Origin of the sequence: Thalassotalea ponticola, assembly GCF_041379045.1 — a bacterium.
Classification (GTDB): domain Bacteria; phylum Pseudomonadota; class Gammaproteobacteria; order Enterobacterales; family Alteromonadaceae; genus Thalassotalea_A; species Thalassotalea_A ponticola.
Window position 1 is genome coordinate 3,228,563 of the sequence record NZ_CP166871.1, and the last position, 115,343, is coordinate 3,343,905.

Annotated in this window: 89 protein-coding genes, 3 tRNA genes, 6 rRNA genes and 1 pseudogene (2 of these 99 running past the window's edge); 35 read left to right on the plus strand and 64 right to left on the minus strand. The window is 45.0% G+C overall.

The features are described 5' to 3' along the window. Together pckA and ACAY30_RS14245 are read left to right on the plus strand one after the other, a co-directional pair. Positions 1 to 717 carry the end of a phosphoenolpyruvate carboxykinase (ATP) gene (gene pckA, locus ACAY30_RS14240; protein ID WP_290251843.1) on the plus strand. 891 nt of this gene lie to the left of the window's left edge, so 717 of the gene's 1,608 nt are visible here — the last part of the coding sequence; its start codon lies off the left edge, out of view; the stop codon is at positions 715 to 717. Positions 718 to 1,031: 314 nt separating this feature from the next. Then, positions 1,032 to 1,370 carry a hypothetical protein gene (locus ACAY30_RS14245; RefSeq protein WP_290251842.1) on the plus strand — a complete coding sequence of 113 codons (339 nt, stop codon included), beginning with the start codon at positions 1,032 to 1,034 and terminating at the stop codon, positions 1,368 to 1,370. Here ACAY30_RS14245 and envZ read toward each other — a convergent pair. From envZ to greB, 3 genes are all read right to left on the minus strand, one after another. Next, on the minus strand, positions 1,367 to 2,707 hold the full coding sequence (gene envZ, locus ACAY30_RS14250; RefSeq protein ID WP_290251841.1) for a two-component system sensor histidine kinase EnvZ: 1,341 nt from the start codon (positions 2,705 to 2,707) through the stop codon (positions 1,367 to 1,369). The two genes, ACAY30_RS14245 and envZ, sit on opposite strands and share 4 nt — an antisense overlap. Positions 2,708 to 2,732: 25 nt before the next feature. After that, entirely contained in the window at positions 2,733 to 3,455 is a 723-nt protein-coding gene (gene ompR, locus ACAY30_RS14255) for a two-component system response regulator OmpR (protein WP_290251840.1), read from the minus strand. A gap of 100 nt (positions 3,456 to 3,555) precedes the next feature. Continuing rightward, complete coding sequence (greB, locus tag ACAY30_RS14260) at positions 3,556 to 4,035, minus strand: transcription elongation factor GreB (RefSeq protein WP_290251839.1); 480 nt, start codon at positions 4,033 to 4,035, stop codon at positions 3,556 to 3,558. A gap of 90 nt (positions 4,036 to 4,125) precedes the next feature. On the opposite strand from greB, the gene ACAY30_RS14265 reads away from it, so the two are divergent. The 3 genes from ACAY30_RS14265 (at position 4,126) to ACAY30_RS14275 (ending at position 8,942) form a co-directional block, all read left to right on the plus strand. Continuing rightward, on the plus strand, positions 4,126 to 6,447 hold the full coding sequence (locus ACAY30_RS14265; RefSeq protein WP_290251838.1) for a Tex family protein: 2,322 nt from the start codon (positions 4,126 to 4,128) through the stop codon (positions 6,445 to 6,447). 137 nt (positions 6,448 to 6,584) lie between these two features. After that, positions 6,585 to 7,721, plus strand: coding sequence for a glycerate kinase (locus tag ACAY30_RS14270; protein WP_290251837.1), 1,137 nt, complete (start codon positions 6,585 to 6,587; stop codon positions 7,719 to 7,721). A gap of 201 nt (positions 7,722 to 7,922) precedes the next feature. Then, a complete protein-coding gene (locus ACAY30_RS14275) occupies positions 7,923 to 8,942 on the plus strand; it encodes an alpha/beta fold hydrolase (protein WP_290251836.1) in 1,020 nt (339 codons plus the stop codon). Positions 8,943 to 8,955: 13 nt separating this feature from the next. Here the strand turns inward: ACAY30_RS14275 and ACAY30_RS14280 are convergent, their stop codons facing one another. Next, positions 8,956 to 9,879 (minus strand): cation diffusion facilitator family transporter, encoded by a 924-nt coding sequence (locus ACAY30_RS14280; RefSeq protein WP_290251835.1) that lies wholly within the window; start codon positions 9,877 to 9,879, stop codon positions 8,956 to 8,958. Between the two features lie 70 nt (positions 9,880 to 9,949). Between ACAY30_RS14280 and trmL the strand changes: the two genes are divergently transcribed. Continuing rightward, the gene (gene trmL, locus ACAY30_RS14285; protein ID WP_290251834.1) at positions 9,950 to 10,417 is read left to right on the plus strand and encodes a tRNA (uridine(34)/cytosine(34)/5-carboxymethylaminomethyluridine(34)-2'-O)-methyltransferase TrmL; all 468 of its coding nucleotides are present in this window, start codon (positions 9,950 to 9,952) and stop codon (positions 10,415 to 10,417) included. A 48-nt stretch (positions 10,418 to 10,465) separates the two neighbouring features. On the opposite strand, the gene ACAY30_RS14290 is transcribed toward trmL, so the two are convergent. The 3 genes from ACAY30_RS14290 to ACAY30_RS14300 form a co-directional block, all read right to left on the minus strand. Then, positions 10,466 to 12,181 (minus strand): DUF4153 domain-containing protein, encoded by a 1,716-nt coding sequence (locus ACAY30_RS14290; protein WP_290251833.1) that lies wholly within the window; start codon positions 12,179 to 12,181, stop codon positions 10,466 to 10,468. A 174-nt stretch (positions 12,182 to 12,355) separates the two neighbouring features. Continuing rightward, on the minus strand, positions 12,356 to 13,630 hold the full coding sequence (locus ACAY30_RS14295) for an amidohydrolase family protein (protein WP_290251832.1): 1,275 nt from the start codon (positions 13,628 to 13,630) through the stop codon (positions 12,356 to 12,358). Next, positions 13,627 to 15,045: an amidohydrolase gene (locus tag ACAY30_RS14300; RefSeq protein WP_290251831.1), complete on the minus strand. Its 1,419-nt coding sequence runs from the start codon at positions 15,043 to 15,045 to the stop codon at positions 13,627 to 13,629. The genes ACAY30_RS14295 and ACAY30_RS14300 overlap by 4 nt, the downstream gene beginning before the upstream one ends. A 187-nt stretch (positions 15,046 to 15,232) precedes the next feature. On the opposite strand from ACAY30_RS14300, the gene ubiD reads away from it, so the two are divergent. Together ubiD and fre are read left to right on the plus strand one after the other, a co-directional pair. Continuing rightward, positions 15,233 to 16,729: a 4-hydroxy-3-polyprenylbenzoate decarboxylase gene (gene ubiD, locus ACAY30_RS14305; RefSeq protein ID WP_290251830.1), complete on the plus strand. Its 1,497-nt coding sequence runs from the start codon at positions 15,233 to 15,235 to the stop codon at positions 16,727 to 16,729. 9 nt (positions 16,730 to 16,738) lie between these two features. Beyond that, positions 16,739 to 17,434: an NAD(P)H-flavin reductase gene (fre, locus tag ACAY30_RS14310; RefSeq protein ID WP_290251829.1), complete on the plus strand. Its 696-nt coding sequence runs from the start codon at positions 16,739 to 16,741 to the stop codon at positions 17,432 to 17,434. Positions 17,435 to 17,557: 123 nt separating this feature from the next. On the opposite strand, the gene ACAY30_RS14315 is transcribed toward fre, so the two are convergent. From ACAY30_RS14315 to ACAY30_RS14325, 3 genes are all read right to left on the minus strand, one after another. Further along, positions 17,558 to 18,865 carry a hypothetical protein gene (locus tag ACAY30_RS14315; protein WP_290251828.1) on the minus strand — a complete coding sequence of 436 codons (1,308 nt, stop codon included), beginning with the start codon at positions 18,863 to 18,865 and terminating at the stop codon, positions 17,558 to 17,560. Between the two features lie 4 nt (positions 18,866 to 18,869). After that, positions 18,870 to 19,268, minus strand: coding sequence for a c-type cytochrome (locus tag ACAY30_RS14320; RefSeq protein WP_290251827.1), 399 nt, complete (start codon positions 19,266 to 19,268; stop codon positions 18,870 to 18,872). A gap of 108 nt (positions 19,269 to 19,376) precedes the next feature. Further along, a complete protein-coding gene (locus tag ACAY30_RS14325) occupies positions 19,377 to 19,682 on the minus strand; it encodes a cytochrome c (protein ID WP_290251826.1) in 306 nt (101 codons plus the stop codon). Positions 19,683 to 19,836: 154 nt separating this feature from the next. Here ACAY30_RS14325 and ACAY30_RS14330 point away from each other — a divergent pair, with 154 nt between their 5' ends. Both ACAY30_RS14330 and ACAY30_RS14335 read left to right on the plus strand, forming a co-directional pair. Further along, complete coding sequence (locus ACAY30_RS14330; RefSeq protein ID WP_371190287.1) at positions 19,837 to 21,294, plus strand: YdiU family protein; 1,458 nt, start codon at positions 19,837 to 19,839, stop codon at positions 21,292 to 21,294. A gap of 21 nt (positions 21,295 to 21,315) precedes the next feature. Next, entirely contained in the window at positions 21,316 to 21,606 is a 291-nt protein-coding gene (locus ACAY30_RS14335) for a DUF3630 family protein (RefSeq protein WP_290251824.1), read from the plus strand. Here ACAY30_RS14335 and ACAY30_RS14340 read toward each other — a convergent pair. Beyond that, the gene (locus ACAY30_RS14340) at positions 21,589 to 22,614 is read right to left on the minus strand and encodes a zinc-binding dehydrogenase (protein ID WP_290251823.1); all 1,026 of its coding nucleotides are present in this window, start codon (positions 22,612 to 22,614) and stop codon (positions 21,589 to 21,591) included. The genes ACAY30_RS14335 and ACAY30_RS14340 overlap by 18 nt on opposite strands. Positions 22,615 to 23,145: 531 nt before the next feature. Here ACAY30_RS14340 and ACAY30_RS14345 point away from each other — a divergent pair. Both ACAY30_RS14345 and ACAY30_RS14350 read left to right on the plus strand, forming a co-directional pair. Next, a complete protein-coding gene (locus ACAY30_RS14345; protein WP_290251822.1) occupies positions 23,146 to 25,335 on the plus strand; it encodes an OsmC domain/YcaO domain-containing protein in 2,190 nt (729 codons plus the stop codon). Positions 25,336 to 25,575: 240 nt separating this feature from the next. Continuing rightward, on the plus strand, positions 25,576 to 26,757 hold the full coding sequence (locus tag ACAY30_RS14350) for an acyl-CoA dehydrogenase (RefSeq protein ID WP_290251821.1): 1,182 nt from the start codon (positions 25,576 to 25,578) through the stop codon (positions 26,755 to 26,757). A 130-nt stretch (positions 26,758 to 26,887) separates the two neighbouring features. On the opposite strand, the gene hpt is transcribed toward ACAY30_RS14350, so the two are convergent. Further along, entirely contained in the window at positions 26,888 to 27,418 is a 531-nt protein-coding gene (gene hpt, locus ACAY30_RS14355) for a hypoxanthine phosphoribosyltransferase (protein ID WP_290251820.1), read from the minus strand. Between the two features lie 167 nt (positions 27,419 to 27,585). Here hpt and ACAY30_RS14360 point away from each other — a divergent pair, with 167 nt between their 5' ends. The 4 genes from ACAY30_RS14360 to ACAY30_RS14375 all read left to right on the plus strand — a co-directional run bounded on the left by ACAY30_RS14360 (position 27,586) and on the right by ACAY30_RS14375 (position 30,539). Next, positions 27,586 to 28,395, plus strand: a complete 810-nt coding sequence (locus ACAY30_RS14360; RefSeq protein WP_290251819.1) for a peptidylprolyl isomerase — start codon at positions 27,586 to 27,588, stop codon at positions 28,393 to 28,395. 96 nt (positions 28,396 to 28,491) lie between these two features. Next, positions 28,492 to 28,776, plus strand: coding sequence for a hypothetical protein (locus ACAY30_RS14365; protein ID WP_353958586.1), 285 nt, complete (start codon positions 28,492 to 28,494; stop codon positions 28,774 to 28,776). A gap of 194 nt (positions 28,777 to 28,970) precedes the next feature. Beyond that, positions 28,971 to 29,171, plus strand: coding sequence for a hypothetical protein (locus tag ACAY30_RS14370; protein ID WP_290251817.1), 201 nt, complete (start codon positions 28,971 to 28,973; stop codon positions 29,169 to 29,171). 78 nt (positions 29,172 to 29,249) lie between these two features. Next, on the plus strand, positions 29,250 to 30,539 hold the full coding sequence (locus ACAY30_RS14375; protein WP_290251816.1) for a DUF945 family protein: 1,290 nt from the start codon (positions 29,250 to 29,252) through the stop codon (positions 30,537 to 30,539). A 173-nt stretch (positions 30,540 to 30,712) separates the two neighbouring features. Here ACAY30_RS14375 and ACAY30_RS14380 read toward each other — a convergent pair whose 3' ends face one another. The 3 genes from ACAY30_RS14380 to hppD are packed head-to-tail and all read right to left on the minus strand — an operon-like array spanning position 30,713 to position 33,365. Beyond that, complete coding sequence (locus ACAY30_RS14380; protein ID WP_290251815.1) at positions 30,713 to 31,723, minus strand: fumarylacetoacetate hydrolase family protein; 1,011 nt, start codon at positions 31,721 to 31,723, stop codon at positions 30,713 to 30,715. Then, positions 31,723 to 32,268 (minus strand): VOC family protein, encoded by a 546-nt coding sequence (locus ACAY30_RS14385; RefSeq protein WP_290251814.1) that lies wholly within the window; start codon positions 32,266 to 32,268, stop codon positions 31,723 to 31,725. The genes ACAY30_RS14380 and ACAY30_RS14385 overlap by 1 nt, the downstream gene beginning before the upstream one ends. An 8-nt stretch (positions 32,269 to 32,276) precedes the next feature. Next, positions 32,277 to 33,365, minus strand: a complete 1,089-nt coding sequence (gene hppD, locus ACAY30_RS14390; RefSeq protein WP_290251813.1) for a 4-hydroxyphenylpyruvate dioxygenase — start codon at positions 33,363 to 33,365, stop codon at positions 32,277 to 32,279. A gap of 137 nt (positions 33,366 to 33,502) precedes the next feature. On the opposite strand from hppD, the gene ACAY30_RS14395 reads away from it, so the two are divergent. After that, positions 33,503 to 33,979, plus strand: a complete 477-nt coding sequence (locus ACAY30_RS14395; RefSeq protein ID WP_290251812.1) for a MarR family winged helix-turn-helix transcriptional regulator — start codon at positions 33,503 to 33,505, stop codon at positions 33,977 to 33,979. Here ACAY30_RS14395 and ACAY30_RS14400 read toward each other — a convergent pair. The 5 genes from ACAY30_RS14400 to ACAY30_RS14420 form a co-directional block, all read right to left on the minus strand. Next, positions 33,976 to 37,260 carry a DUF748 domain-containing protein gene (locus ACAY30_RS14400; RefSeq protein WP_290251811.1) on the minus strand — a complete coding sequence of 1,095 codons (3,285 nt, stop codon included), beginning with the start codon at positions 37,258 to 37,260 and terminating at the stop codon, positions 33,976 to 33,978. The genes ACAY30_RS14395 and ACAY30_RS14400 overlap by 4 nt on opposite strands. An 84-nt stretch (positions 37,261 to 37,344) precedes the next feature. Next, complete coding sequence (locus ACAY30_RS14405; RefSeq protein WP_290251810.1) at positions 37,345 to 38,094, minus strand: molybdopterin-synthase adenylyltransferase MoeB; 750 nt, start codon at positions 38,092 to 38,094, stop codon at positions 37,345 to 37,347. Between the two features lie 66 nt (positions 38,095 to 38,160). Continuing rightward, complete coding sequence (locus ACAY30_RS14410; RefSeq protein WP_290251809.1) at positions 38,161 to 39,807, minus strand: mechanosensitive ion channel domain-containing protein; 1,647 nt, start codon at positions 39,805 to 39,807, stop codon at positions 38,161 to 38,163. Positions 39,808 to 40,247: 440 nt separating this feature from the next. Next, the gene (locus tag ACAY30_RS14415) at positions 40,248 to 40,475 is read right to left on the minus strand and encodes a hypothetical protein (protein WP_290251808.1); all 228 of its coding nucleotides are present in this window, start codon (positions 40,473 to 40,475) and stop codon (positions 40,248 to 40,250) included. A gap of 145 nt (positions 40,476 to 40,620) precedes the next feature. After that, positions 40,621 to 45,117: an EAL domain-containing protein gene (locus ACAY30_RS14420; RefSeq protein ID WP_290251807.1), complete on the minus strand. Its 4,497-nt coding sequence runs from the start codon at positions 45,115 to 45,117 to the stop codon at positions 40,621 to 40,623. A gap of 245 nt (positions 45,118 to 45,362) precedes the next feature. On the opposite strand from ACAY30_RS14420, the gene ACAY30_RS14425 reads away from it, so the two are divergent. Then, entirely contained in the window at positions 45,363 to 46,559 is a 1,197-nt protein-coding gene (locus tag ACAY30_RS14425; protein WP_371189939.1) for an NAD(P)/FAD-dependent oxidoreductase, read from the plus strand. Between the two features lie 458 nt (positions 46,560 to 47,017). On the opposite strand, the gene ACAY30_RS14430 is transcribed toward ACAY30_RS14425, so the two are convergent. The 8 genes from ACAY30_RS14430 to ACAY30_RS14465 all read right to left on the minus strand — a co-directional run bounded on the left by ACAY30_RS14430 (position 47,018) and on the right by ACAY30_RS14465 (position 53,684). After that, positions 47,018 to 47,380 (minus strand): hypothetical protein, encoded by a 363-nt coding sequence (locus ACAY30_RS14430; RefSeq protein ID WP_290251805.1) that lies wholly within the window; start codon positions 47,378 to 47,380, stop codon positions 47,018 to 47,020. A gap of 25 nt (positions 47,381 to 47,405) precedes the next feature. After that, entirely contained in the window at positions 47,406 to 47,807 is a 402-nt protein-coding gene (locus tag ACAY30_RS14435) for a hypothetical protein (RefSeq protein ID WP_290251804.1), read from the minus strand. Between the two features lie 126 nt (positions 47,808 to 47,933). After that, positions 47,934 to 49,754: a HEAT repeat domain-containing protein gene (locus ACAY30_RS14440; RefSeq protein WP_290251862.1), complete on the minus strand. Its 1,821-nt coding sequence runs from the start codon at positions 49,752 to 49,754 to the stop codon at positions 47,934 to 47,936. A gap of 159 nt (positions 49,755 to 49,913) precedes the next feature. Beyond that, the gene (locus ACAY30_RS14445; protein ID WP_290251803.1) at positions 49,914 to 50,402 is read right to left on the minus strand and encodes a hypothetical protein; all 489 of its coding nucleotides are present in this window, start codon (positions 50,400 to 50,402) and stop codon (positions 49,914 to 49,916) included. A gap of 557 nt (positions 50,403 to 50,959) precedes the next feature. Then, positions 50,960 to 51,295, minus strand: a complete 336-nt coding sequence (locus ACAY30_RS14450) for a hypothetical protein (protein WP_290251802.1) — start codon at positions 51,293 to 51,295, stop codon at positions 50,960 to 50,962. Positions 51,296 to 51,601: 306 nt separating this feature from the next. Then, positions 51,602 to 52,132, minus strand: a complete 531-nt coding sequence (gene ftnA, locus ACAY30_RS14455; protein ID WP_290251801.1) for a non-heme ferritin — start codon at positions 52,130 to 52,132, stop codon at positions 51,602 to 51,604. Positions 52,133 to 52,166: 34 nt separating this feature from the next. Beyond that, complete coding sequence (locus ACAY30_RS14460) at positions 52,167 to 52,640, minus strand: peroxiredoxin (RefSeq protein ID WP_290251800.1); 474 nt, start codon at positions 52,638 to 52,640, stop codon at positions 52,167 to 52,169. Between the two features lie 129 nt (positions 52,641 to 52,769). Then, complete coding sequence (locus tag ACAY30_RS14465; protein ID WP_290251799.1) at positions 52,770 to 53,684, minus strand: hydrogen peroxide-inducible genes activator; 915 nt, start codon at positions 53,682 to 53,684, stop codon at positions 52,770 to 52,772. 174 nt (positions 53,685 to 53,858) lie between these two features. On the opposite strand from ACAY30_RS14465, the gene ahpC reads away from it, so the two are divergent. Together ahpC and ahpF are read left to right on the plus strand one after the other, a co-directional pair. Next, positions 53,859 to 54,422 (plus strand): alkyl hydroperoxide reductase subunit C, encoded by a 564-nt coding sequence (ahpC, locus tag ACAY30_RS14470; RefSeq protein WP_290251798.1) that lies wholly within the window; start codon positions 53,859 to 53,861, stop codon positions 54,420 to 54,422. A gap of 131 nt (positions 54,423 to 54,553) precedes the next feature. After that, positions 54,554 to 56,119: an alkyl hydroperoxide reductase subunit F gene (ahpF, locus tag ACAY30_RS14475; RefSeq protein WP_290251797.1), complete on the plus strand. Its 1,566-nt coding sequence runs from the start codon at positions 54,554 to 54,556 to the stop codon at positions 56,117 to 56,119. 110 nt (positions 56,120 to 56,229) lie between these two features. Here ahpF and ACAY30_RS14480 read toward each other — a convergent pair whose 3' ends face one another. From ACAY30_RS14480 to prlC, 3 genes are all read right to left on the minus strand, one after another. Beyond that, positions 56,230 to 56,982, minus strand: coding sequence for a class I SAM-dependent methyltransferase (locus ACAY30_RS14480; RefSeq protein ID WP_290251861.1), 753 nt, complete (start codon positions 56,980 to 56,982; stop codon positions 56,230 to 56,232). A 98-nt stretch (positions 56,983 to 57,080) separates the two neighbouring features. After that, entirely contained in the window at positions 57,081 to 57,779 is a 699-nt protein-coding gene (locus tag ACAY30_RS14485; protein WP_290251796.1) for a DNA-3-methyladenine glycosylase I, read from the minus strand. Between the two features lie 235 nt (positions 57,780 to 58,014). Beyond that, positions 58,015 to 60,069 carry an oligopeptidase A gene (gene prlC / locus ACAY30_RS14490; RefSeq protein WP_290251795.1) on the minus strand — a complete coding sequence of 685 codons (2,055 nt, stop codon included), beginning with the start codon at positions 60,067 to 60,069 and terminating at the stop codon, positions 58,015 to 58,017. A 396-nt stretch (positions 60,070 to 60,465) separates the two neighbouring features. Here prlC and gorA point away from each other — a divergent pair, with 396 nt between their 5' ends. Next, a complete protein-coding gene (gene gorA / locus ACAY30_RS14495) occupies positions 60,466 to 61,815 on the plus strand; it encodes a glutathione-disulfide reductase (RefSeq protein WP_290251794.1) in 1,350 nt (449 codons plus the stop codon). A 628-nt stretch (positions 61,816 to 62,443) separates the two neighbouring features. Beyond that, positions 62,444 to 65,191: a DNA polymerase I gene (gene polA, locus ACAY30_RS14500; protein WP_290251793.1), complete on the plus strand. Its 2,748-nt coding sequence runs from the start codon at positions 62,444 to 62,446 to the stop codon at positions 65,189 to 65,191. A gap of 304 nt (positions 65,192 to 65,495) precedes the next feature. Here the strand turns inward: polA and yihA are convergent, their stop codons facing one another. Beyond that, positions 65,496 to 66,164, minus strand: a complete 669-nt coding sequence (gene yihA / locus ACAY30_RS14505; protein WP_290251792.1) for a ribosome biogenesis GTP-binding protein YihA/YsxC — start codon at positions 66,162 to 66,164, stop codon at positions 65,496 to 65,498. A gap of 259 nt (positions 66,165 to 66,423) precedes the next feature. Between yihA and ACAY30_RS14510 the strand changes: the two are divergent. Both ACAY30_RS14510 and ACAY30_RS14515 read left to right on the plus strand, forming a co-directional pair. Continuing rightward, positions 66,424 to 67,047, plus strand: a pseudogene (locus ACAY30_RS14510) (cytochrome c); the annotation flags it as partial. A gap of 30 nt (positions 67,048 to 67,077) precedes the next feature. After that, the gene (locus ACAY30_RS14515) at positions 67,078 to 67,650 is read left to right on the plus strand and encodes a cytochrome c (protein WP_371190288.1); all 573 of its coding nucleotides are present in this window, start codon (positions 67,078 to 67,080) and stop codon (positions 67,648 to 67,650) included. A gap of 140 nt (positions 67,651 to 67,790) precedes the next feature. On the opposite strand, the gene ACAY30_RS14520 is transcribed toward ACAY30_RS14515, so the two are convergent. Further along, the gene (locus ACAY30_RS14520) at positions 67,791 to 68,219 is read right to left on the minus strand and encodes a RimK/LysX family protein (RefSeq protein ID WP_290251790.1); all 429 of its coding nucleotides are present in this window, start codon (positions 68,217 to 68,219) and stop codon (positions 67,791 to 67,793) included. Positions 68,220 to 68,466: 247 nt separating this feature from the next. Then, positions 68,467 to 68,542: transfer RNA gene (locus ACAY30_RS14525), tRNA-His, on the minus strand. Between the two features lie 273 nt (positions 68,543 to 68,815). Between ACAY30_RS14525 and ACAY30_RS14530 the strand changes: the two genes are divergently transcribed. Both ACAY30_RS14530 and ACAY30_RS14535 read left to right on the plus strand, forming a co-directional pair. Further along, the gene (locus ACAY30_RS14530) at positions 68,816 to 70,603 is read left to right on the plus strand and encodes a diguanylate cyclase (protein WP_290251789.1); all 1,788 of its coding nucleotides are present in this window, start codon (positions 68,816 to 68,818) and stop codon (positions 70,601 to 70,603) included. Positions 70,604 to 70,648: 45 nt separating this feature from the next. Then, positions 70,649 to 71,191 (plus strand): DUF1285 domain-containing protein, encoded by a 543-nt coding sequence (locus tag ACAY30_RS14535; protein WP_290251788.1) that lies wholly within the window; start codon positions 70,649 to 70,651, stop codon positions 71,189 to 71,191. Here ACAY30_RS14535 and hemN read toward each other — a convergent pair. The 4 genes from hemN to yihI all read right to left on the minus strand — a co-directional run bounded on the left by hemN (position 71,188) and on the right by yihI (position 74,115). Next, positions 71,188 to 72,528 carry an oxygen-independent coproporphyrinogen III oxidase gene (gene hemN / locus ACAY30_RS14540; protein WP_290251860.1) on the minus strand — a complete coding sequence of 447 codons (1,341 nt, stop codon included), beginning with the start codon at positions 72,526 to 72,528 and terminating at the stop codon, positions 71,188 to 71,190. The genes ACAY30_RS14535 and hemN overlap by 4 nt on opposite strands. 169 nt (positions 72,529 to 72,697) lie before the next feature. Beyond that, positions 72,698 to 73,009 (minus strand): TraR/DksA family transcriptional regulator, encoded by a 312-nt coding sequence (locus tag ACAY30_RS14545; protein ID WP_290251787.1) that lies wholly within the window; start codon positions 73,007 to 73,009, stop codon positions 72,698 to 72,700. Positions 73,010 to 73,027: 18 nt separating this feature from the next. Beyond that, complete coding sequence (locus ACAY30_RS14550) at positions 73,028 to 73,531, minus strand: DUF2489 domain-containing protein (RefSeq protein ID WP_290251786.1); 504 nt, start codon at positions 73,529 to 73,531, stop codon at positions 73,028 to 73,030. Positions 73,532 to 73,536: 5 nt separating this feature from the next. Beyond that, positions 73,537 to 74,115: a Der GTPase-activating protein YihI gene (yihI, locus tag ACAY30_RS14555; RefSeq protein ID WP_290251785.1), complete on the minus strand. Its 579-nt coding sequence runs from the start codon at positions 74,113 to 74,115 to the stop codon at positions 73,537 to 73,539. A gap of 1,009 nt (positions 74,116 to 75,124) precedes the next feature. Here yihI and ACAY30_RS14560 point away from each other — a divergent pair. Next, a complete protein-coding gene (locus ACAY30_RS14560; protein ID WP_371189940.1) occupies positions 75,125 to 76,285 on the plus strand; it encodes an IS256 family transposase in 1,161 nt (386 codons plus the stop codon). Between the two features lie 162 nt (positions 76,286 to 76,447). Here the strand turns inward: ACAY30_RS14560 and rrf (ACAY30_RS14565) are convergent. The 10 genes from rrf (ACAY30_RS14565) to ACAY30_RS14610 form a co-directional block, all read right to left on the minus strand. Further along, positions 76,448 to 76,562, minus strand: a 5S ribosomal RNA gene (rrf, locus tag ACAY30_RS14565). 101 nt (positions 76,563 to 76,663) lie between these two features. After that, positions 76,664 to 79,548, minus strand: a 23S ribosomal RNA gene (locus tag ACAY30_RS14570). A 473-nt stretch (positions 79,549 to 80,021) separates the two neighbouring features. Further along, positions 80,022 to 81,561: ribosomal RNA gene (locus ACAY30_RS14575) — 16S ribosomal RNA — on the minus strand. Together the 16S, 23S and 5S rRNA genes form the textbook arrangement of a ribosomal RNA operon. 760 nt (positions 81,562 to 82,321) lie before the next feature. Continuing rightward, a complete protein-coding gene (locus ACAY30_RS14580) occupies positions 82,322 to 82,972 on the minus strand; it encodes a cytochrome c family protein (RefSeq protein ID WP_290252167.1) in 651 nt (216 codons plus the stop codon). Between the two features lie 5 nt (positions 82,973 to 82,977). Continuing rightward, positions 82,978 to 84,291, minus strand: a complete 1,314-nt coding sequence (locus ACAY30_RS14585) for a sulfite oxidase (protein ID WP_290252168.1) — start codon at positions 84,289 to 84,291, stop codon at positions 82,978 to 82,980. 441 nt (positions 84,292 to 84,732) lie between these two features. After that, a 5S ribosomal RNA gene (gene rrf, locus ACAY30_RS14590) occupies positions 84,733 to 84,847 on the minus strand. Positions 84,848 to 85,009: 162 nt separating this feature from the next. Then, positions 85,010 to 87,894, minus strand: a 23S ribosomal RNA gene (locus ACAY30_RS14595). 319 nt (positions 87,895 to 88,213) lie between these two features. Beyond that, a tRNA-Ile gene (locus tag ACAY30_RS14600) sits at positions 88,214 to 88,290 on the minus strand. Between the two features lie 32 nt (positions 88,291 to 88,322). Then, positions 88,323 to 88,398 (minus strand) — tRNA-Ala (locus ACAY30_RS14605). Between the two features lie 76 nt (positions 88,399 to 88,474). Continuing rightward, positions 88,475 to 90,014: ribosomal RNA gene (locus ACAY30_RS14610) — 16S ribosomal RNA — on the minus strand. A gap of 638 nt (positions 90,015 to 90,652) precedes the next feature. Here ACAY30_RS14610 and ACAY30_RS14615 point away from each other — a divergent pair. Continuing rightward, the gene (locus ACAY30_RS14615) at positions 90,653 to 91,198 is read left to right on the plus strand and encodes a gamma carbonic anhydrase family protein (protein WP_290251892.1); all 546 of its coding nucleotides are present in this window, start codon (positions 90,653 to 90,655) and stop codon (positions 91,196 to 91,198) included. A gap of 1 nt (position 91,199) precedes the next feature. On the opposite strand, the gene ACAY30_RS14620 is transcribed toward ACAY30_RS14615, so the two are convergent. From ACAY30_RS14620 to ACAY30_RS14640, 5 genes are all read right to left on the minus strand, one after another. Then, entirely contained in the window at positions 91,200 to 91,421 is a 222-nt protein-coding gene (locus tag ACAY30_RS14620) for a hypothetical protein (protein WP_290251893.1), read from the minus strand. Further along, entirely contained in the window at positions 91,418 to 92,236 is an 819-nt protein-coding gene (gene aroE, locus ACAY30_RS14625) for a shikimate dehydrogenase (RefSeq protein ID WP_290251894.1), read from the minus strand. The genes ACAY30_RS14620 and aroE overlap by 4 nt, the downstream gene beginning before the upstream one ends. Before the next feature lie 123 nt (positions 92,237 to 92,359). Continuing rightward, positions 92,360 to 93,073 carry an OmpW family protein gene (locus ACAY30_RS14630; protein ID WP_290251895.1) on the minus strand — a complete coding sequence of 238 codons (714 nt, stop codon included), beginning with the start codon at positions 93,071 to 93,073 and terminating at the stop codon, positions 92,360 to 92,362. 433 nt (positions 93,074 to 93,506) lie between these two features. Further along, entirely contained in the window at positions 93,507 to 94,421 is a 915-nt protein-coding gene (gene hemF, locus ACAY30_RS14635; RefSeq protein ID WP_290251896.1) for an oxygen-dependent coproporphyrinogen oxidase, read from the minus strand. Then, entirely contained in the window at positions 94,418 to 94,984 is a 567-nt protein-coding gene (locus ACAY30_RS14640; protein ID WP_290251897.1) for an L-threonylcarbamoyladenylate synthase, read from the minus strand. Before ACAY30_RS14640 ends, hemF begins: the two co-directional genes overlap by 4 nt. 200 nt (positions 94,985 to 95,184) lie before the next feature. Here ACAY30_RS14640 and purE point away from each other — a divergent pair, with 200 nt between their 5' ends. Both purE and ACAY30_RS14650 read left to right on the plus strand, forming a co-directional pair. Continuing rightward, positions 95,185 to 95,667: a 5-(carboxyamino)imidazole ribonucleotide mutase gene (gene purE, locus ACAY30_RS14645; protein WP_290251898.1), complete on the plus strand. Its 483-nt coding sequence runs from the start codon at positions 95,185 to 95,187 to the stop codon at positions 95,665 to 95,667. Between the two features lie 6 nt (positions 95,668 to 95,673). Further along, positions 95,674 to 96,831, plus strand: coding sequence for a 5-(carboxyamino)imidazole ribonucleotide synthase (locus tag ACAY30_RS14650; protein WP_290251899.1), 1,158 nt, complete (start codon positions 95,674 to 95,676; stop codon positions 96,829 to 96,831). Between the two features lie 69 nt (positions 96,832 to 96,900). On the opposite strand, the gene ACAY30_RS14655 is transcribed toward ACAY30_RS14650, so the two are convergent. From ACAY30_RS14655 to ACAY30_RS14670, 4 genes are all read right to left on the minus strand, one after another. After that, positions 96,901 to 97,461 carry a type I DNA topoisomerase gene (locus tag ACAY30_RS14655; RefSeq protein ID WP_290251900.1) on the minus strand — a complete coding sequence of 187 codons (561 nt, stop codon included), beginning with the start codon at positions 97,459 to 97,461 and terminating at the stop codon, positions 96,901 to 96,903. Between the two features lie 82 nt (positions 97,462 to 97,543). Continuing rightward, positions 97,544 to 98,017 carry a DUF494 family protein gene (locus tag ACAY30_RS14660; protein ID WP_290251901.1) on the minus strand — a complete coding sequence of 158 codons (474 nt, stop codon included), beginning with the start codon at positions 98,015 to 98,017 and terminating at the stop codon, positions 97,544 to 97,546. 26 nt (positions 98,018 to 98,043) lie between these two features. After that, complete coding sequence (gene dprA, locus ACAY30_RS14665) at positions 98,044 to 99,192, minus strand: DNA-processing protein DprA (RefSeq protein WP_290251902.1); 1,149 nt, start codon at positions 99,190 to 99,192, stop codon at positions 98,044 to 98,046. 103 nt (positions 99,193 to 99,295) lie between these two features. Further along, positions 99,296 to 100,393 carry a LysM peptidoglycan-binding domain-containing protein gene (locus tag ACAY30_RS14670; RefSeq protein ID WP_290251903.1) on the minus strand — a complete coding sequence of 366 codons (1,098 nt, stop codon included), beginning with the start codon at positions 100,391 to 100,393 and terminating at the stop codon, positions 99,296 to 99,298. A 153-nt stretch (positions 100,394 to 100,546) separates the two neighbouring features. On the opposite strand from ACAY30_RS14670, the gene def reads away from it, so the two are divergent. From def to trkA, 4 genes are read left to right on the plus strand one after another with little or no spacing between them, the layout of a single operon-like run. Next, entirely contained in the window at positions 100,547 to 101,059 is a 513-nt protein-coding gene (gene def / locus ACAY30_RS14675; RefSeq protein ID WP_290251904.1) for a peptide deformylase, read from the plus strand. 24 nt (positions 101,060 to 101,083) lie between these two features. Then, positions 101,084 to 102,058, plus strand: a complete 975-nt coding sequence (fmt, locus tag ACAY30_RS14680) for a methionyl-tRNA formyltransferase (protein ID WP_290251905.1) — start codon at positions 101,084 to 101,086, stop codon at positions 102,056 to 102,058. After that, the gene (rsmB, locus tag ACAY30_RS14685; RefSeq protein WP_290251906.1) at positions 102,051 to 103,352 is read left to right on the plus strand and encodes a 16S rRNA (cytosine(967)-C(5))-methyltransferase RsmB; all 1,302 of its coding nucleotides are present in this window, start codon (positions 102,051 to 102,053) and stop codon (positions 103,350 to 103,352) included. Before fmt ends, rsmB begins: the two co-directional genes overlap by 8 nt. Before the next feature lie 34 nt (positions 103,353 to 103,386). Next, the gene (trkA, locus tag ACAY30_RS14690; protein ID WP_290251907.1) at positions 103,387 to 104,769 is read left to right on the plus strand and encodes a Trk system potassium transporter TrkA; all 1,383 of its coding nucleotides are present in this window, start codon (positions 103,387 to 103,389) and stop codon (positions 104,767 to 104,769) included. A gap of 54 nt (positions 104,770 to 104,823) precedes the next feature. On the opposite strand, the gene ACAY30_RS14695 is transcribed toward trkA, so the two are convergent. The 4 genes from ACAY30_RS14695 to ACAY30_RS14710 all read right to left on the minus strand — a co-directional run bounded on the left by ACAY30_RS14695 (position 104,824) and on the right by ACAY30_RS14710 (position 110,419). Continuing rightward, positions 104,824 to 106,275 (minus strand): TrkH family potassium uptake protein, encoded by a 1,452-nt coding sequence (locus ACAY30_RS14695; protein WP_290251908.1) that lies wholly within the window; start codon positions 106,273 to 106,275, stop codon positions 104,824 to 104,826. Between the two features lie 221 nt (positions 106,276 to 106,496). Further along, a complete protein-coding gene (locus tag ACAY30_RS14700; protein ID WP_290251909.1) occupies positions 106,497 to 107,105 on the minus strand; it encodes a YigZ family protein in 609 nt (202 codons plus the stop codon). A 21-nt stretch (positions 107,106 to 107,126) separates the two neighbouring features. After that, positions 107,127 to 108,449 (minus strand): Xaa-Pro dipeptidase, encoded by a 1,323-nt coding sequence (pepQ, locus tag ACAY30_RS14705; protein ID WP_290251948.1) that lies wholly within the window; start codon positions 108,447 to 108,449, stop codon positions 107,127 to 107,129. A gap of 47 nt (positions 108,450 to 108,496) precedes the next feature. Continuing rightward, the gene (locus tag ACAY30_RS14710; protein ID WP_290251910.1) at positions 108,497 to 110,419 is read right to left on the minus strand and encodes a transglycosylase SLT domain-containing protein; all 1,923 of its coding nucleotides are present in this window, start codon (positions 110,417 to 110,419) and stop codon (positions 108,497 to 108,499) included. Positions 110,420 to 110,523: 104 nt separating this feature from the next. On the opposite strand from ACAY30_RS14710, the gene tusA reads away from it, so the two are divergent. Beyond that, the gene (gene tusA, locus ACAY30_RS14715) at positions 110,524 to 110,769 is read left to right on the plus strand and encodes a sulfurtransferase TusA (RefSeq protein ID WP_290251911.1); all 246 of its coding nucleotides are present in this window, start codon (positions 110,524 to 110,526) and stop codon (positions 110,767 to 110,769) included. 271 nt (positions 110,770 to 111,040) lie between these two features. Here the strand turns inward: tusA and glyS are convergent, their stop codons facing one another. The 3 genes from glyS to gyrB all read right to left on the minus strand — a co-directional run. After that, the gene (gene glyS / locus ACAY30_RS14720; protein ID WP_290251912.1) at positions 111,041 to 113,107 is read right to left on the minus strand and encodes a glycine--tRNA ligase subunit beta; all 2,067 of its coding nucleotides are present in this window, start codon (positions 113,105 to 113,107) and stop codon (positions 111,041 to 111,043) included. Then, entirely contained in the window at positions 113,108 to 114,025 is a 918-nt protein-coding gene (gene glyQ, locus ACAY30_RS14725) for a glycine--tRNA ligase subunit alpha (protein ID WP_290251913.1), read from the minus strand. It lies immediately after the preceding gene. Positions 114,026 to 114,306: 281 nt separating this feature from the next. Further along, positions 114,307 to 115,343, minus strand: the end of a protein-coding gene (gyrB, locus tag ACAY30_RS14730; protein ID WP_290251914.1) for a DNA topoisomerase (ATP-hydrolyzing) subunit B. It continues 1,402 nt past the right edge of the window; only the last 1,037 of its 2,439 coding nucleotides appear in the window; the start codon falls outside the window, past its right edge; its stop codon occupies positions 114,307 to 114,309.

Sequence of the window (115,343 nt, forward strand, 5' to 3'; positions counted from 1 at the left end):
GCCATTCGCCGCAATGCGCTGTTGGAGAATGTAGTGGTTCGCGAAGACGGTTCAATTGACTACGACAGCAATGAAAAAACCGAAAACACCCGCGTTTCCTACCCTATCGATCACATTGACAACATCGTTAAGCCGATTTCTCGAGGTGGTCACGCGAGTAAAGTGATTTTCTTAACCGCTGATGCGTTCGGTGTTTTACCGCCAGTAGCAAAGTTAACGCCAGAGCAAACTGAGTACTATTTCTTATCTGGTTTTACGGCTAAGCTAGCAGGTACAGAGCGCGGAATTACCGAACCGACTCCGACTTTCTCAAGCTGTTTTGGTGCCGCGTTTTTAAGTTTACATCCAACCCAATACGCCGATGTACTCGTTAAGCGTATGCAAGCAGCTGGCGCCCAGGCTTACTTGGTAAACACCGGTTGGAACGGTACTGGTAAGCGCATTTCGATTAAAGATACACGTGCGATTATTGACGCCATTTTAGACGGCTCAATAGAACAAGCAGAGTGTCAGACCTTGCCACTGTTTAACTTGGCTGTACCCACGGCGTTACACGGTGTCGACAGCGGTATTTTAGATCCGCGTGACACCTATCAACAGCCACAACAATGGCTAGATAAAGCAACCAATCTAGCCGGTAAATTTATTGATAACTTCACCAAATTTACCGATACAGACCACGGCAAATCACTCGTCGCCGCTGGTCCACAAAAGTAAATAACTACGACGCTAGCGAGTGGTATAGCAAGCCACTCGCTATCCCTTAACTCGGGCGTTCGCTCGCTTTAACAAAACCTATAAATAATTTTTTAACAACAAGTTAGCCGGAAGATGGTGCTCGATAAAGTCCGCTAATACGGTGTTGCTTTTTGCTGTTACCGGCTTGGTTAGCTTTAGCGAAAATATGATCTAGAATAAAGTAATCCCCCACATAACAATAAGGAATCTCTCGCAATCAACCGCAAATGGAGATAAGAATAATGATATAAGCAGCGTGCTGCTATGGATTTTGATTTGCTATCAAAATACCTATGACCATTCTCGATCAACAAGTACCATTAACGCACAACCTCAAGTTCGCGTTGCAAAACCATCGTTTTCTTTGGCTGCTTTTGCTGTTTACCGCCGGCCTCGATTACATTTCCACCATTGAGTTTATGACCCACGGTAGCATTGCCCACGAGGGTAACCTCATTGTCAGAACATTAGCGTATCAGCTCGGTATACTTCCCGGAGTAGCGGTGGGTAAATTACTGCAAATACTGGCAGCGATGGCGTTTTGTGCACTGACCAAAGAAATGGCGCGGCCGATTATGATGATCATAATCGCTCTCAACATTTGTGCGTTTTATATCAATACCAGTTATTAATGTGGCGTTGCTCGTTCTGGCGTGTTGATCGGCAGTTCTACTCGCGCCATTAAGCCGCCATCATCGCGATTTGACAGCAATACTCGACCACCGTGACCGTCAATGATGCGCTTGATAATTGCCAAGCCTAGGCCACTGCCTTTTGCGCCCCTTGCGGTATCACCTTGGGTAAACGGTTGAAACAGGCGCTCTATATCATCTTCGTTTATCCCTGGACCTCTATCGGCTACAGTGAAATAGACGTATGTTGCCGATGGATCACAACCTGAGGTGATTTCCACTTGATGATTACCGTGCTTAACGGCATTTTCCAGCAAATTAGTTAACACCCGTTTTATCGCTGGATAAACCATAGCAACGTCAGGTAACCCTTCGGCTAGGTCGAGCTTGAAAAGCTGTTGTTCAGCTCGTTCGAGTTTGACCACATCGTTAATCAGCTGATTGAGTTGATGCGGTTTCGATTTTTCCATCATATCGTGGCGTATGTAATCGATGAACTGATCAATTATCGAGTTCATGTCATCAATATCGCTAACGATGCCTTCTTTGAGGTAATCTTCGTCTTCGCTCATCATTTCGGTTGCTAAGCGAATACGGGTTAATGGCGTGCGCAAATCATGGGATATACCCGCCATCAATAAACTGCGATCAGACTCTAATTGTTTAATACCGTGTGACATGCGATTGAATGCCTTAGTTACCGCCACAACCTCACTGGTGCCACGCTCCTTGAGCGGTTTGGGGAACTTGCCTCGGCTGACATCGATTGCCGCATTTTGTAACGCTTTGAGGGGACGATTTAATTGGCGGACAAATAAATAGCCACCAATAACACTTAATCCACCGATCAGTACGAGGTAAAAAATTAGAGGGTAAAAGCTAGATTCTTCAATGCCTTTAAGCGGAATTTTCACCCACAATGGTGGCGCATTTGCGGGGCGAACACCTTGCGGTAATCGAATCCAAAAAAGGTACTCCTCACCTTCCGAGATATGAACTTGCGTTTGCCCTTGAACGAGCTCACTCATTTGCATCGACAAATACGGATAGTGTGTTGCACTTGCCAACCCCAATTCCATCGCGTCCGTCTGTCGGTACACACCAATACCTGTCTCGCGATGAAATGCCGTCGCCAAACGCGGGTTAAAAGGCACATCCCCGCCGTAGATCGAGGCAACGACTTTCACTTGTTTAGCGAGTAGCTGATTGGTTTGTTCCAGCGTTGGTTTAATGACATAAATAGCCACGCTTAAGTAAGAGACTACTTGGTTGATCAGCAATAAAAAGCCAATCAACAATACCGTTTGGCCAAATGCACTTTTCGGTAGTAAACGCATATCAACACAAACTCATCGGCGTAAACTAACTGCTGGTGCCATCGGGAACAAACACATAGCCAAGTCCCCAAACGGTTTGGATATAGCGAGGGTTGGCAGGATCTTGTTCAAGCATACGGCGCAATCGCGACACTTGTACGTCAATACTGCGCTCCAGTGCTGAGTAGTCTCGACCACGGGCTAAATTCATTAATTTATCGCGAGATAAGGGTTCGCGAGGATGTGTGATCAAGGCTTTTAACACCGCAAACTCGCCACTGGTCAAAGGCATTTCAAGGTCACCTTTACGCATTTCGCGCGTCGCCAAGTTGAGGCTAAACGCACCAAATTCAATCACCTCTTCTGCCTGTGACGGGGCTCCGGGTGCTTCCGTGCTTTTGCGGCGCAATACCGCTTTAATACGAGCTAATAACTCTCGAGGATTAAACGGTTTTGGCATGTAGTCATCGGCGCCTAGCTCTAAGCCAATAATACGATCAACTTCATCGCCCTTCGCCGTTAACATAATAATCGGGATCTCGTTTTCGGCTTGACGCAAACGACGACAAATTGACAAGCCATCTTCGCCAGGTAACATCAAGTCGAGCACCACCAGATGAAAGTTTTCGCGCTCGATCAATCTGTCCATTTGTTCTGAATTGGCCGCGCTGCGCACCACATAGCCTTGTTCCACCAAATAGCGTTCGAGCAGTGCGCGCAAACGCATATCATCATCTACGACTAATATTTTTGGTGTTTCCTGTCCCATAGAAGCCTCTAAAATACGGTTTATATATCTTTTTTAATTATCTACTGTATGTAATTTCCGGCGTGATTAACAGTTAAAATCAACGCTCATTTGTTACAAACTATGAACGCTGGTAATAAATATCAACAATCTCCAAAAAGCGTTCACCGTCAGGGGTGTTAACGACGACTTCGTCACCGGCCTGTTTTCCCAACAGTGCACGAGCAACGGGTGAGTCGATGCTGATTTCACCCTTGCTGACATCCCATTCATCAGGACCGACGATGCGATACTCAAATTCGCGGTCTTGTTCATCAATAATCTTGACCGACGCGCCAAAAAAGACTTTGCCCTGCTGTTGTTGCTCGGGATAAACAATGGTTAATTGATCTAGGCGCTTACTTAGAAAGCGAATTCGACGGTCTATTTCTCGCAACCGCTTTTTGCCGTAGATGTACTCGGCATTTTCACTGCGATCGCCTAGCGCGGCGGCCTCAGAAACGGCTTTGGTAACCTGTGGTCGCTCTTGCTTCCAAAGAAACTTAAGTTCGTCGTCAAGCCGTTGCCAGCCTGCTCTTGTTATGTAATTGGATCGACTCATTTTACTAAAAATATTGTAATTTCACTGGCATTATTGTCGCGCTACAGGTATATACTCTGCAACTTAAAATTTTTACTAGCGACCATTGATATGCTTAATATTTCGCAGACTATTGCCAACGAATTATCGGTTAAACCAGCCCAAATTGATGCGGCGATTAACTTACTTGATCAGGGCGCTACCGTTCCCTTTATAGCTCGTTATCGCAAAGAAGTCACCTCGGGACTTGACGATGGCCACTTGCGTCATCTAGAACAACGCCTCAGCTACTTGCGCGCGCTCGACGAACGCAGACAGCTAGTGTTAAAAAACATTGCTGAACAAGGCAAACTCAACGAATCGCTAAAACAGCAAATATTAGCAGTCGACAACAAAACCGAGCTCGAAGATTTGTATCTTCCGTTCCGCCCCAAACGCCGCACTAAAGGTCAAATGGCCATTGAAGCGGGACTGACGCCATTAGCCGAGTCGCTATTTAACGATTGGCAACTCGACCCACAACAACTCGGCCAACAATACGTTGCGCCAGAAAAGGGTATTAGCGATGTAAAGTCCGCACTTGAAGGGGCGAGCTATATTCTAATCGAGCGTTTCTGTGAAGATGCGGTACTCATTCAAAAATTGCGTCGCCACCTGCAAAAACACGCTCACATCGAAACTAAAGTCATAGCCGGTAAAGAGCGAGAAGCGGCGAAGTACAAAGACTACTTTGAGCACAGTGAAAAGCTCAGTCAAGTCCCCTCACACCGCGCACTAGCTATGTTGCGCGGGCGCAACGATGGCTTGCTAAAGTTGAGTTTAAATGCCGATGCCAATCGTGACGATCTGGATGAATCAAGCCCGGAAGCGATCATTCGCAAGCACTTACAGTTACAGGTAAATAATCAACCCGCGGCCTCTTGGATCAATGATTTAGTGCGCCTTACTTGGCGCACCAAGCTATCGCTGTCACTGGAAACCGAGTTGTTCGCGGCGATGCGCGAAAAAGCGCAGACACAAGCAATAGAGGTTTTTGCCCAAAATCTAAAGGACTTGTTAATGGCAGCCCCTGCAGGTGCTAAAGTGACGATGGGCATCGATCCGGGTATTCGCACCGGCTGTAAAATCGCCATTGTCGATGCGACGGGCAAGCTGCTCTACACCACCACAATCTACCCGCATGAGCCGCAGAAACACTGGGATAAATCGATTCGCACGATCGCAAACTTAGTCACTCAGTACAAAGTCGACTTGATTGCCATTGGTAACGGTACGGGTTCTCGTGAGACCGATAAGTTGTGCGCACAAGCGCTGACCAAGCTAGATACTAAGCCGACAAAATTGATTATTAGTGAAGCCGGTGCCAGTGTCTACTCAGCCTCAGAGCAAGCTGCAGAAGAATTTCCCAATCTAGATGTGTCGCTGCGCGGTGCCGTTTCAATCGCCCGCCGCCTACAAGATCCCTTGGCCGAATTAGTAAAAATCGAACCCAAAGCCATTGGCGTTGGCCAGTATCAACACGATGTAAGCCAAAGCCAGCTGAGTTATGCGCTAGATGCGGTCGTAGAAGACTGTGTGAATGCCGTTGGTGTCGATGTAAATAGCGCATCAGCGTCGCTGTTAAACCGGGTCGCAGGATTAAATAAAACCATGGCCAATAATATTGTCAAATATCGTGAGCAACACGGTCGGTTTGACAACCGCGCGGCATTAAAAGACGTTCCGCGTATCGGCCCCAAAGCCTTCGAACAGGCGGCAGGCTTTTTGCGCATCAATGACGGTGATAACCCACTAGATAGCTCTGCTGTGCATCCCGAGAGTTATCCGCTAGTGGCAAAGATGGCAGAAACTTGTGGCAGTGATGTAACCGATTTAATTGGACACAGTGAGCGAATTAAGCAACTTGATGCGGCTCAGTTCGCCAACCAGCAAGTTGGTTTACTGACCATCAAAGACATTCTTGCCGAGCTAGACAAGCCGGGTCGAGATCCGCGTCCTGAATTTAAAACTGCGGCGTTTAAGGCCGGTGTTGAAAACATTAACGATTTGCAGCCCAACATGGTATTAGAAGGTGTCGTATCGAATGTGGCGAACTTTGGTGCCTTTGTCGACATCGGCGTTCATCAAGATGGTTTGGTGCACATTTCATCGCTGACCGATAAATTTATCAGTGACCCACGCGACGTGGTTAAGGTTGGCGATGTAGTCAAGGTCAAAGTGCTAGATATTGATGTGGCGCGCAAACGCATTAGTTTAACCATGCGCCTTGATGAAACCTCAAACCAACGCGCATCGATGCCAAAAGGTGATAACGCCAAATCTGCGCCAACTCGCACTAAGGGCAAAGCGAAAAGTAACAAGCCGCAACCGATGGGCAACAATATGATGGGCAATGCCTTTGCCGAGGCGTTCGCCAAAGCCAAAAAAAATTGATAAAACCTAACCAACCAAGTATTTAACCACACTTGGTTGGTTCACCCTTCTTTCTCCGCTGATTTCATTTATTATCATTGACTTAAGCGACAAACGTCGTAGTCTAAAGTAACCGTAACCACGAGCTGGAGACCTTGGTGAAAATTGTCATTGCACCAGATTCATTCAAAGAAAGTCTATCGGCAATAGAGGTATGTGAAGCCATTAGCCAAGGTATGCGGAGCGTGCTTACCGAGGCTGAATTCACCCTATTGCCAATGGCCGATGGCGGTGAAGGAAGTACCGACATATTGCTTCGCGCTACCAACGGTCAGCGTCGCCACCGCAGAGTGCGCGATCCGCTCGGACGGTTGGTAACTGCGTATTACGGTTTAATCGATCAGGGTAAAACTGCGATTGTTGAAGTGGCGCAAGCCTCAGGGTTGCATTTATTAGCCGCCGATGAGCGACAGGCAAAGCACACCTGTAGCTTTGGCACAGGTGAACTTATCAAAGACGCAATCGAGCAAGGGGCAAGACATATTATTTTATGTCTAGGCGGCAGTGCGACTAATGATGCCGGTGCTGGCTTACTTCGCGCGCTCGGTCTGGATTTACTCGATAGACATGGTCAACCCGTTAAGCCTGGTGGTATTCATCTCGACCAGGTAGCCCAAATTGACGACCGAGCACTGCAGCGCACCCTTGCACAAGTGACCATTACCTTGGCCTGTGACGTTGATAATCCAATGTGTGGTCGACTGGGTGCCTCGCGTGTGTTTGGTCCACAAAAAGGTGCGACTAGTGCCGATATCGAGATGCTTGATCGCGCCTTACAACACTTTGCTACGAGCCTAGAAAATAAATATCAACGGCCTATTGTTGATATCCCTGGCTCGGGCGCTGCCGGTGGTATCGCCGGTGCGCTGATGGCGGTCAGTAAGGCGCAAATAAAACCGGGTATTGAGGTTATCATCGAGGCAACTGCTGTTGCCAACCAGCTCAGCGATGCCCAGTTAGTGATCACTGGCGAAGGTAGAATCGATGGACAAACCATTCACGGTAAAACGCCAGTGGGTATCGCCAAGTTAGCCAAGCAATACCAGCTGCCATGTATTGCGGTTTGCGGTTCAATTGGCGCCAATTACGAGCGCGTTTTTGCCCATGGCATCGATGCCGTGTTTAGCATTATGACAACACCACAAAGCCTCGACCAAGCGTTGCAAGATGCAGAGCAAAACCTGATCCAATGCAGTCGAAATATCGCCAAAACGCTTACCTTATTAGATCAATAAGCACTGCGAAGAGTCTGATAGTGTGTTATAAAGCGTTGTTATACAAAGTGAAATGGTAGACACCTGTTGGCTCCTTATACGCTAAAATAATCATAACCAACACATTGTGACAACACGGGCGTGTTTCATTGTACAATCAAGGTGTGCAATCAACATGTACAATCAACAATCGGTGCGAACAAACGTTAACAAGTAAAACCTATGACCAAAACGCAAGATGCATCCCCTTCCTACACGTTTAGCCAAGAGGCCGACCTACTCGAGCGGCAAGCTTCGATCGAACACCTGTGGCAACAAGGTACTATCGATGCGTTTAAATCCAAAGACGGTCTCGATATCTATTACGCACTGTTTATTATCGAGCCACAGCGCCCTTGCATCGTCGTGTCTCCTGGGCGCTCTGAAAGCTTGTTAAAATACAAGGAAGTGACCGTTGACCTAATTAACAATGGCTATAACGTCGCCTTAATTGATCACCGTGGTCAGGGGTTGTCAACTCGTCAGTTAAAAGATAAGTACAAAGGTTATGTGGCCAACTTTCAAGACTATGTTGACGATTTCGAGCAATTTGTCAGTACCATTGTTAAAGTGCAATGCCCACAGTCACCTTGCTATCTGTTAGCCCATTCCATGGGGGCTACTATTGCTATGTTGCATCTGCAGCAATATCCGCAAACGTTTGTCGCCGCCAGCCTGTCAGCACCGATGATCGAGATCAATACGCAACCAATACCCGCATGGCTAGCAAAAACATTGGTGAAACTGTGGCATGGTGTCAGTCGATTATTCACTGACCAGTCTCCTTACTTCATCAGCCACGGGCCGTTCAAACCCAAAGTGTTTGACGGCAACGACTTAATGCAGTCAAAAGTGCGTTTTGATATTTTTCAGAACTTGTACCGATCAACGCCAAACATTCAACTCGGCGGTGTCACTCTAGCATGGCTCAATGCAGCCATCGATGCACAAGTGGCGATACTCAGCGGTGTGGCGCAAATAGCGACCCCCACGCTGGTATTGCAGGCAGGCTCTGAACGCGTGGTCAGTAACGCTCAGCAAGGCCACTTTTGCCGCCTTTTACATCGACATAACCCTCGTTTATGTGCTGACCACAATCCGTGTGTTATTGCCAACGCGCGCCACGAATTATTATTTGAAATAGACCCTATTCGCCATCGTGCATTAAGCGCAACGCTCGACTGGTTTGCTCACCACCCTTAGAATATTGCCGTTATTAACGGTCGAAGCGATGGTGGTTTTGCTCGCTGCCGACAACCGACTGAGGGTCTTGATGAATCAGTACCTCGGCAAATGGGTACTCGGCGATGATCGCCTGTTCAACGCTATCGGCAATGGTGTGCGCTTGCTTTAACGTCAACTCGTCGTCCAATTCTAAATGAAATTGGATGTGCTGTACTTTACCCGCCTGGCGCGTGCGTAATTGGTGGTAGCCGATGACCTGCTCATTGGCTTCGATAATCCTGCCGATACGTGCTCGGTCGTCGCTATCTAACTCGCGATCGAGCAAGTCTTGTACGGCGTGATATGCGATTTTTATTGAGCCATAACCTAAATACACGCCCACCAGTACAGCAAAAGCACCATCGGCGTAATGATAAGAAAACTTGCTTAACAACAGAGCTAATATGACCCCTGCATTAAGCAATAAATCACTTTGATAGTGAAGCGAGTCGGCTGATATCGCTATCGAACCGGTTTTGTTTACCACATATTTTTGCACCGCGACTAAGGCCAAGGTGAGTATGATTGCCAATATTGACACAGATATCGCCAGAGTACTGTGGGTAATCGGATGTGGCGACATCATTCGCTCACTGCCGTGGAAAACCAACAAGGTTGCCGAACCCAGTACAAATGAGGCTTGCATTAACGCCGCTAGGTTTTCTGCCTTGCCATGACCAAAGCGATGCTCTTTATCTGCTGGCGCAAGCGCATAACTGAGTATGACAAAACTACTCAGTGAAGCGAGTACGTCCAGGATCGAATCGGTCGCCGACGCCAACATCGAAGCAGAACTCGACAACCACCATGCCCAAAGCTTACTACTGACCAGTAGCACGGCGACCGCGACGGCACACCGACTGGCAAATTTTACCCAGTAATCATAACCCTGGTTGTGCTGCTGATTGTCGTTCATTGTTATCTTCGAGTTACCACAACGCTTGTATCCATAGTATAATCTGATTTATTTTCAGTGCTATTTCACCATGCTAGACATTGTATTATTTGAACCAGAGATCCCGCCTAATACAGGTAATATCATTCGCCTTTGTGCCAATAGTGGCTTTCGTTTACATCTAATTGAACCGCTCGGGTTTGATATTGATGATAAGCGTTTACGCCGCGCTGGCTTAGATTATCACGAGTTTGCCAACCTAAAACGTCACGCCAGCTTTGACGATTTTGTTACCAGCGAGCAACCTAAGCGGATTATTGCCTCAACGACGCGTGGCACGCAGCCACATACCGCAATTGCGTTTAGCCAAGGTGATTACATCCTCTTCGGCTCAGAAACGCGTGGGCTACCCGACGATGTCCACGCCAAAATTCCACATCAGCACAAAGTGCGCATCCCCATGGTTAAAGACTCGCGTAGCATGAATTTATCCAATTCTGTCGCGGTGCTGGTTTACGAAGCGTGGCGACAACTTGGCTATGACGGCGCCGACCTGTAAATCCACAATATCGGTATCCAATGTTTCGCTTACATGCCTCATTGCAACTCACTTGGCTGGTAAGCGAAACCTAAACTCGCCAATACGCAGATCGTCGTAACGCGGTTTTATCACCTCAATTTGCTCATTTTCTAGCAAGTATTTTATCAGTTGCTCGCTACTTGAATTTTCAGTATTGACGTAAAACCGCTGCCACTGCTGATCAACAAATCGCCATTGATAGGCCGATGTGTGTTGCTGTTGTTGGCTGATGAGCAGGTACTCATCTTGGCCGTCGTGATCCAAATCGACGGCGAGCAAATACTGATAAAGGTCATTGATAGCGGTTGATTGATAACGCTGATAAACCGCATCAACTAAACCGCTTGGCAGCTCGGCACCGCTAGGCCAAACCGTCAGCGCCGCGTCAAACTCGGTTCGCTCTATCTGTTGATTCGCTGCTCGTCGGCCGTATTTAGGTCGCGGATATAAACGTTCAAGCTGAGCGACAAACGCCGGTGATGAGTCGGCGCGAGTTTGTTTAAGCCGTTCGATGTGAAGATACCCTGCACGGCCGAGATCTCGAGCAAAGTATTGTTGATCAAATTGTTGTTCGCTGATCTGAGCTGATTCTAATCGCTTGATTTGATTACTCGCCGATATGGCTTGAAAATTCAGCAACGGCGAGTTGGCCACTAGCATAGTGGCCAAAACCAGCCAGCCCATATTAATATTAACCTTTGCTAATGGCGCCAACCAGTTATCGCCTCGCCTGACGATCGCGACCATATAACCAATTGACAAGATAGCTAATAAGAACCAAATTAATATCCCCCAGCAACGGCTTACGGTTAAGCCATATTGCTCAATGCGCAACCACAAACCGTAACACACTATCGCACTGTAAACCGGTAACACAGCAATACTGACATAAATCAATCGATGCAAAAACACCCCATACGGGCGCTGCTGCTTATTATCTTGATAAACGGCATTGACGAAAAACAGCAACAGAGCTTGTAACCAAAGTATCAGGCTGCTGCCAGCGCCGGTTTGCCATAACTTGTCGAAACCAGTAACCATCAAGGTGGCTAAAAAGCCCAGCGATAACAAGCTCATCAAAGGCAATAAAAAAGTTAGCAGGGTTTGCAGTACCTTGGCGATAGTGTCAGCCGTATAGGTAATGTTGCGAAAGATAATCACGGCAAAGGCAAAACCGAGGTGAATTAACGGTATAACCACCCAATCTTTATCCAATAGCTGTTTGAATAGGTCGATGCCAACAACGGCAAACAAGGCGGCACCAAGCTCCAAAATAACAAATAATATACCGGTAAACAGCACACTCTCAGCAAAAACAATAAAGTTATGCCAAGAGTAGTTAAACAGTTTGGAATAGTGCTGCGGTTGAAGGTCAATACGCAATTGCAAATACATCAATGCCTTAAACGCGGCGATAGCGCCAGTGATACACAACACCACAATGACATAGTTATTGTTGATCATCTCCAAAGGCATCAGTTGCCGACCAACATAAGCACCAAGCGCACTGAGTAGCAGTGCAAACGGAAGCATATAGGCTAGGGTTCTGGTGATCGTATCGCGCCTGACACTGAGCAACACCATCGGCGCAAAGACTAACAGCAAGGTGAGCATAGACACCGACCACATCGGTGCTTGTGCTGGCCACAAGCCCTCGTCAACGCGCCGATAGATTACGGTCAGTAATACGCCGTGGAGCAACGCTAACACGAGCATAAAGCGCTTAGGTAATTGCGGATCCATTATCTTGCCTCTTTTCCATCCAAAAACCGACATGGGATTGATCGGTCACTGGTTAGCAGTGTATCGGTGAAAAATATCGCAAGTCAAACTTATCCAAAAAAAAGCACGCTATATCATATAGATAAAGCGTGCTTATGGTTACCTTATAGGGTGGTAACTATCAAACAACAGCGATTATGGGCGAGTGTACTGCTGTGGTTTTTTCTCATCAATCGTCAGGTAGCGATCGCGCAATTTGGTTTGACGCGACTCTAACTTCACTTCTTCGCCATTGATGATAACGTTGGTGGGGGCGACCATCACTTCTAGCGGATCACCAGACCAAACCACAACATCGGCCTGCATACCCGGTTGCAAACGACCTAAGGTATCATCAATGCCGTAGATTTTTGCAGGTACTGTCGTTAACGCAGCCAATCCAGCTTGATACGGTAAGCCGTTAGCAACGGCATTACCCGCCTGTTGCGGTGCAAGGCGAATATTGTGGGTATCCATGCCAATGGCAACTTTAACGCCAGCCTGATGCAAACGGGCTGCGTTTTCTAGCGTTGCACCGTTTTGTTCAAACGCATACGGCAAGTTTGATTCAGGATTAACAATAACCTCGATATCGGCAGCGGCAATTTGCTCAGCGACACGCCAACCTTCGGCAACACCAACTAAGGTGATATCCAAGTTTTTAAAGGCTTGTTTCAGACGCAATAGTTGGCGAATATCAGCCGCTCGGTGAACTTTGAATAACACCGGCATGTCACCATTGATCACTGGAATCAACGCTTTCGCATCCGCTTTTGACAACGTGCCATGCCATTCTGTTTGCGGGGTTAACTCAATCGACTTAGCGTACTCGGCTTCTGCCAGTGCATCGTTCAGGCTTTGCCACATTGAAGCGCGAGAGCCCGCCATTTTATCGGCACCCGAGTTAGACACATCAATGCTCATAAACGCACGGTGCTTTAACACTGGATCGGCATCGTTACCTAAGGTGATAAAGGCACCTTGGCCTAAAAACATGCTATCGGCAGCGCCGAGTGCGGTTGCGGCACTGGTAATCCCCTCAATGCGTGAAATATTGCGCAATGTGGTATCCGTTGTCACCGCCGAGCCTGCATCTAAGGCTGCGTGATACGGGCTGTTCTCAACATAAGCATCAACGGTGTTGGCCCAAGACGGTACCTCCACCAAACCCAGTGAGGTGTACGCGCCGATAAACCCTGGCGTAACGACTTTGCCAGAGGTGTCGATAATGCGATAGCTATCATCAAGGGTCAGCGCTTGCTTGCTCACTTGACTGATTTTGCCATCTTCAATAACGACCGTGCCATTTTCAATAGTGCCTGCTGTGCCCATGGTGTGAATGGTACCGCCAACTAGCGCTAGTTTTTCGGCATATGCTGAGCTAGATAACGCCGTAGCAAGAGCAATAGCGGTGATTGTTAAAGTTCTCATTTACGGTCTCCTTCGCCTATTTGACCAAGTTCATAGTCACTAATCGCCCATTGCTCTGGCTTGTTGCGATCATATGCTAAGCCACCGTCAATAAATACCATTTCTGCTTGTGCATAAGTTGAAAACGGCTCGGCAGTCCACAAAACCACGTCGGCATTTTTACCGACTTGTAGTGAACCGGTTTGCTCAAAAATACCCAGTGACTTAGCCGCATTCGAGGTTAGCCACGTCCATGCTTGTGCTTTTGATATGTCAATGCCAGCTCGTTGACCGTCAGATAGGGCTTTGGCCGCTTCTTGATTCAAGCGTTGAATACCGATGTCTGAATCTGAGTGAACGATGGCACAGGCATTAGCCGCTTCAACCATAGGAACATTTTCGCGAATGCCGTCGTAAGCTTCCATTTTAAAGCCCCACCAGTCAGCCCACATTGCCGAGCAGATATTATTTTCAGCCAGCTTGTCTGCTATTTTATAGGCTTCTACCGCGTGTTGGAATGACGCGATTTGATAATCAAATTCCTTCATCACATCAATCATCGTGCCCATATCGTCGGCGCGATAACAATGCATGTGAACTAAAATCTCACCGTCTAGCACACCCATTAGGGTTTCTTTATTCAAGTCGCGTTTAGGTGGTTTAGCATCTTTGCCTGCTTCATAATCCGCTTGGTATTTTTCCCAAGCGCGCTTGTAGTCTTGTGCATCTGACCACGCTTGACGGTATCCGGCAACATTGCCCATACGCGTCATCGGGCCGCCTTTTTGACCATAAACGCGTTTTGGATTTTCACCACACGCCATTTTTAAGCCGTACGGCGCATCCGGAAACTTCATATCTTGAATGACTCGCCCCGGCAGGTTTTTAATGGTCACGCTGCGACCACCCACTAAGTTAGCACTACCCGGTAAAATTTGTAAGGTAGTAACACCACCGGCTAGAGCTCGGCGAAAACCGGGATCTTGTGGCCAAATAGAGTGTTCTGCCCACACTGCCGCCGTTACCGGCTTGGTCATTTCATTACCATCGGCATGCGAACCAGCGTCGGGTGTCGCATAAACCCCCAAGTGACTATGAACGTCAATAATACCCGGCGTTAACCATTTATCGGTACCGTCAATAATGTTACTGACACTGCTGGCATCAATGTCGTCGCCGATAGCGACAATTTTGCCATTGTCCAGCAGTACCGATACGCCTTGTGCCATACCACCAACGCCATCATACATATTAACGTTGCTTATTAGCGTGGTTTCAGTGGGTAGTGGTTGATAAGTGCTTGGGAAAGGATCTTTGTTAATTTCAACAAAAGCAGCTTGCTTTTTATCAGTGGTCGCTTGCTCCCCACAGCCGGCAACAATGGCTGCAGATAACAACGACACTGAGGTCAACAAAGCTTTATTGACTTTTTTCATAGTGTTCCATCATCTTAGAGTTATTTGAAAGCTCATACTCTAGCAAGGACACTGGTTAAAGTCATTGTCGCTTGTCGTAAAAATTACGTTAATTATCGGCTCAACGCTGCACTCAACAGCACATTGCTGATTGGTATTATAGCGCTGGTTGGTTATAATGCCCGCAAACCCATGCTAGATAGATATTATGAAATATAAGGACTTGCGCGACTTTCTCGACAAATTGGAGCAAGTAGGTCAACTCAAGCGCATTACCCAACCGATATCAACCGAATTAGCGATGACCGAAATCAGCGACCGCACCTTGCGCGCTGGTGGCCCGGCTTTGCTGTTTGAAAACCCGGTCGGCTTTGATATTCCCGTATTAACAAACCTATTTGGCACACCTGAACGCGTGGCTATGGCCATGGGTCAAAACGATGTCAGTGAACTACGCGATGTAGGTAAGCTTATGGCGAGCTTAAAAGAGCCTGAGCCACCAACCGGTTTTAAAGATGCCATGGACAAGTTGCCACTCTTTAAACAGGTGTTGAATATGCCTACCAAACGCTTAAAGAAAGCCCCTTGCCAAGAGGTGGTTTATCAGGGTGATGACGTTGACTTAACCAAGTTGCCTATTCAAAAGTGCTGGCCTGGTGACGTAGCACCACTAATTACCTGGGGACTAACGGTAACTCGTGGCCCTGAAAAGGCGCGCCAAAATTTGGGTATCTATCGCCAACAACTGCTCGGTAAAAACAAAATTATTATGCGTTGGTTATCGCATCGCGGTGGCGCGTTAGATTTCCAAGAATTTAAAAAGCGTTACCCCGGTGAAAAATATCCGGTATCGGTAGCACTAGGTGCCGATCCCGCAACTATCTTAGGCGCGGTGACACCGGTGCCCGATACCTTGTCAGAATACGCCTTCGCCGGTTTGCTGCGCGGCAGTAAAACCGAAGTTGTCAAAAGTCTGAGTAACGACTTAGAGGTTCCAGCTTCGGCAGAAATAATCCTTGAGGGCTACTTAGACCCTGAAGAAACGGCACCAGAAGGCCCCTATGGTGATCACACTGGGTACTACAACGAAGTCGACGACTTTCCCTTGATGACAGTGACCCACGTCACCATGCGTGAAAACCCGATATATCACAGCACCTATACCGGCCGTCCACCAGATGAACCGGCTATTTTGGGGGTGGCATTAAACGAAGTCTTTGTGCCCATTATTCAAAAGCAATTTCCGGAAATTGTCGATTTCTATTTACCACCTGAGGGGTGTTCTTATCGACTCGCGGTAGTGACTATGAAAAAACAATATCCGGGTCATGCCAAACGGGTGATGATGGGTGTTTGGAGCTTCTTGCGGCAATTTATGTACACCAAATTTGTCATTGTCTGCGACGATGATGTGAATGCGCGTGACTGGCAAGATGTGATCTGGGCGATCACCACGCGTATGGACCCGGCACGCGATACGGTCATGGTGGAGAATACCCCCATTGATTATCTTGATTTCGCCTCGCCAGTATCGGGTCTGGGCTCAAAAATGGGCCTCGATGCGACCAATAAATGGCCTGGTGAAACCGACCGAGAATGGGGCGAACCGATCACCATGGATGCCGATATAAAACAGTATGTTGACGAAATTTGGGAAGAACTCGATATATTCACTACCTCGTCGGCAGTAAACAAATCAAAGTAGTAAAAAAATATGAATAGAATTCGTTGTCAGGTGGCATCAGTAAAGCCACTAACAGAGACCGTGTTTCAAGTGTTACTCAAACCTGAAACCGCGGTGAGCTATGTTGCAGGTCAGTACCTCAGTGTGGTCATGGGCGAAGACGACAAACGTCCCTTCTCGATTGCATCTAAGCCAAGCGATGAACTGATTGAGCTGCAAATTGGTGCATTTGCGGCTGACAGTTGGGCGATGCAAGTCATTGACCGAGTCAAACAAAATGACAGCATTGAGGTTGAACTGCCCGGCGGTGTAGCCCATCTGCAAGAGCACAGTGAACGGCCGATTATCTTGCTCGCCGGCGGTACCGGCTTCTCGTATATCAAATCGATTTTAGCCGAACTCGCTGAACGTCATTACACCAAGCCGGTTTTGGTTTATTGGGGATTGCGCGATGCCGGTGCCTGCTATCAGTTAGAGCAGACGCAAGCCTTAGTCGACCAATTGCCGCAGGGCCAGTTTAATGTTGTGGTAGAGAACGCGGATAGTGACTGGCAGGGCCGTGTTGGTCGCGTACACGAACCGCTACTTAGCGATGTTGTATCGCTAGAACCGTATGATATCTACATGGCGGGACGCTTTGATATGGTTGGCTATTTACGCGATGAATTTATCAAGCACGGCGCGCTGACAGAGCACATGTATGCCGATGCATTCGCGTTTATTTAATCACCGCTTATCATCCACAGCCGATATATAAAAAAACGCAAGCTCAACCTGCTAATGGTCAGCTTGCGTTTTTCGTTTCAGAACACTCAATAGTTACGCTTAGCGACAGTTCATTGCTAACGTCTAATCACCTGCGCGAGTTTGCATCATCGACGCACTTTTTGGGTTCGCCAATAATTGACTAAACACCTGCCAACGCTTGTCGTGGTCGCCGTCTGCCTGTGGCTCAACGTAAGCGCGAACAATGTCCTGCCCTAAGTTATAATTGATCACATACGCTCGGTAGCGCTCAATAAAGTCGATGCGTTGCGCTGATTTGTTTCGATCACTGAGGGCATACTTCATTAAAAACTCGATCGCTTGCTGCTTATTAATCTGCCCATCTAAGTAGCGTTTTGCCGCCACGTTACCCGCGTAGGAGAGCTTACTTAGCACACTTTGTACTTGATAATAGCGCTCAGCCTGCGACGCATCTAGCTCCGCTAATTTAAATAATACATCGCGCTCAAATTCTAAGCGTTGTGGTTGTGGAAATGCCACCTCGATGCCGTAGTTAGCACTGCCTTCAGCTAACAGCGATAACGGCGAATACAGTGGATATTTCGAATACTCGATCCAGCCCTTGCCGTTAACTAAGTGCTTCTCCATTAATGAATTAAACACGTGATGGCCAGGATACCCCTCGTGGCTTGCCAAATCGATAGCCCGATCGATTTGCATATCAAAATCGGTATTGACTTGGATCACACTGTGACTATTGCCCTGATACCAATTGTAACCACTCCACGGCTTAGAGGTGACGTACTCTAAGGTAAATGACTCATTGCTGGGCAATTCAATATATTGCTTGGTGCGATTTCTAGCTTCGCTGATAGCGGCATCAAATACCTGAGCAAGTTTATCACTCGGGATGACAAATTGACGTTGAAACGCGTCAAGTCGTGTATTTAAATCTCCTTGCCCAGGCAATAACTGATCAAGTTCGGCTAACGCGTCGTCAAAATCTGCCTCCGTTAATGCCCCAGACACTGCGTCGTATAACGCTAATGATTCTTGGTCAAAAGACAGTTGTTTACCGCCGAGCTGCTCCACAAACGCCAACAGCGAACGCACTTGCACCTGCAACATATCTTTGCGTAACTGTTGTTCTCGATCGGGGCTAACGCGCTCGATGGCACTCAACAAGCTCTGTGCATCCTCAGCCAACTCTGTCAGTGGTCGCTTACTAGCCTGCTGTTGCCACTCTTTCGGCCCGTAATATGCATCAATGTAGTAATCGTGATGCTTACCTACTTCTAACGCCAATTTTACATATCGCTCTGCCAACGGGTTCATCTGCTTACCTGTATCGTTTGTGTAGCCGCTAGAGCAGCCCCCAAATACACTGCCTGCGACTATCATCAAGCCTACAATCAAACGTTTAATAATCAATTAATTATTCCTTCTCGGCCGCTTTGAACTGAGCAAAATAATGCGCTAGTGCCCGCAATTCATCATCACTGAAGCGCAACATCATCGGCTGCTTTACTTTTTGCTCTTCTAACTGATCGCGATAATACTGCATTTTAATAAACAATTGCTGCTCACCCTGACCTGCTAAATCGGGATATATTGCTAAGCTTGCCCTACCCTCGATGCCATGACACGGGGCACAGTAACGTATGTGCTGCCTGAGCTTTTGCTGAGCCAACTGCTCTTCGGCAATTTCTGCTTCGGCCATAAGCATGCCTTGTTCAAATAATGGATCGTCGATGGCAATAGGTTGCCAAGCATAACTGCTGTGCGCAACCAACGCTAAGCTCAGTAATTTGATGCTGGTTATTTTTCTTATCATGGTCAGGTGATGGCGTTAAATAGGTAGTGTTCTATCAAACCGTATTCCGCTTTGTAACGGCAATAAAAAAAGCGCATATCAATGCGCTTTTTTACCTACATAGGCGGCTTACTTAGCGTCTAAGCTTGCGTAGTAAGCAGCTAAGTTAGCGATATCTTCGTCCGTTAATGGCATTGCCATTGGCGCCATTACTGGATCTTTGCGGTTACCAGCTTTAAAATCTTTCAATTGCTTTGCAATGTAAGCTTCTTTTTGGCCAGCAAGGTTTGGATACATAGGTACCGCTGAAATACCTTCAGCACCGTGACAAGCTGCACAAACAGCTGATTTGGCTTTACCAGCTTCAACATCAGCAGCCATTGCTGGTGCAGATAGTACAACAGATGCAGCTAAGGCTAGAGTTAATTTTTTCATAGTCATTACTCTTTGTTGTTTAAGTGAATTATTTAAACCTCATTTGATTATATGGAAAAAAACCTATCGTGTCTGTGGTTTTTTCGCAAAAACATATATCTTTGATAAATATCACGTAAAATACCAAGGTATTCAACGTATCAGGATCGCCATGATTACACTGAACAATAGTTATCTCACCTTAGGCAACCAATTTTTTCAACGGGTGATGCCGAGTAGAGTCGATAACCCGCAACTGTATTTATTCAATCGCGACTTGGCAACCAACTCGCGTATTTCAGAGGCACTGATCGACGACCGGCAAGCACTAGCCAATATCTTTGCCGGTAACGTAGAGGCGTGTGACATCTCCCCTGTGGCACTGGCGTATGCCGGTCACCAGTTTGGCCACTTTAATCCACAGCTTGGCGATGGTCGAGCGCATTTACTTGGCGAGTTAACCGACGTTGATAATCAGATACGAGAGTTACAATTAAAAGGTTCAGGACAAACCCCGTTTTCAAGACAAGGCGATGGCAAATGTGCCCTTGGACCGGCCATCAGGGAGTACCTGATGGGAGAGGCCATGCACGCCCTCGGGGTTCCGACCACCCGCAGCCTCAGCGTGGTATTGACGAATCAAACCGTATATCGCCAACAACCCGAGCCGGGTGCCGTGGTTAGTCGCTTGGCTAGCAGTCATCTTCGAGTTGGCAGTTTCCAGTATTTTGCGGCGAGAAACGACTACCAAAGTGTTAAACAATTGGCTGATTTTGCGATTAAACGTCATTATCCACAGATAGATATCGCCAGTGATAATTATTTACTGCAGTTTCTCCAAGCGGTAATCGATAAACACGTCAGTTTGCAAGTGCATTGGTTGCGAGTTGGGTTTATTCACGGTGTAATGAATACCGATAACACCACCATCAGCGGTGAAACAATCGACTACGGTCCATGTGCAATGATGGGGGTTTACGATCCAGACACCGTGTACAGCTCAATTGACCATCATGGTCGTTACGCGTTTGGACAACAAGCCAACATCAGTCAATGGAATATGGCTCGCCTTGCAGAGACGCTACTGCCATTGATTGACGCCGACAGCGATCAAGCGGTGGAAATGGTATTGCCTATTGTTAAGAGCTTTGGTGAAAAGTTTAATCAAGCCAATGAGCAAATGTTGGTGAATAAAATTGGCTTTGAGCGCGTTAATGCCGATACTTTGTCACTGATTCACCAATTACTCACTGTCTTGAAAGTAGAGCAACTCGATTATACCAATGCGTTTTTTCACTTAGCGCATACCCTACAAGGTAAACCTCTTCCCGCATCACTTGCTCCAGCACTAAGTGCTTGGTTGGAGAATTGGCACCAAGCCCTCAGTGATCACACCGCCGCCTATCAGTTGATGCGCCAAACTAACCCGGTGGTGATTCCGCGAAATCACCATGTCGAGGCAATACTCGCCGAGTCATATCAACGGGTTGCTGACAACGACATGTCCACTGAGCACATCGAGTCGTTTTTGCGCGTTGTGAGCAAGCCTTTTTATCAAGGCGAACAAACGCATAACTACCAAACCCCAGCAGCGGATAACGACGCGGGTTACCAAACCTTTTGCGGAACCTAAGCCGAGCCAAACGAGCCCACTATGAAGCTTACTCAAATTAATAACCACACAGTGGCCATAACCTTTACAGACGATTGGCAGATCGAACAAACTGAAGATCTAGCCAAGCACATTCTCAGTTACTTAGACGAACACCAAGTGTTGGAAAAGGTAATCGGCGCAGATCGCTTCGACTGTCGCTTTCGCTTTTTGCAGTGCGACTTCGTACTGCATTTTGAGCACTACAGTGAGTCTTGTTGGATTGAGGCACAAGATCGCTTTAATCAACGGGGTGTGCAAGACATAGTCGCCGCCCTAATCAAAGCGCAATAACACTTTGCCATCACTTTTGTGAACGGCATAGTGCTCCAATGCTGGAACGAACTGATCGACGTTGAACTGACCGTAGATATCGGTGGCAAAAATGCCATCGCGAAATAATTTTTGCACCTTCTTAGACAAGGCTAATACTCGTAGCGGGTTGGCCTTGGTTAATTCTGTTGCCAACCAAAACCCCTCAATTCGCTGATTTTTAAAAATCACATCAGCAACGGAAAAATAACCGCCATACGGGTCCACGGTCTCGGTTAACCGACCGTAGACAATAGCGGTTGAGCCACTGGGCATTTGTGCTAAAACTCGCGGTGTATCCGTATCGGCGACCGCATCAATAAACACACTTGCGCCAAGCGTTTTACAGGCGTGCTTTAATTGCTCACAGAAATCGTCAGCACTCGTCAATAACACACAATCGGCACGCAACTGCTTAAGTGCCTCGACATTCGCTCGCGAGCGCACCGTTGCAATGGTTTTTATACCCTGTGTTTTGGCGTAGCGAATTACTCCCTTGCCCACTTGGCTGGCAGCGGCGTTTAACACCATGGCTTTGGCGCCAAGTTGTTTAGCTCTGTCGACCAAACAAACCGAGGTACAGGGGTTAACGATCAGCGTTGCGGCTTGTGCGTCGGTTAAGTCGGCATGTACCGGCAGACAGTGATTGGCCTGTACAATGGCGTACTTGGCCCACAGACCATCTGCCCCAGGCGTGGCTGATAACGCCACGCGCTTGCCGGTGAGGTATTTTCCATACAAGCCGGCGTTGGCCTCAATCACTTGACCACAACCTTCAAAACCGGCGTATGCGCCATCAACGGGGGGTAAGCCGTATTGGCCCATCAAGTAAACCAAGTCGGATGGGTTCACTGGTGAGGCGATCATTTTTACTAACACTTGTCCCGACTTTAACGACGGCAAGTCTTTTTCTTGTAACTGCAAACGCTCAGCAAAAGGGCGTTGTAAGTCGTCAATCACTTTAAGGGCAAAGCCCTGATTTTTAATCACTTGATGCAACCTCATATAGAGTTAAAAACTGCTAGAATTAAAGTAAACCGAAGGCCTATCTACGAGTTGGTCTTAACGACACTCACCCTAACACAAATCGGCCATAGTCCAAACCAGTATAACCTGTTCCAATTTTGACTAGGGCGTGTTGATCTTTGAGGTACAAATTTTGTTCAACCTAAATGATTTCTGATCAAAATAGCTGTCATGCAGCATAGTCATCTATGTAAATGTCAGATATTACAGAGCAGGGAGAATTTAGGCTGAACCCTTTGGGCAGCGTTTGTTTGACATTTCTACTTTGTTACCGCCTATTTATTTAGATGGCTAAACTTTATAGTCGTTGCCTTGTAAAAATCTCAAACAACTCGCTGCAAAAATGAACAGCAAAGATCAACACGCCCTAGGATCCGTTGGTTTTTGCGGTAATTTTTTTTCACAAAAGCAAGATTAATTTCTGAAAAACAACGATAATTAGCGGATAAATTGACGTCTTTGCTAAATCTAAGCAAACCAAATTCGGTAACTACCATGGAAATTAAAGTAAACTTTCTCGACAACTTAAAGGTCGAAGCTAAATTCGATGATTACTCAGTGATCGCCGACCAACCGATCCGCTACAAAGGCGACGGTTCAGCACCAAGTCCATTTGATTATTTTCTCGCTTCTTCTGCCTTGTGTGCGGCTTACTTTATCCGTGTCTACTGCAACGCGCGTGACATACCGACTGACAACATACGCTTATCGCAAAACAACATTATTGACCCGGAAAATCGCTACAACCAAATATTTCAAATTCAAGTTGAACTACCCGAGGACATCTCAGAGAAGGATAGGCAAGGTATTTTGCGCTCGATTGATCGCTGCACGGTAAAAAAGGTGATACAAACCGGCCCCGAATTTAAGGTAGAGATCGTCGATAGCTTAAGCGATGATGCGCAAGCCATGCTCATGCAACACCGCGAAGATGACAGCAATACATTTATTGTTGGTAAAGATTTGCCGTTAGAACAAACCATTGACAACATGACCGCATTGCTGGCCGATTTAGGGATGAAAATTGAAGTCTCCTCGTGGCGCAATATCGTTCCCAATGTCTGGTCGCTGCACATTCGTGACGCGGCCTCATTCATGTGCTTTACCAATGGCAAAGGCGCGACCAAAGAAAGTGCGCTTTGCTCGGCATTAGGCGAGTTTATCGAACGTTTGAACTGCAATTTTTTTTACAACGATCAGTATTTGGGCGAGGATATTGCCAATAGTGAATTTGTCCACTACCCCAACGAAAAGTGGTTCAAACCCGATGCGAGTGATGCCCTACCTGAGGGCTTGCTCGATGATTATTGTTTATCGATTTACAACCCAGATGGCGAGTTGCAAGGCAGCCATTTAATCGATACCAACTCGGGAAATGTTGAGCGCGGTATCGTCGCTTTGCCGTATACCAGACACAGTGACGGCGAAACCGTTTACTTCCCGTCGAACTTGATCGAAAACCTGTTTTTAAGTAATGGCATGAGTGCGGGCAACAACTTATTTGAAGCCAAAGTACAGTGTTTATCGGAAATTTTTGAACGGGCGGTGAAACGTCAAATTATCGAAGATGAAATCGCGCTACCCGACGTACCGCACAGCGTATTAGAGAAATACCCGAGTATCCTTGCGGGCATTGATGCGCTTGAACAACAAGGCTTTCCCATTGTCGTCAAAGACGCCTCTCTTGGCGGTCAGTTTCCGGTGATGTGTGTCACCTTGATGAATCCGAAAACAGGCGGGGTATTTGCCTCGTTTGGCGCTCACCCCAATTTTGAAGTTGCACTTGAGCGCAGTTTAACCGAACTGCTACAAGGCCGCAGCTTCGAGGGTCTGAACGACATTCAAAAACCGACCTTTAATTCGATGGCGGTACAAGAACCTGAAAACTTTGTCGAACACTTCATTGACTCGACTGGTGTTATTTCATGGCGCTTTTTCAGTGCCGCTCATGACTATGAGTTTGTTGAATGGGATTTCTCCGGTAGCAACGAAGAAGAGTGCAATGCCTTGTTTGCGATTTTAGACGATTTAGGCAAAGAGGCTTATGTTGCTGAGTACACTGATATCGGTATCGCCTGTCGAATTTTAGTACCCGATTACTCAGAAGTGTATCCAGTGGAAGATTTGATTTGGGATAACACCAACAAAGCATTGCAATATCGCCACGACATTCTCAATATTCATCGCTTAGATGACGATCAACTGGCCGATTTGGTGGATCGCTTAGAGCAAAGTCAACTGGATAATTACATCGATATTATCACCCTAATTGGCGTCGAGTTTGACGACAATACGCCGTGGGGACAACTGACCATAATCGAACTCAAAATATTAATTTATATTGCCTTAGGGGTTCTCGAACAAGCATATGAACTGATTGGTGAATTGTTGCAATACAACGACAACTCACTGACTGAACGCCTGCGCTTTTACCAAGCGATGCACGTCACCTTAGAAGTCGCACTCGCGGATGACCTCGAATTTGAGGATTACCATCAAGCGTTTAACCGCATGTTCAGCGAAGACATTATGAACAGTGTGATTGGTTCAATTAACGGCGACATTAAGTTTTATGGATTAACGCCGACCAGCAGTAAATTAGAGGGTATCGAAAAACACTTAAAGTTAATTGAAAGCTATAAGAAACTGCATCGAGCACGCGCCAACATCGCCGCACAAAAGTAACCGCTACAGCAAGGTCAAGTAATGTTCCAGGCAGGGCTTGACCTCAATCTGCTAGCTAGTGGTAGCGATAATGGCATTATCGCCATATATTTGATATTAGTCATATAACAACCCCTGTGACCCTGCTAAGCTAACGTCCTAGACGGCACAATGTACTCAGTGCATCGACCCTGTTACAGTGAACAACTGGGAAGAGGTAGTTGACGCCAGCAAAGAATAATATCGCACGGGAGAGGTAAGGTGAGTAACAGACAATCTAATTGGCAAGATATTTTATTGTTAGAGCAACAGCTAACGGATGATGAGCGAATGATCAGCGCGATGGCGCGAGATTTTTGCCAAAATGAATTGCAGCCGGGTATCTTAATGGCCAACCGCAACGAACAGTTTGACCCCGATATAATGCGTCAGTTTGGAGAATTGGGCTTACTCGGTGCCACCATCAAAGGCTATGGCTGTTCGGGTATTTCATATGTTGGCTATGGCTTGATTGCGCGTGAAGTTGAACGCGTTGATTCGGGCTACCGCAGCGCGATGAGTGTGCAATCATCGTTGGTTATGCACCCTATTTATACCTGGGGTAGCGACGCACAAAAACAAAAATACTTGGCAAAACTAGCAAGTGGAGAGCTGATTGGTTGCTTTGGCCTAACCGAACCCGATGCCGGCTCCGACCCCGCCAGCATGAATACCCGAGCGCGCAAAGTCGAAGGCGGCTATCGCCTAACTGGCAATAAAATGTGGATCACCAATGCGCCTATTGCCGATGTGTTCATTGTCTGGGCAAAATCCGAGCAGCACGACAACCAAATTTGTGGCTTTATTCTCGAGAAAGGCATGCCAGGACTCAGCGCCCCTAAAATTGTCGGTAAGCAGTCGTTAAAGGCTTCGATTACCGGTGAAATTGTCATGGATAACGTGTTTGTTCCCGAGGAAAATATGTTTCCTGAAGTCCGCGGTTTAAAAGGCCCGTTTAGCTGTTTAAATATGGCGCGCTATGGTATTTCATGGGGAGTGATGGGCGCGGCAGAAGACTGTTGGCATCGAGCCCGTCAATACGGTTTAGAACGCCATCAGTTTGGTAAACCTCTGGCGCAAACCCAGCTGTATCAAAAGAAATTAGCCGATATGCAAACCGAAATAACCCTCGGTTTACAAGCTTCGCTACGAGTTGGTCAATTGATTGACAGCGGCCAGTTTCAGCCTGCCATGATCAGCCTGGTCAAGCGCAATAACTGTGGTAAAGCGTTGACAATAGCGCGTGAAGCGCGCGATATGCACGGCGGTAATGGCATTGCTGATGAATACCATGTCATTCGCCATATGATTAACTTGGAAACCGTGAATACCTACGAGGGAACCCACGATATTCACGCCCTTATTTTGGGACGGGAGCAAACCGGATTACAAGCGTTTTTTTAAGCTTCTGGCAACCGTGTAAATAGCGAGCAGGATAAGCGATTCCTCCCCTAAAAACGAAGAAATGTTGTCTTTTTCTGATCGCTATTGTTGGAGTATAACCTCGACACCAACTGCACCGTACTAAGCGCCTTTATTCGAGTGGCACCACTTTACCTATGTATGGGAGGTAGCGGTAGTTCTGAGCGTAATCGATTCCGACACCGACGACAAATTCATCGGGAATGTCGAAGCCCACCCATGTCACATCAACCTCGACTTCGCGTCGCGACGGTTTGTCGAGCAAGGTGCAAATGTTGATTGACAATGGGTCGCGCAATTGCAGCATTTGCACCACTTTTCGCAAGGTATTGCCGGTATCAATAATGTCTTCAACTAACAGCACATGCTTATCGGCAATATCGCCATCCAAATCTTTGAGAATATGAACATCGCGCGAACTGTGCATGCTATTGCCATAGCTTGAGGCGGTCATAAAATCGACTTCGTGGGCAACGGTTATTTTGCGCGATAAGTCGGCCATAAACACATACGATCCGCGCAATAGGCCAACCATAACTAATGGCTCGTCACTTGGGTAATGGGCACTAATTTGTTGGCCTAACATGGCAATGCGATCAGCTACTTGCTGTTCGCTTATCATCACCTCCACTCGATGTTTCATGATCACTCTCTTATTGCTACATTGACGTGTTGATAACTATAGCCGATGTCGGCTGGTTTGCGGAAAATCTGATACACGAGACAATTTACCCTTGCTTTGTATGCACAATTCGTTAAGCTTGCCCGGTAATTTTTTAAGCAGTATTTACAACAATGGTTAACACAATAATGAATAAATTACTTTCTCTTTGCAGTAAAGCAGCACTTTGCTGCGCCTTACTCACTTCAAATGCGCAAGCCACCACGATTTTAGTAAAAACCAATATGGGTGATTTCGAGGCGGAGCTATTTGACACTCACACACCTAAAACCGTCGCCAACTTTCTTTCCTACGTAGAAAACGGTGATTACACAGATGCCGTTTTTCATCGTAGCATCAAAGGCTTTATCGTACAAACCGGCGGTTTTACCTACGATTATGAAGAGCACAATGTAAGCAGAATTGAAACCACTGAGGCCGTCGAAAATGAGCCTGTGTTCTCAAACGTGCGCGGTACAATCGCCATGGCTAAATTAGGCGGTAATCCCGACAGCGCAACGAGCCAGTGGTTTATCAATACCGGTGACAATGCGAGTAACTTAGATGGACAAAACGGTGGCTTTACCGTTTTCGGTAAAGTGTCTGAGCAAGGCATGGAAATTATTGATGCCATCAACTACCTAAAAACCTATAACCTCAGCCCAGGTAATATGACCTTTGCCGAAACACCTCTGCAAGGTTTACCCGCAGAAGACGAAGTGCAAGTACTGACCGAAAAGCACCTAGTACTGGTTGAGTCGATCACCGTTATCAACCCTGAGCCAGAGACGGCGAGCGAACTACCACCACTAAACGATGCCGATGCGAACGACGACAACACCGATTCAGACGTAGCCGACAAAGAGCCTGAATCAAATGACAACTCGAGCTCAGGTGGTAGTCTGAGTTGGTTACTTGCATTATTTACTGCTACAGTTGCTTTACGTAAGCAGAAATAATCGCAATCGATGAAACTCAGGGTTTATGTTTTCCGAGCACCCATACGGGTGCTGCGGATCAAGCGAAAACGCGGCATTTATCAAGTACGTCGGCAGATGTTAACCTTGAAAATGGCGCTCGCCCAAGAAAAACAAGAAACCCGTGAGATGCTTACTGTTTACCTCAAATACACGCGTAAGCAAGCTACCAAAGACGAAATGAAAATAGCCAATAAGCAATTTTTCGATTTGCTCAAAGGTCTCGGTATTGGCGTAGTGGCTATTTTGCCTTTTGCGCCAATTACTATCCCGATCATGATAAAGCTCGGTGACTGGGTTGGTGTTGACATCTTACCTAGCTCGTTTTCTGATAAAAATCGGCAAAATCGCGAAATTCGATAATCACATGCGTCTGCTCACAGACGCGCGTCATTGATTCACTTCACAATCAACTAAACAACTCGACAGCACCAACCAATATCGCAGGGTGTTAGGGTGTGCTTATCTTTGTTTGTATTTTCTACAATCAGCTAAACAACTTGACAGCACCGACCAATATCGTAGGGTGTTATTATCCTCTCGGTCTCTGGATTAATATGAAACTGATTATGCGCAGCGAGTTTGATAACTTGCGACTCAATGACCAGCATGCCTTCGATGTTGATCGCAACGGTGATAAACAAGTCGTTAAGATTTATGCCGGCAACAAACTTATCGCCAAAAAAGTCACCCATAAAAAATCAATACGCTATTTTGCGGTTAAAGAGTATAAAGACTATTTAGTTGATCTTTCGTAGTTAAAACCCACTGCAATATCAGTGGTTAAATGTTATGCTGAAGATGTCTTAAATAACAATAATAACAAGGATATAGCTATGAAAATGCGCTACGTCAGCCTTGCCCTTGGGGCAGGCTTATTAGCGAGCCCGTATTTTGCTGGTAAGCAGATAGAGCGGGATTTCACCCATATTATTGCGCAAATATCAGCGCAAACCCCCTATGATGTGTCAATTGATCACTACCAACGCGGTTGGTTTTCAAGCACCGCTGATGTCAGCATTCAAGTTGAGCAGCTAGTTGACGATATGGTCGAGCCATTGGTATTAACCTTTAAGGCCACACATGATATTCAACACGGCCCTTTACTGAGCCAATCTTCATTAACGTTAGGCCTAGCCGACATTCGCCACCATATCACTTTAGAGCACAATATGCCCGATAGTGATCAGCTCAACCACGACTTCAGCAATGATAAAGTCGACTATTACACGCAGATTACCTTTTTAGGCGACTCCTATTCAACACTCAGTAGCAAAACCATCACCGTGAACTCCAGTGATGCGGTGATGAAAATTTTACCGACTGACTTGACCATTAAATTAACCCATCAAGGTGAACTTGCGCTAAATGGTATTTGGCAAGGTATGACGGTTTATCAACACGAGCAAGCGTTAGTAGAGATTGGTCAGATGCAGATGACCTCAAATCAACAAATCGTGCGCGGCAGTGTTTGGGCAAATACCGCTATTATGGTCGGTGACAGCAACATTCACTTGGATAGCTTACTGATTCAAGATAATGACGATGTGGGACCTATTGCAATGAACCACGTTGACATCACCACAACCAGTGCTGACCACAATGGTTTGATGGCGGGCAAAGCGGTGGTTAGCGCAAAAGATATTCGCGCATTGGGACTGACATTCGATGGTTTTAATTATCAATCGAGCATCAAAAATGTTGATTTAGATACTTACGCAGAACTGCAGGCCTTATTGGTAAAGGCATCAATGCAAGACAATCCACAACAGTTTGCTCAGCAAGTGCAAGTGATAATTCCCAAGCTACTGAAAAGTGCCCCCGAATTTAAAATGGACAATTTAGCGCTTACCACCGGACAAGGTGACATTAGCAGTTACATGGATATATCGTTCGATAGCGATAAGATTGATACCAGTAATCCGATGTCCATCTATACCGCAATTGATGCTAACGCCCATGGACAAGCACCTCTCGATTTCTTTGTCGAGTTGAACATGAGTGAGGTAATCGACGACTTACTGGCTGAGAAAATACTCATTCGCGAGCAACAAAATATTCGCTTTGACTTTAGCTTGGCCGACGGCCTACCCATACTCAATGGCCAAGCAGTACCGCTAGGCTAGCGCCCCCCTGACGTCATTAGCCAATAAAAAAGCCACAACCCGAACGGTTGTGGCTTATTAATTTAGCGCTTTATTTTTATTGTCTTATGATTATTCTTGTTTAGCGCCTCACCTGAATCCAGGTGCTCTCTTCCCCAATGTTAGCGTCGCTGTCAAAGCGCTGGGTTTATCCCCTACGCCTGCTTGACAACGGTTTGCTTGATTTGACCAAAAATTGATTGGCCATTGGCATCAAACATTTCAATTTCAATGGTGTCGCCAAAGCTCATAAACGGTGTACTCGGCTGACCATTATCAATGGTTTCAATCATTCGAATTTCAGCAATACAGCTGTATCCCACGCCACCTTCAGATACCGGCTTACCTGCGCCGCCGTCCAGTTTATTTGACACCGTACCCGAGCCAATAATGGTTCCGGCTGCAAGAGGACGCGTACGCGCCGCGTGAGCAATTAACTGACCAAAGTTGAAGGTCATATCAACACCGGCGTTGGGTTTACCAAATACGCCGCCATTGTATTTTGAACACAACGGTAAATGCAACACACCATTTTGCCATGCGTCACCCAATGCCTCAGGGGTAACACACACTGGGCTGAACGCACTTGATGGCTTTGATTGGAAGAAGCCAAAGCCTTTTGCGAGCTCGCCTGGAATTAAACCGCGCAGTGACACGTCGTTGACGATCATCACTAACTTGATATGAGATAGAGCTTGTTCGGCGCTGACTCCCATTGGTACGTCATCGGTAATCACCGCAATCTCAGCCTCAAAGTCAATGCCAAAACCATCGTCTTGTGGCATAACAATATCATCTGTTGGCGCTAAAAAGCTATCTGAGCCACCTTGGTACATCAGAGGGTCGGTCCAAAAGCTCTCTGGCATTTCCGCGTTACGCGCTTTGCGAACTAATTCAACGTGATTGACATAGGCACTGCCGTCAGCCCATTGAAAGGCACGAGGTAATGGTGAGTGACATTGGCTTTGTTCAAAGGCAACACCGTCAATTTGGCCCTGTTCCAACTGTTGGTGTAGTTGCTGTAATTGCGGAGCAACAGTCTGCCAATTGTCTAACGCACTTTGCATCGTTGGTGCAACCTGCTCTGCTGATACCATTTTGGTTAACGCGTTATTAACCACGTAAAGGGCGCCATCACGGCCCGCTTTTAAACTTGTTAATTTCATTATTTATTATCCTGAAAATCTTCACCGTTGTGTAACCAAGCGGCATGCTGAGGTGCCTTTTTGGTTTCTGCCCACTCATCAAGCATATCCACTGACACGCGCTTTAATTCTTCTAACATACCCGGTTTGGCAGTTTGCGCTGCAAGCTCAATGCGATGACCGTTGGGGTCAAAGAAATAGATAGATTTAAAGATGGTATGATCAACGGGCCCTAACACCGACAAACCAGCCGCTTCGAGCTTAGCTTTGTGGTTGAGCAGATCATCCATAGACTCAACTTCAAAGGCAATGTGTTGTACCCATTCAGGGGTATTTTGATCGCGATCCATCTTCGGCGAATTTGGCAGTTCGAAGAATGCCAATACATTGCCCATACCCGCGTCTAAAAAGACGTGCATGTACGGATCCGGCTCTTTGGTCGAAGGCACTTCATTTTCTGCTATCGCTAGCTGAAAATCCATGCCCAGTAAATCGCGATAAAACGCAACCGTTTGTTTGGCATCATTGCAGCGATAAGCCACGTGATGAATGCGCTTAATGGTCATGCTACCCCCTAAGCCTGCTTCGCTTCGTCTTTGATCACGCCGCGCTCCAATTGGTCGCGTTCAATAGATTCAAACAGTGCTTTAAAGTTACCTTCGCCAAAGCCTTCATCTTCTTTGCGTTGAATAAATTCAAAAAACACTGGACCAAGCAAGGTATCAGAGAAGATTTGCAATAACAATCTAGGTTGGCCACCTTCGGTGCTACCATCAAGTAAGATACCTCGAGTTTGCAACTCGTCTACTGGCTCTCCATGACCAGGTAAACGCTCTTCCAACATATCGTAATAGGTGCTCGGAGGCGCTGTCATAAACTTGATACCACGCGCTTTTAACTTATCCCAACACGCGATGATATCATCACAAGCAAAAGCAATGTGTTGGATACCTTCACCATTGTACTTCATTAGGAATTCTTCAATTTGGCCACCGCCACCTGCTGCTTCTTCGTTCAGTGGAATGCGAATCTTGCCGTCAGGTGCGGTCATCGCCTTAGACAATAAGCCCGTGTACTCACCCTTAATATCAAAGTAGCGAATTTCGCGGAAGTTAAATAAGTTTTCGTAGTATGAAGCCCAATAATCCATGCGGCCGCGGTACACGTTGTGAGTAAGGTGGTCCAGCGTGTGGAAGCCACACCCCTGTGGATGGCGATCGACCCCTTCAATCCAGTCAAAATCGATGTCGTAAATGGTATTGTTACCTTGATAGCGATCGATTAAGTACAACGTTGCACCACCGATGCCTTTAATCGCAGGTAAGCGCAATTCCATCGGCCCGGTCGCTACTTCAACCGGTTGTGCACCCTTAGCTAAACATTGCTTGTAAGCATAGGCTGCATCTTTAACGCGAAATGCCAAGCCACATGCCGATGGGCCGTGCTCTTGCGCATAGTAATCGGCATGACTTTTTTTCTCGTAATTGGCAATAAAGTTAATATCGCCTTGGCGCCATAATTGCACATCTTTTGATTTGTGATTCGCCACATGAGTGAATCCCATGCTGTCAAAAACCGGCTCAAGAATGCCTTTCTCTGGTGCCGAAAACTCTACAAATTCAAAGCCATCAAGCCCCATTGGGTTGTCAAATAAATCAGCCATCCTGTCTCTCCATCTCTTGTTGTTTGCTCAACTTGCGTTAGCTATAGCAATATCGTGCAAATCGTATTATTCTAATTATAGTTACATTTGAAACTAGTTTAGTCTTTTCACTAGCAATGCTCAATTAGCGTGACAATATGTTTACCTGCACAAATGGCACCATATCTTTACAACAATTTTTACCGTACCGGCTGACGACGTTGGCAAATCGCATATCGCAATCACTGGCCAAAAAATACCAAACGCAATTTGGTATTAGTGTGAGTGAATGGCGAATCATTGCTGTATTAGGTGAAAAACGAAAGGCCAGTGCGGTCGAAATAACCCAAACCATTGCCATGGACAAAGTGTCGGTATCAAGAGCGGTTAAGAAGTTACTCACTAAGCACATAGTTGATAAAGTGGTCAGCAAAACAGATAGCCGTTCGTATGATCTGCAACTCACTGAACAAGGACAGGATTTGTATCAGCAACTGGTGCCAATTGCTATAGAGCATCAACGCTTAGCGCTAAGGGAGTTCTCGGCTGACGAGCAACGCCTTCTCGCCAATTTACTCACCAAGCTCGATAACAGCCGAGCGACGGATTATTTGACCGAAAAGAATGAGTATTAATTGGCTTTAAAGGTCAACTTAGGCTTGCTCTTGGCTTTTATTTTGGTGCGACACGGGATCAGGCGAGTGCTCTTAATGTTGTGCTTATCAATCAGCTCATCAATAAACAACTCGGTGCGCTTTTGCCCCATTTTGCGCAGCTCATGTGCGACCGTTTTATCGTCTGTATTACCGATAACTACTGGGCAAATGGTTAGATGTAATTTTTTTCTCTGATTCAATAACTTGGCGAGCTTATCTACAAACGGTTGCTGTTCATCGGTTAGCTCTGTTTGCCCTATTTGGTAAGGCAAATCTTCAATTTTAATCTTAAACAAATCACCAGATGCCATCATCACGATATTGGCAACCCCGGCATACGGTACCAGCGTTTGTAATAAATACATCTGCGCCCCTTCTTTTATCGCTTTGGTGGTGATCAGCGAAATAAAGCCACCAAGACCAAAATTGGGGTCGTCAACGTTGCCCGTTAACGGCACCGTGACTTTCATATTGCCTTGTTCATCAGTTAATTGCGCCACCACCGTACTCAGAGGTAAACCTGATGCCGATGCATTACTCGATTTTTGCTCTTTGATGCGAAGGCCGTTAATACGAGTTTTCACTTCACCATCGATTAAACCTTTTGCTACGGCAAAGTGAAAATCGGCATACAACAGGCCTCGCTCGATTGATAACCCAGACGAATCAATTAAATAAGGAGTAAACTTTTTCAGATCGATGCCATCCAGCCGCCCTTTTGCTTGCGTGTCTAAGCGCTCGGCAAAAGGAAACAACGAGCCTTCTATTGAGATGAGTGAACGTTTACCCAATCGCCCTTGCCCCGCAAATTTGGTCCGCATCTTACGCGAACCATCGGTGGTTTTATCAATATCGGTGACCGTTAACTGCTCAATCACAACACGTTGCTCAAAAACTTCAGTTAGTGAGTAATCGTGAATGAAAAACTCTGGCTTACCACTGAGTTGGACTTGATTTACATGCATTGAAAAGTCTTCTGTTTGGCCACTTGTGGTTTTAGCTTCTGAGGTTGCGGCTTTACCTTGCTTTGGTTGTGCATTTTCACTGGCGAAAATATTGACTAAGTTTGCAATTTTGCTTTGTTCATCGCGATACAATTCAACGTGTTTAACATCAATATCAATATTATCGACCTGTAAATCACGGTCTTTCCAACTTAGCTTGGCTAACTTTAATTGGTTAAATTCCAGTAGCGGTTTAATTGCCGAACTCTCAATACCGCTCAAGGTATTCATTTTATTGACATGCGAGAACAAGCCATTGGTAAGTGTGATATTATCAAGGGTCACGACCATCGGTTTTTTGTTCTGTTGAGCTAAGGTCAGCGCGACAATTTGCGCACCTTCTAAGCTGAGAATTTTAGCGATTGGCTCGCCTTGTTTATCTGTTTGTAGCCAGTGCAAGCTCTGGGTTGCACCATCAAAACGAGAGCTGAATTGGCGAAATGCGTTGTTTTGATCAAAGCTCAGATTAAAGTCTGACAAGCCTGCTCGCACCGTTTCAATGTCAATTTTTGAGAACGAGTCTTCTTTGTTTAAAATGTTATCAATAGTGCCCTCGGTTAAACTGACCTCGCTTTTTTCACTGGTAACAACAATCCCCTGATCATCGTAAACGAGCTTCGCTTGCCCGTTGACGGTGAAAACGCCTTGCGACAACGGCAGCGCATTGGTTAAAAAATCATTGATGTCTTCAACGTCAACCCTTGCATCAACATTATCAGCACCCAGTTCAACAAACTTGCCTTTGCCTTTGGCGTGAGCGGCAAGAGCTGCCGTGTTTTGTCGGTATACTAGGTTCGCATCAAGTTGAGCCTGATAACTGTCTTTATTTAAGGCAATATTGGTCAATGTCAGCTGCTTGACCTGCAGTGGATCCTTGTCCTTGGCAAAGACGATATCGGCAACGCCCGCTAACGAGTCAATCGCCAGCTGCTGTGCTGGCGAATGCGCAATCGCGTTTGCCGTCAATTCAGCGTTGTTAATCATCAGCAATTGCGTTTTTTGTTTTTCTTGGCTGTTGGACCAAATAAATTTCTCAACCGTGGCCGACGCATCGCTGGTAATGTTCAGTTGACTATTACTGGCGAGGCTGACATTGGTTTGGCGGGTCTTTAACTGCAGTTGTTGCAGCTCAAAGTGGTCTGTTTTGTTAGCTCGAACATCGCGAAATCTAAGCTTAGGACTCACCAAGCTCCACTCGCTAGAGCCCGTAAAAAATGTAAGCGCACCATCACTGTGTTGCACACGCATATCTGTCGTGGTCAGCGCTAGTGCTTTGCTACTTGCGTTAACCGATTTTTGCTCTGCTACGCGAAGGCTTTTAACCTGAGCTTTATCGGCTTGCAGCTGTGCGAGCTGAGTTTGCACATTGAGCTGACCTTGAGTGATATCTATGTTGGTATTCTCAGTTTGTAATTTCGCCACCCCCAGGACTATCTTGGCCCCAGCTTGGTCACTGGCGATGTTGGTGAGTTGCCCGTTTTGCAGAACGAGTGACGCATCTTTACTCGTGATGTTGATTTGCTCAGGCTGATATCTGATCTTTGCTTGGCCGACTAGCGATAGTTGTCCTTGGGTTAATGGTAACGGCTCTGATAATATCGCGTTCACATCGGAGGCAATTACACGGCTGTCAACGCTGGTTATGTCAATGAGTAAATCAGCTAATGTGCCGTCGATATCTCCCCCTGCAACTAGGGCGTTGTCCAAGTAGCTGGTATTTATATTAAATTCGGCTTTATACCCCTGCTCACTCAACTCAACATCCGCCCCTTCTATGGCATGCACCATCAGTGGCGCATGGTCAGGGCTGAATACAAAACGACCGTTAACCCCTATTTCATCGATGGTATAACTTTGGCTCGATGTGGGTGTTGGCTCGTTATCTTTTGGCGCTGACGGTTGCCTCGTGAGTTGTTCAATTAGTGGCTTGAGCTGTTGATGATTCAAAACAAAACCATCAACATTGAGGTAGTTGAGGTGTATGGTGTTGCTAAACAATGACTGAATTTCTAAATTCGCTGCCAAGTGATCGGTTTCTAACAACACCTGATCTTGATAATGCACTACGAGCTCATCAACTTCGACCGACAACCCAGTCGGTGAAAAACGCAGGGTTTGGTAACTCAGCGTCGCATTGAGGTGCGATAAATAGCGGTTGGCCAAATATTTGATAATGCTGTCACTGGACAACCACAACGCCCCCCATAATCCGGCCAAAACCGCAACGGCAATCAGTAATTTAAGCCAGATATTCATTGCTACCCCTGTTGTTGTTGACGTCTATAAAGTATGGGTTAAAGACGGTCATAATTTCCAGAAATTAAGGTCAATTTTGTCAGTTTATAACGCCCCACATACAGGACAATCAGCTCGCTTTATTACCGAGAATTGTTGAAATTGCATATCGAGCCCATCGAATAACAATAACTTTCCGATGTTGTCATTGCGCCCAAGTAATAATCGCAGAACTTCAAGTGCTTGCAAGCTACCCATAACACCAAGTAATGGTCCAATAACCCCCATATTGGCGCAATTTAGCTGCTCATTAGTCAATTGCGGATACAAACACTGATAACAGGGTGACGACGGTTGGCTAAAATCAAAGCTAGACAATTGACCCGTTCCTTGGATTGCCGCCGCGCTAACTAATTTTACGCCGCTAGTGACACAAGCGCGATTGATGTACTGGCGTGCTTCAGCATTATCGGTACAATCAACAACAACGTCAGCAGAACGAAATAACGAGGCGGTATCAAGGTTGAGTATTGAGTCGCAAATGGGCTTTACATGACAATGCGGATTTAAACTTTCCAGCTGCTGCATCGCCACCTCGACCTTAGACTCACCGATGTCAAAGTCGCTGTATAGGATTTGCCGCTGAAGGTTAGATAACTCGATGGTATCGTTGTCGACAATGGTTAATCGCCCTACACCAGCGGTGGCTAAATATTGTGCGGCAGGACAGCCTAAACCGCCCATACCGACGACCACAACACGCGCTTGTTTAAATGACAACTGACCTTGCTCGCCGATTTGTTCGACCATGATATGTCGATTAAAACGGATGAATTCCCGATCTGACAAACTCACGTTTTTCCCCTCACAACATCGCTAAATCGAGGTTATTGTTATCGCTTAACCACCTCGCTTAGCCGGCTATTCTTTTTTGTTTTCACTGATGCCCAATTGATCAAATCGCTGTTTTACCGCTTCTGATATCGACCATTTGGCTTCATCGATTTCACTAGAGCGCACCCAAAAACGGGCGATATATTTTACTTCTGATTCGCCTAGCTCATACACCCTAGCATGTTTATCGCGATCCTGCTCTACAACCTCACTTTTATCGAGCTCCTCAGAGATAGCCGCCAATATAGCTTTTGAATCACAGGCATAAGGGGCAGTAAAAAATAAATCCAAGCGCACGTGAGGTTCCGAGGTCACATTGTGGATGATGTCTTTCCAAATGGTGTTATTGGGCACGGTCAAATGGTGGTTGGCCGAAGTAAATATGGTTGTTGTTACTAACGTCATCTCTCGCACACGACCTTCGAGCCCAGCAACCCGAATTTTGTCGCCAACATCATAAGGGCGATAAATGAGAATCATCAGACCTGAGGCAAAATTGGCCAGCGTTTCTTGAAGGGCAAAACCAATGACAAAACCCATAATCCCCAAACCAGCAAGTAATGGACCTATTTGCAGTCCCAGTTGAGCCAATGCATACAATAAACCGAGTAATAAAATCAATCGACCAGAGCTGACGATTAAAAACTTGCGCGCTAATTCTGACATATTAGGGCGACTGCGTTTGAGACTAGCACTGACAATATAGCGCACGAGCTTTGCCAGCAGGCCAGCAATAACAAAGATACCGATAAAGGTTATCGCGCTACCAATGATACTGGGCGCTTGACGCCGTAGCCAAGTTTTAAAGTTAATCCACCACTCGGTAACAAGGTGTGCCAATACTTGTCCGTCGAGGACCTCTTCACTTAGCGTATTTCGGGCTTGAATTACCGTCTTCTTATAGAGCGCCGCCGACAAGTCAAGATCTTCCAATAACGTAACTTGTTGCTGTAATCGATTGGCGTACTCTTGAATTTCTAAATTGAGCAGCGCCGTTTGTGAAATCAGTTTTTTGCCGGTTTCCGACTCCGTGCGCACCACCGCTTTTTGCTTTTGTAACTTCATCAGCTTGTCTTCGTTTAAACCAATTAAACCGGCTAGTGTGTCGGCCTGCTTGCGAACTCGCTCCTTAGCTAGCAATAGTGGACGTTGATTATCTACGTCGAGGAACGCCGACTTTTTGGTTAAGTAAACCAGCGCGTAATACAGTTCTTCTTGGTAACGACGGGCGAGGTTTAACCGCCAATTCATTTGCTCTACCCGGTCTTTTGCCGGGCCTGCGTTGACGGTAAAAATGCTTTGTCGCGCTGTCGCTATTTTTTCTTCCAGTTCGCGTACCGATTTATCGCTACTGTCGATATCCGCGTATATATCGACCAGAGCCTTCTCAACCAGCTCCCGCGCTGACTGACGATAGGATTTAATGAATGGTTGGTCTTTATTGGCATAGACTTCATCGAGATATTGCAATAGCAAGTTGCGATAGCGAGTTAACGTGCTTTGCCGCTGCTTTGCCAACGCCCGCTTTTGATATCCAAGGGTATCATCACGCTCGGTTTCGATCTGTTCGATAAGCTCTTGATAATCAGCAATTTCGGTTAGAGTTTGCTGTAATTTTTGCTCAACATTAGCGTCTTGAGCGTCCGCATTTGATGCTTGAGCGACTGACAGCATGGCGGCGAGCCATGTGCATGACAGCGCGATCAGTGTATATCGTAAAAAGGGAAGTGATGTCATCGTGTAAAATAGTTAATCAAGCATATATATTAACCATAGCAAAACGGCAATATTTCACATTACAGATGCTGGTTGACTAAAGATGGCTATTGATAAAACGGCAAACCTTTGCCACAAAACCACAAGCAAGAGGCAAAACACTGCCGTATCCACAGCATATCGGTATACGCGATAAAGTAATTAACCAATAAAAAAGCACCGGTATTCGCATCTTTAAGAGCGAGTAACGGTGCTTTTTTTACGTTCGGTTGAGTGCTTAGTGCTTAGCGCCACCAGTTGTCGGCAGGCATTTCGTATAGCCCTAACTCAACTTCAACTTTATTAACTGGCTTTTTAAACAGTGACTGAAGAAGTGCTAACATAGATCCTCCTGTCGACTATATGCGGATTTTTACGCGAGTTTGCTCAACATCAAGCTGCTGAGTATCATTTTGCTCAGGCTTAATGCGGATTTTTACACGGCTTAGCTCTGGCTTAATGCGGATTTTTACGCGGCTTAGCTCTGGCTGAATACGGATTTTTACGCGAGACTCGGTTGCGTCGACAGCATCGCCTTGTACAGGTGACGTAGCCATAAGTGCAGAGAATAAAATAGAACTTAACATAGTGAACTCCAAGGGATTGTTATTTTTGTATAAATCTAACAATCACCCTGCAGTAACTATGCCAACTTTACCTCGACACCCAAATCAAGTAGTTAAAACGAAGGTGCTCTCGGCCTAACCGTGATCAACACCACCGCTAAACCAACTAACGATCAGCAAATTTGGCGCTGTTGCTTGAAATCATATGCGACAGCAAATAATTATCAAACTCGTCGCTGGGTAACGGTCTCGAATACAAATACCCTTGCAGTTCGTCACAGTTCATCTGCTTCAACTTATTCAGTTCCGATTCGGTTTCCACCCCTTCAGCAACAACTTTCAGTTCAAGTGTATGAGCGATGTCGACAATGCTGCGCACTAGGTTATGGCCCTTTTGCGAGGTGTGCATATCGCGAATAAACGTTTTATCTATTTTCAGCGAATCGAGCGGGAATTGCTGTAAATAAGCCAGCGAAGAATAACCGGTACCAAAGTCATCTAAGGCCAGACTAATCCCCATGGCTTTTAACTTAGTCAGCGTCGCAATAGCTGACTCAGGTGAGCTCATCATCATCCCTTCAGTGATTTCCAGCTCTAAATGACGAGGAGGTAAGCCGGTATCGCTTAATACGTCACTGATGATGCGCAACAAGTTCGGTTGATTAAATTGGACTGCCGATAAATTGACTGCGACTCGTCCTGAAAACAGACCGTTATCAATCCACTTTTTAGTTTGTTTGCAGGCCTTTTTCAGTACCACGTTGCCAATATCGATGATTTGCCCTGTTTCTTCAGCAATTGGGATAAATACATCTGGGCTAATGACTCCTTGGCTACCGGCCTGAAAACGAACGAGCGCTTCCATTCCGGCAATTTTGCCTGTTGGAATGTCGATTTTAGGCTGATAGAAAACGCTAAATAAGTCTTCTTTCAAGCCGTGTTGAATTAAGCCTTCAACCTGCAATCGCTTCACCGCTGCTTGGTTCATTGAATCGTTAAAGAATTGATAGCTACTGCCACCAGAGCTTTTGGCGTGGTACATTGCGGTATCGGCTTTTTTCAGCAAGTCGGTTGAGGTTTGGCCATCATCTGGGTAGAGCACAATACCCACAGAACCCGATAAGAATATTTCGTGCTTTTGCACAAATAAAGGTTCGGCAACGGTATCGAGTACATTTTTCGCAAAGCTGGTAATTTTATGGATATCGGTCGTGGTTATTAAAAAGGCAAACTCATCTCCGCCTAAGCGGTAGCAATTGTTGTTTACTCCCTCAACAAATCGAATGCGCTCAGTTAAGCCACATAATAACAAGTCGCCAAAGTGATGACCGAGAGAGTCATTAATGCGTTTAAAGTTATCCAAATCACACACCACCAAAGCGTGGGCAACGTCCTGGGCAACTAACTGTTGGTGCTCTTTAAGGAACAACGCTCGGTTAGACAAACCGGTAAGCGTGTCTAAGTGTGTTGCTTTATCAAGTTCTTCAGCGACGCGTTTTTTCTCAGTGATATCGGCAAATACGGCAACATAGTGCGATATTTGATCGTTGTCGTCTTTGATAACGTCGAAGGTAATATCTATTAGGCACAAGCTATTATCCGCTTTATGTGCGGTGAGCTCACCAACCCACGAACCTTGCAGTTCAAGTACGCGTCGAATGTTATTGGTAAAGCGCTCTTTTCTGATGTAATTGGCTAGAGGTGTGCCTAATATGGCTGATTTATCGGCCCCAATTATGGACTCAAATGCCAGATTGCAGTCAATCAATTGAAATTCGGTATCCCAAATAACCACCGCATCAGTAATACTTTCAATACTTTTGGCCAATAATTTAAGGCGCGCCTCATTGGCTTTGGTTTGGCTAATATCTTTAATGGTTCCCGCCATTCGCAACGGATTACCCAAGTGGTCTTTTTCTACAATTTTGCCTCGGTCAAGTACCCATAACCACTCGTTATCTCCACCTTTAATTCGATATGATTCCTCGTAATACGGCGTTTCACCAGCCTTGTGCTTTTGCAATGCTTGGCGCACCCGAACAAAGTCATTTGGATGAATGTTTTGTTGATGTTCTTGATGGGTGTCGATCTGGGCGCGGTTGGGAAGCCGGTGCCAGATGTTGGAGCGATACATTTTATTGTTGGCGATATCCCAATCCCACATTTCATCGCCTGAACCCCACAGCGCCAGCTTTAACCGCTCTTCGGATTGTCTGATTTGTAAATTGACTCGTTGCTTTTGCTTTGCTTGTCTATACAGAACGTAAACAATAAGTAGACAGAAAAGCGCATACATCAAAATTGCGTTCTTTGATTTCCAAAACGGTGGTAATACTTGGATGTACAGCGGCTCTGCGTTGTATTCACGCCCCGTTGACGGACTAAACGCCTGCAGTTCAAAAGTGTAATGACCGTCGGATAAATTAGTGTACGTTGCACGACGGTTAGTGGCGTCAGTGGTAAACCATTGAGAGTCATTGCCAACTAAGCGGTAACGATACTTGATGCGCTGTGCCGACATTGGATTAGGTGAGACAAAGTCGATACTGATCGGCGATTGCTTGTAGTCAAGTGTTATCGCTGGTTGGTTGTGCAACGGACTTGTTAAGATGACTCTCGATTGTTCGTCTGGCTTATCGCCAATTTGAACCAATTCATTAGCGATATAAAGTTCCGTTAAAATCGGTTTGTTGATTACCTCTTGTGCGATAGCGATATCTTGACTGTAGAAACTATTAAAGCCATTAAGACCGCCGAAGTACAACTTGTCTTGGCTAGATTTAAATCCCGCTCCAGAATTAAATTCACTGCCTTGCAAGCCAAACGTCGTGTCGTAGTTACTGACCGTCGAGGTCTCAACTTCAATCTTGCTAATCCCTTTATTGGTGCTAACCCAGACGCTGTCGTCAACCACCAGTAACTTAGCAATAAAATTATTCTTTAATCCATTTTGCTCGTTATAGACCGAGAACTGCTTTGATTCTTTGTGATAGCCAATCACCCCTGAATCCCACGTTGCAAACCACAAGTGGTGTTTCGACTCAACCACATCAGTAATAAAAAGATCGGCAATAGGTGTGGTCTCTGGCATGTAAAACAAACTAAACGCGTCTTTGACCACATCGTATTTGAACAACTTACCTAGCGCGCTTTTAACCCAAATACTGCGCTCTTCAGCGCGTCCAACAGGGTAAAAGTGACTACCCGAGGACGGCATCTTATAAGAGTGAAGCTGGTTGTCTACCGTTGAAAAGCGGTAAATTCGACCGTGGTCAGAACCAAACCAAATATTTGAGTCGGTGGTGACAAAGTAAAAGTGCGCAGAGCCGTTCACTTCGCGCAGATGTTGAGTAAACTCGGTATTGTGCGTTAACGACTGAGTCACGGGATCGTAAACCCACAACTGGTCGTTATCGGTTATCATCCAAATATGATTGTTTGCATCGCTAAAGATATCAATGATGCGCTCGTTGATTTCGACAGGGGCCCGAGTGACTTGGCCTGAGGGTTCATCGACATAAAACAAACCGGTGAAATCAGTAGCGACCCATATTTGCCCATCTGCCAATTCGGTAAAGCTTTGTACGCTGTGACGGTTGTCTTGGTCATTAACCAAATGATGAGAAAACAAGGTAAATGACGGGTGATATTTCATCACCCCGTTGTGTAAACTCGCCGCCCAAATAGCACCTGATGTGTCAGTGTATAAGTCATAAACCGTTTCAACATTAATCGCCCTTGAATGTATATCGCCGGCATTAACAGCCGTTAATTGATTACTGAGCAAATCAAAGTCGTATAACCCACCTTCTGTAGCCAGTAAAACACTGGTGTCGTCAAGTGGCGCAATATCACGCACCACATTTACCTTCGTTTGGTGACCGTAGTCTTGTGCCAAGATGTGTTTGACCACTTTGTAGTTTGGCGAAATAACGTAAATACCATTATTGGTGGCAAGCCAATATTGATTATTAATCCGCTTTAGTGCGTGTATCCCTTGCGCATCAATATCTAATAACCACCTGTTATTGCCATCGGCTTTTTGCAAAAAATTAAAGTGCGCGTCCGCCATGTACAAGCCACTGTCAAAGGTACCGAGCCAGTAGTTTTGTTCGCTGTCTTGATATACAAACTTAATTTCACTTAGCGCTGTTTGATTGCCCAGTTCAACCTTGCTAAAACGACCATCTTCTCTGATATACAAGCTGTCGTCGGTGGTCACCAGTAATTGACCTCGATTGTTCTCTGATATTGACCAAATTGCCTTGCCGTCAAATTCTGTGAAATTGTTGTCAAAGCTATCGGTTTGCTCGTTATAACGACTCAAGCCTAGCATCGTACCAACCCAGATAGAGCCCAGGCGGTCGGTATACAGCTCGCGAATTACATTGTTGGGAATTGTTTGGCTATTACCTGATTGATGTCGATACTGAGTCACCTGGTAGCCGTCGTAGCGATTTAACCCATCGCGAGAACCGAGCCAAAGGTGGCCGAGGTCATCTTGGGTAATGGAGTAAATGGTGCTTTGAGATAAGCCTTTGTTATGCGATACCTGCTCCACTTTGAAACTGTACTGGCTAGCCGACACGCTAAAAGAAAATAACAGAAAGAGAACGAACAATACGGTCCATGTCTGCTTATAAGATAAGGTATGCTGAGCCATTTATTAGTCTTTTTATCAAAGCGGTTGATCGTGGTTTGTTATGACATTAGCTAAAAACGTTGCTTGGCGACTGCTAATCAACAATAAACCATTCGGGTTATTCCAGTGTAAACAACTTGCGCGATGATGAAAAGACTTTAAGTACATAGCATTAGCAAAAGATCAATGCCACTTCACAGCAATATATTTACATTTAAACACCAAGTTACAACACTGGCAGTGATATAATACAGTTACTTTTTACTATGAGGTTTAGTCAGTTGAAATTTGATGTTGTAGTTATCGGCGCAGGCGCCGCTGGATTGTTTTGTGCGGCCACAGCAGCGAAACGCGGTCGTCGCGTATTGGTTGTTGATCACGCCAAACGCCCGGGTAAAAAGATTTTGATTTCCGGCGGTGGTCGCTGTAACTTCACTAACTACTACATCGAGCCGGAAAAGTACTTGTGTAATAACCCGCACTTTTGTAAATCGGCGCTGAGTCAATACACCCAGTGGGATTTTATTGCGCTGGTTGAACGCTACAATATTGCCTACCACGAAAAAACGTTAGGCCAATTATTTTGCGACGATAGCGCTAAAGACATTGTCGCCATGTTGGTTAGTGAGTGTGAACAACATCAGGTGTCGTTTAGCTATCAAACCGAGATTTTGGCTGTTGAAAAGCGCGATGACAACCAGTATCACATTAACACCAGCAAAGCGGATTTTGATTGTGAAAGCTTGGTTATCGCCACAGGCGGTCTATCAATGCCTAAACTTGGCGCAACGCCATTTGCCTATAAAATTGCCGAACAATTTGGCTTACAAGTGCTACCTACCCGCGCCGGCTTGGTACCGTTTACCTTACTACCTGAATTAAAAACCCCCTTGGCGGAGGTTTCAGGTGTTTCAATGCCTACCCGTATCAGTGCCAACAACATGGCATTTAGCGAGGATATGCTGATTACCCATCGCGGTCTTTCGGGACCTGCGGTACTGCAAATATCATCTTATTGGCAACCCGGCGATGACATAAATATAGACCTTTATCCCAATGGGGACTTTAGTGAAGTGCTGAGTAATGCCTTGCAAGAGCAACCTAATGTATCTCTTAAAAACCTATTGAATGTGAACTTTGCTAAGCGATTTGTCGAAAAGCTATTACCACTTATTGGTTTAGATAACGTACCGATTAAACAACTTAATCACAAGCAACAAGCCAGGCTAGTGGATACTATTCACAACTGGACCGTTAAGCCATCGGGTACCGAAGGCTATCGCACGGCCGAAGTAACACTAGGTGGGGTAAACACCGATCATTTATCATCCAAAACCATGGAAGTGAAAACATGCCCTGGCCTGTATTTTATTGGCGAAGCTATGGATGTCACCGGTTGGTTAGGGGGCTACAACTTTCAGTGGGCGTGGAGCTCTGGTTACGTTGCCGGTCAACACGCATAGCTGATGTTTAGCGACAAAAAAGTTTGAGTATTTTTCCATTAGCGTAGCACATATAACTCATCGTCATTCAATAAAGCAGACAAACAAAGCCGTCATCCCATCATGTTTTTCGACTGCAAGGATGCAGGACGAAGATCAATGCATGTAGCGGTTGCCAAAGATAAGATGTCATCCAGTTCCGAGTTGATTCTGTACGGCTGAGTTGTGCCATCAGAGTCAGTCACAATATCAGAAAAAGAACATCGTCATTCCATCATGTTTTTAGATGGAATCTCCTTCAGTTTCGATGTGGTTTGACCGGCAGCTTTGTGCCATTCAAAGTCGCTCACATAATTAGAAACAATTCAGCGTCATCCCATCATGCTTTTGGATGGGATCTCCTTCAATTTCGATGTGCCTTGACCGGCAGCTTTGTGCCAATAGCCGACCTTCACGTATATTAGAATCAGATAAATAATCTACCTTAAGGAAGAGTTTAAAGGGTGCTCTTTGCGAATCAGTTCTTTTACTTTATCGCAATTGATGTGTATTTCGGGGACACCAACTTTCCAAAAGATTTTGGATTGCATCTCTAGCATATAAGGGTATTCAGGCTCTTCTGATTTAACTTTATCAATCAGCCATTTATTTTCTTTTAGCCAATACTTAATTTCTTCAGAGGAAGGGCATATATCTAGGGAACTTTCAAAAATCGATAATAGCCATGCCGCCCCGCTACCTGTTTGAGAGCACTTATTTGACTTAGAGTCACATAATTCTGTAGCGAGCAACGCATCAGAGTTGAATAATAAAAAGGATATAAGTAAAACTTTAAGATTCATATAATTTGGACCAACCTAGTGGCTTTTAATCGCTCTTCCCTATGTTATTAGTTAAGCCTTTAAAGGTATAACCAAATAAAACAATCGCCGCGACCAAGGGTAGTACAAAGACTGGTGATAGATTTGTAGGTGTTCCTAGCAAGATATAACACTGAATAACCGCTACTGCGCCAAGTATTAGGCCAACTCTAGCAAACTTTATTTGAGCTTTAGTTAAGTTATATCCCAAAGGAATATTTACTGAGAACATTACAGAGTAGAGACCAATACAACCGCCTAAGAAAGTCAGTAAAACAATAATACCATCAACTTCAAATCCTATTACCGATGCCAGCATATATGGAACCAACCGCAAACCTAATATTAAAAAGAAGGTTACTGGTGCAAAACATACTAAAAGCAATAAATAGACGGTGATTTTTCTCATGTCATATAAGTATTATATTGTTGTTTCAACGTCCGTTGCTCGCTCACGGCAGCCGTTCGCTACTCACTATGAATCAATAACTTACGCTATTTAACCGACATGCGCAAATGTGCCAGCGGCATCGAATTATTTACACGTAGCCATTCTAAAGCTGCCCGTTTCAGACAATAATAAACTTCCGCCACCACTAGTATTGATAAGCAACTCTCCTGTTTCCACAAACCAAGATGAGTAAGCTGAACCAGGTAATCTAAGCCAAGGTTTGCTTTTCCAGTTTCCCCTACCATCTACATGCAATTCATAGATCAGTCCATCGTTCATAGTAAGGTGTGCTAAACCTGTTGTTGCGATGTAACGTTCCCCTAATTTGTAGATATCTTCTATATTTTCATCTAATAAGTTAGTCTGCTCTCCATCATCGGCGATATGGACTAACTCTCCGCCCCACTCACCTCTATCGCTTCCAACAAGCCAACCATTAGCTACTTTTAATGCTACTCGTGGTACTTGAACAATCTCCTGCCTATGTTCAATAATATTATGAGAATTAACTTCAATGATGCCGCCTGGGTTATCAGCTTTTTGTTGTTCTTCATCACTGGCACCATAACTTAAAATAACGGATTTATATGTTAACTTTTCAAGTTGCTCAGACGCATTTTGTGAGTAAAGCTTTTGAGACGCCGGCTCAGCAACGGTTTCTAAAGTAACTTCATCGCAAGCTTTAATGTCCATATGTTGAAAGTGGAAATACTCAAAAGCAAAGTTCTTTCTATGAAATTCACTCTCGTAAGCTTGCCCATTGCCTATATGTTCTATCGCTTTTAGAGCTGCACTCCTTACGGCCGGATACCAATGATTTTCTGCAACCACTTTAAGCGAACTCAGTGCGTCTTTTGATTTTATTCGCCCAAGCGATTCAGCTGCTACAAAATTTATTTGAACATCAGTTTTATCATTCAGCAATGTAACTAATTTGTGCTCAGCGTTTTTATATCCAATGTAGCCTATTGTTCTCGCCGCAAAGAGCTTAACGTCCATATCATCGCTATCAAGTAACTGAGTTACTGCGGCCCCAGCCCCAACAGCATTCTGACCCAATTCAGCTATATCCCTAAGAATATAAATATCAGCACCTTCAGCTAGAGCTTTGGCGTATATTTCTCCCGCATGCTTTGACTTAATCCCTATTAAGGCTTCATTAGCGGCACGGATAAAGTTTTGTTCATTGTTCCTTAAATCTAATATTTGTGGCTCTATCAGTTTTCCAGCCTCACCTAGAAAACTGATAACTTGTAATGCCCCAATTTTTATCTCTTCATCTACAGAGGGAGCTAAAGCGACATTTATTAGCTTTTTGGCTGCTTCAGTTTTATCATTATCTGCCATATCTTCTAATGCACTACCTAATAGGTAGTAAGTATCATCATTACATTTATACTCACAATGTATTGCTTTAATAATGTAAGGCAAAACACTCTGACCGAAGAGCCGAACGGCATAGCCTTCTTGATTGTGAGGAGCGCTTCTGGATACTAAATATTTTTTCACTGCCACTTCAGCAGCATTTGGAGTCCCAACCTTCGCAAGAGATGGTGCTAACCATGAAATATCCCTATCTAAACCTGCTATGATTTTGGGCAGGAATTTTTCATCAATACTCTCAACCTCTCTAAGTGCTACAGCCCCTATTCGAGCGATAAGTTCGTTATCTTCTTCCAGTAAATTAATAATGAAAGGCAATCCATCGTCTTTAAAAAGTGTTAGTTTTTTGATGATTGCTTGTTCAGGCATAGAAGGGTATTGACCAGGTGTCGAATCTCTGTCAAATACTTCAAATATTTTAGCAATGCATTTTTCTGGTGTTTCGCAGCTATCGGGTTCAATATCTTTGTCTATTGCACCCGCAGAAAACGACAATAGTGCCAGTAAAAGCACCGAAAGCATTAATTTCAAAGTGTTAGTCCCAAAAATAGTTTATATCTGAATGGCTCTAAATCGCTCGCAACAGCCTTTCGCCACTGCATTTATTAATCAATAACTTACGCTATAACTGCGACCGACGCAAACGTGCCAAACGTTAGCAGTCTCGGACTTTAACATCTGTTATGTTTTTACTACTAACAGCCATGAACTCAATGAATAATAAAATAAAAACCCAAGTCCACCATAGTAAACATACTTTAAATCATTTTTCAGTTCAAAACGGGATAAAATTGGCCAAACAATTAATAGTAAGAAACATAGCCAATCAAGAGAGTGGTACATGTCAAAAGGTTGATTAATACCTTTGAGGTTAGGTGAATCTAAACTCAGCCATCGCCCGAGGAATTCGGATTTCGTTAACGACGCTGAGCCACGAGATTTAATTTTCCAACATACGCTATCTAAAGTTTGACGAGTATACAAGTCGCCTTGAAGACGCAGTGTCAAGTGGCATGTCTCCCCTTTAGAGTGCCTTATCATTTTGGCGCTAACAATATCTACATTGTAGGTTTCAGCTAAAAAAACTGAGTCTACGAATAACAATAACAATGAAGAATAAAACAGTCCCCACGCAGGAAGATATTTATTAAAACCAAATTTTAAAAACATACTTTAAATTTCTAGCTAGACTGTCGAAAAACATAACGTTTTTAATAAGCGGCGCGTGCTGTTTACGCGTCCGTTGCCACGCTTTTTGTGGCGATTTACTTTATTACCTTGTTAGGTACTTACTCTATTAATTTGCGCCTTAATCATTTTGAAAGGCCAATATAAGAATAAAAACACCGTAACAAATATTGCTTTGTATAAGAACACCTTGGGATAAAATTCGGGCAACAAAGCACCTATTAGAAGCGCAAAAAGTAAACTTATAACTAACAAAGCAATTAACACGCTTAAAACAACACCGACTGCTTTAATAGCACTTGGCTGCGCCGAAATGATATTTCGTTTTTCCACAAAGGTTATGAACAAAACGTAAAACAATATCACTATCGAATTAGCAAAAAATAAATCCATGTATTCTTATGTACCTAACAGTTGTAATAAGTGGAAATATTAATGAAATACGAAATTATTCCATTTTCCACGTTTTTTTGATGATTATCACTAGAGATAAACTGTCTCTTAATCGCTCTAAGCTGCCTTGCAGCACTGCTTCGTATTCAATAACCTACGCTATTTATTGGCTTGTTAAGTATCAATTTTAGGCGAGCTAATTTTTCTTTTACCTCTAACCCCTCGTGAGTGTAGCTTTCATCTACGAATTGGCTAGGCGCATGAAAAAACATACCTCTATTTAGTGCAATATACGATTGAGTTGGATTATCTACAATATTTTCCATTTCAATATCAATGATTTCTAAATTAAGTTTTTCAGCTAATCTTTTCAATATCGATAAAGCTCTTTCCTCATATCGTGAATCATCTATATGAATGAAAGCATCAACTAACTCTTCAAAGCTATAATTATCGAAATTTGGAGCAGTCTCGAAATACAAAATTATCCTTTCCTTGATGTAATAGTAGCCTGTGATGTTGAAAGTTTTCTAACTCCGCCTTTGGTCATAAACACCTCTCTACTTTCAATTGTAGTGTGTCCATGAAAATGGGGTAAGACGACATATGCGACATTAACGTTGTGCGGGCATTGCTGTCAAATTAGATGAAAACATTGCTTTCAGCTAACACTAGTACTCACTGAAAGGTGATTAACAACAATTAATGAAGGGCATATATGAGGTTTGAACTGGCAGGGCGACAAACGCCCTGCGATACTTCGTGTTTTATTAGGTTATAGCTTTGAGCTAAGCGCCGTCGGCCGGTGGCTCTACCGATACCGGGCCATTTTTCGCCATTTCAGCCAAGTCTTTATCAACGAAGAATAAAGCGTGCCCGTCTTTACCAACCAATTCAATTTTGTCGATAATAGATTTAAATAAAGTTTCTTCTTCGTGCTGTTCTGCCACAAACCATTGCAAAAAGTTAAAGGTTGAATAGTCTTGAGTAGTAAACGCCGTATGCGCTAACGCGTTAATGCGTTCGGTTATCAAACATTCGTGCTTATAAGTTTCTTTGAATACGTCAACGAGTGATTCAAAATCGTGTGGTGGCGCTTCAATGGCACCAATGATAGGCATTGCACCGGTTTCACTTACGTAGTTAAACAAGCGGTTCATATGCTGCATTTCTTCAATCGCATGCTTGCGCATAAAAGCAGCAGCGCCTTCAAAGCCAGCGTCTTCACACCATGCACTCATTTGTAAGTACAGGTTTGAAGAATAAAATTCCATATTGATTTGCTCGTTGAGCTGCTCAATCATAGGTTTCTTTAACATAATACGTCTCTGTTTAATTGGTATGTCAGTTTGTTTATAAATTAGCTAACACGTTCTCAGCGCTGCTAACACTAAACTGTTTCGGTTGTTCGACAAAAAGTTTGCTTACGATACCATCTTTGATGACCATAGCATAACGCTGAGATCGGGTTCCGCCAAACGCGCCTGTGTCCATGGTCAGCCCAAGGGCCTTGTGGAAACTCGCGTCACCATCGGCAAGCATTAATAAATTTTCAGCATTTTGACTTTTGCCCCATGCATCCATGACAAAAGCGTCGTTTACGGCAACACAGGCAACTTGGTCAACACCTAGGGCTTTAAACTCGTCAAAATGGACGACAAACCCAGGTAAGTGAGCTTCTGAGCACGTTGGCGTAAACGCGCCAGGAACAGCAAATAATACCGTGGTTTTACCGGCGAACAGCTCATCGGTGTTATGGTTTACCATACTGCCATCGACCATCTGGCCCAAGTTACCAGCTGGTACTTTATCGTTGACTTGAATCATATCTTATTCCTCTGTTATCTGGCAGCTTCACACGCCCTAAATTGGTGATTGTACGTATCCACAGCAAAGTAGATTCATCAACGTACACTTTTTTGCTGCCACCGTACGTGCGATTATCCATTAACCGTATCATAGCTGTGTGGACTTTGCATGACTGTTCAGTTCATTTTTAAATAATTGCTGCAGCAGGGTGATGTCGTTAACGCGAACATAATTGGCCCGGGTAATAAACGCAATACTGCGATGTGGACCCGGCTCGCTTAAATGCAGTGCCGCCAGTTCAGACTGTGGATAGATTAATTGCGACAATGCCATTTCTGGCACGAGTGTGGTACCGAGTTTTCCCGCCACCATTTGAATAAGGGTATACAAACTGGCCGAATCGAACTCATCATCACTGTGATAGCCTTGCAAATGGCAAGCCGCTAACGCGTGATCTTTTAAGCAGTGTCCATCTTTTAACAGCATCAGTTTTTCAAACTTTAATTCGGCACTTGATATGTGCTGTTTTGCCGTAGACACATTATCGCAGTGTGTGATCCAATAAAAGTCTTCTTGCCAAAACTGAAAGGTCAACAAGCCCGATGTCTCATACGGCAAGGCTAAAATAGCACTGTCAAGTTCGCCGTTGCGCACCATATCAACCAACACATGAGACTGTTCTTCAACAATTTTTAATTTAAACTCAGGATACTGCTCACGCAGCGCTGGCAATACCTTAGGTAACAAGTACGGCCCAATTGTCGGGATAACGCCAATTGCCATAGGTGCAGACAAGGGCGATTTATTGACCGCTGTTAACTGCTCTAATTCATCTATTTGAACCTGAATTTGACGCGCTTTGGTTAAAAACTCACGGCCAAAGGCGGTCACCAACACTTGCTTGTTGTTGCGCTCAAACAGTTGCACACCCAAATGTTTCTCTAACTCACTAATGGCTGTACTCAGCGCTGATTGTGATACGTGACACGCCAGTGCGGCGTTTTTAAAGTGCCGAGTTTTATCTACCGCTAAGGCGTATTGAATTTGTTTTAACGTCACCATGGTTTAACTCTTCTCGTTGTTATTGACCTATTGGTCGACAACCGCTTAGTAATTCAATTTTTATGAACATAATTATAGATTGATTCAATTATACTTATCAAACTAACTTCTCTATTATTTCCTCATCAACGCAACACACGATACTTTTTTTAATAAACCAAGAGGAAAAATAACATGGCACAGATTGGTAAGCACATTCCAGAATTTAAAGCACAAGCGTTCCACAATGGCGACTTTGTAGAGGTGACCTCAGAAAGTACCAAAGGCAAATGGAGCATCTTTTTATTCTACCCTGCTGATTTTACGTTTGTTTGCCCAACAGAATTAGAAGATATGGCTAACCACTACCAGGAGCTTCAAGAGCTTGGTGTAGAAGTATACGCAGTATCAACTGACACGCACTTTTCACATAAAGCGTGGCATGACTCGTCTGAGGCTATCGGCAAAATTAAATTCCCGATGGTGGGTGATCAAACAGGTCAAATTACGCGTGGCTTTGATGTGATGATTGAAGAAGATCACATGGCACACCGCGGTACATTTTTGGTCGACCCAGATGGCATCATTCAAGTAGCGCAAATCCACGCTGGTGGCATTGGCCGCAGCGCAAAAGACATGGTTCGCAATGTTAAAGCCGCACAATACGTACGTGAAAACGACGGTGAAGTTTGCCCTGCCGCATGGGAAAAAGGTCAAGCGACCCTAACGCCAAGCCTAGATTTAGTCGGCAAAATCTAACCGAACCGTCAGCTCCAAACTGACTTCACACTTATGCAAACTGCGTTTGGCGGGCCTAAGACTCCGTTTTCTAGCCCGCCTTTTTTGTCTCGTTAGTTGGGTGAACAACCGCTTTTAAAAAGGATGAACACATGTTATCGCAAGAAATCTTAACAACTCTAAAAAGCTACACCGCCGATATGGCAAAACCGGTAACCTTAGTTTTACAAACAGGCGAGCACGCAAAACGCGATGAGCTTGTTCAGTTTCTCAATCAACTGTGCTCAGTCTCAGATAATTTGCACCTCAAACAAGCAGACATAAGCTTGCGTAGCCCCCTATCTTTCGTTGTAGAAGTAGACGGAGCGCTCAATGGCATTATTTTCTCAGGCATCCCTGGAGGCCATGAATTTAACTCGCTGGTATTGGCCATTTTACAATCGTCGGGCAGCGCAATTAAGTTAGATAACAACATCAAAAGCATGCTCGAAAAGATTGATGACGAGTTACATTTTGAGGTGTTTGTGTCACTCAGCTGTCACAACTGCCCAGACGTCGTTCAAGCGCTAAATCAGTTCGCGCTGGTCAATGAAAAGATCAATAGCGAAATGATCGACGGTGGCGAGTTTCAAGACATTATTGCCGAGCGAAATATTCAAGGTGTGCCGAGTGTCTATTTGAATGGCGAATTGTTTGCCAACGGTAAAATCGACACTGCCCAACTCATTGATAAATTGGTTCAACGCTACAGTTACATAGCGCAACAACAGTCTACCGAGCAACTGCCACTGCAAGACGTGACGGTTATAGGTTCAGGCCCTGCGGGTGTTGCCGCGGCGATTTACGCGGCGCGCAAGGGTCTCAATGTCACTGTTGTTGGCGATCGATTTGGCGGACAAGTTAAAGATACAGTCGATATTGAAAACCTAATTTCGGTATCGAAAACAACCGGTAATCAGCTTGCAGCAAATTTACAAGCGCACCTTAACGATTATCAAATTACGTTAAAAGAGCACGTTCGTGTCGATAAAATTGAAACGCCTGTTGATGCTGCAAGCAAAGACAAAACCTTGTATTTGTCGTCAGGCGAGGTGATCAATTCAAAAACGGTGATTATTGCCACAGGCGCCAAGTGGCGGCAACTCGGTGTACCGGGTGAACAAGAAAACATCGGTTCAGGTGTGGCGTATTGCCCACACTGTGACGGGCCATTCTTTAAAGGCAAAAATGTTGCGGTTGTCGGCGGTGGTAATTCGGGTATCGAAGCCGCACTAGATTTAGCCGGCATGGTCAATCACGTTACTGTCCTTGAGTTCATGGAGGACTTTAAGGCCGACCAAGTTTTGCTTGATAAAGCGCAACAACACCCGAAAATTAACTTAATAAGCAATGCCAAAACTGAGCAAATTACCGCTGCAGGTGGCAAGGTCAATGCAATTGAGTATACCGATCGCGTGAGTAACGAAACCCGACGCGTTGACGTTGCCGGGGTATTTGTCCAAATCGGTTTGGTGCCAAACAGTGACTTTTTACAAAATGCGGTAGAGTGCACACCATACGGTGAAGTGATTATTGACGAAAAATGCCAAACATCAACCCCAGGTATTTATGCGGCGGGTGATGTATCAACCGTACCGTATAAGCAAATTGTGATAGCTATGGGAGAGGGTTCAAAAGCGGCTTTATCGGCATTCGAATATATTATTAAAGAATATTAATCATCGCTATCAACACCAAACGGCTCCGTGGCTTCAAGGTGTTTGAGTTTCGTCAAACACCTTGTTTATACCATCACAGCTGTTGCCACAAACACCGTTATGGAATTGCGCTAGCTTTTCGGTAAGCCTTGCACAACATAAATATCAAAGCGATTTTTTTTCATTTTAATAGATGTAGACGGCTTTCTACCGGCAAGTGGCTCGGCGTAATTGGGGCGTTTTACCACCACGCGGTATTTTGCGATCGCCAACGCTTTATCCAATAACTGATCGGCATCGGGATCGCTGCCAACCAAGCCTTGAAAAACACGCATCTCTTTTTTCACCGCAGCCGACTTTTCTCGGTGTGGATACATGGGGTCCAGATAAACCACATCAATATCGGCCAACGCCTGCTCACTGGCCATTGCATCAATACTCGATGCGTGAATAAGCTGCATCCTCTCGCTAATCCAGGCGCCAAGTTCTTCATCCTGTTGCGCTCGTCTCAAACCATCATCTAACAGTGCCGCGACCGGTTGTTGCCGCTCAATCATCGTCAGTCGACAGCCCAAGTTAGCTAAGACAAAAGCATCTCGACCAAGACCTGCCGTAGCATCAAGCACATGTGGGTTAAAGCCGTGTTTTAAACCCACCGCTTTGGCGATGTCTTGACCTCGTCCTCCGCCAAACTTGCGTCGATGGCCAGCAGCTCCGCCAACAAAATCAACGTGAATACCACCCAGTTTCGGCTCGTCCGTTTTGTGTAAGGCAACGTGGTCGTCGCTAACCAGCAAGTAATACGGGCTCTTTACTTTACTAATGTCTCTGAGCTCACCCGCATAAGGTAACTGCCAGCGCTCGCTGACACCTTCGGCTTTCATGACATTGGCTAGGTTATCAGCAAACACCAAACAATGGGCGTGACCGAACGCGGATTTCGTCGTGTTGTCACTAGACGCTTTGGCCATTGGTGTTCTCCTTAGGCTGGCACATAGTTATCGCCACAACTCAGAGCAATGAGGCGACTGATGGTTTGCATACTATAGCCACTTTGTTGCTGCCATTCATTAAAACATGCTTGAATTTTAGTTAAGCTGGTTTTTGACGACAAGCCACCACTAATTAAATCGCGTGAACGAAAATAGGCTTCAACATCACGACTTAGTAAAAAAGTATCCTTGCCGAGTGCGCGCAATGCATAAGGGCCAGTATTCCCGCCTAACCGTTGACCGTGCTTTTTCAGATACGCCCAAAGGCCAATAATATCGGTTTCTGGCCAGTTGGCGATAAACTCGGCAAAGCTTCCCTGTTCAACATCGACATCGTAAATCATTTGCGCATTGGCCTTAATGGTCTGCACCTTTTTGAAATTGCGAATGATTTTTGGGTTTGCCGCTTTTTGCTCAAGCATCTCGTCCGGCATCATTAATATCTTTTCAATAGAGAATTGAAAGAATTGCTCTTCAAAGTCGGGCCACTTTTGCTCAACCACACGCCAGACAAAGCCAGATTGAAACACTTTCTTGGTGAATTCAGACAAAAATCGATCGCTGCCTAAGACTGATAATTCACGCTTATTTTGAGCCAAACTGGCATTACCCTGAATCAGCATCTGTAAGTTTGTTTCGCTGCCTTTGCGCTCTAGGGCGCGTTGGTAAATACTCGCAATTTTTTCCATATCAATTACTAGGGCCTGTTGATCTTTGCAGTATATTTTTGCACAGTTTTGGTGAGCATTATCACTAGGCAGCGCTTACGATGTGTGGTTATTCCACAAGAGGAACTAATAACGCTGTAACAATGCTCACTTAACGCTGTGCAATGGATTCATTTAAAAAAATCGGTGTGTCAGAAACCCAACACACCGTTTATTGTGGTTAATATTACCCACCGAGTCGACATTAACCACCAAGTTAGGCGTTAATCCCTGAATGGCGCAACAGTGCATCAACCTGAGGTTCGCGACCGCGAAACGCCTTAAACAACGCCATCGGCTCTTCGCTACCCCCTTTTTCTAAAATACACTGTAAGAAGTCTTTACCTGTATCACGGTTGAAAATCCCCTCTTCTTCAAAGCGCGAGTAAGCATCTGCCGATAACACCTCTGCCCACTTATACGAGTAATAGCCCGCCGCGTAACCGCCAGCAAAAATATGACCGAAGCTGTGTTGAAAGCGATTAAACTCAGGGGCGTTAACCACTGCGTATTTTTGACGAACTAAATTTAGCGTATCTTGAATGCGATCGCCTTGTTTCGGGTCGTAATCTGCGTGAATGGTAAAATCAAATAAACTAAACTCCAATTGACGCAGCATTTGCATTGCCGATTGAAAGTTTTTGGCTGCCAGCATTTTATCGAGCATCTCCTGCGGTAAAGGTTCGCCCGTTTGGTAATGACCAGATAAAAACGCTAGCGCTTCAGGCTCCCAACACCAATTTTCTAAAAACTGACTCGGTAATTCTACCGCATCCCATGGAACGCCATTAATACCAGCAACGCCGGCGGCATTCACTTGGGTTAACATATGGTGTAAACCGTGACCAAATTCGTGAAACAACGTAACGACTTCATCATGGGTAAACAGCGCCGGTTTATCACCCACTGGCTTGGTAAAATTACACGTTAAGAATGCAACCGGTAACTGCACAGTACCATCGTCTAACTGACGACGGCCAATACAGTCGGCCATCCACGCACCACCGCGCTTTTTATCCCGCGCGTACAAGTCGAAATAGAAACTACCGCGCAGGTTGTTATCGCTGTCATAGACGTGATAAAAGCTAACATCTTGATGCCAGGTATCAACACCTTGTTGAGCTTTTATCGTAATCCCGTACAAGCGCTCAACCACTTCAAACAAACCAGCTATCACTTTGTGTTCTGGAAAATACGGACGCAAGTCTTCATCTGAAATAGCGTATCGAGCCTGCTTTAATTTTTCTGAGTAATAGGCCAAGTCCCAAGGTTGTAAGGTTTGTTTGTTAAACTCTTGCGCCGCAAATTCGGTTAGTTCAGCTAAATCTTGTTCACCCTGTGGCTTAGACTTTTGCGCCAGATCTTGTAAAAATGCAAATACCTGTTGAGTGTTCTCGGCCATTTTGGTTGCCAGCGACTCTTCAGCATAATTGTCAAAGCCCAGTAACTGTGCCATTTCATGACGCAGCGCCAGCGTTTCACTCATGATGTCACTGTTGTCAAACTCGCCGGCATTTGGTCCCAATTCTGATGCGCGGGTAACGTAAGCGGTATACATTTTTTCACGTAACGCCTCGTTGTCACTGTACATCATCACCGGCAAATAGCTCGGGATATCAAGGGTAAATAACCAGCCCTGCTTGTTTTGGCTCTCGGCTGCCTGTTGCGCACCATCAATAGCGCTCTGAGGTAACCCGCTTAGCTCGGCTTCGTCTTCAATTAGTACGGTAAATGCACCTGTTGCATCGAGAAGATTATTACTAAACTTAGAAGATAACTCACTCAGTCGAGTTTGAATTTCACCGTAACGCTGCTTTTTGTCGTCAGCCAAAGCAATACCTGAAAGTTTAAAATCGCGTAACGCGTGCTTAACCACTTGTTTTTGTTCGGTGGCTAACGTTTTGTACTCATCGCTTCGGGAGAATTGTAGATAAGCATCGTATAAACCTTGGTGTTGACCAACCCAGGTGCTGTACTCAGAAAGTATTGGCAAACACGCATCGTATGCTTGGCGGAGTTCGTCGCTATTTACCACCGAGTTTAAATGCGAAATCGGAGACCAGACTTTTTCTAACACGTCGTCAACTTTGTCTAAATATGCCACCAAGTTTTGCCAGGTGTAGCCCTGCTTACGAGCGACAACGGCTTCAATAGCTTGTTTCGCATCAGCGATTGCACGCTCTACTGCGGGTTGAATGTGCTCTGGTTTGATTTGTGAAAACAACGGCAAAGCACCGTCTTGTTGTGCTTGCTCTAATAATGGGTTGCTCATTACTTTACTTGCCTACATTTTACTTATATTTACTCTAGAAATATGACCGAAAACACTAAGATTCAAGGTTAACCCTTGATAAAAACCAACGTTCGAATCCTGAGCGCGCAATCAAGCGACAAAATAGCGATTTACATCAACCTTAATTCAAGTGGTTGGATGCTCTAATTTGTTGCTGTCTATACGCCGAAAATTTACCTACATTACACTTCATTATGGCTAACCGCGCAGTATATTTAATATTTTAAGCAATAGCACCATCGCTATCACGTCGCTAAAACACCGCTATCGCGTTCAATCACTATGTCTGTAAGACTGAGCGCGACTGTCGTTAATTACTTGAAAAATACCTGATTGACCTCCATCATCTGTACACAAAAGCCATTGGAGTAAATCATGACTAAACATTTCGACTATATCGCCTTAGGCGCAGGATCAGGCGGTATTGCCTCGATAAACAGAGCAGCCATGTACGGCAAAAAATGTGCCCTTATTGAAGCCAAAGCGCTTGGTGGGACCTGTGTTAATGTAGGTTGTGTGCCTAAAAAAGTGATGTGGCACGCGGGGCAAATTGCCGACGCAGTACACTTATCAGCTGACTACGGTTTTGATTTAACCGCTGGCGCGTTTAACTGGCAAAGACTAGTGGACAGTCGCGAAGCTTATATTGAACGTATTCACGGCTCATACAACAATGTCTTAGCTAAAAACAAGGTTGAGGTGATTCATGGCTTCGGTAAATTTGTTGGTAAAAACGCCATTGAAGTGAACGGTGAAGTATATACTGCTGATCACATTTTGATAGCGACAGGCGGGCGCCCTAGCATTCCCAATATACCGGGAGCCGAGCACGGTATCACGTCCGATGGCTTTTTTGCGTTAACCGAACAGCCAAAACGAGTTGCCGTTGTCGGCGCTGGTTATATTGCGGTAGAGATCGCTGGCGTCTTACACGCTTTAGGCAGTGATACTACGTTGCTCGTGAGAAAGCACAAGCCGCTGCGCGATTTTGACGACATGCTATCTGATACCTTAGTTGAAATCATGGCGCAAGATGGGTTAAACCTGAAAACCCACAGCGTACCTAAAGCAGTTACTAAAAACGCCGATGACACATTAACGCTCGAATTAGAAAACGGCGAATCACTAACCGTCGACAGCATCATTTGGGCAATTGGCCGTGAACCAGCGACCGATAACATCAATCTGCAAGCTGCTGGCTTAACGACCAATCAGCAAGGCTTTATTGAAACTGACAAATATCAAAACACCGCCGTTAGCGGTCTTTATGCGGTAGGCGATAATACCGGTCGCGCTCAATTGACGCCTGTTGCCGTTGCCGCCGGTCGCCGTTTATCAGAGCGACTATTTAACAACAAGCCAACCGAGCACTTAGATTACTCACAAATACCAACAGTAGTCTTTTCACATCCGACTATCGGTACGTTAGGTTTAACCGAACAACAAGCAAAAGCGCAATATGGTGAAGACGATATCAAAGTTTACACCTCGCAATTTACTTCTATGTATACCGCCGTTACGCAATATCGCCAGCCATGTCGAATGAAACTGGTTTGCCAGGGTGACAACGAGAAAATTGTCGGTATGCACTGTATTGGTTTCGGTAGCGATGAAATGCTGCAAGGGTTTGCCGTTGCCGTAAAAATGGGCGCAACCAAAGCCGACTTTGACAACACCATAGCAATTCACCCTACCGCCGCAGAAGAGTTTGTTACCATGCGCTAATGAAACGCTGTACCTAGGAAACGAATCCTTTGATCAAACAATATCAAGCAAGGTGCTAACTGGCTTTCATCCTGGCTAAATTAGGGGTGAAAGTCAGATCTTTAAATCGTCAAGTGGTCGTTAGTGATAATTTAAAGGTAAACTCTCTTTTTTACGTTGTTTAAGCTTGCCGATAAGTAACCGCTTACATACAGCAAGAAAGGCAACATTTGGTTAACGTTTTCGGTATGACGAGTGCAACACCTAACTCGTTCAAAAAACAACCAAAAAAAATCAATAAAAAGTATTTGTTTTTGAAAATGTTTCTGCTAGTATCATTATCCCTTCTGATTGTATTGGTTGTTTTTCAACCTAGCTAAAGAAGGGTTACAGGGAAGATTATCCACACCTATTGTTAACATAATAATAATAATAACGTGTCACCGACAAATCCCCTATCCCAGATAAAATAAGAGCTGTAACAGTTAGACACTTGACATTTTTAAAATGTGCCAGGTGGCGGGCTATTTTGTTACACAGACTTATCCACAGACGCTTTAAACTTATCCCAACTGTTTTAACTCTGGTTTGAGTCGCCTATCTGTGGCATCCTTATCGGCAATATAACAGTCCAACAAACGATAGTTTTATGAGCCAATCATCACCGTATATTCTAGTTGACGGATCATCGTATTTGTTCCGTGCTTATCACGTTCCTTATTTACAAGCCCTCAGTACAAAGGACGGTCATCCGACCGGCGCCATCACCGGGGTGTTAAATATGATTCGCGCATTAGAAAAAGAATACCCCACAGGCAAAATTGTGGTGGTTTTCGACGCCAAAGGCAAAACATTTCGCAACGATATGTACGCAGAGTACAAAGCAAATCGCCCGCCGATGCCCGATGATTTACGCTGCCAGATAGAGCCATTACACAACATCATTCGCGCTATGGGCTTGCCGTTATTAGTTGTCGAAGGTGTCGAAGCTGACGATGTCATTGGCACACTAGCACTACAAGCGAGTGAACAAGGATTAGAAACCATTATTTCCACTGGCGATAAAGACATGGCACAACTGGTCACTGATCACGTGCGCTTAATTAACACGATGACCAATACGGTCACCGATGTTGACGGTGTGGTTGAAAAATTTGGCGTCCGTCCAGATCAAATTATCGACTATTTAGCGTTAGTTGGTGACAAAGTTGACAATATTCCCGGGGTTAATAAATGCGGTCCGAAAACGGCAGTAAAATGGCTTACTGAATATCAATCACTAGACGGCGTTATGGCCAATGCCGATAAGGTCAAAGGTAAAATAGGTGAAAACCTGCGTGACGCACTTGAGTATTTACCGCTGTCTTTTCAGCTCGCGACGATTAAAACGGATGTTGAACTAGAGCAGAATTTAGCTGATATCCAAGCTAGTACGGCAGATACCGATACGCTACGAGAATTGTATACTCAGTTTGAACTTAAACGCTTACTCGCCGATCTGGATAAAGGCGCAAATATATCAGTAAGCCAAACTGACGATCTAATCGATGACACCGCAACTGACGACGCTCAGATTGCGCCAGTTGAAGTTGACTATGAAATTATCTATAGCGAAAAGCAATTAGAACACTGGTTAGAAAAGCTGGCTGCCAGTTCACTATTTGCTTTTGATACCGAAACGACATCGGTTGATTACATGCAAGCCAAACTCGTTGGCATGAGCTTTGCCGTAGAGCCGGGAAAAGCCGCATATCTGCCATTTGCACACGATTATGACGGAGCACCGGAGCAACTAGACCAAGACATGGTGTTAGCTCGCATAAAACCCCTATTGGAAAATCCACAACAGCTAAAAGTGGGACAAAACCTAAAATATGATGCCAATGTGCTAACCCGTCATGGTATCAGCCTGCAAGGCATCGCTTATGACACCATGCTCGAATCATATTGTTTCAACAGCGTTGCTACCCGTCACAACATGGATGCTTTGGCGGAAAAATATCTAGATTATAAAACGGTGCATTTTGAAGATATCGCCGGAAAAGGTGCTAAGCAATTAACGTTTAATCAAATAGATGTCGAAAAAGCCGGTCATTACGCTGCCGAAGATGCCGATATCACTCTGCGCTTGCACCAAGTGCTATGGTCAAAACTCGAAAAAAGCCAACAATTGAAGCAGGTATTCGAAGATATTGAAATGCCACTAATGCCTGTACTTGCTCGCATGGAGCAAATAGGTGTTCACATCGATAGTGATCTGCTGTCACAACAGTCTGCCGACATCGCAGGGCGTCTTGATCAGATCGAAATGAAAGCGCACGAAATTGCCGGAAAAAGCTTTAATCTTAACTCGCCTAAGCAGTTACAGACTATCTTGTTTGACGAACTAAATATCCCAGTTGTTAAAAAAACTCCCAAAGGTGCTCCGTCGACCGCTGAAGAAGTATTGCAAGAATTGGCATTGGATTACCCGTTGCCCAAGTTGATATTAGAGCACCGCGGGTTGGCAAAACTGAAGTCGACTTACACCGATAAATTACCACTGATGGTGAACTCAGAAACCAATCGAGTACACACGTCGTATCACCAAGCGGTCACGGCAACAGGTCGCTTGTCGTCGACAGACCCTAACTTGCAGAATATTCCAATTCGCTCTGATGAAGGTAAAAAAATACGCCAAGCGTTTGTCGCTCCCAAAGGCAGTAAAATTGTTGCCATTGATTACTCTCAAATCGAACTTCGCATTATGGCACACTTGTCTAACGATGAAGGCCTGCTAAAAGCGTTTGCCGAAGGTAAGGATATTCACCAAGCAACAGCGGCAGAAATATTTGCTCTGCCACTTGATGAAGTGACTGCCGACCACCGACGCAGTGCAAAAGCAATAAACTTTGGCTTAATTTATGGCATGTCTGCGTTTGGTTTAGCCAAACAATTGCACATAGGACGCAACCAAGCACAACAATATATGGATAAGTATTTTGAGCGTTATCCTGGCGTGCGCGAGTACATGGAAAATACGCGTATCAACGCCAGCGAAAACGGTTATGTTGAAACCTTATTTGGGCGTCGCTTGTACTTACCCGAAATAAAATCGAAAAATGGTGCTCGACGCGCTGGTGCAGAGCGCGCTGCTATCAATGCACCAATGCAAGGGACGTCAGCCGACATCATCAAAAAAGCAATGATCGCGATTGATACTTGGTTACAACAAAAAGGTGATGATCGAATTAAAATGACCATGCAAGTTCACGATGAATTAATTTTTGAAATCGATGAAGATATTGTTGATAGCGTTGTGCCACAATTGGTGGAGATAATGGATAACGTGGTTCAATTAAACGTACCTCTGATCTCTGAGGCGGGTATTGGCGATAACTGGCAACAAGCCCACTAAATGTAATAAAACTACAAAAAGCAGGGAAATTTAGCGAAAACAAGACAATTACGTACAAAAAACAAGCAAGCAAACAGCTAAATGTAAAAAAATTAGAATAAACACTTTACAAAGTAGAGTGAAGACTCTAAACTACAATCATTCCTAAGGGAATTCTTGTTGTAATAACTTTTGTTTTCTAGCTTCCCCATAAGCTTCCAACCGACGGCACTTTGTGACGTCGGTTTTTTTTATGTCTAAAATAACCCGTAAATAAAAAAGGCGCCGAGGCGCCTTGTGAAAGCAATACTAATAGCTAGGCTAATTAAAGCTCGGCTGCTTGCTCTGCTTCGTCGTCGGCATCGTCGGCATCGTCGGCATCGTCGGCAAACGCATTAAACCAATCGCTAATAACGCCCGTCGCTTGCTCTAAGCCGACCTTAGTTAACGAAGAAAAACCGATCACCTTAATATTGCTGTGTAAATCCTTACACTGCTTTTTGACCTTTAATACTTCTGCGCTGCGCTTACCTGATTTTAATTTATCAGCCTTAGTCAGTAAGGCTAACACCGGCAAGTTACAGTCATCGGCCCATTGAATTAAATCAACATCCAAATCTTTCAAAGGGTGACGGATATCCATCAATACCACCAAACCCTTTAAGCTTTCTCGCTTTTCTAGATATTCGGCTAGCGACTTTTGCCATTTCTTTTTCATTTCCAACGGTACTTTGGCAAAGCCGTAACCTGGCAAGTCGATTAGGCGACGGTTATCGCGAATATCAAACACGTTAATAAGCTGGGTTCGACCAGGGGTTTTACTGGTTCGGGCTAGGGACTTTTGGTTGGTCAGCGTATTCAAAGCGCTTGATTTGCCGGCATTAGAGCGTCCCGCAAATGCAACTTCTACCCCAGTATCATCCGGCAGTTTACGAATATCGGGCGCACTTAAGATAAACTGTGCGACATGAAGGTTTACGTCTGTGGTTGTCAAAATGATCTACCTAAAAAAAATAACTGCTTCAATTATATATTGTTTTAAACATCGCTTCTTATTGTTTTTTGTAATCTTTACTTAAACAGCACTTGGTTAAGTTTTTTTTCCTAATTTTTCTTAATAACCATTACACCTGCGTGGTAATTGTGTAAAATAACGTAAATAACTATCTCTAATTGACTTAATTAATCGTGCTATTAAAGAGAAAAACCATATTCGTTACGGTTTTTCTTGAGTAATAACAGGCAGAATCACTATGAAAAAACTTGTTCTTTCAGCAATCTTAGGTTGCGGATTACTGGGTAACGCATTTGCTGCAGGTGATGCAGATGCAGGCAAAACTAAAGCAGCTACGTGTGCCGCATGTCACGGTGCTAATGGTATCGGTATTGCCGATAACTACCCTAACCTTGCTGGTCAACATGCTGACTATATTGTTAAGCAATTAAAAGCATTTAAAGATGGTTCTCGTAAAGATCCAGTAATGTCGCCAATGGCAATGCCATTATCTGAACAAGACATGCTTGATGTGGCAGCCTACTTTAGTGCCCTGTCTGGTTCTGGCGATGCGCCGGCTGATGCCAGTACTGGTGCTGCTGCGCCAGCGGCTCCTGCGGCTGTACAAGTGGTAGCCGATCCAGTAGCAGGTAAAGGTCTATACCAAAACGGTGACGTAACTCGTGGTATTACCGCTTGTGTTGACTGTCACGGTAAACAAGGTAACTCAGATGTGTTGATTAACCCGAACTTGTCAAACCAACACCCTGAGTACATTGAAAAGCAACTTAAAGCATTCCACAGTGGTGAGCGCAAAGACGCATCAATGAATGCGGTAGCGATGAATCTAACAGAACAAGACATCATCGACCTTGGAGCTTACTTTGAGTCGCCAGAAGCTGTTGCCGATGCCGTGGCTAAAAAGCCTTCAGCTGAAAAATTAACGTTTGTTGGCGATGTTGAAGCAGGCAAAGCCAAATCGATGGTTTGTGCTGCGTGTCATGGTGCTGATGGTAACCAGCCATTGCCAAATCACCCGAAACTTGCTGGTCAACACGAACAATACCTTGCAAAGCAGTTACATGATTTCAAATCAGGTGCTCGTGATAACGCTATTATGGCAGGTCAAGTAGCCGCTTTAACTGACGAAGACATGCAAAATCTTGCCGCGTACTTCGCTAGCCAAAAATTAACAGCTACAGCTGCTGAAGAAAACGCTTTGGGTAAAAAATTATATCAAGGTGGTGATGCTGCACGAGGCATTACAGCATGTATCGCTTGTCACGGAACCGATGGTAAAGGTGCTGGCCTAGCTGGTTTCCCTAAAGTTGGTAGCCAAACAGCCGATTACCTCAAACTGCAATTAGAGCAGTTCCGCAGTGGTAAGCGCAACAACGACATGAATGGCATGATGAGTAACATTGCAGTGAAACTTACCGATGAAGACATCGCTGCTCTAGCGCAATACATGGCGTCACTGAAGTAACGCTTCTAGTTAATAAAAAAACAGCGCACTAGGCGCTGTTTTTTTATACCTAAAATTTATCTGCCGGATTCCACGTCGCTCAAAATCTCGCAAAGTACCCCATTATTGGTAGTAAGGTTAACTTTAGGCTGAGATTCATATTAGGTGTTTTCAATTAAAAATGTAGCGCTGGGGTCAACATACACGCGATCGCCCATCCCTTGACGGCCGAGTAACATCATATACGTCATTTCTTCGCGATTGCTCAATGTCAGCTCTATAGGCCATTCTTCAATGCCCAGCCGCAATCGGGTAATGATCACGCAACGTTGTTCGCTTACACCGTTTGACGATTTGATACGTCGCGAATCGTGAAGTGGTGCCGAGCACTTTACCGTTTTATCGAGATTATAAATATCAGGATGTAGATCAAAATTAACTTGAGGCTTACCAAATTTGGTTACCACGTTAATGTTATCAACGTGAAGCGACGATGTTTTTGCACCTGTATCGATGCGCACCGGTAAATCTGAAATCCCCAAATCGGGCAAGCTACAAAGCTCAATATTACCAATAAGTAATCTATTCATTTTCTTTGTTAATGTCATGAGATGTGCATCACCAACAACACAGTCGTTACCGGTAAGACACCGATGTGCACCGTGAGATATTTACAGCAAAATTGTACTAGCAGTAAGTATATCAGCAGAGCAGAATTACGCCTGTTATATCAGCAAAATAATGGTGATAAAACAAGATCAAAAACCGAGTTAAATATGCGGTTATCAAAACCAGAAAACAAATGGAATATAAGCGGGAGTTTAGATTAAAACTAGATGGGGTGGCTGATGGGACTTGAACCCACGACAACCGGAATCACAATCCGGGGCTCTACCAACTGAGCTACAGCCACCACTAGGAAGACACTGCCCTAAGCAGTGCGCGGATTGTATCTTGTTCGCCTTCTTTAACGCAAGTACTTTTGCATAATAACGGTTATTTTTTTAAGAAAAACAGGCGCAAAAAAAAACATTTACTTTTTTTTGTCATTTATTTAACTATTGAATTACAATAAGGTTAGGATTTTATTGAACTTTTAGAGATGAATAAAGCTCGTCAGGGAAACTGACAATTCGCCAGCACTTGGTACGGCTAGGCAGCAATGGATATGCAGCAGGAATCATAAATGAATAATTATAAAGAATTCTTTTACGCGATAGTCATATTTTTTTCAATTAGCTTTGGCGCCTCAGGCGTAGCTAAGGCATCGTCGACTGATATTATAATTGATGGCAGTGAACGCGGACAATTTATATCAGTCCCCGGAAACTACTTTCTCGACCCAACCTCACTATTAAATGCTAATCAAGCTTGGTTGCAACGGCTCTCGTTTTCACAAAGTGGTAAAACGAACGGATGGATAGCTCCGCAAAGTGGTTCTGTTTGGAGTTACTATTCACTGGTTAACAATACCGATTCTGAAATCACTGTTTATCTCGAATACCCAGTACAACAATCCATAACACTGTCATTGTATGAAAAACTCGGCACAGAGAATCAATTTGTGCGCAAGACCGTTACTCCTTACGACAGTTCACACCGTGAAATCCCCTTACCGCGTATGGCGTTACCTATTAGCCTCCAGGCTAACGAGAGAAAACACGTACTACTTGAATCATACAGCGATGTATCAACGGCCCGCTTCACCAGCTTTAGAATCTGGACAAGCGCCGCTTTGGTCAAAGCAACGGTTAATGAACACGTGACGTTCGCATCTGTAATGACCTTTATCATCCTGTCGGCCATCGCAGCGTTTATCTGCTTCAAGTTTCTAAAAGAAGCCTTTTTCAAGTGGTACATTATTTTAGCTTTAGCCAGTATTCCGGTTATCGGCTTGCAATCGGGTGTACTCAATATCTATATACCAGGTTTAGATTATCACCCTCTTGGCACCATTGCGGTGGCGCTTATGGTCGCCAGTTGTGTCCAATTTATTCGTATATACGCAAATGCGTCGTACCACTCGTTGCACCTCGACCGCGTCTATAAGACGACGATTATCGTCTCCCTCAGCTGTGTTCCCGTTGCTATTGTTGGCTTTCACGAGTTGGCAATGCAATTACAGCAACTGACTTTATTTGCCTTTGCCATTGCTATCTTTGCTGCTATCTACAGTGCGTATAAAGGTGAGAAGCAAATGAGCATTATGATATTAACCATGATACTCTGCCTGGAAGTGATCGTTTGCAATAGTGCGTTAATTTGGGGCTGGCTGCCCGCAAGTTACGAATTTATGTTTTTCCCAACTGTCGGTACCGTGGCCCCGCTAACTTGTATAATGATTGCGATGAGCCGCAAAGCGATCGTTCATATGAAAGAAGGCTCTACCGAAAACACTTTTGAAAAAGTTTACGCCTTTGAAAAACAGGTGAAACAACAAAACCTGATATTGAAAAAAGCTAAAGAGCAAGCCGAGTTCGAAGCGCGTACTGATATGCTAACTCAGTTGCCAAATCGACGCGCTTTTATGGCTTTGGCAAAAATGTCGGTTGCGCAAGCCAAACGCGATAGCAAGCCGCTTTCCTTTATTGCCTTTGACATCGACAACTTTAAGCAAATAAACGATAACTATGGTCATCCTGCTGGTGATAAAACACTGCAGGAGGTCGGTGCTATCATTCGCAGCGTGATTCGCGACAGTGACTTTTGCGGACGCGTCGGAGGCGAAGAGTTTATGATCGGTTGCCACAACAGCTCTATTGATAACGCCTATAAATTAGCTGAACGTATTCGTCGTGAAATTGAAAGCTGTGTTATTAATTATGAAGGTCTTGAATTCTCGACTACAGTGAGTATCGGTTTATCGCAATTAGACGAAAATGATGATTTAGACAGTGTCGTCAAGAAGTCTGATGAGGCGATGTATCGATCCAAAACTACAGGTAAGAACAAAGCCACGTATTATGCTGCTTAACGCTGCGTAAAGCACAATCAATACCGTTTGTCAGTTATCGTTATTATGTCTATAGAATCTTTACAAAAACAATTATCCGCAAATCAACAAAAGCTACCACCCGTCGAGCAGTGGGATCCACCGTATTGTGGCGAGATGGATATGCGCATTGATCGCGAGGGTCAATGGCATTATCAAGGTAGCCCTATTAGCCGTCAACGCTTAGTAAAGCTATTTGCCAGCGTATTGGTAAAGGAAGCTGATGACTATTTTCTCGTCACCCCGGTTGAAAAAGTAAAAATAAGTGTCGACGCTCTACCATTTGTTGTAACTCAGTGGCAGTGGGTTGATGAGGTCGAACGCGGTTCGATGTTACTGACCACGAACCTCGGTGATGAAATATTACTGGATAAATCTCATCCAATAAAGCGCAGTAATGACGGCTCATTACGGGTAAATATTCGCCGCAATTTAGAAGCCTCTATTCATCGCAATGTATACTACCAATGGATAGAAATAGCAGATAAGGTTGAAGGTGATCAACAACTACAACTGTATATTCACAGTGAAGACATTGATCACTTAATTGGAGTGGTCGACCTGGACTAAATAACTTTCGAAAAGCGCTGTTGATGTAGCTTCGTTTTCAAATAGGCGTCAAACGACATGCAAACATTGCGAATGAGTAGACGCGCTTTCGGAGCAACTTGTATCGAGTGTTCGTTTACCGTGACTAACCCATCGTTGACAAACACCTGTAATGAATCTAATTCATCGGCAAAATAGCTATCAAAGGTTATTCCAAACCGATCTGCAACAACTTGTTTGTCGACGCTGAAATTACACATCAATTGCTTAATTACAAATGAGCGAATAGCGTCATCAGCGGTTGTGGTAATCCCCTTTTCTAATGCATGACCACATTGCTCAATGGCTTGGTAATACGCCTGTAAGGTTTTGACATTTTGGCTGAAACTGTTGCCCATTGCGCTGATCGCTGATACCCCGAAAGCCAATAAGTCACAATCACCTAACGTGGTATAGCCCTGGAAATTTCGATGTAAGCTACCATTGCGCTGTGCTATCGCTAAATCGTCTTCTGGTTTAGCAAAGTGATCCATGCCAATAAACTCATAGCCAATTGCAACCAAAGACTCTATCGCATACTGCATCAATGCCAGCTTTTCAGTGGAATTTGGTAACCATTGATCTTTAATTTTTCGCTGCGCAGCAAAACGACTGGGTAAATGCGCATAACTAAATAAGGAGATGCGATCGGGATCTATGCGCTTAACTGCAGCAATAGTGTCTGCAAAAGACTGCGGAGTTTGATGTGGCAGACCGTAAATTAGATCAATATTTACCGAAGCAAAGCCGATGCGTTTTGCTCTTCGCGCCAATTCGACAATAAAGTCGGTGCTTTGTAGGCGATTTATCGCTGCCTGCACTTTAACATCAACATCTTGTACACCGATACTGAGACGGTTAAATCCGACCTCAAATAAGTGATCAATTAAGTCGAGCGATATCTCTCTTGGGTCAACTTCGATTCCCATTTCAATCTGCTCAGAAAAGCTAAATGAGGCTTTTAATTTATCGACTAAGCGACTGATTTGCGCCTTGTTTAAAAAGGTAGGTGTACCTCCCCCCCAATGCATTTGCTTTACTTGCTTGCCTTTAACTAACTTGGCTCGCGTGTCGATTTCTCGGCACAAGTAATCGATATATTGGTCCGCTTTATCCTGATGACGAGTTACGATTTTGTTGCAGCCACAGTAGTAACACAAACTATGGCAGAACGGGATATGGATATAAATTGACAACTCTTGGCTATCAGAAGTTTGAATTGCGTCAACCAACTCACTATCGCAAAAATTCTCATTAAATTCTAATGCTGTTGGGTACGAGGTGTAGCGAGGACCGCTCACGTCATACTTGGCTAACATTTGACGTGAAAACATATCATTTAATGCGTTGTGAATTTGATTAGATTGAGACACTTAGAAAAACCTACCGATAAAATTACCGGTAGTATAAAAAACATTGCACCCGCGTTTATTGATCGAGCGCAATGTTTTATCGAGAACACGCTTGGAGAGAATTGAGTTTGTAAAATTAATCAGCGCAATGAATGCATTTAGTGGCCGCAGGTTGCACTTTCAACCGAGCCTCAGCGATGTTTTCACCACATTCGCTACAAACACCATAGGTACCTGTTTCGATGCGATTTATGGCATTAGAAAGTTGTTGAATCTCTATTTTAGCCTCTGCTTCTAGCGCATTGAGTACTTCGTCATTTTCCCGTTCACCCGCCTGTTCAGACCAATCAGCGGCTCTACCTTCTGCAAAATCGCCGTGAATTGAATCAACACGCTCCTGTAAAGCAACAATTCGCTTTGTGAATTCTACTTTCAATTGCTCACTCATGAGACCACCTTTAGATTGTTATTGTCTAGTTGTGCTTTGCAATGTCTCAATCAATGTCTGTGAATAAGGTAACAATTTATCTACTTCGGCGAATACCGCATCCTCGTATTGCTCTTCGTAGCCCATCCGTTCCAGGTCGAGCTTAAGCCTTTCTTTCTTTGACAACTTTTTACGCTCGTCCAAAATAGGCATATGACTGATATTGCTATATAAAGTAAATATAGCAGGAAAATTCGCTTTCATCTTGACCTTGTGATCAGGTAGCGAGTCCATCAACACCGACAAACGCCAACTGCCTTCAGATACTTCACACTGCTTAGCCGACATCGCTCGACAAATATGACTAATTGACTGCAAAGCCTTGATATCACGCTGTGCGAGCTTTTGCCGTTTCTCAGCTAATAGCGCTTCATTTTTTTTCTTTTGATGGCGGAGTTTAAATAGCAAAAAACTCGCATAAACAGCCAATGCAAAAATAATGATGCCACCGACCACCAATAGCGCAATCGTAGATACTGTCATTTTTACTACTCTTTGAATTCAGAAAAGTCAGTATCATCTAAGCGATCGAGAATATCGTCATCATCGCTTTCGCTAATCTCTGTATCGAATTCCTCATCTTCAATACCAAGCAATTCGCATAATTCTTGATAACGCTGCTGTGCTGCCTCTAGCGTTTCAATATCTTGATCAGAGACTTGTTCTCCCGCATCGAGTTTTGCCGAAATAAGCATTAATTGCTCGTTCTCTTCAAGCTGTTGTAACTCTTGCTCATAAATAGCAGTCATGTCGCTAACGTTCGCTACTGGTTCAATTACAGTGACAGCCGCTAATGGTATCTCTTTCTTCTCAATAGGCTTATCGCGATTAGTACTTGCATTACTGTCGATACCAAGCGGTATCGCCTTCTTGCTACCGTGACGAGCGTCTTTACTACCCGTGCTAACTTGCTGCTTTTTTGTGTTCTTTTCAACTTGTTGTCGCGAACCAGCTTTATTACCAGCGATTTTGCGCTTACGAGGTTCTTTTTCCACTTTCTCTGGGCGCTGTAAATTCAGCTTCTTCATTAAAGCGCCTTCTTTGCGAGATTTTTTCGATCTAGCCATAATTCGTTACATTCATTAAAGGAAATATGGTTATATTTTACGTTAAATATGCTAAGAAGGATAATAAAGCTTTGTTACTAAATTGCTAAGTGCGAATAGGTTGGGCTTAGATAGCGAGAAAACGTTAAGTTTTAACTTGATATGAAACGAATAAATTAAGGTGTAGGTTTAAGTCACAATATCACTACCGCTTTGAAGAGAAAAGGCAAAAGCGAAGCCCCCTTCGCTTTCGACAATTACATCTGTCTAATGGCGCATCCGGTTTCTGCCTTTACTTCAATGTATGCCTTCCTAGGCTTTAGCGCATCCGTGATATTTATTATCTGTCATCCTGACAACTTTTTGACTATCCTTAATTGATCTTCCGTAATAAAGACTCATCCTGAGTCTGCGGCAATCCATTGGTATCCATACATAAATGATTTCTGACTTGTTACATCCTGTAACTAAGTGTAATTCTACGCCACACTGGCTTGGAAACAACTAGCGACGATCAAAATATTTGTTCGCAAAAAAACCAATAGAATATAAAGCCCTGATAACATTAGCATTATTAATTTAAACTGGCATAGATAAGCGCGATAACGACCAAGCAAAATGGCAAATGTCTCACACAGCAGATAATACATGTCTCAATTGGCCAACAAGGTTGAAACAAATGTTAGGCGACAAAACACAATTTAATCAGGCTCGTTACTTCAATTATCAATCAGAAGAAATATTGGCGTGATTTAATCCACTTTAGTTATTACGGCTAGTCAAAAGCAACAATTACGATATGTCGTTGGTTACAGCCAAGGTGCGGCTATCATGTAACTTCAGCTCACGCACTTCAAAACCAATGGAGATCCTTACTTTTCCAGAAACAGATAAACGTCATCCTGGAATCGCAGAGCGATGTCCCATACCGTCCCACAGAAGTGTGTCCCACTAGACAAATAAAAAAGTCTCTCTTAGTTTAGTTGAAAGTTTCGACCAAAAAACAATCAACAACAAACGGAGAGAGACCATGACTAATTTAACGCTGAATAGTAAACAAATTCAAGCAGCATTGGATTCATTAATCGAAAAGCCTGGAGGGCTCAATCAAGTACTAGAGCTGGCTCTCAACTCATTTATGAAAGCAGAGCGCACAGAATACCTAAGAGCATCACAAGGAAACAAAGGCAATGGTTACAGACAAGTGTCCGGCCTAGGTATTGGTAGTGCTTTATCATTACAGGTTCCTCGAGATCGACTGAATCAATTCAAGCCTTGGATCCTCAATGTAATGAAGGAGCAAAGTGATACATTAAATGAGCTTTGCTTCGAACTTTATGCTAAAGGTTTGACAACCCGAGATATCGAATCTGTAACCGAATCGATTTACGGTCAGAAACTGACTCGTAGCGCGGTATCACGCATCACCAAAAGTCTTTATAAAGAAATGGAGGACTTCAGAAAGCAGAAGCTGTGCGAGTACTATCCCATCATTTATCTCGACGCGACATTCATCAAGACAAAGCGTGAAACAGTTTCCAGTGAAGCTTATTACATTGCGCTGGCCGTTAAGCATGATATGACTCGCGAGGTTATCGGTATCTACAATGCGCCAACGGAATCGGCGTCAAATTGGGATGACATCTTATTAGACTTAAAAGCTCGAGGGCTCGCACAAATCGACCTCGCTGTGATAGATAACTTAGCCGGTTTAGATTCAGCCATTGAGCGCCATTATCAATGCCGAATTCAAAAATGCGTGTTGCATATGAAACGCAATATCTTAAAGAAAGTGAAAAAGTCTCATCGTAATGATGTTGCTGAGGATTTAAGGTTTGTATTCAACTTAGAAGATCAATCTGATGATCGAGAGGAGTTTCTGCTCCGAGCGAGGTGGTTGTCTGATAAATGGGGTAAACGATATCCTAGCTTCAAAGTGTTTATAGATGAAGTATACATGTACTATTACGCGACCTATTTAGACTTTGAGCCGATGATCCGAAATATGATTTATACTACCAACTGGATCGAACGATTAAATAAATCATTCAAACGTACGCTCAAAATACGAAACTCTATGCCAAGCGTTGACTCAGTGTTAACCATTCTGAGTAAGGTTGCATTGGATATGAATCAAACGACTTACCAATACCCAATAAGTCGTTTTGAGAAAAGTAACTTATTTAACTAGAAAGTTTGAAACTGAAATTGAAATAAGAGAGACACACTTTTTGGGACGGTACCGAATCGCAGAGCGATGTCCGGGAACTCCTTGAGCGCGCAGAGGCTTAGAAAAATTTAATCTACACAAAGCAAAAAACCCGTCACAGGGACGGGTTTCTTTTAATTGGAAGCCTGGCGATGACCTACTCTCACATGGGAACTCCCACACTACCATCGGCGCTACTTCGTTTCACTTCTGAGTTCGGCATGGGTTCAGGTGGTTCCAAAGTGCTATTGTCGCCAGACAAAAAACGTTTCAATTCGGAAAGCGATATTTACTCAATTCTTAATCATGCGTGATGATTATCAGACCATACACACCAGAGTAAAACCTCTTGGGTGTTGTATGGTTAAGCCTCACGGGCAATTAGTATCAGTTAGCTCAACGTCTCGCAACGCTTACACACCTGACCTATCAACGTCGTAGTCTCCGACGACCCTTTAGGGGACTTAAAGTCCCAGTGAGAACTCATCTCAAAGCCTGCTTCCCGCTTAGATGCTTTCAGCGGTTATCAGTTCCGAACATAGCTACCCGGCAATGCCACTGGCGTGACAACCGGAACACCAGAGGTTCGTCCACTCCGGTCCTCTCGTACTAGGAGCAGCCCTCTTCAATTCTCAAACGCCCACGGCAGATAGGGACCGAACTGTCTCACGACGTTCTAAACCCAGCTCGCGTACCACTTTAAATGGCGAACAGCCATACCCTTGGGACCGACTTCAGCCCCAGGATGTGATGAGCCGACATCGAGGTGCCAAACACCGCCGTCGATATGAACTCTTGGGCGGTATCAGCCTGTTATCCCCGGAGTACCTTTTATCCGTTGAGCGATGGCCCTTCCATACAGAACCACCGGATCACTATGACCTACTTTCGTACCTGCTCGACGTGTCTGTCTCGCAGTTAAGCTGGCTTATGCCATTGCACTAACCGTACGATGTCCGACCGTACTTAGCCAACCTTCGTGCTCCTCCGTTACACTTTGGGAGGAGACCGCCCCAGTCAAACTACCCACCAGACAGTGTCCCCATCCCAGATTATGGGACCAGGTTAGAACATCACGCATACAAGGGTGGTATTTCAAGGATGGCTCCACGAATACTGGCGTACTCGCTTCAAAGCCTCCCACCTATCCTACACATGTAGGAGCAATGTTCACTGTCAAGCTATAGTAAAGGTTCACGGGGTCTTTCCGTCTAGCCGCGGGTATACGGCATCTTAACCGCAAATTCAATTTCACTGAGTCTCGGGTGGAGACAGTGTGGCCATGATTACGCCATTCGTGCAGGTCGGAACTTACCCGACAAGGAATTTCGCTACCTTAGGACCGTTATAGTTACGGCCGCCGTTTACCGGGGCTTCGATCATGAGCTTCGCTTGCGCTAACCCAATCAATTAACCTTCCGGCACCGGGCAGGCGTCACACCGTATACGTCATCTTACGATTTAGCACAGTGCTGTGTTTTTAATAAACAGTTCCAGCCACCTGGTTACTTCGACTGGCCTCAGCTTAGGGAGCAAGTCCCATCACCAGAGCCAGCGTACCTTCTCCCGAAGTTACGGTACTATTTTGCCTAGTTCCTTCACCCGAGTTCTCTCAAGCGCCTTAGTATTCTCTACCTAACCACCTGTGTCGGTTTGGGGTACGGTTCCTTATAATCTGATGCTTAGAAGCTTTTCCTGGAAGTATGGCATCAACAACTTCAACTCCGTAGAGTCTCGTCTCGTATCTCAGCCTTGAGGAAATCCGGATTTACCTAAATCTCCAGCCTACATACTTTCACATGGACAACCAACGCCATGCTTGCCTAGCCTGCTCCGTCCCTCCTTCGCAATTATAAGAAGTACAGAAATATTAATCTGTTTCCCATCGACTACACCTTTCGGTCTCGCCTTAGGGGCCGACTTACCCTGCCCTGATTAACATGGGACAGGAAACCTTGGTCTTTCGGCGTGGGGGTTTTTCACCCCCATTATCGTTACTCATGTCAGCATTCGCACTTCTGATACCTCCAGCATGCTTTACAACACACCTTCAACGGCTTACAGAACGCTCCCCTACCACTTAATCCTAAGATTAAATCCGCAGCTTCGGTGCTATGTTTAGCCCCGTTACATCTTCCGCGCAGACCGACTCGACTAGTGAGCTATTACGCTTTCTTTAAAGGATGGCTGCTTCTAAGCCAACCTCCTAGCTGTCTGGGCCTTTCCACATCGTTTCCCACTTAACATAGACTTTGGGACCTTAGCTGGCGGTCTGGGTTGTTTCCCTTTCCACGACGGACGTTAGCACCCGCCGTGTGTCTCCCGGATATCACTCACTGGTATTCGGAGTTTGCAAAGGGTTGGTAAGTCGGGATGACCCCCTAGCCTTAACAGTGCTCTACCCCCAGTGGTGTTCGTCCGAGGCTCTACCTAAATAGATTTCGGGGAGAACCAGCTATCTCCCGGCTTGATTAGCCTTTCACTCCGACCCACAAGTCATCACCGCATTTTTCAACATACGTGTGTTCGGTCCTCCAGTTGATGTTACTCAACCTTCAACCTGCCCATGGGTAGATCGCCGGGTTTCGGGTCTATGCCCTGCAACTAAACGCGCAGTTAACACTCGCTTTCGCTACGGCTCCCCTAATCGGTTAACCTTGCTACAGAACATAAGTCGCTGACCCATTATACAAAAGGTACGCAGTCACCCGAAGGCTTCCACTGCTTGTACGTATGCGGTTTCAGGTTCTATTTCACTCCCCTCACAGGGGTTCTTTTCGCCTTTCCCTCACGGTACTGGTTCACTATCGGTCAGTTAGGAGTATTTAGCCTTGGAGGATGGTCCCCCCATATTCAGACAGAATTTCACGTGTTCCGTCCTACTCGATTTCACGGTAAGGTCATTTTCGTGTACGGGACTATCACCCTGTATCGTCAAGCTTTCCAGCTTATTCCACTAATTCACAAACCGCTTAAGGGCTAATTCCCGTTCGCTCGCCGCTACTAAGGAAATCTCGGTTGATTTCTTTTCCTCGGGGTACTTAGATGTTTCAGTTCTCCCGGTTCGCCTCGTTAAGCTATGTATTCACTTAACGATACCTGCCTTATGACAGGTGGGTTTCCCCATTCGGAAATCTGTGCCTATAACGCCTTTTATCGGCTTAACACAGCTTATCGCAGATTAACACGTCCTTCATCGCCTCTAACTGCCAAGGCATCCACCACATACGCTTAGTCACTTAACCATACAACCCCAAAAAGTTTCGCTTGTCTTTTGCGTTATTAGCTGCGTTACGCTTGATGTTCGTTGGTCATTACCCGAAGGTAACTCCCTGCCTCACATCATCGCAAGCCTTGCTACTAAAGCAAAATCTGTGCAATACAGTTGCTGAGTAATTTGGTGACAAAACCAAATTCAAATGTATGTCTGACATTTTCACGCATTCATTAAGAATGTTCCAAACAAGGATGTTTGGATGTCGAATTGTACACGGATGTACTTAATTCGACCCTTGAGTATTGATTTTTTTAAAAATCATGAAGAATTTCTTCTTCGTTGGTATTTATATCTTATGCAACACCGTGCGACACGTTGTTGCCAATACAAACACCGGGTTTAATATCAGCTTCCCAAATTGTTAAAGAGCATCATGCAATTGCATGCGAATGTTATCATTCAATTTGTGTGAACACTCAAAAGACAGTGTTTTACTTAAGGTAAGGAGGTGATCCAACCCCAGGTTCCCCTAGGGTTACCTTGTTACGACTTCACCCCAGTCATGAATCACAAAGTGGTAACCGTCCTCCCGAAGGTTAAACTAGCTACTTCTTTTGCAACCCACTCCCATGGTGTGACGGGCGGTGTGTACAAGGCCCGGGAACGTATTCACCGCGGCATTCTGATCCACGATTACTAGCGATTCCGACTTCATGGAGTCGAGTTGCAGACTCCAATCCGGACTACGACGGACTTTATGGGATTCGCTCCACCTCGCGGTCTCGCTGCCCTTTGTATCCGCCATTGTAGCACGTGTGTAGCCCATCCCGTAAGGGCCATGATGACTTGACGTCGTCCCCACCTTCCTCCGGTTTATCACCGGCAGTCTCCTTAGAGTTCCCGCCCGAAGCGCTGGCAAATAAGGATAGGGGTTGCGCTCGTTGCGGGACTTAACCCAACATTTCACAACACGAGCTGACGACAGCCATGCAGCACCTGTCTCAGAGTTCCCGAAGGCACCAAACTATCTCTAGTAAGTTCTCTGGATGTCAAGGGATGGTAAGGTTCTTCGCGTTGCATCGAATTAAACCACATGCTCCACCGCTTGTGCGGGCCCCCGTCAATTCATTTGAGTTTTAACCTTGCGGCCGTACTCCCCAGGCGGTCAACTTAGCGCGTTAGCTACGCTACCCACGAATCAAGTTCACAGACAGCTAGTTGACATCGTTTACGGCGTGGACTACCAGGGTATCTAATCCTGTTTGCTCCCCACGCTTTCGTGTCTCAGCGTCAGTATTTGTCCAGGTGGCCGCCTTCGCCACTGATGTTCCTTCCAATCTCTACGCATTTCACCGCTACACTGGAAATTCCACCACCCTCTACAATACTCTAGACAGCCAGTTCGAAATGCAGTTCCAAGGTTGAGCCCTGGGCTTTCACATCTCGCTTAACAATCCGCCTACACACGCTTTACGCCCAGTAATTCCGATTAACGCTCGCACCCTCCGTATTACCGCGGCTGCTGGCACGGAGTTAGCCGGTGCTTCTTCTGCGAGTAACGTCACAGCTAGCAGGTATTAACTACTAACCTTTCCTCCTCGCTGAAAGTGCTTTACAACCCGAAGGCCTTCTTCACACACGCGGCATGGCTGCATCAGGGTTTCCCCCATTGTGCAATATTCCCCACTGCTGCCTCCCGTAGGAGTCTGGGCCGTGTCTCAGTCCCAGTGTGGCTGATCATCCTCTCAAACCAGCTAGAGATCGTCGCCATGGTAGGCCATTACCCCACCATCTAGCTAATCTCACTTGGGCTAATCTAAAGGCGAAAGGTCCGAAGAGCCCCTCCTTTGGTCCGTAGACATTATGCGGTATTAGCAGTCGTTTCCAACTGTTGTCCCCCACCTTAAGGCATATTCCCAAGCATTACTCACCCGTCCGCCGCTCGACGCCTTCTAGTAAACTAGAATCGTTTCCGCTCGACTTGCATGTGTTAAGCCTGCCGCCAGCGTTCAATCTGAGCCATGATCAAACTCTTCAATTAAAAATTTAATCTACTCAATGAATTCTGTTGCATTTGACATATGTCGTTTGCATGAACCTCATTAAGATTTTGAATAGTGGTAAAACTACATATCTTATGAATGCTCACACAAATTGCATGATAACTATTTGTTAAAGAACCGATTCTTAATGAATCGAGCCAATCAATCGCACTCGTTGTTGGCGTTGCTTTTCGTTGAAAGCGGATGCGCATTTTACGCATCTGAGTTTTGATGTCAACTGTTATTTGAAATTATTTTCAAATGTTTTGTTGAAGGTTTAAGGTACTATTAGAAGACCTAAACTTATCAAAACACCTCATTGGCCTGTGCCGTTGAAGTGGATGCGCATTTTAGGGGTTTTTTAGCTAAGATCAACCCTTTTTTTGAAAAATAATTAAATACACCTCAAGCAGACTAAAAAACAACCATAACGGGTAATTATTGGTCTACAGTGTGCTTTTAAGTAACGAAACTGTTGCAATAAGTGTATAGAAATAGTTCATATTTATAAGGGTTTATTTTGAACAATTAATTTTTAAGTATGCTAAAGCTTGTCAATAACGACTAGTTAACATGGATTAATTTCGTATTTTATCTATTTTCAGACTTAAATCGACATTTACAAACCTTTAATCACATAAAACTAACCGACATAATTATTAAAGAACGGTCTGTATTAGTGAACTTAGCATGATAATCACTCTTTTTAAGGTAGCTTTTAAAGGCAAGTCTTAATCTAAGTTGATCACCCCATCATTACTAGAGACCATAATACGTCGATAAGTAATCTAACACCGCTTTGTTATTCTCATCGCTTAAAGGTTGCATGCCCTGTTCATCTATCATCCACTGCAGTGTTTCTTGCCAACTCTCTCTACTCAACCCTTGTTGAGTGACCAAGTGTAGCGAATGACAGGACGAGCAGACAGAAGCAACAAGTGGCATATTTTCATCAGCTGCTAAAATACCATCTCCGACCGACGTTGTCTTATTACTTGGATTACCAGTAAGCCAGTTTACTGGCGGATCATTGTTACGACCTAGCCAGGCAATAATCGCTGCTCTGCTACCAGTATCTTTTATACCGGGAAATAGCATATTGGTACCCGGTGCATATTGTTGTGGAGACTGTAGAAATTGGTCGAGTCGCTCTGCTGTCCAATTTCCACTTAATTGATCTAGCGCATCACTGTACTGAAAGCCTTTGGCACTTGCAATATCTCGATGCGCTAACCCCCAAAGTGGAGGCCCTACGTTATTTTGCCCATCTTCATTGAGTTGATGACAACTTTGGCAAACGATAACTTGTTGCTTACCTTGTTTAATAAGTTCATCGTTTAAAGTATTTGCATGAACAACACCACACACAATGCAGAGTAGGCTTAGTAAACCTATCGAAACACTGTTCATAAACACTAAGCCTTTACAATAACTGCAACACGGTGGTAAGTGTTATTCAAATAGCCCTTAGGATTCCACGCAATGGCAAATGGCTGCGCGATACCTGAATCATCTGTTGCTTTGGACCATACTTCATAATACCCCGCTTGCGGGAACTTCACTTTGCTAGTAAAGGTTTGCCAAGCGCCTTTATTTTTCGCTGCGTCAAGTTTTGCAGTATGCCATGTCGCGCCAAAATCTATCGATAGCTCAACCTTTTGAACTGTGCGGTCACCTGACCATGCATGCCCACGGACGAGAACCTCATTTCCGGAGATTTGCGTATTGGTTTGAGGTGAGGTGATCAATGACTTAACTGGCATACGTTCAATGATCTCAAAGTCTTCTTCCGCTACCTTTTCACCTGGAGCGACAGGTCTATTAGGTACCCGATAAGAAGTGCCTGTCATTTTAGCGCCATCGTGTACCTGATCTCTGACTTCGATTCGAGTTAGCCACTTCTGTGAACAAGAACCAGGCCACCCAGGGACGACTAAGCGCAAAGGGGCCCCGTTCATCGGATGTAAAGGCTCGCCATTTTGTTCAAAGGCTATGAGATTTTCATCGCTAAGTGCTTTGGCCATTGGCAAGCCACGAGAAATAGGCAGTTTACCTGCGTGACCAGAAAGGTGCTTATCAGCCCCATAATGTGCCGTGTACACTGCACCAGGCTTAACTCCTGCGGCATTCAAAACATCGCTAAGACGTACGCCTGTCCAATTTGAACACGCTACGGCGCCGTAAGTCCATTGATTTCCTTTGGCTTTTGGAGAGAAAAAGGCACGACCATTGCCGCCACACTCAACCAATAGTTGACGCTCAATGACCTCAAACTTACTTTTTAGCTCAGCTATTGATAATGTCATCGGTTTCTTTACTAAGCCATCTATTGTCAATGACCATGCTTTTGGATCGACAGCCGTCGGCGGGATACCGTTATTTCGGATAAAATGACGAGATGTAGGTGTTACGTTATCATTGAGTAAGTGAGGTGGTGTTTCGGCGTTCATTGGTCGATCATTAAGCACCGTTAGACCATCTTTACCCGTTATAGAGACATCGTCTAATCCCTCTGCAAATGCGGCAGGTATCATGCCTGCCGGCATATTGCGATGAAATGGTATCGCGCCACCGAGAATCGCAGCCATGGTCGTCAAACCAGCTCCCTTTAAAAAACCACGTCGATCTGAATAACTTTTACGACCAAAAATGGTATCGTCCGCTTGATCAGGGTTGTTTTGATAAAATTCAAAAATACCACGTTGTTTCTTAGAGTCGTCACCTTTCATGATGTATCCTTGGATGGAAGTTGAATATTGCCTGAAGTAATGAGTAGGATAAGCTTAGTCAAGGATATCAAATGCTTCAAATAACCAAACACTCCAGGTAAGTGAATAGAAATAAAGTCGAAACTGAACAAACATTTGTAAAAGGGTACTGTGACTTTAGTAATTGGAGAGTCATGGAAAATAGCGTCGTTATCCTAAGGTTCAATGGATATCGAGACTTTTTAAGAGATTAGACAACGTAGAAGTACATGGCTTTACAGATACTACGGGCGCATGGATGCGCAGGAGCAGCGACGGCGATACCTTTCTAGAAACGACTCAACGTCATCCTGGAATCGCAGAGCGATGTCCGGGACCTCCTTGAGCGCGCAGAGGCTTAGAAAAATTTAATCTACACAAAGCAAAAAACCCGTCACAGGGACGGGTTTCTTTTAATTGGAAGCCTGGCGATGACCTACTCTCACATGGGAACTCCCACACTACCATCGGCGCTACTTCGTTTCACTTCTGAGTTCGGCATGGGTTCAGGTGGTTCCAAAGTGCTATTGTCGCCAGACAAAAAACTTTTATACATGGAGGTATTTATGTCGCGATGCCATGGATGGCTTGGAGCGACGTCTCCACGTAATTAATAATCTGGAAAGCGATATTTACTCAATTCTTAATCATGCGTGATGATTATCAGACCATACACCAGAGAAAACCTCTTGGGTGTTGTATGGTTAAGCCTCACGGGCAATTAGTATCAGTTAGCTCAACGTCTCACAACGCTTACACACCTGACCTATCAACGTCGTAGTCTCCGACGACCCTTTAGGGGACTCAAAGTCCCAGTGAGAACTCATCTCAAAGCCTGCTTCCCGCTTAGATGCTTTCAGCGGTTATCAGTTCCGAACATAGCTACCCGGCAATGCCACTGGCGTGACAACCGGAACACCAGAGGTTCGTCCACTCCGGTCCTCTCGTACTAGGAGCAGCCCTCTTCAATTCTCAAACGCCCACGGCAGATAGGGACCGAACTGTCTCACGACGTTCTAAACCCAGCTCGCGTACCACTTTAAATGGCGAACAGCCATACCCTTGGGACCGACTTCAGCCCCAGGATGTGATGAGCCGACATCGAGGTGCCAAACACCGCCGTCGATATGAACTCTTGGGCGGTATCAGCCTGTTATCCCCGGAGTACCTTTTATCCGTTGAGCGATGGCCCTTCCATACAGAACCACCGGATCACTATGACCTACTTTCGTACCTGCTCGACGTGTCTGTCTCGCAGTTAAGCTGGCTTATGCCATTGCACTAACCGTACGATGTCCGACCGTACTTAGCCAACCTTCGTGCTCCTCCGTTACACTTTGGGAGGAGACCGCCCCAGTCAAACTACCCACCAGACAGTGTCCCCATCCCAGATTATGGGACCAGGTTAGAACATCACGCATACAAGGGTGGTATTTCAAGGATGGCTCCACGAATACTGGCGTACTCGCTTCAAAGCCTCCCACCTATCCTACACATGTAGGAGCAATGTTCACTGTCAAGCTATAGTAAAGGTTCACGGGGTCTTTCCGTCTAGCCGCGGGTATACGGCATCTTAACCGCAAATTCAATTTCACTGAGTCTCGGGTGGAGACAGTGTGGCCATGATTACGCCATTCGTGCAGGTCGGAACTTACCCGACAAGGAATTTCGCTACCTTAGGACCGTTATAGTTACGGCCGCCGTTTACCGGGGCTTCGATCATGAGCTTCGCTTGCGCTAACCCAATCAATTAACCTTCCGGCACCGGGCAGGCGTCACACCGTATACGTCATCTTACGATTTAGCACAGTGCTGTGTTTTTAATAAACAGTTCCAGCCACCTGGTTACTTCGACTGGCCTCAGCTTAGGGAGCAAGTCCCATCACCAGAGCCAGCGTACCTTCTCCCGAAGTTACGGTACTATTTTGCCTAGTTCCTTCACCCGAGTTCTCTCAAGCGCCTTAGTATTCTCTACCTAACCACCTGTGTCGGTTTGGGGTACGGTTCCTTATAATCTGATGCTTAGAAGCTTTTCCTGGAAGTATGGCATCAACAACTTCAACTCCGTAGAGTCTCGTCTCGTATCTCAGCCTTGAGGAAATCCGGATTTACCTAAATCTCCAGCCTACATACTTTCACATGGACAACCAACGCCATGCTTGCCTAGCCTGCTCCGTCCCTCCTTCGCAATTATAAGAAGTACAGAAATATTAATCTGTTTCCCATCGACTACACCTTTCGGTCTCGCCTTAGGGGCCGACTTACCCTGCCCTGATTAACATGGGACAGGAAACCTTGGTCTTTCGGCGTGGGGGTTTTTCACCCCCATTATCGTTACTCATGTCAGCATTCGCACTTCTGATACCTCCAGCATGCTTTACAACACACCTTCAACGGCTTACAGAACGCTCCCCTACCACTTAATCCTAAGATTAAATCCGCAGCTTCGGTGCTATGTTTAGCCCCGTTACATCTTCCGCGCAGACCGACTCGACTAGTGAGCTATTACGCTTTCTTTAAAGGATGGCTGCTTCTAAGCCAACCTCCTAGCTGTCTGGGCCTTTCCACATCGTTTCCCACTTAACATAGACTTTGGGACCTTAGCTGGCGGTCTGGGTTGTTTCCCTTTCCACGACGGACGTTAGCACCCGCCGTGTGTCTCCCGGATATCACTCACTGGTATTCGGAGTTTGCAAAGGGTTGGTAAGTCGGGATGACCCCCTAGCCTTAACAGTGCTCTACCCCCAGTGGTGTTCGTCCGAGGCTCTACCTAAATAGATTTCGGGGAGAACCAGCTATCTCCCGGCTTGATTAGCCTTTCACTCCGACCCACAAGTCATCACCGCATTTTTCAACATACGTGTGTTCGGTCCTCCAGTTGATGTTACTCAACCTTCAACCTGCCCATGGGTAGATCGCCGGGTTTCGGGTCTATGCCCTGCAACTAAACGCGCAGTTAACACTCGCTTTCGCTACGGCTCCCCTAATCGGTTAACCTTGCTACAGAACATAAGTCGCTGACCCATTATACAAAAGGTACGCAGTCACCCGAAGGCTTCCACTGCTTGTACGTATGCGGTTTCAGGTTCTATTTCACTCCCCTCACAGGGGTTCTTTTCGCCTTTCCCTCACGGTACTGGTTCACTATCGGTCAGTTAGGAGTATTTAGCCTTGGAGGATGGTCCCCCCATATTCAGACAGAATTTCACGTGTTCCGTCCTACTCGATTTCACGGTAAGGTCATTTTCGTGTACGGGACTATCACCCTGTATCGTCAAGCTTTCCAGCTTATTCCACTAATTCACAAACCGCTTAAGGGCTAATTCCCGTTCGCTCGCCGCTACTAAGGAAATCTCGGTTGATTTCTTTTCCTCGGGGTACTTAGATGTTTCAGTTCTCCCGGTTCGCCTCGTTAAGCTATGTATTCACTTAACGATACCCGCCTTATGACGGGTGGGTTTCCCCATTCGGAAATCTGTGCCTATAACGCCTTTTATCGGCTTAACACAGCTTATCGCAGATTAACACGTCCTTCATCGCCTCTAACTGCCAAGGCATCCACCACATACGCTTAGTCACTTAACCATACAACCCCAAAAAGTTTCAAAAACTAATTTAGTGTCTTGGTGACAAAACCAAGACCAAATGTATGTCTGACATTTTCACGCATTCATTAAGAATGTCTTGAGTAAGTAATAACCTTTCGATTATTACCAAATGAAAACACAAGGAATATGTTTTCAAGTTTTGGTATTTATATCTTATGCAACACCGTGCGACACGTTGTTGCCAATACAAACACCGGGTTTAATATCAGCTTTCCAAATTGTTAAAGAGCAGTGAGTCAAAAAACTCAAAGGTAAGCATCACTTTGCTTAACTTTAAGTTCTCGTAAGAAGTAAAATGGTAGGTCTGAGTAGACTTGAACTACCGACCTCACCCTTATCAGGGGTGCGCTCTAACCAGCTGAGCTACAGACCTACTACGTAGGTATTACTACCAAGTTCAGTAGATGGTGGAGCTAAGCAGGATCGAACTGCTGACCTCCTGCGTGCAAGGCAGGCGCTCTCCCAGCTGAGCTATAGCCCCACTACTGAGTACTTCTTTCACGTTCGTTATCGATGCAATTTGTGTGAACACTCAAAAGACAGTGTTTTACTTAAGGTAAGGAGGTGATCCAACCCCAGGTTCCCCTAGGGTTACCTTGTTACGACTTCACCCCAGTCATGAATCACAAAGTGGTAACCGTCCTCCCGAAGGTTAAACTAGCTACTTCTTTTGCAACCCACTCCCATGGTGTGACGGGCGGTGTGTACAAGGCCCGGGAACGTATTCACCGCGGCATTCTGATCCACGATTACTAGCGATTCCGACTTCATGGAGTCGAGTTGCAGACTCCAATCCGGACTACGACGGACTTTATGGGATTCGCTCCACCTCGCGGTCTCGCTGCCCTTTGTATCCGCCATTGTAGCACGTGTGTAGCCCATCCCGTAAGGGCCATGATGACTTGACGTCGTCCCCACCTTCCTCCGGTTTATCACCGGCAGTCTCCTTAGAGTTCCCGCCCAAAGCGCTGGCAAATAAGGATAGGGGTTGCGCTCGTTGCGGGACTTAACCCAACATTTCACAACACGAGCTGACGACAGCCATGCAGCACCTGTCTCAGAGTTCCCGAAGGCACCAAACTATCTCTAGTAAGTTCTCTGGATGTCAAGGGATGGTAAGGTTCTTCGCGTTGCATCGAATTAAACCACATGCTCCACCGCTTGTGCGGGCCCCCGTCAATTCATTTGAGTTTTAACCTTGCGGCCGTACTCCCCAGGCGGTCAACTTAGCGCGTTAGCTACGCTACCCACGAATCAAGTTCACAGACAGCTAGTTGACATCGTTTACGGCGTGGACTACCAGGGTATCTAATCCTGTTTGCTCCCCACGCTTTCGTGTCTCAGCGTCAGTATTTGTCCAGGTGGCCGCCTTCGCCACTGATGTTCCTTCCAATCTCTACGCATTTCACCGCTACACTGGAAATTCCACCACCCTCTACAATACTCTAGACAGCCAGTTCGAAATGCAGTTCCAAGGTTGAGCCCTGGGCTTTCACATCTCGCTTAACAATCCGCCTACACACGCTTTACGCCCAGTAATTCCGATTAACGCTCGCACCCTCCGTATTACCGCGGCTGCTGGCACGGAGTTAGCCGGTGCTTCTTCTGCGAGTAACGTCACAGCTAGCAGGTATTAACTACTAACCTTTCCTCCTCGCTGAAAGTGCTTTACAACCCGAAGGCCTTCTTCACACACGCGGCATGGCTGCATCAGGGTTTCCCCCATTGTGCAATATTCCCCACTGCTGCCTCCCGTAGGAGTCTGGGCCGTGTCTCAGTCCCAGTGTGGCTGATCATCCTCTCAAACCAGCTAGAGATCGTCGCCATGGTAGGCCATTACCCCACCATCTAGCTAATCTCACTTGGGCTAATCTAAAGGCGAAAGGTCCGAAGAGCCCCTCCTTTGGTCCGTAGACATTATGCGGTATTAGCAGTCGTTTCCAACTGTTGTCCCCCACCTTAAGGCATATTCCCAAGCATTACTCACCCGTCCGCCGCTCGACGCCTTCTAGTAAACTAGAATCGTTTCCGCTCGACTTGCATGTGTTAAGCCTGCCGCCAGCGTTCAATCTGATCCATGATCAAACTCTTCAATTAAAAATTTAATCTACTCAATGAATTCTGTTGCATTTGACATATGTCGTTTGCATGAACCTCATTAAGATTTTGAATAGTGGTAAAACTACATATCTTATGAATGCTCACACAAATTGCATGATAACTATTTGTTAAAGAACCGATTCTTAATGAATCGAAGCCAATCAATCGCACTCGTTGTTGGCGTTGCTTTTCGTTGAAAGCGGATGCGCATTTTACGCATCTGAGTTTTGATGTCAACCCATTTTCGAAAAAATTTAATTTTTTTTCGACGCTGTTTATACAGCTTTGTTGACCGTTTAATTTAGCATTTACTTAATTAAACTTATCAAAACACTTCGTTGGCCTGTGCCGTTGAAGTGGATGCGCATTTTAGGGATTTTTGCGCTGTCGTCAACAGTTTTTTTTGAAAATTACAAAATCACCGACTATTCGTTCAAATATTGTACAAGCACCATGTTTGTTCGCGTTTGAGCGTGCTAGTCGGTTTAACAAAGCTGTTACTATCGTGATATTGCGATGAGTATCGCGTACACTGTTTTATCTATTATAGTGTAGTACATTTACGCTCAGCTTAGGCATTTTGTTTGTAACTATTCAGCATTTGGACAACTGTTTGCTCATATTAGAGGGTTTTTATGATTAATGGGATTAGAAAGTATGGCGATAAGCAGCCTAACTTAGGACAAAAGGTATATATCGATTCTTCGAGTGTAGTAATCGGTGACGTGACCTTGGCAGATAACGTTAGCATTTGGCCATTAGTGGTGATTAGAGGGGATGTTAATCATATACAAATTGGTAAAGACACCAATATTCAAGACGGAAGCGTACTCCATGTGACGCGCCGAACAGAAAAGAACCCAGTCGGTTACCCCTTGATTATCGGTGAGCAAGTAACGGTTGGTCACAAAGTGATGTTACACGGCTGTACCTTAGGCAATCGCATATTGGTTGGTATGGGGGCTATTGTCATGGATGGTGCCATCGTTGAAGACGACGTGATGATTGGTGCCGGCTCGTTAGTAGCGCCGAATAAAGTACTAAACAGTGGATATTTGTATGTTGGCAACCCTGCTCAACAAAAACGCCCTCTTACTAGTGAGGAACTCTCTTTCCTCAAAAAGACAAATCAAAACTACGTCAAATTAAAAGATGAGTATTTAGCGCAACAAGACGGATAAGTTAAGCGTTCAGCCAGATGTTATTATGCTCATCTGGCTCCTCTTCCTCTAAGTACTCTTCGACTAATGCCTCAAAATCCAGTATGAGTTGTTTCGTCAATATTGTTTTTGGCGCATTAATGTAAACCGTGATGCGAGCACCACTAAGGATGCCGGTAAAGCACCAACACTGATGTTCTGCCAAGTAGTGAATATCGTCATTAAACAAAATTGCTTGATTCATGCTTCACCTTGAAACTCTCGTCGTAATTTATTGATAACCGGTGTGCTGTTAGGTTTAACACCGCGCCAAATACAAAAACTCTCGGCAGCTTGACCAACAAGCATACCTAAGCCATCGATGGTTTGCTTTGCTCCATTCTGTGTGCACCAGCTTAGAAAGGCCGTTGGTTCAGCACCGTAAACCATATCATAACAAATGCTGTCGTTAACAACGGCACAAGGTATTGCTGGTAAGCTTGATGTCAAGCTAGCTGATGTCGCATTGATAATCAGATCAAATTGATATTGTCTTGTTGTATTATAATCAATGGCCATCAGTTTCTCATTGGCAAAATGTTCAACGAGCTGTTGCGCCTTGCTCAACGTTCTATTTGCTATTACTAAGCACTCAGGCTGATGAGCCAATAACGGTAAAATCACACCTCGGCAGGCACCTCCAGCTCCCAATACCAGTATGCGTGCACCGGACAGAGTGACGTTATGGTTTAGTAAGTCACTAACTAGGCCGCGTCCATCGGTATTGTCACCATATATCTTACCGTCCACAAATGACAATGTGTTTACCGCGCCAGCCGCTTTTGCATCCGCGGATACATCATCACATATTGCCAAAGCTTGCTGTTTAAACGGGGCAGTAATGTTGGCCCCTTTACCACCTGAGGTAATAAATGTTCTGATATCGCGTTCAAATGTATCGCTATTACTTAACAAACGTTGGTAACAAATTTGTTGGTTAACTTGGTCGGCAAACAATGAATGAATTGTCGGCGATTTAGATTGGGCAATCGGGTTACCAATAACTAAGTATCTGTCCATTGTATGGTGAGGGGTGATGGTAGAGAGACGTCCCTCTAGAGTAATCAATTGGCGTGATAAAATAAAGCGGCGACAGTACGATACTGTAACCGCTTTATCTGACTGTAATATACGAACGGCTAATTAAAATTTATAACCTAGCATAATTGAGTAAACCATCGGATCGATATCGACGTCGGCAGAGCCAGTGATCTCATCACCTATCATAAAGTTTGCTTCGGTATTAATATCAATATAACGCGCCGATGCATTGATATGCCAATTATTACCTAACTGATAGTCCGCACCAACTTGCAAAGCGATACCCCATGAGCCATCTAGATCTAAGTCATTAAAGCCAAGTGATTGCGGTGCTGATTCAAATTCTTCGTCAAAAAAGACAGTGTAGTTAATACCTGCACCAACGTACGGCATAAAGTTTGTACCAGTATTAAAGTAATAAAGCGCACTTAACGTTGGTGGTAAGTGAGTCACTTCAGCCAATGTAGCGCCATTAACATCTAAACCTTCAATTTCAAACACACCCGCGGCAATACCTTGAGGGTCGTGAAGAATGATGTCGTGTTTAAACGGTGTTGCAGCCAAGAGTTCGACCGCCCAATTACTTGAATAGAAGTAGACAAAGTTCAAACCTAATTGAGTATTGTCCTCAACGGAAACTGATAACGGTGTATCTCCACCAAGTGCTGGTACGTTGACTGTTTCGTTATTATTGTCAGGGTCAACTATGGTTGCACCTCCACGAACCACAAAGTCACCTGCTTGATATGAGGCTGCTGTTGCCGCAGTGCTTGCCAGTAGAGACGCGATCGCTAAACCTAGTAGTTTCATTTTCATGATCTTCACCTTTATATTCTGTAATAAACTGTGGCAAAGTGTATCCCTGTTGCCTTTTCGTTTATTTGATTTAAAACAAACTTTAACAACTCACTGTTGATAATTCGTTTTAAATGAAGTTTTTATTGCTAACGCACAGCTAACTGCGCGTGTACTACAACATAAGTGAGCCCTCGTAAGGATACCTCAACGACTGAGTTAAAACGGATAACGCCCAACGAAAGCTAGGTTAAGTATAGTAACAACAGGCTGCATGCGTTATTTTTAAACGCTTTAGGGGGAGAAACATCAAGCAAAGATGTGCGCTAATTTCGCTTGAGATAAAAGATTAAGCATTATCGCTTAAGTAGTTACGATTAACTGAGAACCATTCAAAAAACATGTAAATAAGCGGCGGTGATAGTTGATATGACATGTATCACCGCCCTTGATGCTAGCGGTTCAACCAGTTTTGTGGTGTTAAATAGTGTTGATAAAGTTGTGCTTCTTTACTATCGGGCTGAGGCTGGAAATTGTACTCCCAGCGAGCCAACGGTGGCATCGACATTAAAATCGACTCGGTGCGACCTCCCGACTGCAAACCAAATAAGGTACCGCGGTCAAAGACTAAGTTAAACTCGACATAGCGGCCTCGGCGATACAATTGAAATTGACGTTCGCGCTCACCGTATGCGGTGTCTTTGCGCTTGTCGATGATAGGTAAATACGCATCTAAATAGCCTTCACCTACCGCCTTTATATAATTAAAGCAGGTATCAAAGTCCCAGCAGTTTAAATCGTCAAAGAACAAACCGCCAACACCTCTGGTTTCGTTGCGGTGTTTGAGAAAGAAATACTCATCGCACCACTTTTTGTGTTGATCATAAACCGAATCGCCAAATGGCGCACACAAGTCGGCAGCAGTCTGATGCCAATGAATAACATCGTCTTTAAATGGATAAAACGGGGTCAAGTCAAATCCGCCGCCAAACCACCATACAGGGTCTTCCCCTTCTTTCTCAGCAATAAAGAAGCGAACATTGGCGTGTGATGTAGGAACAAATGGGTTTTTGGGATGAATAACCAACGACACGCCACAAGCCTGCCAACGACGACCCGCTAATTCAGGACGATGAGCCGTAGCCGACGGAGGTAATTGATTACCACTGACAAGGGAAAAATTCACTCCGCCTTGCTCAATCATCGCTCCGTTGGTTAGCACGCGCGTTCGACCGCCACCGCCTTCTTCTCTTTGCCAACTATCTTCAACAAACTTCGCCGTACCATCGGCCTGCTCTAACGCATCACAAATGCGATCTTGCAACGACTTTAAATAATTAATAACGGTGTCGATGTTTACTTGATTCATGATCTTAATACTTCTCCGCTGAGCGCTTCTATAATAGTTGATGGCTTGTGAAAGCCCATGGTTTTGCCCTTGATTATAAAGTCTATTTTATCACCGAGGCATTGCTCTGCTTGTTGCCAGGTTTGCGCTGGCTCTTGTCCTGAGACGTTACAACTGGTAGACACAATAGGCTTTCCCGTTGCATTGCACAAAGCAACAACATCGGGTTGGCTGGTTACGCGAACAGCGATGGTCTCAAACTGTCCAGATAAATGCTTACTGATTTGGCTATTCGCTGGCATAACTTGCGTTACGCCGTCAGGCCAACGCGACAATACCGCAAAGCGTTTATCTTGCGGTATCTTATTGTCGTCAACATAAGGTAACAACTGCGAATAGTTCGCGGCGAGTAAAATAAGCCCTTTTTCGATAGGTCTTTGCTTTATTGCCAGCAACCGCTCTATTGCCTCAGTGTTGTCAGGATCACACCCTAAACCAAAAACGGCTTCGGTAGGATACGCGATAATTCCACCTTGCTCAAATGCTTGTACCGCTGTGCTAAAAGCCATAACGTGTTTGTTCATGAGGTTATTAATCAGCTCTGTAAATGCGCATATTATAACGGCTTTAGGTAAGCATCGCATTAGTCATAAAACAGTGTTTTATCTGCGTCTAGCGGATAAGTGTAAAAAAAGTAGTCAATATTTGGGTATTTGTGTAAACGAGGGTATAATGCGCCCTTTATTTTTCAGCCCTTAACGACAAAAACATAAGGTGTAATACGATGACTGTTGGAATCATCATGGGGTCAAAATCTGATTGGCCAACAATGCAACATGCAGCAGAAATGCTGGACCTACTAAAAGTACCATATGAAACCAAAGTAGTTTCTGCTCATAGAACACCACACTTGCTGGCTGAATACGCAGAATCAGCAAAAGATCGCGGTCTTAAAGTGATTATCGCGGGTGCTGGTGGCGCTGCGCACCTACCAGGCATGGCTGCCGCATTTACCAGTTTGCCAGTACTTGGCGTGCCTGTGCAGTCGAAAGCCTTAAGCGGTCAAGATTCGTTGCTGTCAATTGTACAAATGCCAAAAGGTATCGCTGTTGGAACGTTGGCAATTGGCACCGCTGGTGCTGCTAATGCCGGCTTGTTAGCAGCACAAATCTTAGCGACACACGATCAGAGTATCATGGCCAATGTTGAAGCGTTTCGCGCAGAACAAACACAAACGATTTTAGACAATCCAAATCCAGCAGAATAAGTTACGATGAAAAATGTATTGGTACTAGGCGCCGGCCAACTCGCACGCATGATGGACTTAGCTGGCACGCCACTAAATTTAAACATCAAAGCGTTTGATGTGCGCACCGATCAAGTGGTACACCCCTTAGCGAACGAGCATTCTTATGGCGACTTGCAAACTGGTATAGACGCTTGTGATGTGATCACCGCTGAATTTGAACACATTAGCCACGATGTATTGGCCAAGTGTGAAGCATCAGGTAAGTTATTACCGAGCAGTGAAGCGATCAAAATTGGTGGTGACCGTCGCTTAGAGAAAGCTCTACTCGAATCATGCAAAGTTGCTAATGCAAAACACGTTATTATTGAAAGTCGCGATGACTTTGATAATGCGCTTAACACCTTAGCGCTACCAATCATTTTTAAGAGCGCACTTGAAGGCTATGACGGCAAAGGTCAATGGCGACTAAAAGACATCGCTCAAGCTGATGCTATTTGGCAAGACATGCAGCAGTTTGTTGAACAGGCGAACACCTCGGTAAAACAAGGTATTGTTGCTGAGCAGATGGTACCTTTTGACCGAGAAATATCGATCGTCGGCGCCCGCAGCCGAACCGGTGAAATAGCGGTTTACCCGATCACCGAAAATCATCACACCAATGGCGTATTAAGTGTATCTATTGCCGTAAACGTCGATCCGTCTTTGCAGCAACAAGCGTTAGAGGTGTTCACCAAGCTGACGGAAAAACTTGATTACGTCGGTGTTTTAGCGATCGAATTTTTCCAAGTTGGACAGCAGCTATTGGTCAATGAGATTGCACCGCGAGTGCACAATTCAGGACATTGGACTCAACAGGGAACTGACTGCTGTCAATTTGAAAACCACCTTCGCGCAATCGTTGGTTTACCTCTGGGTAATACTGAACTAATCAGACCAACCGCAATGGTAAATATTTTGGGTGAAGATAGCGTCCCTGAACAAGTTCTTGCCATTCCTGGTGTCGCTATGCATTGGTATAACAAGCAAAAGCGCGCTGGTCGTAAGATGGGTCATATTAATATCTGTGCAGCAAGCGAACGCCAACTGGCAGAAAAGCTACAGCAGATTGCGGGCTTACTCGACCAACAAGCATACCCTGATTTGCAACAGTTTGCCGACAAACTCGAGCATCGTTTGGCGTAATTAGCGCCACGATTAAAACCGAGGCGCAAGTCGCTAATGCGATTATTGCGTCATCGGTCAGGGCGATTATTACTGAGTTTGAAAATGAGCGCATTTTTTATCTGCGCACTGTACCCTCTCGCCAGCTGCCATCTGTCGTTTTACCAGCAAAGCATAACCACACTTTTCACATTTTCCCGCCACGGGCTCATGGTTAACAGCAAATTTGCACTTTGGATACGTATCACAAGCATAGAATGTTTTACCAAACCGGCTGTGCCTTTCAACTAAGTGACCGCGCTTACATGCCGGACAACTAATATCGTGCAGTTGCTCGGACTGTTGTTGTTCGATGTGATGACATTGAGGAAAATTAGTACAACCGATAAACAAACCAAAGCGCCCCTGCTTGACCGCTAATTCACTTTTGCATTGCGGGCATTGGGTGCCGGGCAGCACTTGTTGTTCAAATTTTTCTTGCTCGACCAATGGTCGCGTGTAGTGACAGGAGGGGTAACTCACGCAACCGATAAATGCGCCGGCTTTCGAGTTTTTGATCTGCAATTCACTACCGCATTGCGGGCACACCTCAAACTCCTTTTCCAAGGCGTGTTCATGTTTATTAAATAACGGCTTATTTTCTTTGCTCATAACAACGCACCAACTGCATATTGCTGCCAATTATCGCAAAGCATAGTGGAAAATTTAAGGCCTTTCACTCTCTCGAGTGAATTTAGTGTAGTGGCCCTTCACATTCGTCAAAAATTAAGTCTTCCATTTGCGAATAGGCGCTTTCCTTGCCTGGAACATTAAACAACACCATCAGTACAACCCACTTCAAGTCGTCGATGTTGAAGTCTTTCGTATCGAGCTCCATGACTCTGTCGATGACCATTTCTCGGGTGCTGAAGTCGAGGACATTGATCTGCTCAAGAAACATCAAAAAGCCACGGCTTTGGACATCGAGAATGCGGGTTTCTTCAGCAGTGTAGACCCGAACAGACGCACCGCTGCGACGAGTCAAGTAAGGATAGAGATCGGTGTTTTGTAACGCCGCCAGTTTTTCTAACCACGACAAGGCTTTGTATATCTCATCTTGATGAAAGCCTGCGCGAGTCAACTCATCGGTGAGCACATCATGATCAACCATGACTTCAGCTTCACTGTGGATATAGTTCTCAAAAAGATACATTAAAATATCAAACATAACTATTCCCCTTATCAACGGTGTTATCAATGCGAGCCAGATTGTTGGCTTGATAACCGGATGTAGCCTCCTGGTACCGCAGCTACCAGACCTCTTAGCTCTAATGTCATCAGTCGAGTTAATACTTTCTCTGTGGAAAGTTTACTTCGAGAAACTATCGTATCTACGGTTGTAACAGCTTCATAATCCACAGTACTTAACAATGGGTCGTTAGACAAGTCTTTGTCGTCGTTTTTTGATAACTTTTTTGACAGAGGTAAAAGATCATCACAGCAACTAGATATTATACGTTCAGGCGCTAGTTTAAGATTTAAAACATCGATAATGTCGTCGGCGCAATCAACTAACTGAGCGCCTTGTTTAATCAAATAATGACACCCTTGAGTTTGCGGGTTGCTGATGGCACCGGGCATCGCAAATACCTCGCGATTTTGCTCTAGGGCTAAGTGTGCAGAGATCAATGAGCCACTTTTGAGTTGAGCTTCGACAACAAATACCCCGTCACTCAAACCGGTTATGATTCGATTGCGCTTGGGAAAAGCACCGGGATGCGGTCTACTTCCTGGCAAAGCTTCACTGACAATTGCACCATTATTGGCCAGTATTCGTTGCGCTAGGGCTGTGTGCCGAGCGGGGTAAACGCGATCAAGCCCTGTTGCGACAACAGCAATGGTATGCCCTCGCCCCTCCAAGGCGCCTATGTGCGCCGATGCATCAATGCCGATAGCTAAACCCGATGTAATAACACAATATTGACACAGAGTTGATGCAAATTGTTGGCAATGCTTCGTCGCGCTTAACGTCGCATTACGAGCGCCTACGATCGCCAATTGCTGTTGACTGAGCAGATTATCGTTGCCCTGTACAAATAACACTAGCGGAGCACCTTCAATGTGCTTCAGCTGCTGTGGATAGCGCTTATCAGCATATCCGATTACCGTCATTTGATGCTGTTGTACGGATTTCAATATGGCTTCGATAGCCTGCTCATCGGGCTTCAAAAATGCCTGACGTTGCTGGTAATTTAACCCTATCGCACTAAGTTGACTTGCAGTGAGCTCTCTCAGTGAGGATAGACCGTACTGTTGCAGTAATTTGAGTTTAACGCGATGTGCCAACCTCGGTACTAAACGCAGGCGTAGGTAGGTGTGTAATTGCTGTTCTTGCTGACTCATAAGCTATCCTTGCTAATGGGAATATTTGCCTTGTTTATTTGGCAAAAAAGGCGCTGTTCAGCGCCTTTTTAAGTGTAGATGAGTCTTGTGTTTTTGCTACCTGTTAGGGCGCGCCGACCGTATCGTCAATGTGCACCGATTTGTGGGTTGCCAAAACGATGGCATAACTGGTTTTTTCCAACACTTTAAATACCATTAGGTGACCGATTTGCTCTTTTGGCATACTGATGCGACGATCACTGGCATTAGGACGTGTTAACCTGTACCAACTTGATGCGTCTTCTTCGTATATTGGACCGTCATCCGTCTCAATGACGTCGGGGCTCTGACGGTAAATACCGTACACTTCACCCATGCGAATCTCATCGCGTTCGCCCTTGTTCAGAAGCACCACTTCAAACTTGCCAAACTCGCGCACTAAATTTCGAGATGAAATCATTCGAGCTTCAATATCTTTGCCTTTAATCGCTTGCATCGCATAAACCGCCGGGTAAAGTTGACCTTCATTAACCGGTAGTACAATAGAGCCCGCTCTAATTTCTTGATTTGACGAATCAAGATATAAAGATGACGGCTTCTTATCTGTCAAGTTACCTTTGCGCACCCCTTGAGCGGTACCTATCAGTTTAGCGTGATATCCCAAAGACTCCTGTGTTTGTGGATCAATAACTGGCTCACCTTTTTCATAAATTGCGTAATGCTGTTGGCTGTTGAGCTCGCCCTTAACGTACAGTAACGCCCCTTCCATATTCGACTTGTATTTTTCATCACCACCCAAAACGTATGGCGCTTGCGCGAACTCTTTACCCGTTAGCACGCGAGCGTAGTCTAAATAAGGAGCGACAACGTCAAATGGTAAATAACTAATAGGATTCTGATCTTTTAAGGTTTTGCGTATTTGTGGCGACCATTTTAAGCTCGGCTTACCTTTGACTAACATCGGTTCGCCCTGAACATTAAAAACTAATCTAAGTGTATCGCCAGGATAAATGAGATGAGGGTTATTTACCTCGGGGTTAATACGCCACAATTGTGGCCACAGCCAAGGTTCGTTGAGGTACATTGCAGAAATGTCCCAGAGGGTATCCCCTTTTTGTACGACATAGGTTTTAGGCGCATTTTCTTTCACTTGCAATACATCGGCTAAAGCGATCAGCGAAGTAAACAGACAAACAATGGTTATCAGTATTTTTTTTATCATGCTGTCAGATCCATTTCGAACAACGTTGGTTGATGTTATTGTGCGTTATACTAGCGATAGTAACGATAAAGCCCTATTATTCACAAGTAATAATGGCTAAAATTATTACCAACATACCACTGTATCGAAATTATCGCTAATTTTTTAAAAAATATGACTATTTTAAATGTATTACGCTTCCCAGATGAGCGTTTAAGAACCGTAGCTAAACCGGTTACCGAGGTGACCGAACAAACTCGCGCTATCATCGACGACATGTTCGAAACCATGTACGCAGAAAATGGTGTCGGTTTAGCGGCCACGCAAGTTGATATTCACCAACGCATTGTCGTTATCGATGTGAGTGAAGATAAGTCGCAGCCTCTTGTATTGATCAACCCTGAAATTGTCGAGCACAGTGGCGATATCATGATCAATGAAGAAGGTTGTCTATCGGTCCCCGGTAATTACGCCAAAGTAGAGCGACACACAGAAGTAAAAGTTAAGGCATTGAACAAAGACGGTGAGCCATACGAACTAGAAGCTTCAGAGTTGCTGGCTATTTGTATTCAACATGAATTAGATCACTTAAAAGGTGTGCTATTTATTGATTATTTGTCGCCGTTAAAGCGCAAACGTATCCAATCCAAACTTGAAAAAGTCGCTCGCCTTGAGAAAAGAGCTTAATTCAAACCGCAATAGGAGCAAGACTTGTCTACCTCATTAAATATTGTTTTCGCTGGTACCCCGGACTTTGCCGCCAAACACTTACAAGCTCTGATCGACTCTCCACACAATGTCGTCGCAGTCTATTGTCCGGCTGATAAGCCAGCCGGTCGAGGTAAAAAGCTTACCGCGTGTGCAGTAAAACAACTTGCCGAACAACACGCCATTCCCGTTGAACAACCCGCTAACTTTAAACAGCTAGAAGACAAACAGACTCTGGCCAGTTATCAACCAGATGTCATGGTGGTTGTTGCCTACGGCTTACTATTACCCAAGGACGTACTCGATATCCCAAGGCTTGGCTGTGTCAATGTCCACGGTTCGCTGTTACCGCGTTGGCGAGGCGCCGCCCCGATTCAGCGCGCCTTAGAAGCTGGCGATCAACAAACAGGGGTTACCATCATGCAAATGGATGTTGGTTTAGACACGGGGGCAATGTTGCTCAAAGCCAGTTGCCCTATCACCGATAGCGATACGAGTGCCAGCTTATATGACAAGCTCGCCGATCTTGGACCAAAAGCCCTTCTCGATACCATGCAGCAAATGGCCGAAGGTACACACCGAGCAGAACCACAAGACAATGCCCTAGCGAACTATGCTGAAAAGCTAACTAAAGAAGAAGCTATGGTTGATTGGTCGTTACCTGCCGACGTACTTGATCGCAAAATTCGCGCCTATCAACCGTGGCCCTTCGCGCAATTTATTTACCGCCAAAATAACAAAGAACACCGAGTAAAAATTTGGCAAGCAACGCCTATCAGCAGTAGTAGCTCAGCGTCACCTGGCACTATTTTACAGGCCGATAAACACGGTATCGTCGTGGCAACAGGTAACGGGGCGTTACAACTGGAAAGCTTGCAGTTACCGGGTAAAAAGGCGATGTCTGCGGCTGATCTTTTAAATGGTCGAGCAGACTGGTTTGTGGTTGGCAAGGATATAACGGGAAACGCCAATGTCTAAAAACGTGCGCGCACTAGCGGCAAAGTGCAGCTTCGCCGTTATCGATAAAGGGCGTAGCTTAAGCGATGAGTTACCCGCTCTGCAGGCGCAGATCGAATCAACCAAAGACAAAGGTTTGTTACAAGAGTTGTGCTATGGCGTGTTGCGCTACTTGCCCGAACTCGAATTCCACGTCAGGCGATTTGTCGATAAGCCACTCAAAGGAAAGCAACGCGTTGGCCACTTTTTATTGTTAGTAGGTCTTTATCAGATTAAGTACACGCGCATTCCTGACCACGCCGCAGTCGCCGAAACGGTTGCAGCGACTGCCGCGCTAAAGTGTCGCCACTTAAAAGGCATGATTAACGCTGTACTTCGCTCCTATCAGCGTCAGCCGGACGACAACACGGCGTTACCTGACGCAGTGCGATACAACCACCCTTCTTGGCTTATACAAAAGCTCAAAGACGGCTATCCGCAGCAGTGGCAAGATATTATCGCTGCCAATATGCAACGTCCGGATATGTGGATTCGCATCAACAAGCAAAAAACATCGGTTGACGCCTATCTTAAACTGCTCGAGTTAGCCCAGATAGACATAAGCTATCGAGACAGTGACAGCGATGCGCTGTGTTTAGCACACCCCGTTGATGTCACTAAGCTGCCTCATTTTGCCGACGGCTGGGTATCGGTACAAGATGGCGCCGCACAAATGGCAGCGACCTTACTCGCGGCACAAGCCAACGACCGAGTGCTCGATTGTTGTGCGGCACCCGGCGGCAAAACTTGTCATATCCTCGAGCTCGCTCCCTCGGCACACGTCACCGCCATCGATATTGAGGCCACTCGGCTGCATCGCGTTGAGGAAAACTTAGCACGTTTGGATTTAACGGCTCGCGTTATCTGTGCCGATGCGGCAAAACCGACTGCCTGGCATGACGGTGAGCTGTATGACAAAATACTGCTCGATGCCCCGTGCTCCGGCACCGGCGTTATTCGTAAAAATCCAGATATTAAATGGTTAAGACGAGCCAGTGATATCGATACATTAGTTGAGTTACAGCAACAAATTCTTGCTGCTATGTGGTCAATTCTAAAGCCTGGCGGCACCCTGCTATACGCCACCTGCTCAATTTTACCTGAAGAAAATAGTAAACAAATACAGCGATTTGTAGATAATAACCAAGATGCTATTTGGTTAGACATAAGCCGTTCAACCGACACCACACTAGCTGATGACTGGCAAATTTTACCCGGTGAACAATCAATGGATGGCTTTTATTATGCGAAACTACAAAAAAGTGCTAACGTTTAGCAAGCAGTATCGATAACAAAAAATTTAATTACTGATGAAAATTATCATTTTAGGCGCTGGGCAAGTCGGCGGAACCCTCGCAGAAAACTTAGTAGGCGAGAATAACGATATCACCTTGGTAGATGTCGAAACCGACAAGTTGCGCGAGCTACAAGACAAAATGGATTTGCAGGTTGTTACTGGCCATGGCAGTCACCCTGACGTGCTCGCCAAAGCCGGCGCTGAGGACGCTGATATGGTAATTGCGGTTACCAGTGACGATGCAACCAATATGCTGGCATGCCAAATAGCATTCTCAATATTTAGTACCCCTGTTAAAATCGCTCGCATCCGTTCCGAGCAAATCCTTAAACACAAAAAGCGATTGTTTCACAATCAAGATATTCCTGTTGACCATATTATCGCGCCCGAACAACTGGTTACTCGAGATATCGCTCGGTTAATTGAATATCCAGGTGCGTTACAGGTTCGGGAGTTTGCCTCTGGAAAGGTTTCTCTGGTGGGCGTAAAAGCTTATTACGGCGGCTTGCTGGTTGGTCATGCGCTATCAACCATTCGCGATCACATTCCCAATATTGATACTCGGGTGGCAGCGATTTATCGCAAAGGTAATCCGATTCGTCCGCTTGGGACCACGGTAATTGAAGCCGATGATGAAGTATTTTTTATTGCCGCAACCCGACACATTCGCGCGGTGATGAATGAGCTGCAAAAACTCGAAACTGCATACAAGCGAGTAATGATTGCCGGCGGTGGTCACATCGGTGCAGGGCTTGCGCGTAAACTTGAGAAAAACCATCACGTCAAGCTGATTGAGCGCAACAATGAGCGCGCAGAATTTTTATCCAATGAGCTAGACAGTACTCTGGTCTTTGTCGGTGATTCTTCTGATCGAGAATTGTTAATTGAAGAGCACATCGATCAGGTTGACGTGTTTATTGCGGTCACCAATGACGATGAAGCAAATATTATGTCATCCATGGTTGCCAAAGGATGTGGTGCTCGCAAAACTATCGCGCTAATACAGCGCAACGCCTATCACGACATCATTCACGACAATATTCTCGATATCGATATTGCGGTATCCCCCCAACAAGCAACCATATCAGCACTACTCACCCACGTTCGCAAAGGCGGTGTAGTTAACGCCTACAGCTTGCGCCGAGGGGCCGCTGAAGCTATTGAGATCATCGCCCATGGCGACGAACAATCGTCTAAAGTTATCGGTCGCGAAATACAAGATATCAAACTGCCGCCAGGGGCTAGTATCGGAGCGATTGTGCGCGGCGATGAGGTATTAATTGCCCACTCAACCAGCGTCATCCAAGCTGATGATCACGTTATTCTATTTCTGGTCGATAAAAAATATATCAGCCAAATCGAAAAGTTGTTTTCAGTATCGGCTATTTTCTTCTAACAAAAAGCGGTGTAGATACACCGCTTTTTTCATGTCTACCTACTACCTACCGCATTAATCGCGCCAAAACGACGGTAAAAACAACACCAGTAAGGTAAATATTTCAAGCCGGCCGAACAGCATGGCAATTATTAGTACCCACTTGCTAAAATCGTTAATACTAGCAAAGTTTGCGGCTACCTCACCTAGCCCCGGACCAAGGTTATTAAGACAGGCTGCGACGGCGGTAAATGCGGTGATGTCGTCGATACCGGACGCCATCAATAGCACCATGCATATAATGAAAATAGCAGCATAGGCCGAGAAAAAGCCCCATATGGCATCAACGACTTTGTCAGGCAGCGCTTTGCGGCCCAGTTTTATAGTGATAATCGCTTTCGGGTGAATCAAGCGACTCAGTTCGCGAATGCCTTGAAAATATAGCAAGATAACCCGCATAACTTTCATACCCCCACCTGTCGAACCGGCGCAGCCGCCAATAAAACTGGAGAAAATGAGCAAGATTGGCAACATTGCCGGCCACGCCGAAAAATCAGTCGTAGCAAAACCTGCCGTCGTGCTAATTGACACCGCTTGGAACAACGCCTGATCAAAGGCTTGCTCAAAATTATCGGTCACCCCATAAGCGATTAAACTGAAAAAGCACACTAAAGTTAACGCAAATTGTATTGATACGAACGCCTTAAATTCAGGGTCGTAAAAATAGGTGCGAATTGAACGACTATTCCAGGCGGTAAAATGCAAAGCAAAGTTAATACCGGCGATGATCAAAAACACCACACAGATAACATTAATTAACGGGCTGTCAAAGTATCCCATTGATGCATCATGGGTTGAAAAGCCGCCAATGGCAATCGTCGAAAACGAGTGCGAAATAGCATCAAACGGCGTCATCCCCGCAGCCCAATAACTGAGTGCACAGGCAATGGTGAGAGACAAGTAGATATACCAAAGGTGTTTTGCAGTGTCGGCAATTCTCGGGGTCATTTTAGAATCTTTCACCGGTCCGGGTGTTTCGGCTCGATAAAGTTGCATGCCACCAACACCAAGCATCGGTAATACAGCAACAGCCAAAACAATGATCCCCATACCTCCCAACCACTGCAGTTGTTGTCGATACCACAATACCGCATGAGGCAAGCCATCTATTTGGGTTAATATGGTTGCACCGGTAGTCGTCAATCCGGAAAACGATTCAAAAAAGGCATCGGTTACCGATAGGTAAGGTTGCTCTGTGAGCATCAAAGGCACTGCCGAAAAGCTGGCCAGAACAGACCAAAACAAGACCACAATTAAAAAGCCCTCGCGAGCTCTTAAGTCGCCTTTTTCATTGCGATTGGGGTACCAAGCAAAGAAACCAGCGGTAACACACAATAAAAAGGAAGAAATGAAAGCGACACCACCACCGTCACCATAAATTAATGAGATCAGTGCTGGCGGCAGCATGGTAAAACTGAGGATCATAACAAGCATGCCGATGATCCGGACAATATTGCGATATTGCATGGCTAGGTTGCTAGTGGTCGTTGTTATTCTAGTTATAGCATACCCAATTGTGACGCCAATATATATTGATTTTTTAATTGGACGTTTACAACCCAATGAGAGCTAGGGGTGTTGACCTTTGTTGCAACTTTCTTCAATCAGATATTTCTTGCAATAGCAAAACAGAATAAACGATGTTACATCTTGTCTCAGTTGCATGATTAACCAAAGATCAAATCGCCCTAGGGCTTTATAGGGTCAATGCGGCCAGAGCTGGCTTCAAAGATACGTTGGCAAAACTGGTCTATTTGATTTGATGCGATGTTCACCGACATAAACACATCTTGATTAAACTGTTGCTCGACAATTTCCCCTTGAAACTGCGCGATCACGTGCTCAACGGTATTTAATTGGTCGTAAGCACAACGCATTTCGAGTGGGGTTACAGGTACTTTAAGGCGCGTTGTTAGCGAATCGAGCGCTTGGCGTACACTGGCTCCATAGGCGCGTTGTAGTCCACCAGTACCCAACTTAACTCCGCCAAAATAGCGAGTCACGACTGCGCATATTTCACCGATTTGACTGCCTTGAAGTACCGCTAGCATAGGACGCCCTGCGGTACCGCTTGGCTCACCATCGTCACTAAAACCATAACTCGTACTGTGTTCCGGTCGGCTGTAGATAAACGCATAACAGTGATGCGAGGCATCGGGGTATCGCTCGGTAATTTGAGCAATAAACGCCTTTGCCTCGGCTGGACTCTGACACTGACTTATCGCACAGATAAAGCGGCTTTTGTTGACGTCAATTTCGACCTCAACACCAGCCGCTGGAACTCGAAAGGGAGTCAATAGAGCCGAATCCATCGACGGTTAAGCCAAGCCTAAATCGCGAGTCATATTCTCGATGCCGTGATCGAACACAATAATGTTGTCTTCGATGCGAATACCACCAAATGGTTTTAGCTCGCTAATCTTGTCCCAATTGATGTGCTGACTGTGTTTTGACTCGGCTAAGCCGGTTAAGAACTCATCAATAAAATACAAGCCTGGCTCTATAGTAAATACTTGCTTACTCTCTATACCACGCGTCGTTCTTAAGAATGGGTGTTGGTCTGGTGATGCGATCACTTGGCCTTGCTCATTCGCCATAAAGCCACCCATATCGTGAACTTGTAAGCCCAAATGATGGCCTAAACCATGCGGGAAAAATGCGCGTGTTATGCCCTGCTCTACCATATCCTGAGGATCCATGCGTACGATATCAAACTGCTTTAATATCTCAGCCAACTGGTAGTGAGTAGTAACGTGTAAATCGACATAACTGGCACCAGGCTTAAGCCCCGTAACAAGGCGCTGTTGCATCGCGTCGACAGCGCCTATCAATGCACTAAACTCATTATCCGACTTGGCATACGTACGGGTAATATCCGCAGCATAACCATTGAAACTCGCTCCTGCATCAATCAAAAATGAGCGGTGCTGTTGCGGTACTTGCTTTTCTAGATCGGTGTAATGCAAAATTGCACAGTTTTCATTTAGTGCAACGATATTGTCATACGGCATTTCGTTTTCACTTTGACCCGCAGCTGCTAAGTACGCCAGTTGAATATCAAACTCACTACCACCGGCCAAAAAGGTGTTTTTAGCCGCTGTGTGACCAGCGACAGCAAGCTTATTTGCTTGGCGTAAGCAATCGAGCTCGTAGTCTGTCTTGTAAACTCGATGATAGTGAAAGAAGTCGATAATTGACTTCGGATTAATATGACTAAAACCTAAGTCGCGAGCCAACTCTTGATGTGCACCGATATAAGCAATATTGTCTTTGATGCTTGGTAACACAGAGGTTACCTCGTCAGGTTTGGCAATTATTTTTATGTCAAAGAATGGTGTCCAATAGCTATCTTCTAATTGAGTCACCTTATGCCAAAAATCGGTTGGCTGATAAAACACAAGAACTGGCTTATCTTTACCATTGACCATTAACCAGCAATTTTGAGTTTCTGTTACCGGTAGCCACGCTTTAAAGTGTGGATTGGTTTTAAACGGATAATACATATCGTCCAGAAAGACACTAAGCGCTTTACCAGCGTGAATACACAGTAGATCGATATCTACGACTCGTTCCAATATGGTGTGGGTGCGATTTTGCAATTCAGCAATATGCGCAGCGAAGTTTTGTTGCAATTCTGTCATATCCAATATCTTGTTGTTAAATGTGTCGCTCATGATAACACACTCATCTACTGCTCGTGAATTTGTCGTCCAATAATGTCACTAAATGCCGACTGCTTCTGACCGAGTTTATGCATATATATCTCTGTAAAAGCGAGCACACTTTTAACGTAGTTACGAGTTTCTTTGTAGGGTATGGTTTCTATCCATTTTTCCATAGTCATCGATGGAGACTCTTTTAGCCACCGCGTTACTTTATGCGGCCCGGCATTGTATGCTGCTGTGGCTAAAACAATATTGTTGTCAAACTTCTGCAATAAATACTTTAAATACCTAAAGCCGATATCAACGTTGTTTTTGGCGTTTAGTAGGTGGCCTTTGCTGACACTTTTATCGCCGGTTATATAACGCGCGGTACTCGGTAGTATTTGCATCAAACCAAGCGCTCCTGCCGATGAAATAGCATCACTCATAAAAATACTTTCTTTGCGAGTGATCGCGTATGCCCAGGCTGGATTTACATCGTATTGCGCTGCGTTATCCGCATATACCTGTTTTAATGGCATCGGAAAGCGGACGTCTAAATCATTGTTCTCACGACTCTTGGTCAACGCCAAAATCGCCCTGTCATACCAGCCATGATTAAACGCTAGCTTAGCCGCTTTAATCCGCTGCTCTGACGGAAGTTGGCTGAGCCAAAAGTGCCACTCTTTGCGGGCTTGGTGGTAACGCTCTAACTCAAATAACTCAAGTGCGCGTTTACCCGCCTGTGGATGAGCGAATTGATCAATGTTAATTTCTGACACGGCCAATGGCTGGTGGTTTAACGCACTCTCATTGCCGGCGTGAGCCGCTGCTAAAAAGCCATAAAAACTTCGCGCTTGTGCTAGCGTTTGGTAAATCTCATCAGCTTGCTGCTGTTTACCCACCAACTGATAAATGCGCGCTTGCCAGTATTGCCATTGCCTGTCTTGTTTTTGCTCTTCGGTTAAGCGCTCTAATTCCTGCAAAGCAGCGTGATAATCTTGGTGTTGAATGTGACTTGCCAGTTTGTATTGCAATGCGCTTTCACTGATAAGTTCGGGGTGCTGGCGTTGATACCACGCAATCGCTTGAGCATCGGTTGACCCTGCAACCGCTGGTAGTAACCTTGCCAGTACTGACTTTTGCTGTTGCTCTGTTAATCTGTTTTGCTCTACTGCTTGTTGGTAAACATTGAGCGTCAACACTTCATCGGCAAACGCCAAGCGTCTAAGAGCGTACGTGATCAACATACCCTCTTGCCTATTGCCACGCTTAAACGCAGTTAAATCGACTACCGCACTAGGTTGCTTGCGCAGTGTTTGCCAAAGTGACCACAAGTATTGCTCGCTTGCAGGAAGTTGACGCCCCAAATAACGCATCAATGAGTAACTGCGTTGTTGGTGCGATAATAAAATTCGCTGCCAAAGTAATGTGTTGGTTAAATGTCCTTGTTGACGCCACTTTGACAGCACGGGGTCACAACTTTTCGGTAGCGACTTCCCTGTTAACCACAAGCGTTCGATGTCCTTGTGCCATTGTTCAGTGTGTTGCTTATTACCCAATTGATAATTGTGATACTGACAAACAAGGTATTTATTTCTCGTCGGTCGGTAATATGTTAAAAAGCGCTGCGCTTGGTTTTCGCTGATTAAATAGCGTAGCCATGGGCCTCGCAAGGGCCAATCTAATGGCGTATCTTGATGCTGCTCTATAAACGAAGCAATTTGCGGCTCATAGTCAAGGTGAATGTAACGCTGTAGTTGTTCAAGCTGGAAATATGGTTTAAGTGGATACGTTTTAAGTTCATCCAGTTTTTGCAGATAAGCTTGGCTATCAAGATCCCAGTCTTGTTTAGAGGCGTGAATGTAGCTTTCACGCAGTTCAGTTATAGGGGGATTTTGCTCGGCTTGCACAGATGGCAGCAAGGCGGCAAAAGCGACAACAATAATGGGCTTGAACAACAACATAAATACGCAGGCTCCACAATATACGATGTTTTGTAAACAACGATTTTCAATTTAACGCCAATCGATTAAAATAACGGTTTTATTACTCTACGAAATCTTTGGTTATGTCTGATTCTTTATTTTCTCAAGCCGACCATACGTTAGATGCACTGGGTCTCAGATGTCCCGAGCCGGTGATGATGGTGCGTATGAACATTCGCAAAATCGCTGTCGGCGAAACGCTATTAGTACTAGCCGACGACCCATCAACAACCCGTGACATCCCAAGCTTCTGTGAGTTTATGGAACACGACCTAGTAGCCAAAGAAGTCGATAACAAGACGTATCGCTATTTAATCCGAAAGCGTTAACCGCTATCGACCCCATCATCGTTGCTCTTGCGCGCGCAGTCAAGTACAAAGACGCCTTTTAAGTATTTAGGCTACGGTAAACCACCAACCGTTCAATTCGCGCTGATCACGCGACAATCGGATACTATCCCTCGCCTCTGGTTGAGCAATTCAATTTAACTCGATGATTATCAGTCGACGCTATTTGTCAGCGGTTGTGTAACTCGGTGGGAATAAAAAAAGGAAGGTGTTAAGCACCTTCCTTTTCTAATTTATGACTCTTTACTAACCGTTATTGCAATACTGATATATCGGCAATATTGAAGAAACTTTCGCGAATTTGGCTTAATAACGTTAAACGATTAACTTTAACTTTTTCATCGTCTGCCATTACCATGACATTATCAAAGAACTCATCAATAACGGTACGTAAGCTTGCTAGCTGAGTTAACGCTTGCTTGTAGTCCTTATTAGCAAATAAAGGTTCAAGCTCTCCCGATAACGCGGTAAACGCCGTCGCTAAAGCAACCTCTTGTGGCTCTGTTGCTAAGCTATTATCAAAGTGAGTTAATAACTCACCATCAAACTTCGCTAATATATTGCCAACGCGCTTATTCGCGGCCGCTAGAGCTTGTGCTTGTTCTAACTCTCGGAAATAACTTACCGCTTTTACTCTTTGATCAAAATCTAACGGTGCGGTTGGTGTTTTCGCTAACACCGCTTGAATCACATCGACCTTAATACCCTGCTCTTGATAATAAGCACGGAAGCGGCCCATTACAAAATCAATCACATCTTGTGCGGTATTGGCATTGGTTAGCTTGTCACCGTAACTTGCAATGCTGACATCGATAAGATCAGCAATGTCTAGAGGTAGCTGTTTTTCAATGATAATACGAATCAAACCAATCGCGGCACGACGCAAGGCAAATGGATCTTTATCACCTTTTGGCGGCTGGTTAATGCCAAAGATGCCCACTAGGCTATCCACTTTGTCAGCAATGGCGACAGCGGCACCAATATTGCCTTCTGGTAGTTCATCTCCAGCAAAGCGAGGGCGATACTGATCTTCTAGGGCTTGCGCGACATCAGTAGCTTCACCATCGTGTTGGGCGTAATACTTACCCATGGTACCCTGTACCTGAGGGAACTCTAATACCATTTCCGTCATCAAGTCGGTCTTACTTAATAATCCAGCGCGGTAGGCATTATCGGCGTTTTCAGACAAGCACAGAGCAACGTGTTTGGCCATCGCAGCAATGCGTTCAGACTTGTCTTTTAAGGTACCAAGTTGCTTTTGGAATAAAACACTTTCTAAGCTTGCTAAACGCGACTCTAAAGAGTGTTTTTTATCTGTTTTAAAGAAGAACTCTGCATCCGCTAAACGAGGACGGATAACCTTCTCGTTCCCCTTAATAACTTCTTCAGGTTGTTTTGACTCAATGTTGGTAACAAAAATAAATTTATTTAATAGCTCACCGTTTGCCCCTTCCACAGGGAAGTATTTTTGGTGATCTTTCATCGAGTAAATCAGCGGTTCAGCAGGAACTTGCAAAAACTCTTGATCAAAGCTACCAACCAAGACAGATGGCCACTCATTGATTGATACAACTTCATCAAGCAGTTCGTCATCGAGCAAGGCTTTGCCACCTAATTGCTCTGCTGCTGCATTAACGTCAGCAACGATTTGCGCGCGACGGGTATCGTAATCAGCAACGACATAGGCTTGCTTAAGGGCATCTTCATAGTTATCGGCGTGAGTTAAGGTCACATCACCTTGGTGATGGAAACGATGGCCTTTAAGCACATTGCTCGACGCCACACCTAAAATGTCGCCGCCGATAACATCGGCACCGTACATCATAGTAATGGTATGTACCGGACGGATAAATTGAATGCGGCTGCTTCCCCAACGCATCGGCTTCGGTACAGGTAGCTTATTTACCGCCGTTGCCACCATATTAGGTAACAACTCAGTGATAGATTGACCTTTTTCAGTCGCTTTATGCAGTAACCACTCACCCTTATCGGTCACTAAACGCTCAGCTAGCTCTACCGTAATACCGTTTGAACGAGCCCAGCCTTCAGCCGCTTTAGTCGGCTTACCATCGCTATCAAAAGCAACATTAACCGCTGGACCGCGCTTTTCTACAATCTTGTCTTCTTGTACCGCAACCAAGTCGTCTAGTTTAACGGCTAAGCGACGTGGTGATGCAAACCACTTACCTTGGCTATAAGCCAAACCTGCCGCATCAATTTGTTCGACAATAGACTGGAAGAAAGCCTTAGCTAAACCTTTCAACGCCTTTGGTGGTAGTTCTTCTGTTCCTAATTCAACTAATAGAGTTTCTGTAGTCATTTATTTCTCCTCGCCCTGCTGTGTTTTACAAAGCGGGAATCCCAATTCTTCACGAGCGGCATAGTATGCTTGTGCACAAGCTTTTGCCAGAGTTCTAACGCGCAAAATATAACGCTGGCGTTCTGTCACAGAAATAGCGTGGCGAGCATCAAGCAAGTTAAACGCATGTGATGCTTTCATCACTTGCTCGTAAGCTGGTAACGGTAAACCAAGTTCGATCAGTTTTTGACTCTCTTGCTCACAAACGTCAAATTGATTAAATAGCGCGTCAACATTAGCGTGTTCAAAATTATAAGCAGATTGCTCAACTTCATTCTGATGAAATACATCGCGATAGTAAATTTTACCCATCGGGCCATCTGTCCAAACCAAGTCATAAATACTATCTACGTTTTGAATATACATCGCTAGACGTTCAAGGCCGTAGGTGATTTCACCGGTCACTGGAGCGCACTCTAAGCCACCAACTTGCTGGAAGTAGGTAAACTGAGTTATTTCCATGCCATTAAGCCAGATTTCCCAGCCTAGCCCCCATGCACCTAACGTTGGCGATTCCCAGTTATCTTCGACAAAACGAATATCGTGAACAAGGGTATCAATGCCTAATTGACGCAGAGACTCTAAGTACAAGTCTTGAATGTTTTTTGGTGATGGCTTTAACACAACTTGGAATTGATAGTAATGCTGTAAGCGATTTGGATTTTCACCGTAGCGACCATCAGTAGGTCGACGACACGGCTGAACATAAGCACTACTCATTGGCTCTGGACCAATTGAGCGCAAGAATGTCATTGGATGGAATGTACCTGCCCCAACTTCTAAATCAAGTGGTTGGACAATAACACAGCCCTGTTTGGCCCAGTAATCCTGCAGCTGTAGGATCAGGCCTTGAAATGTTTTGATATCGTATGTGCTCATGAATACCAGTTTTATTAATTGACAGAAATGCCGGTAATTATAGCGATTGTTGCTCAAATCGACTAGCGCTAATTACAATTAAGTAAAGGATTTACTTCGTGATTTTTTACCGCTCATAATCAGTATAGTGAAGATATTTCAACAGCGACAAAACTCTTTTGTCTATAAGGCAACACAACGTCAGCAGCGCGATTTAAATGTTACCGTTGGCAACAATGTAGATAACAAAAAGCCCAGCTATTGCTGGGCTTTTAATTAAACACTTCGGTTTTGTATTGAATCTATACGTCTAAGTTTTCTACGTTTAGCGCATTGTTCTCAATAAACTCACGACGAGGTTCAACGTGATCGCCCATCAGAGTATTAAACAATTGGTCAGCTGCCACAGCATCTTCGATTGTAACTTGTAGCATGCGTCGCGTTTCTGGGTCCATCGTGGTTTCCCATAGCTGCTCAGGGTTCATCTCACCCAGACCTTTATAACGCTGAAGATATTGACCGCGCTCAGACTCTTTAAGCAACCATGCACGAGCTTGTTCGAAGCTTGATACTGGTTGAACTTTCTCTCCGCGCTTAACGTAAGCGCCCTCTTCCATCAAGCCATTAATCGACTCGTTTAAAGCCATAATCTTTTTAAACTCAGACGAGTTAATAAAGTCATAACCTAAGTTGTAGGTACTGTCGATACCATGCATTCTAACGGTAATCGCAGGATAGTAAATATTGCGCTCTTGGTCGTGTTCGACCGTTGCTGAATAGTGAGAACTGTTATCACCCGCGTCAGCTAAACGGTTGATAAAATTCGTGCTCCACGCTTCGACAGCAGATTTTTCAGCAAAGCTCTGTGAGGTGATGGCGTCAACTTGCAACAACTGCATCAAGATCTCTTCAGGATAGTTGCGCGATACACGTTTAATGATCGCCATGGTATCTCGGTACTGGTTAAACAAGTTTTCTAACGCGACACCTGATAGCGCTGGAGCGTTCTCATTGACGTGAATCGATGCATTTTCTAACGCCAGTGTTGTGAAATACTGTTCTTTTTGCTCATCGTCTTTGAGGTAGCGTTCTTGCTTACCTTTTTTAACTTTGTACAAAGGAGGCTGAGCAATGTACACATAACCACGCTCAATGATTTCTGGCATTTGGCGATAGAAAAACGTCAGTAGTAGCGTTCGAATGTGAGAACCATCGACGTCGGCATCGGTCATGATAACGATTGAGTGGTAACGGGTTTTATCCGGATCGTATTCATCACGACCAATACCACATCCAAGCGCGGTAATTAAGGTACCAACTTCGGCAGATGAAATCATCT

Coding starts and splice junctions, on each gene's coding strand:
- pepQ (WP_290251948.1), bottom strand. CDS start 108,449: ATGACAGAATTGCAACAAAACTTCGCTGCGCATATTGCTGAATTGCAA.
- ACAY30_RS14370 (WP_290251817.1), top strand. CDS start 28,971: ATGAAACTGATTATGCGCAGCGAGTTTGATAACTTGCGACTCAATGAC.
- ACAY30_RS14380 (WP_290251815.1), bottom strand. CDS start 31,723: ATGAAATTAACAAGTTTAAAAGCGGGCCGTGATGGCGCCCTTTACGTG.
- ACAY30_RS14620 (WP_290251893.1), bottom strand. CDS start 91,421: ATGAATCAAGCAATTTTGTTTAATGACGATATTCACTACTTGGCAGAA.
- ACAY30_RS14440 (WP_290251862.1), bottom strand. CDS start 49,754: ATGCTTTCGGTGCTTTTACTGGCACTATTGTCGTTTTCTGCGGGTGCA.
- ACAY30_RS14345 (WP_290251822.1), top strand. CDS start 23,146: ATGGAAATTAAAGTAAACTTTCTCGACAACTTAAAGGTCGAAGCTAAA.
- ACAY30_RS14585 (WP_290252168.1), bottom strand. CDS start 84,291: ATGAAAGGTGACGACTCTAAGAAACAACGTGGTATTTTTGAATTTTAT.
- polA (WP_290251793.1), top strand. CDS start 62,444: ATGAGCCAATCATCACCGTATATTCTAGTTGACGGATCATCGTATTTG.
- ACAY30_RS14545 (WP_290251787.1), bottom strand. CDS start 73,009: ATGAGTGAGCAATTGAAAGTAGAATTCACAAAGCGAATTGTTGCTTTA.
- ACAY30_RS14485 (WP_290251796.1), bottom strand. CDS start 57,779: ATGGAAAAAATTGCGAGTATTTACCAACGCGCCCTAGAGCGCAAAGGC.
- ACAY30_RS14300 (WP_290251831.1), bottom strand. CDS start 15,045: ATGAAAAAAGTCAATAAAGCTTTGTTGACCTCAGTGTCGTTGTTATCT.
- ahpC (WP_290251798.1), top strand. CDS start 53,859: ATGGCACAGATTGGTAAGCACATTCCAGAATTTAAAGCACAAGCGTTC.
- ACAY30_RS14420 (WP_290251807.1), bottom strand. CDS start 45,117: ATGGCTCAGCATACCTTATCTTATAAGCAGACATGGACCGTATTGTTC.
- ACAY30_RS14275 (WP_290251836.1), top strand. CDS start 7,923: ATGACCAAAACGCAAGATGCATCCCCTTCCTACACGTTTAGCCAAGAG.
- dprA (WP_290251902.1), bottom strand. CDS start 99,192: ATGAGTCAGCAAGAACAGCAATTACACACCTACCTACGCCTGCGTTTA.
- ACAY30_RS14245 (WP_290251842.1), top strand. CDS start 1,032: ATGACCATTCTCGATCAACAAGTACCATTAACGCACAACCTCAAGTTC.
- ACAY30_RS14640 (WP_290251897.1), bottom strand. CDS start 94,984: ATGAACAAACACGTTATGGCTTTTAGCACAGCGGTACAAGCATTTGAG.
- ahpF (WP_290251797.1), top strand. CDS start 54,554: ATGTTATCGCAAGAAATCTTAACAACTCTAAAAAGCTACACCGCCGAT.
- ACAY30_RS14660 (WP_290251901.1), bottom strand. CDS start 98,017: ATGTTTGATATTTTAATGTATCTTTTTGAGAACTATATCCACAGTGAA.
- ACAY30_RS14670 (WP_290251903.1), bottom strand. CDS start 100,393: ATGATAAAAAAAATACTGATAACCATTGTTTGTCTGTTTACTTCGCTG.
- ACAY30_RS14580 (WP_290252167.1), bottom strand. CDS start 82,972: ATGAACAGTGTTTCGATAGGTTTACTAAGCCTACTCTGCATTGTGTGT.
- hemF (WP_290251896.1), bottom strand. CDS start 94,421: ATGAATCAAGTAAACATCGACACCGTTATTAATTATTTAAAGTCGTTG.
- ACAY30_RS14290 (WP_290251833.1), bottom strand. CDS start 12,181: ATGGATCCGCAATTACCTAAGCGCTTTATGCTCGTGTTAGCGTTGCTC.
- ACAY30_RS14385 (WP_290251814.1), bottom strand. CDS start 32,268: ATGACCATTAAGCGCATTCATCACGTGGCTTATCGCTGCAATGATGCC.
- ACAY30_RS14650 (WP_290251899.1), top strand. CDS start 95,674: ATGAAAAATGTATTGGTACTAGGCGCCGGCCAACTCGCACGCATGATG.
- ACAY30_RS14295 (WP_290251832.1), bottom strand. CDS start 13,630: ATGAGAACTTTAACAATCACCGCTATTGCTCTTGCTACGGCGTTATCT.
- ompR (WP_290251840.1), bottom strand. CDS start 3,455: ATGGGACAGGAAACACCAAAAATATTAGTCGTAGATGATGATATGCGT.
- ACAY30_RS14530 (WP_290251789.1), top strand. CDS start 68,816: ATGAATAATTATAAAGAATTCTTTTACGCGATAGTCATATTTTTTTCA.
- purE (WP_290251898.1), top strand. CDS start 95,185: ATGACTGTTGGAATCATCATGGGGTCAAAATCTGATTGGCCAACAATG.
- ACAY30_RS14320 (WP_290251827.1), bottom strand. CDS start 19,268: ATGATAAGAAAAATAACCAGCATCAAATTACTGAGCTTAGCGTTGGTT.
- ACAY30_RS14375 (WP_290251816.1), top strand. CDS start 29,250: ATGAAAATGCGCTACGTCAGCCTTGCCCTTGGGGCAGGCTTATTAGCG.
- ACAY30_RS14615 (WP_290251892.1), top strand. CDS start 90,653: ATGATTAATGGGATTAGAAAGTATGGCGATAAGCAGCCTAACTTAGGA.
- ftnA (WP_290251801.1), bottom strand. CDS start 52,132: ATGTTAAAGAAACCTATGATTGAGCAGCTCAACGAGCAAATCAATATG.
- glyS (WP_290251912.1), bottom strand. CDS start 113,107: ATGACTACAGAAACTCTATTAGTTGAATTAGGAACAGAAGAACTACCA.
- ACAY30_RS14535 (WP_290251788.1), top strand. CDS start 70,649: ATGTCTATAGAATCTTTACAAAAACAATTATCCGCAAATCAACAAAAG.
- ubiD (WP_290251830.1), top strand. CDS start 15,233: ATGAAATATAAGGACTTGCGCGACTTTCTCGACAAATTGGAGCAAGTA.
- rsmB (WP_290251906.1), top strand. CDS start 102,051: ATGTCTAAAAACGTGCGCGCACTAGCGGCAAAGTGCAGCTTCGCCGTT.
- hpt (WP_290251820.1), bottom strand. CDS start 27,418: ATGAAACATCGAGTGGAGGTGATGATAAGCGAACAGCAAGTAGCTGAT.
- ACAY30_RS14520 (WP_290251790.1), bottom strand. CDS start 68,219: ATGAATAGATTACTTATTGGTAATATTGAGCTTTGTAGCTTGCCCGAT.
- ACAY30_RS14435 (WP_290251804.1), bottom strand. CDS start 47,807: ATGAGAAAAATCACCGTCTATTTATTGCTTTTAGTATGTTTTGCACCA.
- hemN (WP_290251860.1), bottom strand. CDS start 72,528: ATGTTAGCCAAGTATGACGTGAGCGGTCCTCGCTACACCTCGTACCCA.
- yihI (WP_290251785.1), bottom strand. CDS start 74,115: ATGGCTAGATCGAAAAAATCTCGCAAAGAAGGCGCTTTAATGAAGAAG.
- greB (WP_290251839.1), bottom strand. CDS start 4,035: ATGAGTCGATCCAATTACATAACAAGAGCAGGCTGGCAACGGCTTGAC.
- envZ (WP_290251841.1), bottom strand. CDS start 2,707: ATGCGTTTACTACCGAAAAGTGCATTTGGCCAAACGGTATTGTTGATT.
- ACAY30_RS14410 (WP_290251809.1), bottom strand. CDS start 39,807: ATGCTGTCAGTCGCTCAAGCATCAAATGCGGACGCTCAAGACGCTAAT.
- ACAY30_RS14425 (WP_371189939.1), top strand. CDS start 45,363: ATGAGGTTTAGTCAGTTGAAATTTGATGTTGTAGTTATCGGCGCAGGC.
- ACAY30_RS14335 (WP_290251824.1), top strand. CDS start 21,316: ATGAAGCTTACTCAAATTAATAACCACACAGTGGCCATAACCTTTACA.
- ACAY30_RS14325 (WP_290251826.1), bottom strand. CDS start 19,682: ATGAAAAAATTAACTCTAGCCTTAGCTGCATCTGTTGTACTATCTGCA.
- ACAY30_RS14265 (WP_290251838.1), top strand. CDS start 4,126: ATGCTTAATATTTCGCAGACTATTGCCAACGAATTATCGGTTAAACCA.
- ACAY30_RS14395 (WP_290251812.1), top strand. CDS start 33,503: ATGTTTACCTGCACAAATGGCACCATATCTTTACAACAATTTTTACCG.
- ACAY30_RS14445 (WP_290251803.1), bottom strand. CDS start 50,402: ATGTTTTTAAAATTTGGTTTTAATAAATATCTTCCTGCGTGGGGACTG.
- ACAY30_RS14400 (WP_290251811.1), bottom strand. CDS start 37,260: ATGAATATCTGGCTTAAATTACTGATTGCCGTTGCGGTTTTGGCCGGA.
- ACAY30_RS14710 (WP_290251910.1), bottom strand. CDS start 110,419: ATGTTGTTGTTCAAGCCCATTATTGTTGTCGCTTTTGCCGCCTTGCTG.
- def (WP_290251904.1), top strand. CDS start 100,547: ATGACTATTTTAAATGTATTACGCTTCCCAGATGAGCGTTTAAGAACC.
- hppD (WP_290251813.1), bottom strand. CDS start 33,365: ATGGCTGATTTATTTGACAACCCAATGGGGCTTGATGGCTTTGAATTT.
- ACAY30_RS14365 (WP_353958586.1), top strand. CDS start 28,492: ATGTTAACCTTGAAAATGGCGCTCGCCCAAGAAAAACAAGAAACCCGT.
- ACAY30_RS14550 (WP_290251786.1), bottom strand. CDS start 73,531: ATGACAGTATCTACGATTGCGCTATTGGTGGTCGGTGGCATCATTATT.
- ACAY30_RS14655 (WP_290251900.1), bottom strand. CDS start 97,461: ATGAGCAAAGAAAATAAGCCGTTATTTAATAAACATGAACACGCCTTG.
- ACAY30_RS14460 (WP_290251800.1), bottom strand. CDS start 52,640: ATGATTCAAGTCAACGATAAAGTACCAGCTGGTAACTTGGGCCAGATG.
- ACAY30_RS14415 (WP_290251808.1), bottom strand. CDS start 40,475: ATGTTAAGTTCTATTTTATTCTCTGCACTTATGGCTACGTCACCTGTA.
- fre (WP_290251829.1), top strand. CDS start 16,739: ATGAATAGAATTCGTTGTCAGGTGGCATCAGTAAAGCCACTAACAGAG.
- trkA (WP_290251907.1), top strand. CDS start 103,387: ATGAAAATTATCATTTTAGGCGCTGGGCAAGTCGGCGGAACCCTCGCA.
- ACAY30_RS14360 (WP_290251819.1), top strand. CDS start 27,586: ATGAATAAATTACTTTCTCTTTGCAGTAAAGCAGCACTTTGCTGCGCC.
- ACAY30_RS14560 (WP_371189940.1), top strand. CDS start 75,125: ATGACTAATTTAACGCTGAATAGTAAACAAATTCAAGCAGCATTGGAT.
- gorA (WP_290251794.1), top strand. CDS start 60,466: ATGACTAAACATTTCGACTATATCGCCTTAGGCGCAGGATCAGGCGGT.
- ACAY30_RS14430 (WP_290251805.1), bottom strand. CDS start 47,380: ATGAATCTTAAAGTTTTACTTATATCCTTTTTATTATTCAACTCTGAT.
- ACAY30_RS14630 (WP_290251895.1), bottom strand. CDS start 93,073: ATGAAAATGAAACTACTAGGTTTAGCGATCGCGTCTCTACTGGCAAGC.
- trmL (WP_290251834.1), top strand. CDS start 9,950: ATGCTAGACATTGTATTATTTGAACCAGAGATCCCGCCTAATACAGGT.
- prlC (WP_290251795.1), bottom strand. CDS start 60,069: ATGAGCAACCCATTATTAGAGCAAGCACAACAAGACGGTGCTTTGCCG.
- glyQ (WP_290251913.1), bottom strand. CDS start 114,025: ATGAGCACATACGATATCAAAACATTTCAAGGCCTGATCCTACAGCTG.
- aroE (WP_290251894.1), bottom strand. CDS start 92,236: ATGGACAGATACTTAGTTATTGGTAACCCGATTGCCCAATCTAAATCG.
- ACAY30_RS14480 (WP_290251861.1), bottom strand. CDS start 56,982: ATGAAAGCCGAAGGTGTCAGCGAGCGCTGGCAGTTACCTTATGCGGGT.
- tusA (WP_290251911.1), top strand. CDS start 110,524: ATGTCTGATTCTTTATTTTCTCAAGCCGACCATACGTTAGATGCACTG.
- ACAY30_RS14695 (WP_290251908.1), bottom strand. CDS start 106,275: ATGCAATATCGCAATATTGTCCGGATCATCGGCATGCTTGTTATGATC.
- ACAY30_RS14280 (WP_290251835.1), bottom strand. CDS start 9,879: ATGAACGACAATCAGCAGCACAACCAGGGTTATGATTACTGGGTAAAA.
- ACAY30_RS14465 (WP_290251799.1), bottom strand. CDS start 53,684: ATGGTGACGTTAAAACAAATTCAATACGCCTTAGCGGTAGATAAAACT.